Origin of the sequence: Egicoccus sp. AB-alg6-2 (assembly GCF_041821025.1) — a bacterium.
In the GTDB taxonomy this organism is placed as follows: Bacteria; Actinomycetota; Nitriliruptoria; order Nitriliruptorales; family Nitriliruptoraceae; genus Egicoccus.
This window is the reverse complement of record NZ_JBGUAY010000008.1, coordinates 1-113,918: the sequence shown is the minus strand read 5'-3', so window position 1 is coordinate 113,918 and position 113,918 is coordinate 1. Positions and strand designations below refer to the sequence as shown.

Below are 113,918 nucleotides of genomic sequence, written 5' to 3'. Positions count from 1 at the left end.
CTGCGAAGGTGTGCCTCGGTCGTGGTCCCCGACGGGGTGGCGCCGCTGGACGAGATGTGGCAGGCACGCATCGATCGCGCCATCCACGAGCTCGCCGCCGACGGCCTACGCACCCTCGCGGTGGCCAGCCGCCACCTCGGGGCCCCACCTGACCAGGTCGGCCCCGTCGACGGACTCGTCGAGGAGCTGACGTTCGAGGCACTCGTGGGCATCGTCGACCCCTCACGTCCGGGCGCGGCCGAGGCCATCGCGATCGCACACCGCGCCGGGGTTCGGGTGAAGATGATCACCGGTGACCACCCGACGACGGCAGCGTCGATCGCGCGTGAGCTCGGCATCACCGGTGAGACCCTCACCGGCGGTGACATCGACGCGCTCGATGACGACGAACTCGTCGCGCGCATCGACGACGTCGGCGTGTGCGCCCGGGTGTCTCCGCACCACAAGGTCCGCATCGTCGATGCGCTTCGACGTCGCGGCCGTATCACGGCGATGACCGGTGACGGGGTCAACGACGCCGCCGCCCTCGAGCGCGCCGACATCGGGATCGCGATGGGGATCACCGGTACCGAGGTCACGAAGGAAGCCGCCGACCTCGTCCTCGCTGACGACGACTTCACGACCATCGTGGCGGCCATCGAACGCGGTCGGACGATCTACGACAACATCGTCTCCTTCGTCCGATTCCAGCTCGCGACCAACATCGGCGCGATCCTGACGATCCTCGGCGCCAGGCTGCTGGGGCTGCCCACCCCGTTCACCCCGATCCAGATCCTGTGGGTGAACCTGATCATGGACGGCCCGCCCGCGATGGCGCTCGGGGTGGATCCCGCCAGGCCGGACACCATGACCCGCCCACCCCGGCCTGCATCGGCGCAGATCCTCGATCGCGACCGGTTCCTACGGCTGGCGCTCTCGGGCGGCGTGATGGCGGTCGGCACGTTGGCGTTGTTTCGCTGGGGCACCGTGGTCCGGCCCGACGACGGGGGCGCATTCGCGGTCACGCTGGCGTTCACGACCTTCGTGCTGTTCCAGTTCTTCAACGCCGTCAACGCCCGCGTCGAGACCACCACGGTGTTTTCCGGCCACACGTTGCGCAACGGCAAGTTGTGGGCCGCGCTGGCCGGAGTGTTCGTTCTCCAGGTCGCCGCGGTGCACCTCACCCCGCTCCAGACCGTCGTCGACACCGTGCCCCTCGGCCTCGACCACTGGCTGATCGCCGGCGCCACCGCCTCCTCGATCCTGGTCGTGGAAGAAGGCCGCAAGTACCTCGCGCAGCGTGGCCGTACCCGGCGCCGCCGCACGCGACGGTGACCAGCGGCCACGACCGTCAGGCGCTCCCGCGGGCGACGACGAAGGACCGCACGGTGGTGCCGAGATCGTCGAGGTGGTGGTCGACGCCGCTCTCGGCGAGCAGGGTCGTGAACGCCGCGGCGGCGTCGGGAAGGACGAGGACCTCGAAACGAGCGCCGCTCGCGTCATAGGCGCCGGTGGTCACCGCCGCGCCCGGTGCGCCGTCGACGAAGACCCGGAGGCGGTGCTCGAGCCGGCCGGCGTCCTCGTGACCGACGTCCACGGCGAAGCGCCGGGCGGTGCGCCGACGCAGCCGTGTCGCGGCCGCGACGGCGTCGCCGACGGCGCCCCCGTAGGCGCGCGCCAGTCCGCCGGTGCCCAGCAACGTCCCGCCGAAGTAGCGCGTGACGACGGCGACCACATCGGTCACCGCGGCACCGCGCAGGACGGCGAGCATGGGGGCGCCCGCCGTCCCGGACGGTTCACCGTCGTCGCTCGACCGCTGCTGCTGCCCGTCGGGGCCGAGCACCAACGCGGTGCAGTGGTGCCGCGCGTCGTGGAACTCCCGACGGATTCCGGCGATGGCGGCCTCGGCGGCCGCGAGGTCCGCAACGGGCACGAGATCGGCGACGAATCGTGACGCCTTCACCTCGGACTCGGTGCGGACCCGTGCCGCGATGGTGTCGAGTGGATCGGTGAAACCGGCGTCAGCGATCTCGACCACTACGCGCGGGCACGGACGCGGCGCTGGACGGGCTCGGCCGGCTTCGACCCCGGCGCGACGACGAGGCTTTCGAGCAACCGGCGCGTTGCCGAGGCCACCTCGGCGACGGCGGCGTCGAACGCCTCCTGGTTGGCGGCGGACGGAGCCCGGTACCCGCTGATCTTGCGCACGTACTGCAGCGCGGCGTCGCGGACCTCGTCATCGGTGGCGGGGGGCTGTGCACCCCGCAGCTGTTGGATGGATCGGCACATGCGCGAAGCGTACGTCGCGCGACCCCGACGTGACCGACCCGACGTGACCGTCCCCGAGGTGACCGTCCCCAAGTCCACGGGGTCAGCGGCGTCGCACCCGCCGGTCCACGGCTCGTGCCCCACGCCAGCCCGCGAACCCGACCGCCGTGCCCGCGAGAGCGCCGGCGACGAGCAATGCGACGGACAGACCGGGTCGCGCTCCACTGACCGCCCCGCGTGCCGGGGCGGCGGCACGGCTGCGAAGGTCGGGCTGGCCGGCGCGCTCCAGCAGGGTGTCCAACAGATCCGGCGGCGGTGCGGTCTCCTGGCGGAGCTCACCGAGTGCCTCGAGCCCCGCCGCGACCTGCTGCTGCCGCTCCAGTTCGACTCGGCAGGCGTTGCACCGCGCGAGATGCCAGCCGAGCAGTCGGCGACGCCACGCCGGCGCCGAGCCGTCCACGTACGGCGGCAGGTGGACCCGGACCTCGCGGCAGATGCGGTTGGTCGCGTCAGTCAACGTCGCCCTCGTCGAGGAGATCGCGCAGCCGGGCGTGCGCCCGGTGCAGTCGGACCTTGCACGCAGTCTCGCTGATGTCGAGCATCCGCGCGGCCTCCTTGGTCGACAGTCCCCGGACGTGACGGAGCACGACGACATCGCGCGCGACCGGCGGGAGGCGGGCGATGGCGGCGGCGACGCGGCCGGCCTGGTCGCGTGCAGCGACCTCGCCCGCCGTGTCGGCACCGTCCACGACCTGTTCGTCTGGCTCGAACGGAACCGAACCGGCGGCCTGGCCGCGTGCGCGTGCGTCGCCGCGGCGTCGCAGCGCCGTCGCACAGACGTTGAGGGTGACCCGGTGCAGCCAGGTCCCGAAGGCCGAGTCGGCGCGGAATCCGACCACCGAACGCATCACCCGCACGAAGACCTCCTGCGTCGCGTCCGCGGCGTCCGCCGGATCGCCGAGCAGTCGGTGGCACAGGCGGTAGACGTCGGTGTAGGACGCGCGCACGAGGTCATCCATGGCGCCCGCGTCGCCGCGCTGCACCGCTCGTACCAGTTCCGGGTCGACGTCCACGGTCGCATCCTCGCCGACGACGCGTCCGAGGCCGCGCAACCCGCCGCGAATGTTCCGGTAACCGATTCGCGCTGCACGGAGTCCAAGTGGTGAGCGGGTCACCAGCGACCCGCCGGAGGCCCCGGACGACGGGGCAAGGAGCGCCCCCATGTACCCGTTCGTCATCCTCGTTGCCCTCGCACTCGGTCTCGCCGTGGTCGTCGCCACCATCGACGAGCTCGTCCCCGTCCGCATCCCGACTGCCCTCACCCGCACGGTGGCCGTCCTGCTGGCCGCTGGTCTGGCGTGGGGCCTGGACTACTCGGTGTTCGCCGCCTTTGGCCAGGACCTGCGCGTCGACTGGCTCCACCCGCTGATGACCGGCGTCGTGCTGATCGCGACCGGCGAGTTCGTGCGCACCTTCGTCGGGGCCATCGCCAGCCGCAACGGTGACGTCACCGCCCCGGTCGGCACCTCGGCCGGCGTCCGCGCCGCCTGACTCTCCCCCGCACTCGACGGGCGGCCCTTCGTGGGCCGCCCGTCTGTCTTGCGCCAGCGATGTCGCGTCGCGTGCCACTTGCTTTCGCGATCCACTTGACCTCAAGTTAGGTCGAGGTCTTACGGTCCTGCTCGTCAGCAATCGACGTGGAGGAACCAGGATGCCGATCGCCCTCGTCACCGGTGCGTCGCGCGGCCTCGGCCGCGCCTTCGCCGCCGAACTCGCCACCGCGGGGTGGGACCTCGTCGTCGACGCGCGCGACCCGCAGGCCCTCCGGGCGACCGTCGCGTCCTGGCGGGCCCCGGGACGGGTCGCCGCGATCTCCGGCGACGTGACCGACCCATCGCACCGCAGCGACCTCGCGTCCGCCGCCGCCGGGCTCGGTGGGCTGGACCTGCTGGTCAACAACGCCGGCACGCTCGGCCCGTCGCCGCTGCCCTCCCTGGAGGAACTCGACCTCGACGAACTCCGTTCGCTCCTCGAGGTCAACCTGTTGGCCCCGCTGGCCCTCACGCGACGCGTCCTGCCACTGCTACGCGCGCGTCGCGGCACCGTGGTCAACCTCACCTCGGACGCGGGCGTCGAGGGCTATCCGGGCTGGGGCGGCTACGGCATGACCAAGGCCGCACTCGAACAGTTCGGCCGGGTCCTGGCGGCCGAGCAGCCGGAGGTGACGGTCCACGCGTTCGATCCCGGCGACGTCCGGACCGACATGCACCAGGCCGCGTTCTCGGGCGAGGACATCTCCGACCGCCCGACCCCCGACACGGTCGCCCCCGCGCTGCGGTACCTGGTCGAACACGGCCTTGCGGGTGGCCGGTACCGGGCGGCCCAACTGTTGACCGACGCGGAGGTGCACGCATGACGGCCGAGGTCACCGCGGCCCTGGACTTCGCGCTCACCGCGGAGCAGACCGCCACGTCCCCACCCGAGGCCAGGGGCCTCGAACGCGACGAGGTGCGCCTGTTGGTGGCGCGACCCGACCGGCTCGAACACGCCCGGTTCCGGTCGCTACCGGCCCACCTGCGGCCGGGTGACCTGCTGGTCGTGAACACCTCGGCGACGCTGCCGGCGGCAGTCGACGGGCGGCGTGCGGACCCGGATGCGGCCCGCCGCGTCGCCGTCGCCGTACACGTCGCCGGGCCGCATCCGGCCGATCCGACGGCCTGGGTCGTCGAGGTGCGACGCCCCGACAACACCGGACCGCTGGCCGACGCGCACGTCGGCGACGTGATTCGGCTCCCTGGCGACGTGACACTGCGGCTGACCGCGGCGCATCCGGATCCGGCCGTTCAGCGCGGGAGCCGCCTGTGGCGCGCACATCCGGATCCGCCGTGCCCGCACGAGCCGTACCTGCTCGCGCACGGGCGTCCGGTCGCCTACGCCTACCTCGACGGACGTTGGCCACTGGCGACCTACCAGCCCGTCCATGCCCGCCAGCCCGGCAGCGCCGAGATGGCGAGCGCGGGACGCCCCATCACGGCCAGGTTGCTGGTCGACCTCGTGGCTCGCGGGGTGCAGGTCGCCCCCGTCGTGCTCCACGCGGGGCTGTCGTCGCTGGAGGCCGATGAGCCGCCCCAGCCCGAACGTTTCGAGGTTCCCGAGGCCACCGCACGGCTGGTGAACGACACCCGGCGCGGCGGGGGACGGGTCGTCGCGGTCGGCACGACGGCGACCCGGGCACTGGAGACGGCCGCCGGTCCCGACCACCTGGTCCGGGCGGGCTCCGGCTGGACCGAGCTGGTGCTGGGCGCCGAGCGGCCCGCCCAGGTCGTCGGCGGGCTGATCACCGGATGGCACGCGCCGGGCGCGTCACACCTGGCGCTGCTGGAGGCCGTCGCCGGCGCGCCGCTGGTCGAGCGGGCCTACGCCGCCGCGCTCGCGAGCGGCTACCTCTGGCACGAGTTCGGTGACAGCTGCCTCCTGCTGCCGTGACTCGCTCAGGCCGGCAGTCGCAGCGGTGTCCCGTCCAGGGCGGCGTCCGCCGCCAACCGCCCACACGCCGTCCCGATGACGTTGCCGTGACCGCTGTAGCCGCCGATCACGAACACGCCCGGACGCAGCTCTGCGCAGATCGGCAGCTTGTCCGCGGTGAAGCCGGCCCGAGCCGCCCAGCGGTGCGTCACGGGTGCCGTGACGCCCAGCCGGCGCAGTTCGGTGTCGAGGTGGTCCTGCACGACCGCGCTCGGGAGCGGTGGTGCGCCCACCTCGTCGACACCGCGGTCCCGGAAGCCGCCGAGCAGCACCTCACCGGTGGGCAGTTGCTGGACGTAGTCGTAACCCCACCGCCGATAGACCGGGCGTGGCAGGTCCACACCGTGATCCGGAGCGGTCGCGAGCATCTGCAGCCGCACGCTGTCCACCCGCCCCGCCAGTTCCGGAACCACGCGGTCGAGCCCACCGTCGACGGCGACGATCACGCGGTCGGCCCGGACCTCGCCTTCGACACCGTGCACCGTCCCGGGCCGGAGTTCGGCCACGCGGAAGGGGGCATGGAGCCTGACGCCGGCAGCCACCGCACGTTCGGCCAACACGGCGCAGCGGGCCCTCGGATCCATGGCCGCGTCCGTCGGGAGGAGGACGCCGACGCCCTCGGGACCGTCGTAGTCCTCCGCCGGAAGACCGTCGGCCTGCAGCTGCGCCAACATCCGGCGACAGTCCCGGCGCTCCTCGGCGTCCGCGGCGATGCGCAGGCTTCCGACCCGTCGGGCGACGGGCTCGGGCAACCATTCGAGCGTCCGCTCGAGCTCGTCGAGGGTCCAGCGGTAGAGCGCGACGGCACGGTCGCGGCCGTACGCCGCCACGGCGTCGTGATGGAAGTGCGCGAGCCCAGCCAGCAGGAAGCCGCCGTTGCGCCCGGCCGCGGCGGCGGCGATGCCGTGGGCGTCGACGGCCACCACGTCGGCGCCGCGGTCGGCGAGGTGCAACGCCGCGGTAAGACCGGAGGCGCCCAGCCCGATCACGCACACGTCCGCGCCGAGGGGCTCGACGACGGGCGCGACCGGTGGGAGCTCCCGGGCGGCCGCTCCCACCGTGCCCCAGGCCGGCGGCGGGCCCGGGTCGTGCGCCGCCTGGTCAGACATCGTCCGCACCCGCCACCGTCGGCGCCATGGCACTGATCAGCTCGTAGCCGACGTGCGCGGCGGCGATGCCGGTCAGCTGGGCGTGGTCGTAGGCGGGCGACACCTCGACGACGTCGGCGGAGACCAGGTGCAGGTCGGCGAAGCTGCGCAGGACGTGCAGCAGCTCACGGCTGGTCATGCCGCCCGCCTCGGGGGTGCCCGTACCCGGGGCGTGCGCGGGATCGAGGACGTCGATGTCGAGCGACACGTACACGGGCCGGTCTTGCACGCGCGCTCGGATCCGCTCGATCGCCACCGCGATGCCGTCCACCTCGAGGTCGGGGCAGGTGATCGCGGTGAAGCCGAGCGCAGCGTCGTCGACCAGGTCCTGCGGCGCGTAGAGCGGACCCCTGATGCCGACGTGGATCGAGCCCTCCGGATCGATCAGCCCCTCCTCGGACGCGCGGCGGAACGGGGTGCCGTGCGTCGTCGGCGCGCCGAAATAGGTGTCCCAGGTGTCGAGGTGGGCGTCGAAGTGCACCACCGAGATGGGTCCGTGCTCGGCCGCCATGACCCGCAACAACGGCAGGGCGATGGTGTGGTCGCCACCGATCGTCAGCAGCTTCGCGCCGGCGGCCACCAGCTCCCGGGCCCCGCGTTCGACCGCCGCGATCGCTTCCGGGATGTCGAAGGGGTTGCAGGCGATGTCGCCGGCGTCGACGACCTGCTGCGCGGCGAAGGGCGACACCCCGAGGGCCGGGTTGAACGGCCGCAGCAGTCGCGAGGACTCGCGGACGTGCGCGGGGCCGAAGCGGGCGCCGGGCCGATAGCTCACCCCGGAGTCGAAGGGGACGCCGACCACGGCGACGTCCATCCGGGTCACCTCGTCGCGCCGCGGCAGACGGGAGAACGTTGCCGGGCCGGCGAACCGCGGCACCACGGTCGCGTCGACCGGGCCGACGGGACCGGCCGACCCGACGGGGCCTGCGGAGTCGGCGCGGCCGGCCGGCGAGGCGGCGCCGGCCGGCGAGGCGGCGCCGGCCGGCGAGGCGGCGCCGGTCGACGAGGCGGGGGCGACCGGTGGTTCGGCGGCGGACATGGACGGCGTTCCTCGACGTCGGTACGGGCCACGAGTCAAGCAGCCGACGATGTCGCGGCTGCTCACCCATGTCGCGCCGATCCCGCACTGCTGCGGGTTGGGCGCGACAGGGAGGCGCGTGCGCGACATGGCGCGCGACCGGATCAGGCGTCGGGCGCGGCGAGGTCCGCGAGCTCCTCGCGCGCGACGGCCAGGTCGCGCTCGTAGTCCTCGAGGTCCGTGCGGGCCGCCTCGGCGTCGGCGCGCGCCGCGTCGGCGCGGGCCTGCAGGTCGTCGGCCCGCTCCTGTGCCCGGCGAACCCGCTCCGCCTGCTTCTCGAGCGCGCCCTCGAGCGCGTCGATGCGTCGTGTCAGCTCCCGGCGGCGGGCCGCGAGCACGCGTGCGGCCTCGGCCCGGCGCTCTTCCTCGGCCTGCCGTTCCGCCTCCGCCTGCCGGTCCTCCTCGGCTGCCCGGCGCTCTTCCTCGGCCTGCCGCTCCGCCTCCGCCTGCCGGTCCTCCTCGGTCGCCCGGCGCTCGTCAGCGGCGGTGCGTTCGGCCTCGGCGGCATCGGCCAGGCCGTCCGCCGTCTCGTCGGCGTGGTCGGGATCGTCGGCGGGCGCAGGTTCGGGGAGGTCGGGGAGGGCGGCGAGCCCGAAGCCGAGCCCGCCGAACCCCGGTCCGGGCAGCACGGCAGCGAAGGTGCCGCGACGCAGCGTGTCGTGGTGCTCGGGGTCCACGGCCGCGGCGAAGATGGTCTGCTCCACCTCGTCGAGGTGGGCGTCGGGGCGGGTGCCGGCCTCGGCGAGGATCCGGCCGCCGCGCTCGCGCAGCTCGCCGACCAGGTCGCGCAGGTGCCGCGATGCCTCCCGCATCCCGTGCGCGCCACGGCCGCTGGCGGCGCGATGCTGTGCCGTGCGCAGGTCGGCGGCGGCGCGCAGGAGCGCCTCGACGTCGTCCGGTGCCTGTCTCGCCACCTGGTCGACGGCCCACGCCGGGACCGTCGGCTTGCGGCGCGCCTTGAGCGCGGCCGCTTCCTCCTTGTGCCCGTCGGCTCTCAGCTGCTTGACCCGGCGGTCGCGTTCGGCGGTGAAGTCCTCGAGCGCGACGCCGTGGATCGCCTCGACGTGCGAGGCGAGCAGCTCGTCGTCCATCGGGCGCGCTCGATCGATGCGGAACGGTGGGTCGTGCCGGCGGTCAGCTGGCCTTCGAGGTGTTCTCGCCCGCGGCCAGCGCCTGAGCGAGTTCCTCCTTGCTCATCGAGGACCGCCCCGGCAGGTCCCGTTCCTGCGCGAGCTCGTACAACTCGTCCTTGCTCATCGCACCGTAGTCGCGGGCGGCGGACCTGCCGCCACCGCTGCCTCGGTCCCGTTTCGCCCGGTCGAGGCTCTGCTCCAGCGCCGCCATCAGGTCGATGACCCCACCGGTGTCGCGCTCGGGCGGCGTGATCTCGACCTGCTGGCCTTCGGCCTTCGCCTCGAGGAAGGCCGTGACGCGCTCCTGGTACTCGTCGCGGTACCTCGTCGGATCGAACTCCGCGACCAGGGAGTCGATGAGCTGCTCGGCCATCGCGAGCTCGCGTGGCGCGACGTCGACCTGTTCGAGCGTGTCGGTCGCGTCGAGGTCGGCGGGGTCGGCGACCTCGTCGGCGTAGTGCATGGTGGACAGCAGCAGCAGACCGTCGCGCGCCCGCACGGCGGCGAGGTACTCCTTGTTGCGCATGACGAAGCGCGCGACGGCGACCTTGTCCGCCCGCTCCATCGCGTCGGCGAGCAGCTTGTACGGCTTTGCGGCCGCCTCGCCCGCGGGCATCAGGTAGTAGGCGCGGTCGTAGTACAGCGGGTCGATCTCACGCAGGTCGACGAAGTCTTCGATGTCGATCAGCCGCGAGGCCTCGGGGTCGAGTTCGTCGAGTTCGTCCGGGTCGACCACGACGTACTGGTCGTCGGCCACCTCGTAGCCCTTCACGATGTCGTCGTAGGCGACCTCCTCGCCGGTCTGCTCGTCGACGCGCTTGTTGCGGACCCGGTTGCCGGTGTCGCGGTGCAGCTGCGTGAAGCGCACGGAATGGCTCCGAACCGCCGTGAACAACTGGACCGGGACGCTCACGAGGCCGAAGCTGATGGATCCGCTCCAGGTCGCACGTGCCATGTCGTCGCCTCCCACCCGTCTGGGCCGCCAGCGTGCCAGCGCACGCGCTGCGAATCCGCACAAATGCGGACCGGACGGCGACTGGCCATCGTGCAATGATCCACGGGTCCCGCCGTGACGTCGAGAGGTGGACTGATGAGCGGTCTCGTCACGACCCCGCCGGCCCCGGCCGACGCGGTGCTCGCCCAGCTCGAGCCCTACCGGCGCGAGCTGACCGGCTACTGCTACCGCATGCTCGGCTCGACCTTCGAAGCCGACGACGCGGTGCAGGAGACGCTGGTCCGCGCCTGGCGCGCCCACGATCGCTTCGAGGGCCGCTCGTCGCTACGGACCTGGCTGTACCGCATCGCGACCAACGTCTGCCTGGACCAGTTGAGGGGACGGAAGCGACGTGCCCGCCCGATGGACCTCGGACCCGCCACCACGGTCTCGGCCGCCGAGCTGATCGAGCGCGACGCCACGACCTGGGTCGAGCCGGCGCCGGACGGCGCGGTGCTCCCGATGGCCAGCGATCCGGCCGAGATGGTGGTGGCGCGTGACTCGCTCCGGCTGGCACTGGTCGCGGCGCTGCAGCATCTGCCGGCACGTCAGCGTGCGGTGCTGATCCTGCGTGAGGTGTTGCAGTGGCACGCCGACGAGGTCGCGGAGCTGCTGGACACGACCGTGGCGTCGGTCAACTCGGCGTTGCAGCGCGCGCGTGCCACCCTGGCCAAGCGCCCGCCGACCGAGACCGAACCGCTGCGCCCGGACGATCCGGCCCAGGCGGAACTGCTCGCCCGCTACGTCGACGCGTTCGAGCGCTACGACATGGACGCCCTGGCGGCGCTGCTGCGCGAGGACGCGATCCAGAACATGCCGCCCTACGACCTGTGGCTGCAGGGGCGCGACGAACTGGTCGCCTGGATGGTCAGTCCCGGCCCGGACAAGTGCCGTGGGTCCCGGCTGCTGCCGGTGGAGGCCAACGGCATGCCGGCGTTCGCGCAGTACCGGCCCGACCCCGACGGCGGCCACACGGCGTGGGCGTTGCAGGTGCTCGAGATCGTCGACGGCGAGATCCTCGCCTTCAACAGCTTCCTCGACACGGCACGGCTGTTCCCGCGATTCGGTCTGCCCATCCACCTCGACGTCTAGGTGGGCGCCGAATCGGTGGGCAGCACGTCGTCGAGCCCGAACAGGTGCAGCAGTTCGGTCAGTCGCGGCGAGGGCTGGCGCAGGCGCACGGTTCGCCCGAGCCGACGTGCCGTCAGCAGCACACGTGCCAGCGCTTCGACGGTGGCGGCATCGGGGTCCACGAGCGCGGCCACGTCGAGCACCGCGACCTCGGCGTCGCTGGCCAGCAGACGGTCTCGAAGCGTGCCGCACAGCGCGTGGACGGCGTGGGGTCCGTCCGGTGCCGGGACACCGACCACCAGGACCCGACCCCGCACCGACCCTCGCTCGCGGCCGGACGCCGTCGTGGGCTTCTCCATGGCCACGGCGCTTCCTGACGACTCGGTCCTGGGATGGACGACGCGAGGGGTCCCGACTCATCGGTCACGGTGCCCCGCATGACCGCCGACGCGGTGACCGACTGGCTGCTCGACCCGCAGCGGGCCGACCCCGCCATCCGCTGGCAGGTGCTGCGGGACCTGCTGGATGCGCCCGAGTCGGCGTGGCGGGCCGAGCGGTCCAAGGTCGAGACGCAGGGCTGGGGCGCGCGGCTGCTCGAGGTCGAGGACGAAGACGGGCGCTGGGCCGGCGGAGCGCACTTCCCCGCCGACTACGTCTGGGGCGGCGACGAGCCCGGACAGCCGTGGACGTCCACCACCCACGTGCTGACCCAACTCCGCGAGTTCGGACTCGACCCGGCGTCCGAGCGGGCGCAGCGCATGGTGGCACTGATCGGTGCCAACTGCCGGTGGGAGCACGACGACCAGCCGTACTGGGAGGGCGAGGTCGAGCCGTGCATCAACGGCATCACGGTCGCCAACGGCGCCTACTTCGGCGTCGACATGAGCCCCGTCGACCGCCTCGTCGGCGAACGCCTGGACGACGGCGGCTGGAACTGCGAGGCCGAGCGCGGTTCGACCCGGTCGTCGTTCGACACCACGATCAACGTCCTCGAGGGACTGCTGGCGTACGAACGGGTCACCGGCGGTACCCCGGCGTCCCGCGAGGCGCGCCGTTCCGGCGAGGAGTACCTGCTGCGGCGCGCGCTGTTCCGCCGCCTCAGCACCGGCGAGCCCGCCGACGAGCGCTACCTGTTGTTCCTGCATCCCAACCGGTGGCACCACGACGTGCTCCGTGGCCTCGACCACTTCCGTTCGGCGGCGGACCTGACCGGGGCCCCGCCGGATCCCCGCCTGGGCGAGCCGGTCGAACACGTCCGTTCCCGACGCTCCGACGACGGCACGTGGGCACTCGACGGGAACCCGACCGGGCGGTCCTGGTTCGCCGTCGACGACGGCGAGGGCAGGCCGTCCCGGTGGGTGACCCTGCGGGCACTGCGGGTCCTGCGATGGTGGGACGCTGCCTGAGCGACCCCGGAGGGCATCCGCAACCGGTCAGCCCGCGAGCAGCATGCGACGCCGATCGAGCGGCAACCGGGTGCGCTCACGGCCGGCAAGGATCTGGACCACGCCGAGGTCCCCGGACGCGAATCCCAGTGCCGAACCGGCGAGGTAGGCCCGCCACACGCGTGTGGTGGTCTCACCGACGAGGTCACGCGCCCGGGTGAGGTCCGCCTCGAGGTTCGCGGCCCAGTGCTCCAGCGTCAGCGCGTAGTGGGGGCGCAGCTGCTCGAGGTCGTACACCTCGAATCCACCGAGTTCGAGCTCGCGCACCATGTGGTGGGCGGGGACCAGGGCACCGTCGGGGAAGACATAGCGGCCGACGAAGGTGTCGGGATCGCGGGCGAAGTCGCGCACGACCGCCCGCCGTCCCGTCGTGATCCCGTGGTTGAGCAGCCGCCCGGCCGGCGTGAGATGTTCGCGGAGGGTTCGAACGTAGGTCGGCAGCAGATCGACGCCGACGTGCTCGACCATGCCGACCGAGGCCACCGCGTCGAACCGGTCGCGCACGTCGCGGTAGTCGCGTACCTCGATGCGCACCCGGTCGTCGAGCCCGGCGGCGCTGACCCGCTCCGCGGCGAGCTCCGCCTGCCGTGGCGAGAGGGTGATCCCGACGGCGTGCACGCCGTGGTGGCGGGCGGCGTGGACGACCAGTGCGCCCCAACCGCACCCGACGTCGAGCAGGCGTTCGCCGGACCGGAGGTCGAGTTTGCGGCAGATCAACGCGAGTTTGCGGTGCTGGGCCCGCGCCAGCGCCTCGCGGTCGTGTGCGGCGGCCGCCGCGCCCGCGTCGTCGAAGTAGGCGCACGAGTAGACGAGGTCGTCGCCGAGCACCAGTGCGTAGAAGTCGTTGCCGACGTCGTAGTGGTGGCGGACCGCCGCCGCGTCCCGTTCGCGCGAATGTGCCGGCCCGTCGAGCTGCGCACGGCGGCGCTGCAGCCCAGCCGGTTCCGGTGGCATACGCAGGGCCGCACTGGCGAGCGCGAGCTTGTCCCGTGCCGCGAGTTCGCCGCGTAGTCGATCGATCGCGCGCAGCGCCGCGACCATCGATCCCTCGACGTCGATGGCACCGGCGAGGTAGGCCTCACCGGCCCGCAGGTCGTCGCGCAACGACGCGACCGCACGCAACGACCACGGCTGCGCCAGGACGATGCGGAACCCGGCGTCCTCCGGTCCCAGTTCGCGTCCGTTCCACAGCCGCAGGGGCAGGTGGCTGCCACGCGCCGCGAGCCGGGCATGCACCCGACGCACGATCTCCGCGGCCCGATCCGGCGGGGCCACCAACGACGTCCGCATGGGTCGATCTTCCCCCGCCGCGGTGCAGCCGGCCACCGGCGAACGTGCGAAGGCCCGGCTGACGGTCGCGTGGAGCGTGGACTCGCGTCGCGGCGCTGCAACGGCGCCGCGTGCCTGCCGGATAGCGTGACGACCGTGACCACTCCGCCACCGCCGTCGACCCCTCCCGGCCCGCGCTCGACGGCCGCGCTGCTGCGCGACCGGACATTCGGCCCCTGGTTCTTCGGAAACGCCGTGTCCAACAGCGGCAACTGGCTGTTCAACGTCACGGCCGCCGTGGTGGTCTACCGGCTGAGCGGGTCGGCGCTGCTGGTCGGGCTGGTCTCGGTGGCACAGTTCGGACCGCTGCTGCTGTTCTCACCGCTCGGCGGCGCGCTGTCCGACCGGGTCGATCGACGGCGACTGCTGCTGACCTCGCAGTCGGCCGCGGCAGCCGCGGCAACCGCGTTGGCGGTCGCGGCGGTGTGGTGGGGCGTGGACGCCATGCCCGGGGCGTGGCCCATCCTCGCGGCCGCGTTCGGCATCGGTCTCGGTCAGGCAGTGTCGGCGCCGACCCTCAACGCGCTGGTGCCGGCACTGGTCGACGACGCCGACCTCGAAGGCGCGGTCGCCCTGACATCGTTGACCTTCAACCTCGGGCGCGCGCTGGGACCGGCGACGGCCGGCGTGCTCCTGGCCACGCTCGGTGCCGAGCTGGCGTTCGTCATCAACGCGGTGACGTTCCTGGTGCTGATCGGCGCCCTGCTGGTGATCCGTCCGCGCCCACGTGAGGAGCACCGTGACCGCGACCGATCCGTCCGGGCGGGCCTGCGGCACGTGCGGAGCGAGCCGGGTCTGCTCCTGCTGCTGGGCGGGGTCGCCGCGACGGGCTTCGCCGCGGACCCGATGATCACCCTCGCGCCGGCCCTGGCCGAGGCCGTCGGCGGCGGTGACGCGTTGGCGGCCGGCCTCGTCAGCGCGTTCGGGGTCGCGGCCGTCCCGGCGGCGGCGATGTCAGGACCGCTCCAGCGCCGCATCGGCAGCCTGGAGGTCGCCACCGGCGGCTGCACCGTGGTCGCCGCGGGACTTCTCGTGTCCGCCATCTCGCCGGCCGCATGGGTGGCGGTGGCCGGTTTCGGGCTGACCGGTGTCGGGTTCGTGCTCGCCCTGACCGGGTTCACGACCGTCCTGCAGCGCCGGGTGCCGGACCGATTGCGGGGTCGGGTCATGGCGCTGTGGAGCGTGGCGTTCCTCGGCAACCGTCCCGTCGCGGCGCTGATCGACGGGGCCGCCGCGGACCTCGTCGGCCCACGCTGGGCGATGGGTGTCGCGATCACGGTCGCCCTGCTCGGCGCCCTCGTCGGGGTCCGATTGCAGCGCCGACGCGCCTGACCGCAGGACGCAGCTCGCGCGATCTGCCCCGTCGCCGTCACCCGATCGGTCGGTGGACGTTGAGTCGTACGGAACACCGGGAACCCGTCACCGGGAGCACGTACGAGAGGGAGCAACGCACATGACCGGACGTCTGCGCGCGTCGACCGCCATGGTCGGCATCGCGTCACTGTCGCTGCTGGGTTTCGTACCGGCGCCGTCACTGCTCGAGCCCACGCCGCTGCTGTCGCCGACCACTCCGATCGGCGACGAACTGCTCGGTCACGTCGAACTCGACCTCGCCGCGCCGGATCTCGGGCTCGGCGCCGGCCACGGCGCCTACATCGTCCGACTGGAGGGCACCCCCGCGGCGGTGGCGGCGGCACAGGCCGGTGACGGCTTCGACCTCGCCGCCCACCGGGCCTGGCTGCGCGCGCAGCAGGACGCCGTTCTCGGGGACCTGGCCACGCAGGACCTCGACGTGCGGCTGCTGACGCTTCCGGTCGGCGACGCCGCAGGGGTGACCAGCACCCGCGAAGCCCGCATGACCTACGTCCTCAACGGCCTCGGCGTGGCCGCCACCCCGGCAGCGGCCGCCGCACTCGCCGCCCATCCCGCGGTCCGGGTCGTCGACCCGGTCACGCAGGTCACCTCGTTGATGGACGAGAGCGTCGCGCACACGCGGGCGCCGGAGGTCTGGGAGCTCGGCGCGACCGGCGCCGGCCAGTCGGTGGCCGTGCTGGACACCGGCATCGACTGGACCCACCCGATGTTCGGTGGCGACCCCACCTATCCCGGTGACACCCACCCGAAGGTCAAGCACTACGAGACCTGGACCGCCGGGCACTCCGACGCCCACGGCCACGGCACCCACGTCGCGGGGACGGCGGCGGGATCCGCTGCGTACGGCGACACCCCACTCGGCCTCGCCCGCTACGACGGCCCGGCCAAGGACGCCGACGTGTGGGCGTACAAGGTGCTCAGCGACGCCGGTACCGGGCTCAACCTGTCCGTGGTGCTCGGCATCGAGTCTGCGGCCGAACGCGGCCCCGACGTGATGAACCTGTCCCTCGGCAGCGAGAACGGCGACCCGGACTCGCCCGAGTCCGAGGCGCTGAACAACGCGGCCGCCGCCGGCATCGTCTCAGCCGTGGCCGCCGGCAACTCCGGACCCGGCTACTCCACCATCGGCAGTCCCGGCTCGGCACACGACGTGGTGACCGTCGGCGCGTCGACCGATCCGGGCGACCGCGCCTACCTCGCCTCCGTGCCCGACGCGGGACTCCTCGACATCGAGATGGTCCCGATGGCCGGATCGGTCATCCCCGACGCCGACCAGACCACGCCGTTCGTCGACTGCGGTCTCGCGCTGACCCCGGCCGACTGCGGTGCCGCTGCCGCCGGGCGCATCGCCCTGATCGAGCGCGGCATCGCGCCCTTCAGCACCAAGGGCGCCAGTGCCGAGGCGGCGGGTGCGATCGCCGCCGTGATCTACAACGAGGAGCCGGGCAACTTCGCCGGCTCGCTGACCGGGGTGACCCCGGGCATCCCGGTGGTCGCCATCAGCCAGGAGGACGGCCACGCCCTGCGCGAACTGTTCGGCGCCGACGGCGTCTCCACCGCCGACCTGCGGCTGGCGTGGAGCGAGCCGCGCTCCATCGTCGGCCAGGTCACCGGGTTCTCCAGCCGCGGCCCCAACGACGACTTCGTGATCAAGCCCGACGTCGTGGCGCCGGGCAACGACATCACCTCGTCGGTGCCGCGTGCCGGTCAGCTGGCTTCGCCCGACGGGTACGGACAGGCCGGTGGGACCTCGATGGCCGCGCCGCACGTCGCCGGGATCCTGGCGCAGCTGACCGAGCTGCACCCCGACTGGACCCCGCCGATGCTGAAGACGGCCCTGATGAACACCGCCGTCCAGCTCGTCGACCCGGCCACGGATGCGCCCTACTCCGTGCACGACCAGGGCGCGGGGATGGTGGACGCCTTCGCCGCGGCGACCACGCCGGCGCTGCTGGGCGAGACCTACCGCGACCATCCCGCCCATCCCGACGGCACGCTGGCACGTGGCAGCATCAACTTCGGCGTCGTCGAGGTGGGTGCCCGCACGGTGGTCGAGAAGCAGCTCCTCGTCCAGGACGTCTCCGGCCAGGGCGGCCGCTGGCAGCTGCGGTTCGAGCCGGGCGACGGCAACGACCGCGGCGGCGAGGGTCGCGCCCTTCCCGATCGTGGATGGCGGCTGCAACTGGACCGCCAGGTGCGCGTGCCCGCCAACGGCCGTGCGACGGCGAACCTGCGGATCACGCTCGACGGCTCGCGACTCGCCGAAGGCGACTACGAGGGGCATGTCGTCGCGACCAACGGTGACCGCACCCTGCGTGCCCCGCTGGCGCTGCGCGTCCGGCACGCTGCGGACGCCGGTGCCGCCGGCGAGACGCTGTGGTTCCGTGGCAACACCGAGGACGGCTGCACCGGCGAGGGACGACTGGACGTCCAGGCCTGCGACGGGCCGTTCCTGCGCCACGACGACACGTTCTCCGGTTCCGAGGCGGCCACGTGGACCGCACTCGGCGGCAGCGGCATCGTCGACGGCACGGCCGCCCGCAACATCCACGACCCCAACTGGACCTGGTTCCTCGACGGCGAGCAGGTCACGCTGGACGGGACGCTGACGGCCCGCTGGTGGGCGATGTGCTCCGCGTGCGGCGACCTCGGCAGCGCCGGCTGGATCGTGCGTCTGTACGCGGACGGCGTGTTGGCGGTGACCGAGACGGTCGAGGCGACCCCGACCTTCGCCGCGGAGGTGGCGTTGCTCGAGGCGAGCGTCACGTTGCCGCAGGCCGTGACCGCTTCGGACCAGATCACGCTGCAGATCGAACCGCAATACCTCGACACGCAGACCGTCGCGGTGATCCACTACGACTCCCAGCACGGCTGCGGCAGCGACGACGGTCCGTGCGACAGCCACGTGGTCCTGCCGGTGCGCCGCTGACCGCCGATGTCGCCGTCTCCCGGTCCCGCAACGGCCGGATGCGGATCGGGAGACGGCGATGGACGAGATCACGGTGCTCGGCAGCACCTACCGGTTCCTGGCGCGCGGACGTGACACCGGCGGTGCCTATTCGCTCGCGGAGGAGACGTTCTTCGGTGATCCTCCCCCGTTGCACGTCCACGACCGCGAGGAGGAGAGCTTCTTCGTCCTGGCCGGTGAAGGTCGCGCGGTGGTCGGCGACCGTGCGCACACGCTCGAGCCCGGCGCGTTCGTTCGGGTCCCGGCGGGTGCCCCGCACACGCTGGTGCGTTCCGGCGACCAGCCGTTGCGGATGCTGACGCTGCTGGCCCCGGGTGGCTTCGAGGAGTTCTTCCATGCGGTCGCCGCGTGGCCGGGCGGTGAGGAGGCGTTGGAGGACGACGCCCTCGCCGCACTCGCAGCGCGCTACCACTGCCGCTTCGTCGAGGAGTAGTTCCCGACCGGTCAGCTGTGGAGATGGCCGGCCAGGGCCTCGGCGGCGCGGTCGACGTCCGTTTCGCTGGTGGAGACGTGGAACGACAACCGCAGTCGGCCGGCGCGGTTGGCCGCCACGATCCCCGCTCGGCGCAATCGTTCCGGCACGTCGTCGTCGGCGACCGCGGACACGATCGCCGAATCGGCGTAGGGCAGCCCCACGGCGTCGCAGAACCGCCGGGACATCGCACACGCGTGGGCGTGCAGGGCCTCGACGCCGACTTCGGTGAGCAGTTCCAGCGAGGCGGCCTGACCGACCCAGGCCTGCCAGGCCGGGGAGACGTCGAACCGGCGCGCCTCGGCAGCGAGCCGCAGCGGGGTGCCGTAGATGCTCGACCACCGGTCATCGCCGGCGTACCAGCTCGCCGCGACGGGTACGAGGTCGTCCAACAGCTCCGGACGGATGGTGAAGTACGCGGTTCCGCGGGGCGACAGCAGCCACTTGTAGCCGCCGCCGGTCGTGAAGCTGAAGCGGGAGGCGTCGACCGGCAGCCAGCCGGTGGCCTGCGTGGTGTCCACGAGGGTCCGTGCGCCGACCGCGGCGCAGGCGGCCACCAGCGCATCGAGGTCGGCGAGACGTCCGTCCGCCGACTGCACGGCCGACACGGCCACCAGACTCGTGGCCGGGCCCACGGCGTCCGCCAGGTCCTCGAGTGGCGCCTCGCGCACGCGCACCCCCAGCCCGGATCGCGCCAGGAACGGGAAGAGCACGCTGGTGAAGTCGCCCGTCGCGGTCAGGACCTCGCTCCCGGGCGGCAACGACGCGGCCACCAGCCCGACGAACGCCGAGACCTGGGACCCGACCGCGACCCACGAGGGATCGACGCCGACGAGGCGGGCGTAGTCGCGCCGGCTGGCCTCGACGTGCAGGTCGTAGGCGGCGGCGTCCACCGTGCCGCGCCGCCAGTCGTCGAGTGCCGACGTGACCGCGTCGATGGTCCGGCGCGGCGGCAGTCCGAGCGTCGCGCTGTTGAGGTAGACGACGTCCGGCTCGAATTCCGCCCGCGCCGCGGCGAGACGCCGCGCGTCGGTCTCGCTGGCCATCGACGTCGTCACGTTCGAGCCTTTGGTCGGTGCCGTGGACGCTAGTGAAGTCGCGGCCGGTGCCGCCGCGTCACCTTCGGCCGCGCGCGCCTACCGTGGGACGTTGCCGGGCGAACGAGACGGAGGCCGGATGGCGCAACGACACAGTGCCGGCCTGCTGCTGTTCCGGCGCACGAGCGGGACACTCGAGGTGCTGCTCGCCCACATGGGCGGTCCGTTCTGGGCGCGACGCGACGCCGGCGGCTGGAGCCTGCCGAAGGGCGAGTACGCCGACGGGGAGGCTCCCCTGGCGGCGGCGCGACGGGAGTTCGTCGAGGAACTGGGGCTGGCGGCACCGGACGGCGAGGTGCTCGAGCTCGGGACGGTGCGCCAATCGGGCGGAAAGGTCGTCACGGCGTTCGCGATCGAGGCCGACCTCGATCCCGAGGCGGTCGTTCCCGGCACCTTCGAGATGGAGTGGCCGCGCGGGTCGGGGCGGCTGCAGCGGTTCCCCGAGGTGGACCGCGTGGCGTGGTTCGACCTGACGACCGCCGACGAGAAGCTGGTCGTCGCACAACGGGAGTTCCTGCGCCGTCTCGAGGAGCGCGTGGACACCCGGTGAGGCGGACACGCGGTGGGGCCGCGGTGCCTACGCTGGCCGCCCGCCACCGACCCCAGGAGCCCGGATGCGGCTGACCGGCCTGCACGGCGCGATGGTGGCGCTCGTCACCCCGCTGGACGAGGGCCGCGAGGTCCACCTCGGCGACGTCGAGGTGCTGGTCCGGCGTGCGGTCGGTGACGGTGCGACCGGCGTGGTCCTGGCGGGCACGACCGGCGAGGGCGCGCTGCTCGAACCTGCTCAGCGCGAGACGTTGACCCGGACGACCCGCGCGACGGTCGACGGCCTGGTCACGACGGACGCCGGCCCCCGACCCCTCGTCGTCGCCGGCGCGTCCGGCGCGACGGTCCCCGCCGTCGAGGAGGACGTCGAGCGGCTCGCCGCGGCGGGCGCCGACGCCGTGTTGGTGCTCGCGCCGCACACCTATCCGTTGACCTCCGAGGAGTTGACGGCCTACCACCTCGAGGTCGCGCAGCGCACCAGCGTCCCGATGCTCGTCTACCACATCCCACAGTTGACGGGCTCCTCGCTGGAGCCGGCCGCGCTGCCCGAACTGGCGACGCATCCACGTATCGTCGGGATGAAGGATTCCTCGCCAGACGCGGACCGCCGGGCGGCCTTCGCGGCCGAGGTCGCCGATCAGGACGCGTTCGCGCTGCTCACCGGTCACGGCCCGTCGTTGGCGGCCGCGTTGCGTGCCGGTGTCGACGGGTCGATCACTGCCATCGCCAACCTGCGCCTGCGGCAGGTGGTCGCGCTGCATGCCGCCGTCGGTGCCGGAGACGACGCCGAGGCGAGCCGCCTGCAGGCGTCGATCACCCGCACGGTGGAGGCGATCGGGGCCGTGGCTGCCTCGACGCCCGCGGTGCTCAAGGCGGCCCTGCAACTCGACGGCCTCGTCACCGAACGCTGGTGCCGGCCGCCCCTGCACTCGATCCCACCGGCCCGTCTCGACCACGTCCGCAGCGCGCTGTTGCGCTGACCGACGCAACCTTCGCCGGGCCACGACCGTCCCACCCTCGACGACGACACGCGAGGTGGGCGATGGGGACGACGCGAAGGACCGGGCGGCGGCGGGTGGGAGCGGGCCTGATGCTCGCGGTGTTCGTGATCGGCTGCTCGGGCGGCCAGGCCGGCGACACGGCCGACTCGGCCACCATGGAAGCCGCCGAGGATGCGCCGGAACCCGCACCCGCCATGGACTCGGGCGGCGGCTTCGACTCGGGAGCCGGCTTCGACCACGACATCGAGACCGGCGAGGAGCCGGCACACGACGGCGAGGTCGGGTCCGGCGACACGGCGCTACCGACCGCCGTGACGCTGGGGCGGCGGGTGATTCGCACGGCCACGATCGAACTCGAGGACCGCGACCCCGCGGAGGTGCACGACGGCGTCGTCCGCGCCGTCGACCAGGCGGGCGGTTTCGTCGCCACGGCGGATCTGCGCCGTGATCGTGACGGGGTGCTCAGCGGCACGGTGACGGTGCGGGTGCCCAGCGAGCGGTTGGAACCCACGCTCGACGACCTCGAGGCACTCGCCGACAACACCCCGGTCCGCCGCGTCGAGGAACAGGACGTCACGGTCCTGAGCGCCGACCTGCGGGCGCAACTGCGCAACCTCGAGGCATTCGAGGAGGAACTGCGGGCCCTGCTGGCCGAGATCGGCGAGAGCTCTGCCGAGGCCGACGAACTGCTGCGGGTGTACGAGCGCATCCGCGAGGTGCGCGCCGAGATCGACCGGATCGAAGGGCGGCTCGACATGGTCGGCGACCAGGTGTCGCTGGCGACCATCACGGTCCGCCTCACCCCGTCGGTCGCGGCGGCGCCGGTCGCGGATCCCGGCTGGGCGCCGGGCGAGACGGTCCGGGCCGCGCTGTCGGCCGCCAGCCGGTCGCTGACCGCGGTCGCCGACGCCGCCATCTGGATCGGCCTCGCCGTGCTGCCGGTGGTCGCCGTGATCGGCCTTCCGGCGTTGGCGGTCTGGGCCGCGTGGCGCCGCCGCCAACGGATCGCGGAGACCTCCTGACCCGCCCACGATCGGTACGGCCCGGCTGGCTACCTTCGCGGCCCCCGCGCGAGGTGAACGTCGTCATGCGTCCGAAGTTGCTGTTGCTGCTGATCGCCGTCCTGGCGTCCGCCTGCGGGGTGTTCAGCGACACGGTCACGCTCGGTGCCCCCACCGATCCGCAGGCCACGAGCACCCCCTCGGACGAGGAGGCCGTTGCGCCGGCGACCCCGCAGGAACCGGAGCCGGAGCCCGAGGACGAACCGACCGAGCCCGGCGAACGGCCGCCGGAGGCGCCGCCGCTGCCCCGGGGATACGAACCCCACCCCGACGAGACGCACCCGAACGCGAAGTCCCTCGGCGCGGAGGTCGCCCAGGTCCTGACGACCTACGAACCCGGCGAGACGTTCGAGGAGGTCACGGCACGCCTCGCGTCCGGCGCGACGCGCGATCGGATCGCCGAGGAGGCCGGCGGCCTGTACCACCCCGGAAGCTGGTCCCGCGGCGAGGTGGTCTATCCGCAGTTCGGCGGCCTGACCGCCGACCGCGCCTCGATCATGGTGGTGCTCGAGCAGACCATCGGTGACCCCGGAGCCGACGAGGCGCGCGTGGAGGTGCGCACCATCGACGTCCGCCTGCGTATGCAGGACGGCGACTGGGTGCTCGAGGGCATCGCCTCCGACGGCGGCGTGCCCGTCCCACGTCCCGACGACCTCGATCCCCGGGTCGAAGCCGTGCTCGACGACGAACGGATCTTCCTGCCCGACTCCGCGCGGTGGGACATCCACCGTGGTGCCACCCGCGTCGAACTGCTCGCACTGATGTCGCGGCTCGCGGAGGCCACCGGCGACGTCGGCGTGGTGGTGCTCGAGAGCGGGCACCCCTACCACGTCTTCGGCACGGACCGGATGAGCGACCACCTGCGTGGCCGGGCCGTCGACATCTTCCGTGTCGGCGGCGAACTGGTGATCGAGGGTCGACGTTCCGAGCAGTCGGCCACACGTCGGGCCGTCGAGGCGCTCTACACCGACGCTGCCGAGCCCATCGTCGGCAGTCCGTGGGCGCTGGATGCGTTCGGCGGCCGCTCCTTCACCGATCCGGTGCACCTCGACCACCTGCACGCCGCGGTCCGGCCGGCGTCGGACGACGAGCCGGGCCCGGCGCCCGAGGAGCGGACGCCCGCGGGCGACCGCTGACGGCGGTCAGCGGTCCTGGACGAGTCCGGCGTACTCGGGGTTGCGGTCGATGAAGCCGGCCACGAACTCGCACCGGGGGTCGACCCGGACGCCGTCGCGGCGGGCGTCGTCGAGCGCGCGACGGGCGAGGTCGCTGCCGACACCCTGGCCCTCGGCGTCCGGCGCCACGCCGGTGTGCAGGAGCCGGATCGTGCCCTCCTCCACCTCGAAGGTGAGCTCGCCGGCGGGGGTTCCGTCATCACTGGCCACGTAGCGCTGTCGGGCGTCGTCGCGTTCGATCTGCACCATGGCTCCTGGAGGTCGGCGGCTCCGCACGGTACGCAGGCGGATGCCCGGCACCCCGGCCGTCGGTCCAGCGGCGCCCCGCCCGAGCGTCGCGCCCGAGCATCGCGCGGTACGCCCCCGCTCAGGCGTCGGGGTCCTTCGCGCGGCTGGGCGCGACCCGAGGCGGCTCGTCGGGCATCTTCGGGTAGACGGGCGGCCACGGGGCGTCGTGCAGGCCGTTGTCCCGGTCGCGCTCGTGCATGGCCAGCAGCGGCTCGAGCGACTGCGGCCGGACGTACATCGGCGCCCATGGATCGCCCTGCTCCGCGACCCGGTCGGGAACGGTGGCGATGGTCAACGCGTCGGGATGGACGTCGTCGAGTTCGTCCCAGGCGAACGGGGTCGAGACCTGCGCGCCGGGACGCGCCCGGACACACCAGGCGCCGAACACCGTCTTGTGGGGCGCGTTCTGGTTGTAGTCGACGAAGATGCGCTCGCCCCGCTCCTCCTTCCACCACGCGGCGGTGAGCAGGTCCGGGCGGCGACGCTCGAGCTCACGGGCGACCGCCACGGCGGCCGAGCGCACCTCGTAGGCGTCCCAGCGCGGCTCCAGCCGCAGGTAGACGTGGATGCCGCGCTTCCCCGTGGTCTTCGGGTAGCCGGTCAGGCCGACCTCCTCGAGGAGGGTGCGCAGTTCGCGGGCCGCCTCCCGGGCGGTGTCGAAGTCCGTGCCGGGCTGGGGGTCGAGGTCGAGCCGCAGTTCGTCGGCGTGTGCCGGATCGTCGGCACGATTGGGCCAGACGTGGAACCCGAGACAGCCGAGGTTGACGGCCCAGGCGACGTGCGCGACGTCGGCGGCGACCAGCGCCTCGGAGGTGGTGCCGTTGACGGTGCTGACCTCGGTCGTGGTCAGCCAGCGCGGGGCGTTCTTCGGCACCCGCTTCTGGAAGAAGTTCGACCCCGCGGCACCATTGGGGTAGCGCTGCAGGAGCACCGGCCGCCCACCCATGGCGCCCAGCAGCGGTTCCCGGACGGCCTCGTAGTAGCGGACGAGGTCGAGCTTGGTCTCCCCGCGCTCCTCGAAGAAGACCTTGTCCGGGCTCGAGATCGTGACCTCGTGCCCGTCGAGGTCCAGTACCGCGCCGTCGTCCTTCGCACCCATGCCTCGAATCTAGGCGCTCGGCCCGCCGACGAAGACCAGCGATGCCATCATGCCGTCCAGCGCGCGCTTGTTGGCCTCGTAGTCGCGGGCGAGCGAGGTGGTGCGGGCGATCAGGGTCGGCGCCGCGGCCGTGTCCGGTGCGTCGATGTACCAGGTGTAGACCAGGGTGCCCGCGGGGTACAGGCCTTCCCCGTCGTCCACGGCCTCGACCACGATCGCCGTCCGGCCGCCGGCCGTGTCGGTACGGCGGCCGCGTTCCGCGCGGGTGGCCTCGTCGGCCGCTTCCTCGTGGTCCATCGGGGCGGTGCCCAGGTGTACGGCGAGTCCGCCAGGGATCTCGCTGTGCGGTTCGAGGACGAAGCGCTCGGTGTGGAAGACGGTGCAGCGGGGCACGATGTCCCCGGCGTTGGTGCGCCAGCCGGCGGGCAGCGAGACCGTGTAGCCGTCACGGGCGCTGGTGCACGTCGACGGGTCCTCGAGCATGGCGCGCAGCGCCGCGAGCAGGAAACTCGCCATCTGCTGCCGTGTGACGTTGCGTTCGGGCGCGAACCGGAACGTCTCCACGCCGGCGGTGACACCGAGGTGGTAGGCACCCTGGATGCGTGCCTCGTGCGCCGTGCCGGCGATGTCGACGAAACGGGTCGGACCGCCGGCGAGCGCATCGACCGTCGTGCCACCGGCCCAGGCCGTCGCGCGCAACAGCAACGTCGCCGTCTGTGCTCGCGTCACCGGAGCCCCCGGCGCGTAGGTGGTCGCTCCGGTCCCCTCGACCACGCCGATGCGCACCAGTTGCCGGATCCGGTCGGCGTGGGCGGTGCCGTCGATGTCGGTGAAGGCCACGTCGCCGGGACCGGGCACGTGCTCACCCGCCACCACCTCGAGGGCACGGACGACGAACGACGCCATCTGGTCGCGACGCACCTCGGCGCCGGGCAGGTAGCGGGCGGCGGCGCCCTCGACGCGACCCTCGACCACGCCGAGGTGCGCCAGGCAGTCGACCGCCGCGCGATGGACGGCCGCCACCTGGCCCCGGTCGGCGAAGGACGCTGGCGGCGCGTCCTGGCACAGGGTCGTCGCGCGTTCCTGCGCGCCGGCCGTTGCGGGCAGCAGACCGGCCAGCAGCCCGACGGCGAGGACCAGGGTGAGCGGCCGACGTACAGGACGTGCGGATCGGGGTGGCATGGCGGCCTCCTTTCCAACACCCGACGCACGGCTGGCCGCGCAGGTTGCAGCCGATCCGGACGCGTGTGTCGTCGACGTCGCGCCCGCGGCTTTGCCACGTAGGCACCGGCGCGTGTGGCATGCGCGCGTCACAGCGCTAGCGTCGGGGGCTCGCCGGCCCACCAGGAAGCACGTGCCGATCGTCGCCCACTCGTCGCTGCCGACCTTCGCCGAACTCGCGGCCGCGGGCGAGGACGTGCTGGACGTCGAAGCGGCACGACACGCCGACATCCGCGAGCTCCACGTCGGCCTGCTCAACATGATGCCGGACGCGGCACTGCACGTGACCGAGCAGCAGTTCGTCCGCCTCGTGGGGCACGCCAACCGCATCGTGCAGGTGTACGTGCACCCGTTCACCGTGCCCGGGCTGGTGCGCAGCGACGCCGCCCGTGCCCACATCGAGCGCTACTACACCCCGTTCGAGCAACTGCGCGAGGAGGGGCTCGATGCCCTGATCGTCTCGGGCGCGAACGTCTCCAACCCGCGGCTGGACGAGGAGGCCTTCTGGGCCCCGCTGCTCGAGGTCATCGACTGGGCCAGCGACAACGTGACCTCGATCCTGTGCTCGTGCCTGGCGACCCATGCCCTGCTGCAGTACCTGCACGGCATCCATCGCCGCCCGCTGCAGAGCAAGCGGTGGGGCGTCTTCCCCCACCGCAACCGGGCGCCGGGTCATCCCCTGCTGCACGGGATCAACACCCGCTTCGACGTGCCGCACTCACGCTGGAACGAGGTCACCTCGGCGCAGCTCGAGGGTGCGGGCCTGCAGGTACTCATCGAGAGCACCGAGGGCGACCTGCACCTGGCCACCAGCGCCGACGGGATCCGCATGGTGTTCATGCAGGGCCATCCCGAGTACGACACGGTCAGCCTGCTCAAGGAGTACAAGCGCGAGGTCGGCCGCTACGCGGACGGAGAACTGGACGAACTGCCGCCCCTGCCGCAGAACTACCTCTTCGGCGCTGCAGCGCGCGGCGCGCACCGCCACCTCGAAGCCGTCGCCGAGGCTCGGCACACCGGCCGCCCGGCGCCCGCGTTCCCCGAGGACGAACTGGCCGACGGCCTCGACAACACCTGGGCCGACACCGCCAAGGCGGTCTTCGCCAACTGGCTCGGCCTGGTCTACCGCCTGACCGACGTCGAACGTGGGGTGGCGTTCATGCCCGGCGTCGACCCGGACGACCCGTTGGGCCTGCGTGTCCAACCGCCGGACACGCAGCTCCGGACGATCACCACCGACCGCTGACCGCTTCGAAAGGGCGACCCATGGCGCACGACGAGACCCTGGCGATCCACGCCGGCTACGAACCCGATCCGACCACCAAGGCCGTCGCCGTCCCCATCTACCAGACGGTCGCCTACGAGTTCGACGACGCCCAGCACGGCGCCGACCTGTTCAACCTCGCCGTTCCGGGCAACATCTACACGCGCATCATGAACCCGACCCAGGACGTGCTCGAGCAGCGGCTGGCCGCGCTCGAGGGCGGCATCGCGGCGCTCGCGACCAGTTCGGGCCAGGCCGCGATCACGTACGCGATCCAGACCATCACCCGCGCCGGCGACAACATCGTCACGGTGCCGTTGCTGTACGGCGGGACCTACACCCTGTTCAAGCACATGTTCCCCGCGCAGGGGGTCGACGTCCGCTTCGCCGAGGACGACTCCGCCGACGCGATCGCCGCTCTGATCGACGAGCGGACCAAGGCGGTCTACCTCGAGTCCATCGGCAACCCCGCAGGCAACATCCCCGACCTCGAGGCCATCGCCGCCGTCGCCCACGATGCGGGCGTGCCGGTGATCGTGGACTCGACCGTCGCGACGCCGATCCTGATGAAGCCGATCCAGTGGGGCGCCGACATCGTCGTCCACTCGTTGACCAAGTACATCGGTGGACACGGCAACTCGATCGGCGGGATCATCGTCGACAGCGGCCGGTTCCCGTGGTCCGACCACGCCGACCGCTTCCCGCAGCTCAACCAGCCGGAACCGGCCTACCACGGCGTGGTGTACACCGAGGCGCTGGGCGAGGCCGCCTTCATCGGGCGGGCCCGTACCGTCCCGCTGCGCAACACCGGGTCGGCGATCAGTCCGTTCAACGCCTGGCAGATCATCCAGGGCCTGCAGACACTGCCGCTGCGCATCGAGCGCCACGTCGAGAACGCGCAGAAGGTCGCCGAGCACCTCCAGGCGCACCCCGGTGTCGAGTACGTCGAGTACGCGGGGCTGCCGAGCTCGCCCTACCACGAGTTGGCGAAGAAGTACACGGGTGGCCGGCCCGCAGCGCTGATGACCTTCGGGGTGACCGGCGGTTACGACGCGGCGGTCACGTTCCACGACGCCCTGGAGCTGTTCACGCGCCTGGTCAACATCGGTGACACCAAGTCGTTGGTGAACCACCCGGCCTCGACGACCCACCGCCAGCTCACCGAGGAGGAGCTCGCGACGGCCGGCGTGAAGCCCGACGCCATCCGGCTCAACATCGGCATCGAGCACATCGACGACATCCTGGCCGACCTCGACCAGGCGCTGGCAGCGGCCGGCTGAACCGCCACGACGACGCCCTCGTCGCGGCGCGCCACCCCGCTCAGCCCGTGAGCTCGCGGGCGAGGTGGCGCGCCAGCGGCCAGGCGCCCTCGGAGGAGTTCGCGATCACGGTGTGGGTCGTGCCGGTCCGCGGGTCGTGGACCGAACGGAACGACACCCCGGCGTCGTAGCCCTCGAGGGCGACCGACGGCCCGGAGGCGTGCAGCCAGAACCCGAGCCCGTAGCGGGCGTCGTTCTCGGGCACGGTGCTGCGGGGCGCGATCATCTGCTCGACCCGTTCGATCGGCACCAGCCGGCCGGCGAACAGCGCCTGCCAAAAGGCGTGCAGGTCGGCGACGGTGGAGTAGACGCCGCCGTCGCCGGTACCGCGGACGGGCAGGTGGAACACGTTGGTCCGACCGCCGTGCAGGTGGAGGTAGCCGACGGCCGCGTCGCCCGGCAGTTCGTCGGACCGGGGGAAGTCCGTGCGGGTCAGGCCCGCCGGACCGCACACGCGCTGCGCCACGAGGTCGTGGAACGAGGTCGCGGCCGCCCGCTCGGCCAGCAGCGCGAGTGCCACGTACCCACCGTTGCAGTAGGCGAACCGTTCACCGGCGGGGAAGACGGTCGGGTGGCCCCCGAGCACGCGCACGAAGTCTTCGGTGGTCTCGAGTTCGTGGACCGGGACCGGGAGCACGTGATCGGTGATGTCGAGGTCACCGTGCTCGTCGAAGTAGTCGCCGATGCCGGAGCGGTGCGCCAGCAGGTGGTCGACGGTCACGTCGTCGGCGATCAGGGGCAGGTCGTCGCGCAGGAGCGACCGTGCGGGCGTGTCCAGCGTCAGGCTTCCGTCCTCGACCAGGCTCATCACGACCAGGGCGGTGAAGCCCTTGAGGCCGCTCGCGATGCCGAAGCGGGTGTCGACGGTGTTCGGCACCTCGAGCGCCCGGTGCGCCAGTCCGAAGGCGCGCGCCAGCGGCACCCGGCCGTCGCGGTCGACCCGGACCGCGCCGGAGAAGTCCGACGCCGCGGCGATCCGTTCGATCTCGAACTCGAGCTCGTCCATCATCTGCTCCTGCCCGTCGCCTCGGCGCGACACGAGCGTGCCATCGTGACACACACTGGACCTCAGCTCCCCGCACTGGCAGGGTGACGCCCGGCGGAAGGGCAGCTCTGGCCGACGCCGACGGAGAGCCACCGATGGAAACCTCCGGGACCGCATTGCCGTCGACCGCCGAGCGGTTCGCCGCGGCCGTCACCGCGTCCGCTGCGGGTCACCTCGAGCTCCCCGACCTGGCCGCCGTCGCCGACCACGCGGCCGCGCACGGGCGTCGTGTCGCCGTCGCCCCGAGCCTCGACCGCCGCCAACCGACGCTGCGGCGGGCACTCGAGGCGCACCGCCTCGAGGTGGTGGTCGCCGACGGCGACGACCCGGCAGCGCAGGTCGCCGACGTCGAGGTGGCGATCGTGGAGGGCGCGATGGGGATCGCCGAGACCGGCAGCGTGCTGGTGTCCGAACATCCGCTCGGAGACCGCGTCACGACCATGCTGTGCCACCGGCTGGTGCTGCTGGTCGAGCGGCACACGATCGTGGACCGGCTCGAGTCGGCGGCGAGCTGGCTCGCCGGCCGCCCCACCGGCGTCGCCGCCTTCGCGACCCTGATCACCGGACCGTCGCGCACCGCCGACATCGAGCGCAGCCTGACGATCGGCGTACAGGGTCCCCAGGAGGTCGACGTGGTGGTGCTGCCGTGAGGGCGTTCGAGGAGCGCTACGAGGCGGCCCTCGCCGACCCGAACGTCCGGGAGGGACTGACCGCGTTCCAGCGTGGCTGGCGCACCAGCCGTGACACGGCCATCGCCCACCTCGAAGCGCAGGAGGACCGCAGCTTCGACGACCTGCGCGCCGAGCTGGCCGCCGTCAAGGACCGCGTACTCGCCGACTGGGACCACCTCCTCGACCAGTTCACCCGCAACGCCGAAGCGGCCGGTTCGCAGGTCGTGCGGGTCGCGACCCCCGGTGAGGCGAACGAGCGGATCACCTCGATCCTCCGGGACGCGGGCGCCACCGTGGTGGTCAAGGGCAAGTCGATGGTGTCCGAGGAGATCGGTCTGAACCACCACCTCGAGGCGAACGGCATCGTGCCGGTCGAGACCGACCTCGGCGAATGGATCCTCCAGCTCGCCGGCGAGACCCCGTCCCACCTGGTGATGCCCGCCATCCACAAGCGCAAGGAGCAGGTCGCCGAGCTGTTCGAGCGCGTCCTCGGCCGCACGTTCCCGCCCGACGACATCGAGCGCATGGTCGCCGCGGCGCGCACGGAGCTCCGCCAGCGGTTCCTGACCAGTGGCGCCGGCCTGTCCGGTACGAACGCGCTGATCGCCGAGGGCGGCGCCATGCTGACGGTCGAGAACGAGGGCAACAACCGGCTCGCGGTCGCCCTGCCGGCCGTGCACCTGGTCACCGCCGGCATCGAGAAGCTGGTCCCGACCTACGCCGACGCCATGAAGCAGGTCCGGTTGCTGGCCCGCTCCGCCACCGGTCAGCCCATCACGGTCTACACCAACTTCATCACCGGTCCGCGCCCGGGGCAGGCGCAGCACATCGTGCTGCTCGACAACGGGCGCAGCGCGATGGCTGAGGACCCCGACGTCGCCGCCGCGCTGCGATGCATCCGCTGCGGCGCCTGCGCCAACGTCTGCCCCCCGTACGGCGTCGTCGGCGGCCACGCCTTCGGTCACGTCTACACCGGCGCCATCGGCCTGGTGAACACGGCCTTCCATCACGGTGCCGAGGCGGCGGCCGGTCCGCAGTCGCTGTGCGTGTCCTGCGGCGCCTGTGCGACGGTGTGTCCGGTCGACATCCCCCTGCCGGTGCAGATCCTCGAGGTCCGCGCGGAGGTGACCGACGCGGTGCCCGATGCCGTGCCGGCCGGCCGCGTCACCCGGCTTGCCATCGCCGCCTTCGAGCACCGCTGGCTGGTGGACTTCGGCCTGCGGCTCACCGGCGTCCTGACGAGCCCGCTGCGGCGGGACGGTGTCACGCGCCTTCCGCGCGCGCTGCTGGGCAACGGCCGGCTCGACGCCTGGATCGGCTGGCGGACGCCGCCGGCCGTACCGATCCGCCCTGCCCGCGACCGGCTCGTCGCCGGCGGCCTCCGCGAGCCACCGCCGCTCGCGTCACAGCCGCTGCGCGGACGACGGGTGCAGCTGTTCCTGCAGTGTCTCGCCGACCGCCTGGCCCCCGAGGTGCCGGTCGCCGCCGCGACCCTGCTGCGGGCCGCCGGAGCCCAGGTGCTGGTCCGCCGCGAACAGCACTGCTGCGGGCTGCCGGCCTACGACGCCGGTGAACAGGACGTCGCCCGTTCGATGCTGCGGCAGACGCTGGACGTGCTCGAGGGTGCCGACGACGTGGTGACGCCGGCATCGAGCTGCCTGGCGATGCTGTGCCACGACGCGCCTCGCCTGCTGCGTGACGACGCCGGTCACCGCCAGCGGGCCGACCAGCTCGCCGGACGGGTCCACGACCTCGTCGGCTACCTGACGGAGGGGCCCGGCCGCCTGCCGGCGGGCAGCCTCGACGACGGCGACCGCACACCGGTCACGGTCCACCGCTTCTGTCAGGCCAGCAACACGCTCGGCCGCGAGGACGTCGTCGAACGCTTCCTCGAGGAGGTCGCCGGTGTATCGGTCGTACCGCTGCCCGAGGCCGGGACCTGCTGCGGTTTCGGCGGCTCGACGTCGGTCAGGAACCCGCGGTTGGCCGCCGGGATCCTCGACCGCAAGCTCGCCTGCGTCGACGAGACGCAGGCGCACGTGCTGATCACCGACAACCCGGGGTGTCTGCTGCACCTGCGTGGCGGGCTCGACGCCTCGGGCCGCACGGTGCGTGCCGTGCACCTGGCCGAGTACCTCGCAGGCCGGCTTCCTGGCGCCGGCGTCGACCGACCGCCGGCCGGCGCGACGATCAGCGGTCACCCAGTCCCGTGACGAGGGGCTCGCGGTCGAGGAAGCGTCCGTAGCGCACGGCGGCCTCTGACACGGCCGCCCGCTCGTCTCGACGGAGCGGGCGGAACAGCCGCAGGTGGAACACGACCCGGTCGACGGCCACGGTCCGGCGCATGCCGCCGACAACCTGGGTGTCGACCACGACCATGCCGACCGATGCCGGACGACCACGGGGGACGATGCCCTCGGCATCGAGCACGTGGCGCGAGTCCTGATAGCCGTTGTGGTACTCGTCGAGGGTCTGCAGCAGGTGTGCGCGCGGGGAGCCCTCGTGGTCCTCCGGTGGCGGCTGACCGAACCAGTACGTGCGCGCGTCGTGGGTGAAGGTGTCGAGGTGGCCGCGGTTGGCGGCCAGACCGGCGCGCACGTCGGTGAGGGTCATGCTGGCCCAGGAGGACAGGTCGCGTTCGGTGGCCGGGCCGTGCCCGGTGAAGTAGCGGCGCACGAGTTCGGCGACGGCCTCGTCCCGATCCAGGCGGCGTGCCTGCGGCGCACGGTGGTCCAGCCGCGCGATGGTGTGCGCGGTGTCCGACATGGGGCCGCTGCAGATCAGCCCGCCGACTTCGGCGTCCTCGAGCAGCAGCCCCAGTTCTCGTCCCGCGGCGGGCAGCCCGTGGCCGGCCATCCGGGCGGCGAGGTCGCGACGTGGCAGCGGTCCGGCGGCGAGGGCATCGCCGATGACGCCACGCGAGCGCGCCAGGTCCGTGTCGGTGACGCCGAGCTCGCGTTGGCGCTGGGCGAGCGAGCGACGGATCCGCGGGCCGGTCAGCTCCAGCAGCCAGCGGATGTCGTCTGGCAGGACGTAGTGCCAGGTCGGGCGCAGCACGTGCGTGCGAAGGAAGGCGCCGACATCGAACTGCCGCGCGAAGTCGGCCAGGCTCGGCGACGTCGTCCGGGTCGCCACCGCCCAGCTCGCCTGGGCGTGGTTCTCGGCCTGGACCCCGAGCAGGGCGCCGACCACCCCGGCGGGTGAGGACTGCCGCTGGCCGGTCAGGCCGAGCGCGTGCATCCGCCAGCGGGCGATCGCCCGGTCGTCCATCGCCTGCTCCCTGGGCACCGGTCGGCGACGGTACTGGCCGACCAGGACGTCGGCGGTCCCGGTCGGCTCAGCAGGCGGCCAGGGAGGTGGCGGTCAGCGGCAGGCTGTCGGGCCGGGCCAGGTGATAGCCCTGGCCCAGGGGCACACCCAGGTCACGGAGGGTGCGCAACTCCTCGGCGGTCTCGATGCCCTCGGCGATCACATCGGCGTCGATCTCGTAGGCGAAGGCCACCATGGCGGTGGCCAGTGCCCGACGCGCGGGGTCGCGATCGATGTCCCGGGTGAGTGCCACGTCGAGCTTGAGCACGTCGGGACGCAACCGCAGCACGTGCCGCAGGCCGGCATACCCCGCACCCGCGTCGTCGACGGCGATCCGGACGCCGTGTGCCCGCAGCTCGTCCAGCGCCTCCACGAGGGGCGCGTAGTCGTCGACCCGGTCGTGTTCGGTCAGCTCCAGCACGATCCGCTCACCCGGGAGGTCGATGAGCAGGTCGAACAGGTCACGTTCGAGTGCCGTCGACGGCGAGAAGTTGACGGACATGAACGCGTCGGGGGCGAGCTGCTCCATCCCGGCCAGCGCCGTACGACCGGCGGCGAGCTCGAGTCCCGCTCCGCGGCCGATGGACGCCGCTTCGTCGAACCACTCGTTGGGCGGGCGGCATGGTTCGCCCGCGAAGCGGGTCAGCGCCTCGAACCCGACGATCCCGCCGCTACGGAGGTCGGCGATCGGCTGGTAGACGGTTCCACGACAGCGTTCGTCGAGGGCGGCCTCGATCCGGGCCTGGATGCGGGCATCCCGGTCACGGCGCTCACGATCGGCGCGGTCGCGTTCCTCGAGGCGGGCCTCCAGCGCCTGGCTGTGCGCGCGGACCTGGGTGTGCAGGTGCTTGGCGTCGAGCAGGTTGCGCACCCGCAACACCACTTCGGTCATGTCGAACGGCTTGATCAGGAAGTCGGAGGCGCCCGCCTCCAGGGCCCGGGACCGGGTCTCCCCCGCGGTGTCACCGGTCAGTACCACGACCGGCAGGAACGTGTCGGTTGGGAGGCGCGCACGCAGCGCCGACAGCACCTCGAAGCCGCTGTAGTACGGCATGTGCAGGTCGAGGAGCACCAGGTCGATGGGCTCCGCGAGGCAGCGCGGCACCACCTCGCGCGAATCCGCGAGCGTGATCACCTCGGCGATCCCGGCGAGCTGGAGCATCGTCTCGAGCAACTGGCGGTTGGTCGGCTCGTCGTCGACGACGAGGATCCGCGCGGCGGCATGCGCGGCCAGCCACGAGGCCCGCTGCTCGCTCTTGCGCATCGCGCCCACCCCACCACTCAGCGTTACGCACCACCGTAGTCGGCGGTTCTCGGGGGTGGACGCAGGCGGTGCGGGGCGTTCGGACACCGCCAGCGTCGTCTGCAGCGCCGACCGGTCAGTCGCAGCCCGGGTGCTCGTCGGCGGTGGGGTGATAGGTCAGCGCGTGCCCGGCGACCGTGGCGGTCAGGACGGGCGGCTCGGTTCCGACGATCACCTCGACGACGGCCTCTTCGTGCGCGTCCATGGCGTCACGCCACGCCTGCGGGGTGTCGGTCACCCCGGTACGCCAGAGCACGTCGTTGAGGGGACCGAGCCACTGTGGCCCGCAGTGCAGGTTGAAGCGGTAGCCGACCGGGAAGCCGACCTCGACGTGCTCGCCGGGCCCCACCGTGGGCTCGGCCGGCGCGGCCAAGGCCGGGTCGGGACCGACGGCATCGGCGGGCAGGGGCGCCCCAGGGCTGCGGAGGTCCGCGTCGACCAGGGTGCGCTCCTGCGGCGCGCCCGGTGGCGGATCCTGGGCACCGAGCTGCACCGCGAACGGCCCGTCGGGCAGCGCGGCGCGCTCGACCGCCACGACGAAGGCGCGTGGGTTGGCGTCGGCGTTGCAGGCGACCGCGTCGTCGGTGTCCACGATGACGGCGTGCAGCAGCGGCGGTTCCCCCGTGTGCACCACCCCGTCGAAGCGGAGGCCGGGACAGCTGCTGCTGAACACGGCACCGAACCAGACCACGATCTCGGTCTCGAAGTCCACCGTGGGCAGCTGACCCGGCAGCCCGATCGCGCGCCACAGGCGCTCGTAGCCGTCCGGGTCGGCGGCCACGCCGGTGCGGTAGGGCTCTCCGGCCACCTCGTCGGCCAGCAGCCGCCATCCGGGGCCCGCCTGCGCCTGCGGCCCTGGCTGGGGTAGTACGGCGGGATCGGTACCGGTGATGCACACCGGCTGGTCGCCGAACGCGGCCTGCACGGCGGCGATCTTGTCGTCGGTGAGCGCGCCGAGCTCGAGGCCGACGACCCCGTGCTGGACCGAGGCCCAGCTTCCGCCGACCACGTCGAGGTCGTGCACCCGCCGTTGCAGGGCGAGCAGCTCGTCCAGCGTGCGCTCCACCTCGACGACCACCGCCCCGACGCCCGGGAACTCGGCGGACAGTTCGTCCTGGGCGGCCTCGGCGTGGTCGCTGAACCCGAGGACGACCCACCCGAGGTGGTCGCGGTCGATCCACAGTTCCTCGAAACCGTCGCGGCCGTGGGCCCACGCGCCGAGCGCCTCGACGGGCTGCTCGTTGCCGACGTAGATCGGGTCGTCGCGCAGGTGTTCGGCGGGCGGCTGGACGGCCGGCACGTCGTCGCAGGAGGGCACCGGTGCGCCGCCATCGCCGGCGGCCACGGTGGGGACCGGCGGCCCGGACTGGCCGCACCCCGCCAACACGAGCATCGCGGCCGCCACCCCTGCCATCGCGCTCCGCAACGCACCGCTCCCCTCGCCTCGTCCCGGTGGGACGTCGGCGCCGCGGCAAGGGTTGCACGACGTGGCGGCGATACGGTGCGCCTCGATGGATCTCCGAGACGACGACGCGGCCCACGAGCCCCGGACGCCCACCCCCGAGGTGGCGTTCGTGCTCGGCGGCGGCGGCGTCCACGGTGCGGTCCAGGTCGGGATGCTGCAGGCGCTGCAGGAGCACGGCGTCCGACCCGACCTGGTCGTCGGTTCCTCGGTCGGCGCCATGAACGGCGCCATGCTCGCGGCCGGGCCGGACGACGCCGTCGAGCGCCTGCGCGAGCTGTGGACCAACCTCGACGCCTACAACCCGTTCGAGGCGTCGCTGCTCGAGCGCGCCAGCACCCTGACCCGCAGCCGGACCCATCTGCACGGCAACCTTCGGCTGCGCCGGCTGCTGCTCGCCCATCTGCCGGCGCGTGCCTTCGCCGAGCTGACGTTCCCCTTCCAGTGCGTGGCGGCCAGCATCGAACGCGCCGCGGCGCAGTGGTTCACCGACGGACCCCTCGTCGAGGCGCTGCTGGCCTCGACCGCCGTCCCCGGCCTGCTTCCGCCCGTCGTCATCGGCACCGACCACTACCTCGACGGCGGCCTGGTCGACAGCATCCCCGTCGGTCGCGCTCTCGAACTGGGGGCACGCCGCATCTACGTGCTGCAGGTCGGTCGGATCGAGCAACCGTTGACCGTCCCGTCGAAGGCCTGGGAGGTCGGCCTGGTGGCCTTCGAGATCGCCCGGCGGCACCGGTTCGTCGAAGCCATGGCGCGGGTTCCCGACGACGTCGAGGTGCACGTGCTCCCGACGGGGATCACCACCGGGATGGACTACAACGACCCGGCCCAGTTCCGCTACCGGGACACCTCGAAGGCACCCGAACGGATCGAGACCGCCTACCTCGCCTCGTCGGCCTACCTGGTGGAGCAGTCCCGCTCCGCCGCCAGGGAGGGCTGACGCGATGTTGCCGCCACGGTGGGTACGTCGGCTCGTCCTGGCGCCGGCCGTGCCGCTGTTGGCGCTGCTGCTGGTGACGACGTTGCCGCTGATGCTGATGGTCGCCGCCTTCGCCTCGCCGCTGCTGCCCGGCCGGTTGCGACCACTGCGACTACTGCTGTTCGTGCTCGTCTTCCTCGCCGCCGAGACCGCCGCCGTGATCGCCCTGTTCGGGCTCTGGGTCGCCAGCGGTTTCGGGCGACGTCTGGCCGACGACCGTTGGCAGGCGGCCCACTACGCCATCATGCGGCACTACCTCGCCGCCCTCGTGCACACGGCCCGCCGGACGTTCAACCTGCAGATCACCCTCGACGACGACGCGGCCGGGGCCACGGGTGCCCCCGACGACCCGCAGGCGCCGCTGGTGGTGCTGAGCCGACATGCGGGCCCGGGCGACTCGTTCCTGCTCGTGCACGGACTGCTGCAGCGCGGGCTGCGACCGCGGATCGTGCTCCGCGAACTGCTGCAGTGGGCACCGGCGCTCGACATCGGGCTCAACCGCCTGCCGAGCCACTTCGTCGCGACCGCAGCGCCACGGGGCAGCGGCACCGAGGCCGTCCGCAGGCTCGCCACCGACCTGGCACCCGGCGACGCGCTGGTGCTGTTCCCCGAAGGACGCAACTTCACCCACGCCCGTCGGCTGCACTCGATCGCGAGGCTGGAGGAACTCGGCCGGCACGACGAGGCCGAACAGGCGCGCGAGATGCGACACGTCCTGAGGCCGCGCGCCGGTGGCGCGCTGGCGGCGCTGACCGCCGCCCCGACGGCGGACGTGATCTTCGTCGCGCACACGGGACTCGAGGACCTCTCGAGCGTCGTGGACCTGTGGCGCGGTCTGCCGATGGACGCCGCGGTCGAGATCGAGGCGTGGCGCGTCCCGGCGGCGGAGGTACCCACCAGCCGAGACGAGGGGGCCGCCTGGCTCAACGCGTGGTGGCGCCGTATCGACGCCTGGATCCTCGCCCGTCATGGCCCCGACGCCATCCCCGACGCGGCGGTCATCGCTGTCGTCGAACCCGACTCCCTGCCTCCGACCGAGTGACGCCGGCCGCGAACCGGATCAGCGGGGCAGGACCGCTTCGATCGCGCGGACGACCTCGTCGCTGTCGGGCAGGGTGGTGGGACGGAAGCGCGCGACCACCTCGCCGCCGGGGGCGACCAGGAACTTCTCGAAGTTCCACTGGACGTCGCCCGCCTCGCCCTGCTCGTCGGCGTGCCCGGTCAGCACCTCGTAGAGCGGGTGACGTCCGGGACCGTTGACGTCGGTCTTGTCGAGCAAGGGAAAGGTGACGCCGTAACTGGTCGAGCAGAACGTGGCGATGTCCTCGGCCGTCCCCGGCTCCTGGCCACCGAACTGGTTGCACGGCACACCGATCACGCTGAACCCGCGGTCCCGGTAGCGCTCGTGCAGCGCTTCGAGCGTTGCGTACTGCGGCGTGAGACCACACCTCGAGGCCACGTTGACGATGAGCATGGCGTCGTCGCGGTGCTCGGCCAGCGACGTGGGGGACCCGTCGAGGGTGCGCACGGGGATGTCGTGGAGGTGCAAGGTGGGCCCTTCGCCGGGTCACTCTCGGGGTTCGTGCGCGCGAGTAGTACAGCCGGGCACGGCACGTGTCCAACCGGCGTACCCGCTGAGGCGGGCCGGTCGAGGTGCCGGTCCCGGGACGGTGGCCGTCCACACCCCTGCGACACCATTCGTGCGCGCGTCCCAGCGCCCCGCCATCATGGGCCCGTCGCCCGCCGCACCCGAAGGACGTCTCCTTGCCAGCCACCCGCGCCCTCGCCCAGGACCTGCTGACGCTGCTGGCGGGCCCGGACGCCCGACTGCGCGACGACCAGGTCAGCGCCATCGAGGCGCTGGTCGACCGACGCGCGCGGGTCCTCGTCGTGCAGCGCACCGGTTGGGGCAAGTCGGCGGTGTACTTCATCGCGACCCGGCTGCTGCGCGAGCAGGGCGCCGGCCCGACGCTGATCGTCTCCCCGCTGTTGGCGCTCATGCGCGACCAGTTGGCGGCCGCACGACGCATGGGACTGCGGGCGGAAACGGTGAACTCCACCAACGTCGACGACTGGCAGGCCATCGAGCAGCAGGTCGTCGAGGGATCGGTGGATCTGCTGCTGGTCTCGCCCGAGCGTCTCAACCACCCCCGCTTCCGGGCCGAGATCCTGGACCGGCTGGTCGCCAGCATCGGCATGCTGGTCATCGACGAGGCGCACTGCATCTCCGATCACGGCCACGACTTCCGCCCCGACTACCGGCGCCTGGGTGACGTCCTCGGACAGCTGGCGGCCGCCCGGGACACCGCGGTGCCGGTGCTGGCATGCACCGCGACGGCGACCGACCGGGTGGTCGCCGACGTCGCGGACCAGCTCGGCAACCACCCCGACGACGCGGAGGTCCCCGTCACGGTCCTGCGTGGCGCGCTCGCCCGCGACACCCTCGCGTTGCACGTCGTCGACCTGCCCAGCCACGAGCAGCGGCTGGCGTGGATCGCCGGCTACCTCGCCACCCGTGCCCCGGCCGGCCGCGCCGGCATCATCTACACGCTGACGGTCGCCGAGGCCAACCGGGTCGCCGAGTTCCTCGTCGAGACCGGCCACGACGTGCGCGCCTACACCTCCCACCTCGACACCCAGCAGCGCGCCGACCTCGAGGACGCGCTCAAGGCGAACCAGGTCGCGGGGGTCGTCGCGACCACGGCCTTGTCGATGGGCTACGACAAGCCGGACCTCGGGTTCGTCATCCACCTGGGAGCGCCGTCGTCGCCGGTCGCCTACTACCAGGCCATCGGTCGGGCCGGTCGCGGCGGCGAGCCGACCGACATCGTGGTGTTGCCGACGCCGACCGACGAGCGGTTGTGGCACCACTTCGACGTGGCCGGCATCCCGACCCCACCCGAGGTCGAGCAGATCGTGGCGGCCCTGGACGCTTCCGAGCCGCGCTCCCTGCCCTCGCTGGAGACGGCCGTCAACGTGCGGCGCACCCGCCTGGAGTTGTTGCTGAAGGTGCTCGACGTCGAGGGGGTGGTGGAGCGGGTGGCGGGCGGCTACCTCGCCACCGGGCAGCCCTACCGGCACGACGACGACCGCTATCAGCGTCTGCTCGACGGCCGCCGCGCGGAGCACGAGGTGATGCGCCGCTATCTCGATCCGGCGACGGACGGCTGCAGCATGCAGCTGCTGACGGCGGCGCTCGACGACCCGGCCGCCGAGCCGTGCGGCCGCTGCGGACGGTGCACCGGTACCCCCCTGGAGGTACCGCTCGACGACGAGGTCCTGGCGGCCGCACGCAACCACGTGCGCAACCGTGAACTGCCGGTTCTGCCGCGGCGACGCTGGCCGAGCGGCCTCGACCAACTCGGGCACGAGCGGCGCGGCAACCTGCCGAAGAACCTGCAGGCGGCGCCCGGTCGCGCCCTGGCCGGCAACGACGCTTCCGGCTACGGCCAGCCCGTGTCCGAACTGCTGGAGCTGGCGCGAGCCGGCGGCGACCGGGCGCAGCTGAGCGGCCACGACGCCTTCGCCGAGGTGGTGGACGGCTGCGTGAAGCTGCTCGCACGCTGGGACTGGCCCCAACGCCCCCGCACCATCGTGACCATGCCCTCGGCGACCTACGGCGAGCTCACCCGCGCCGTGGCCGACCGGCTCGGCGAACTCGGACGGTTGCCGGTCCGCCACGACGTACTGGCCAAGGTCGACACCCCGCCGCAGGACCGGTTCGCCAACTCGGCGTTCCAGGCCGCCAACGCCCTCAGCGCGCTGAAGGTCACCGACGCCGCGCCGGAGGGACCGGTGCTGTTGGTGGACGCCCTGACGATGTCGGGGTGGACACTGACGGTCGCGGCCGTACTCCTCGCCGAGCAGGGCGCGGGCCCCGTCATGCCGCTGGTGTTGTCCTCGACCACGGCCAGCTGAAGGCACCCGTCACCCGGGGTCGAGGGTGAGGAGGTCGATGGCTCGGGTGGCCGCGACGAAGAGTCCCGGTGGGCCGTGCTCGGCGAGGATGCGCTCGGGACCGAGGAGCACGACCTCGGGCCATTCGAGCCCGAGTGCGTCCAGCGGGCTCAGCCAGCGGTCGTTCTGCGCAGCCAGGCCGGCGGGCGCCAGGACCTGCGCGTGGGGACCCGCGCGTTCGGCGGCACCCGCCGACGTACGGACCTCGCCGCCGACGGCGGCCGACCGGATGCCCGGTTGCGGCAGACCGTGCTCGAGCCAGAACCGGTCGATCCAGGTGCTGATGGCTGCTGGCAGCCGGAGACTGGTCGTCAGGGCGACCGCGGTCGCCGCCGCGGTGACCTCGACGTCCTCGTCGGTGAAGGACTGGTGCGGGTCACCCGACAGCACCAGCTGACCCGCTCTGCGGCGCAGCAGCCACAGGTACAGGCCGGGCAGCCGTTGGTACTCGTCCACGACGACCAGGTCCCAGTCGGCCGCCGACTGGCCGGCGGGCGTCTCGAGCAGGGACCGCGCGCACGCGGTGGCCGCCCGGCGCAGCGCCTGCGGCAGCGTGCGCTCCCCCAGCGCACGTCGGACCAGTTCGATTGGCGTGAGCACGGGTCGCAGCCGTTCGGCGGCCGCTTCGGCGCGAGCCGCCGTCGCTGGACCGGGGATCAGCCGCGCGTACTCCGCGGCGAGGTCACGCCGGAGGCCCTTGGCGACCTGCGTGTAGGTGCTGCTGCCGGCGCGGGCACGCCAGTTCCGCACCGCCAGCACCTCGTGCGGGTCGACGGAGCCCAGGGGGTGCGGGATGGGATCGGGCCGGGCGAGCCGTCCGCGCAGATCCTCGAACGCGCCGGCGATGGCCTCGGGGACGTCGGCCCCGTCGGCGCCCGGGTGCTGCCCGGCGATCGGCGTCGGTCCGGCGCCGGTCCCGAGCAACCGTCCGAGTTCCGCCTGCGGGACCGGGGTGATCGAGGCGACACCGAGCAGGCGCCCGAGCACCTCCGCACGTTGCGCCAGTCGTGGCGAACCGGTCACGAACAGCACCCGCAGCGTGTGTGGATCGGGATGGGACAGGACCCGACGCGCCAGTTCGACCAGCACGATGGCCGACTTCCCGCTCCCGGGCGGTCCGGTGAGGACGACGTCACCGCGGGCAGTGCCGATGGCTTCCAGTGCCTCGCCCTGTTCGCTGGTCAGGGTGGCCAGCGGATCGGACATCTCCTCGCGCCGTGCCGCGGCCCGCATCCCGCCGCGGATGCGTTCGGCCAGCGCGTCCGCGTCGGCGGTCAGTCGGTGGACGGCCAGCGGCTGGTCGCCGCGTTCGGTGATCATCAGGCGCTGCCGGGCCGTGAGCTGGCGCTGCCCCTCGGGCGCGTGCCAGGGAACGACGAGCAGTTCACGGTCCTCGTCGAACACGGCGACGCGTCCGACGACCGTGTCGCCGTCCATGTCGGCGGCCAGCAGCATGGCCGCCTCGGAGCGCTGCACCTGCTCGACCTGGACCAGGAAGTCGCGGTAGACCCGTGCGATCGCCTGATCCACCGGATCCGGCGAGTTCACCAGCTCACGGTACGCCTGCTCGCGCCGATCGACCGTCGCCGCCAGGCCCCGACGCGCCGAGACGCGGCGTGCCTCGATCCTGGCCACGACGGTGTCGGCGACCCCGTCGCCGGCGTCGCCGGTTGCTTCGATCGCGGACATGCGGACCCGTGACGTCGGCGGCGGACGAGCGCGACAACCTACGCCTTGCCGCGGCCGGTGGACGCCTACCGGCGAAGGGAGGCGGTACCAACGGCACCCGGCGCGCCGTCCCGACGGCTGGCGCGGGCAGATACTCGACGTCCGACAACGCGAGGAGACGCCGTGGCGTCCGACCAGACCACCGCCCGAATCCTGCACGACGTCGGCGCCGCCGCCTGGTTCGGCGGGTCCCTCATGGGCGCCGTCGGACTGCACGGCGCCTCGGGCGCCCTGTCCTCCAGCGAGGACCGGGTGCGGGTCGCGGACGTCGGCTGGAAGGCGTGGCAGCCGTGGAAGCTGGCCGCGATCCTCGCCCACGTCGTGGGCAGCATCGCGCTGCTGTGGGGCAACAAGGGCCGGCTGACGACCCAGCGGGGCGCCATGGCGGTCAACGTCGCGAAGACCGGCGTCTTCGCCGCGGCACTGGGCGCTGACGTCTACGCCGCGGTCTTGGGCCGGCGCATCGGCGACGACCAACCTGTCCCGGTCGACTCCGCGGTCGAGCCGGCTGCCGAGACCCCGGAGGGCCCGGCGGCGACGCAGCGGCAGCTGCAGGTCGTGCAGTGGGTGGTCCCGGTGCTGACCGGCCTCAACATCGCGCTCGCCTCCAAGATGGGCGAGCAGCAGCGGCCGACCAACCTCGTCAGCGGACTCGTCGAGCGCTTCGATCCCCGTCGCTGACGGCGCTCGCCCGTCGCTGACGGCGCTCGCCCGCCGCGGACGGTTCCCGACGAACGCACCGCTGACCGGGGCGGTCGCCATGCACCCGCGCGCGGAAGTGCCCGCGAGCCGGCGCCGCATCTGGCAACGTCGCCAATGAGTCGGAGGCGGCGATGGAACCGGTCACGAGCACGCTGCGGGCGAATGCCGCACCGGTCGCCGTCGCCGCGACGGGCAGCCTGGCGCTCCTGGGCACAGGGATCGCATCGGGGCACGGCAACTGGCCGGTCTACGCGTTCATGGTGGCGGTGGGCGCAGGCATCGTCGTGGCGGTCCACCGGCGGGTCCGACTCTCCCGAACGACCATCTGGGGTCTGGTGGTGTTCGCGCTCGGGCACCTCGCGGGCGGGCTCGTCGCGGTCGGCGACGGGATCCTGTACCAGGTCTGGCTCGTCGACGGCCTGATCCGCTACGACAACGTGCAGCACGCCGTGGGGTTCGGGTTCGTCGGACGTGCGGTCTGGGAGTCGCTCCGGCCTCGTATCGCGCCGTCGCCGGGCGACCGCGCTCTGACGGTGTGGATCGTCGTGCTCGGTGCCTGCGGCGCGGGCGCCATCAACGAGATCGCGGAGTACCTGCTCACCCTGGTCCTGGAGGAACACCAGGTGGGCGGGTACGACAACACTGCACGGGATCTGATCGCCAACCTCGTGGGCGGGCTGACGATCGGTTGGTGGACCAGCCGGCGTCACGAGAACGCACGGGCGTCGCCCCTACCTCGCCGACCCCGCCCGGCCGATCGCGACGAGAACGTCGCCGACCGATGAGTCTTCGCCCCGCTCCGCGTCCCTACTGGACGGCGGGCCACGCCCGCCCACCCGAAGGAGACCGACGTGACCGTTCGACTCAACCCCTACATCAACTTCCGTGACCGCACCCGCGAGGCGATGACCTTCTACCAGCAGGTCTTCGGCGGCGAACTGACGATGGACACCTTCGAATCCTTCGGGGTCAGCGACGACCCCGCGGAAGCGAACAAGATCATGCACAGCCAACTGGAGGCCGAAGGTGGTCTGGTGCTGATGGCAGCGGACCTGCCCGCTTCGATGGAGATGTCCGACGGCTCGCAGATCTCACTGTCGCTGAGCGGAGACGACGAGCCGACGTTGCGTGGCTACTACGACGCCCTGGCCGACGGAGGAACGGTGGTCGAGCCGCTGGCGAAGGCGCCGTGGGGCGACTACTTCGGCATGTGCATCGACCGGTTCGGCATGCACTGGATGGTCAACATCGCCGACGCTTCCTCCTGAACCGGTCGACGGGCCGGCAGTAGGTTCGTCGTAGCGCCGGCTGGAGTCGGCGCCACGACGACGGAGACGAGATGACCGGCGACGACCACCGGCAGGTGACCCTCGAGCGGCTCGAGACGGGCGTGTACCGGGCGACCAACGCCAAGGGTGCGCAACTGACGTTCGGCAGCATGGACGAGACCGGCTTCTCGCCGGTCGAACTCCTCCTCGCCGCGATCGGCGGCTGCTCCGCGGTCGACGTGGACGTGGTGACCGGCCGCCGCGCCGCCCCCGAACGGTTCGAGGTGGTCGTCGAGGCCGAGAAGGCGCGTGACGAGGTCGGCAACATCCTGCGCGACATCCGGTTGACGTTCGACATCGCCTTTCCCGAGGGCGAAGACGGTGACCGCGCACGCGAACTCCTCCCCCGTGCGGCACGCACCTCGCACGACCGCACCTGCACGGTCAGCCGCACCGTCGAGGCCGGAACGCCCGTCACCGTGCGCGTCTCCGGGTGATCACGGGCGCGGTCATGCTGGTGGTGACCGACCGGGTCGCCCCGCCTGCGATCGGCGGGGCGACACCTGGTCTCGGCGAGTTCAGCCGGCCTGCGGCAACGGGCCGAGTACCATCCCACCGTCGACGACGAAGTCGCCGCCGGTGATGAACGACGCCTCGTCGCTGGCGAGGAACGCCACGATGGCGCCGATGTCCTCGGGTTCACCGATGCGCGGGACGGCGTAGATCTCGAACATCTCCTCGGGCACACCCGCGGTCATGGGGGTCCGGACGGCTCCTGGGTGCACGGCGTTCACGCGGATGCCGTAGCGACCGAGATCGATCGCCGCGCACTTGGTCAGGCCGCGCAGGCCCCACTTGCTCGAGGCATAGGCGGCGAGCATCGGCATGGGAACCATCGCGGCTGCCGATGCGACGTTGATGATCACGCCCTTGCCGGCCGCCTTCATGTCGGACACCACGGCCTGCATGCCCAGGAAGGGACCGACCAGGTTGACGTCGTAGATGCGTCGGAGGTCCGCCTCGTCGGTGGCGTCCACCGGCGCCTGCGTGAGGATGCCGGCGTTGTTGACCAGCAGGGTCACGGGCCCGAACGCCTCGTGGGTCGCCTTGAGCGCCGCGGCCCACGAGGCCGAGTCACGGACATCGAGGTGCACGAATCGGGTCGCGTCGCCGAGTTCGGCGGCCAGTGCCTCGCCCTCCTCGTCGAGGACGTCGCCGATGACGACCTTCGCGCCCTCCTGCACCAGGCGCCGCACCTCGCCCGCGCCCATGCCGCGGGCCCCGCCCGTGAGCAGGGCGACCGTTCCATCCAACCTCGTCATGACCGTCCTCCTTCGCGCTTTTTTCGCGCTCACGCCGCGTCGCCGCTGCCCGGGAGTGGCCGCGCACGCACCGCGACGTCGCCTCCATCATGCGTGCGTTGGACCGCCACGATCAGGCCCTTGGACCCTTGAGTCACGAGCTCCGGCGCGGGAGGCTCGACGGGACGTCGAGCCTCCGCTCGGCGGCCGATCTGCACGCGTTCGTCGGAGGCGGACATGGCGACCACCGCGACCCGGGCGGCTCCTCCCTCCACGCGGCGGCGGCCGGTCGACACGTCGACGGGACGACCCCTGCCGCTGGCGTACTCGCTGCTGCTGGGCGCCATCCTGCTGCTCGCCACCTCGTACGGGCTGCTGATCGAAGGCGCCTACCGGGCTCCCGACGGGGTGCGGCCCACCCTGCCCGAGACACTGCGCGGTCAGGACCTGGTCACCTTGCTCGCGACAGCCGCGCTGGTCTGGGGGGCCCTTCGCGCACGGGCTGGGTCGTTGCGCGGCCACATCGTGTGGCTGGCGGTCTGCCTGTACGTGGCCTACACCTACCTGATGTACGTCGTCGCGCCGTACAACGACGCGCTGCTGCTCTACATCGCCGCCATCGGTCTGGCGACCTACGGGTTCGTCAACGGCCTGGTTCGGCTGCAACCGGCCGCCACCGCCGATGCGTTCACCGCACTCCCCCGGCGCGGTCTGGCGTGGTTCCTGTTCGTCGTCGCCGGCCTGTTCGCGACGCTGTGGCTGACCGACATCCTCGCGGTCTGGCCCGGCGGTGTCCCCGACAGCCTGTTCACCTACGACATCCCCAGCATCGTGCACGTCCTCGACCTCGGCATCGTCCTTCCGCTGCTCGTGCTCACCGGCGTCCTGCTCCTGCGGGAGCATCCCGTGGCGCCGGTGCTCGCCGCCATCGTGCTGGTCAAGACCCTCACACTCGGTCTGGCGTTGCTGTCGATGAACGCGTTCGTCGCGGTGTCCGGCGCGCCGGTTGATGCCGGCGAGCCGATGGTGTGGTCGGCGATCGTGACCGTCTGCCTCGCGTGGCTCGTGGTCGGCGCCCGAAGGATGCGCGCGGTCTCCTCCCCCTGGTTGCGACCGGGCGTCTGGTCAGGCTGACCCGAACCCGCCCGAGTCGCTGCGGGCGACCAGGCCGCTCTCGTAGGCCAGGACGACGGCCTGGACGCGGTCGCGGAGCCCGAGCTTCGCCAGGATGCGGGTGACGTGGGTCTTGACGGTGGCTTCACCGAGGTGGAGCTCGGCCGCGATCTCGGCGTTGGAGCGACCCCTCGCCAGCGCGCGGAAGACGTCGAGTTCGCGGTCGGTGAGGCCCCGGAGCGTGGCCGGCAGCCCCTGTGGTGCGGGTGGGTGGCGGACATAGGCCTCCACCAGTCGCCTGGTCACCGTGGGGGCGAAGAGCAGTTCCCCGCCGTGGCAGGCCCGCACGGCGGCAGCGAGTTCGGCGGGTGCCGTGGTCTTGAGCAGGAACCCACTGGCACCGGCACGCAGCGCGTCGAAGACGTATTCGTCGAGGTCGAACATGGTGATGACGAGCACCCGCGCCTGTGGGCGCCGGCCGATGACCTCGCGGGTGCCATCGATGCCATCGCTGCCTGGCATCTGGATGTCCATGAGCACGACGTCGGCTTCGTGGACGGCGGCTGCGGATGCGGCGGCGCTGCCGTCGGTGGCCTCGGCCACCACCTCGATGTCGTGTTCGGCGTCGAGGATGGCCCGGAGACCGCCGCGGATGAGGTCCTGGTCGTCGGCGATCACCACACGTATCACGAGCGGGCCTCCGCCGGATCGGCCGGTGCCGGGCGGTCCGGCGGCGCTGCCAACGGCAGGCGTGCCTGGACCACGAAGCCCCCTGCGGCGTCGGGAGCCGCGATCAGCTCACCCCCGTCGGCCCGCACGCGTTCCTCCAGTCCGACCAGCCCGAACCCTGGTCCCTCCGCCGTCGTCGGTGGCCGCGGCGCGCCGTCGTTGCGCACGGTCACCTGCAGCACACCCGCTCGCGCCGTCAGTTCCACCGCTGCACGGGCACGCGGGGCGTGACGGACCACGTTGGTCAACGCCTCCTGCACCACGCGGTACGCCGTGGCTGCCACGCCCGCCTGCTCGGGCAACGCTCCCTCACAGCTGAGCGTGACCCGGAGCCCGGCGGCCTGCATGCGCGTCACCAGGGCCTCGACCTGCTGCCGCAGCCCTGCCGGTGCGTTCGTCGCCGCCAACCCGGACGGTCCGATGGCGCCGGCGTCGAGCAGTCCGAACAGCAGCTCGAGTTCCGACAGTGCCTGCGTCCCGGCGGCGCGCACGTTCGCGACCGCGACGCCGGCCGCATCGGGATCCTGCTCGCGCATCGCGGCCGCCCCGCCGGCCTGGAGGACCATCACCCCGACGGCATGGCTGGTGACGTCGTGCAGTTCGTGGGCCACCCGGAGCCGTTCGGCGCGGACGGCACGCTCGGTCGCGGCCTCGTGCTCCGCGCGTAGTGCTGCGGCCTGGTCGGTGGCGGATCGTTCGTCGTGGCCACGCAGCGCCCACAGGTGGCCGGCGACCACGGCGAGTGCGATCACCACCAACATCATCGCCTCGTTCCCCGGGTGGTGCCGCTGCACGTCGAAGACGAGCACGCCCGCGAACAGTCCGAGAGCGGCCCGATCGCGCAGGTGCCCCCGGGTGCCGACAGACCAGCCCAGGAGACCGGCGGCCACCCCGGTCCACAGCCCGTAGGGCAGTGTCAGCCCCGCCACCAGCGCCAGCGTCGGCGCCATGGTCGCCGCGGTACAGGCCAACCCGGGGTCGGGTCGCCGCAGTCCGACCGTCGCACTCAGCAGCAACGACAGCCCGACCGTGCTCGCCGAGAGCGGGGCGACCGCATCGGGGGTGACGACGATCTCGAGCTGACACAGCGCCATCAGCCCGACCGCCGCGAGAAGGAGTCCCAGCCACGCCGGCCGCGCAGTCGGCCGTGGTGCCGGGGCGCCGGAATCGGGTGCCGATCGCAGCAGGCCGAGCAGTCGGCGCAGTTCACTCGTCGCCCTGCGACCCTCGACCTGGATCGCCTCGAGGTGGGCCGGGTCGAGTGCGGCGGCCGCGGCCTCCGCGTGCGCCTGCATCGTCACGACGGCCGCACGAACGACGGCCAGCGTCTCCCCGGCCAGCCGCGCCCGCTCTTCCGCCACGGCCTGTGCCGCCCGCGCGGCGGGATCGACCTGCGCCAGCTGGTCGGCCGCGAGCGCCGCCCGGTGGGCCGCCTCCGTCCGCCGGCGGACGGCCGCCCCGAACGACCACACCGAGCCGAGCAGGACGCAGCCGAACAGGATCGTCGGCGCGGTGGGATCGGCGACCGCGACCGCGACGACGAGCGCTGTCAGCGGGGCGATGGCGCGTCCCGGCACGGTGTGGCGGCCGAGGCCGTACACCGCGACGAACCAGGCGGCCAGCAATCCGGGATTCTCACCCGACAGGCCCACGATTCCCTGGAGCGCGATGGATAGGGCGGCCAGTGCCAACGCTGCGAGCACCGGTCGCCGCCGGTAGGCCGACGCGCCGGCGGCGACCAACGCCGCGGCGGGGACCGATCCGGGAACCTCCATCGCGAGGAAGTAGCCGGCCCAGACGCCGCAGGCCAGCGCCAACACGGCCTCGTCACGTCCCAAGGGCAGGTTCATGAACCGACGATAACGAGGTGCCCGGTCCGACGCGTCCGTCTCGAGGATGACCCGCGGTCCACCGAGAAGCGAGCGCGATCGGTGCGGGTCGGCGGACGCGGCGTCGACGCGTCGGGCGCATGCTCGAGTCCTCAGCGGCGGGCGGGCCGTCGCCGGCATCGGAGGACCAGATGGGACGGACCGTACGCATCGTTGGAGGCGCCAGCATCGTGCTCGCGCCGCTGCTGTTCGGCATCGGCGACCAGGTTCGCATGGTGGCCGACCCGCCGACGGAGGCGGGCATCGTCGGGGAGTACGGCATCGAGGAAGCCACCGCCAGCCTGGCGATGATCAACGCCAACCGGGCGACCTTCGTGGTGGCCTCCTACCTGTTCTACGTGGCGATGCTCCTCACGATCCCCGCGCTGCTCGCCATCTGGCGGATCTCGGTCGCCCGTGCACCGCGTTGGGCGTGGACCGGGGCCGTGCTGGCGATGCTGTTCGCGCTCGGACAGGTGGTCCACCTCGTCGGCCACTTCGCCATGTCGCAGGTGTTCGCTGCGCACGACGACCTGACGACCGCCGCAGAACTCACGCTCGCGGCCGAGTCGAATGCGTTCATCATGGCGCTGTTCGTGCCGCTGTACCTCGTCGGACTGCTTGCCACCATCCCGCAGGCGGTCGGACTCCGCCGGGCGCGTGTGATCCCGCTGTGGGCCACGCTGTGCCTCGTCGCGGGGACTGTCCTGTTCGTCGTCGCCGGTTCCACACCCGCGACATCGGCGATCTGGACCGTGCTGCTGGTCACCGGCCTCGCACCGGCGGCGTCGGCGATGCTTCGAGGAGCCGTCGACCCGGCCGCGCCACGTACCCAGCCCGTCGCCGCGACGGCCTGACCCGGGGCCGGTCTACGCGCCCGCCTGCACGCACCGCCCCTCGGCCAGTGGTTCGAGGCGGACGTCGCCGAGCCGCGGCGGCGGGTCCTTGGCCCCGATCTGCTCGAGCGCGGCGGCGAACAGCTCGGGGCCGATCCACTCGGGACCATCAGCAACAGCGTCCAGCCCCACCGCGACTTGTCGCGCGACACGGTGAACGCGTCCATGTCGTCGGCTGACCACAGGCCTTCGAGCGGTGGGACGACATAGTCACGCCCGAGGTCGTTCTTGCTCGCGAACTTCAGCGTGTACGCGAGCGGGTAGATCGCCTCGACCGCCTCGGCGAACCCCGCCGTCGGTCGCCGCCGTTCTGCTTCCATGAGGCGCTGGCATACGACGACGGGAGCACCGTGACGACGGCCTATCTCGCCGCCGAGGACTTCGAGGCAGAACTCGACGAGGAGCTCCGCCTCGCGGGCGTCGCCGTGAACGAGATGCACGGCCGGCTGCGGATCAGCGAGAGCCCGCCGGTGCACGCCGCATGGGCGGCCAACACCTGGTGGGACGCCGAGCGGATCGAGATCCGTTCCATCGGACATGCGGCCCGCGAGTTGCGTCAACGGCAACGCAACTGGACCGTGTACGCGCCGACGCTCCGGGGACGTGCCGAGCTGATCGCCGACAAGCTCCCCCATGTCTCGGCCCGGCCTCTCGAGCTCGGTGAGGTGGCGCCCGACGCACCGCTCGGCTCATGGACGCTGTTGAACCGCGACCTCGTCCTGGCGGCGGCCGACTGCGCCGTGCCGTTTCCCAACGGCGTCCCGCAGTTCGTGGAGGACCGGCGCGGACCACCGAGTCGCGCCTACCTGAAGCTGTGGGAGACCTTCGCGCGGCTGCGGCGCCAGCCCGCACCGGGTGACCGCTGCCTCGACCTCGGTGCCGCGCCCGGCGGCTGGACCTGGTTGCTGGCACGGACCGGCGCGGACGTCGTTGCCGTGGACAAGGCACCGCTCGCGGACGACGTCACCGCGCTACCGAACGTGACCTGGTCGCAGGGCTCGGCGTTCGCGCTGGAGCCGACCGCGTTCGGACCGCTCGACTGGTGGTGCAGCGACATCATCGCCTACCCGGACCGGCTGCTCGAGCTGGTGACGCGCTGGCTCGACGCCGGCGGGGTGCGCAACCTCGTCTGCACGGTGAAGTTCCAGGGCGCGACCGACCACGCCGTGGCGGCACAGTTCGCTGCACTACCGAACGCCCAGCTGTTCCACCTCGACCAGAACAAGCACGAGTTGACCTGTGCCATCCTCGACGTCGACGACGCGTCGAGCCGGCGCTGACGGGACCGGGAGGACATCGTGGACATCCGCTTTCAGGTCGTCGCGTTCGACGCGGCGGAACTCGAGCCCGAGAGCTCGTTCTGGGCCGCCGTCTACGGCGGGACCGTGGACGTGGACGACGACTGGCACATGGTGCTGGACGCGGACGGCGTGCCGCGCATCGGTGTGCAACTCGCGCCCGACCACGTCCCGCCGCGCTGGCCCGACGGGTCGCCACCGCAGCAGGTCCACGTCGACCTGTGGGTCGACGACTTCCAGACGGCACACGACGAGGTGATGGGGCTGGGAGCGCGGTTGCTGCAGGCGGCCGACGACCTCGACGCCGAGGAGGGCTGGCAGGTCTACGCCGACCCGGCCGGCCACCCGTTCTGCCTCTGCTGGCACCGTACGGCATTCCGCGCCTGAGCGTGTCGAGCCCAAGCAGCGCCGGCGGCGCGATCACGGGCGGGCGGCGAGCACCATGAACGCCGGGGTCTCGGTCGCGCGCCAGAAGCGGGTGTAACCCGCCGCTTCCGCGACACGCGCGAGCGCGGCCTCGCCGGCTTGGGCACCCAGGGCGAGCTTCCCTTCCTGGGACAGCGCACTCGGCGTGCAGACGAAGGTGGACACGGAGTAGAACGTCCTGGCGCGCACGCTCTCGATCAACTCGTCGTCGGTGCGCGGCTCGGTGAACATCCACGTACCGTCGGAGGCGAGCGCCTCACGGATGTGCCGCGCACCCCGGACCGGGTCCCCCCACTCGTGCAGCGCGTTGAAGACGCAGATGAGGTCGTAGCCGTCCCCGGCGAAGTCGTCGGCACCGGCCACCTCGAAGGTCACCCGGTCGCTGACGCCCGCCTCGGCGGCCGCCTTCCTGGCGGCGTCGATGGAGGCCGGGTGGTAGTCGAACCCGGCGAAGGTCGAGGCCGGGTACGCCTCGGCCAACAGGATGAGCGCGGCCCCGTGCCCACAGCCGACATCCGCGACCTTGCCACCAGCGGTGAGCCGGTCGTGGACGCCGTCGAGTGCGGGGATCCAGCGTTGGACCAGGTTGCCGCGGTAGACCGGCGCGAAGAAGCGCTGGGTACCGACGTGCAGGTCCGAGTGGTGTTCGTCCCACCCGATGCCACCGTCACCAGCGAACGCCCGCACGACCAGGTCCACGTCGTGGTGGGTCGAACTCGCCGCGATCGCTCCGCCGACGAGGTGGATCGGGTTGGCCGGGTCCGCGAGGCAGGCGCGCTGCTCCGGCGTCAGCCAGTAGTGTCCCGAGGCCGAATCGTATTCGCAGTAGGCACTGGCGACCTGGGCGCCGAGCCACTCCTGCACCAGGCGCGGATGGCAGCCAGACACCGCCGCCAGCTGCGAGGGGATACATGGCCCGAGCTCGCCGAGCGCGCGGTACAGCCCGAGCCGATCACCGACGACGATCGTCGCCGCGTGCATCGTTGCCGCCTGGTCAGCGGCGAAGCGGTCGACGAATGCCTGCAGCCGGTCGGCGTCGGGGGGTGCGGTGGCCGTCATCGTCGTCTCCTCGACTCAGTCGTGTGACAACACGCTACGAGTGGACGCGCCGACAGGCTTCGGAGGATCCACCCAACTTCGACCTGGCTGCGTGGGTCGTTCTACCCATCTGCACGCGGCGTGAGGCCGCGCTCGTAGGCGTAGGCCGCTGCGGCGGTCCGTGAGGAGCAGTCGAGCTTCACGAAGATGTTGGACAGGTGGCGCGCCACCGTCTTCTCGCTGATGTACAGCCGCCGGGCGATGTCTCGGTTGGTACGGCCGGATGCGACCTCCGCCAACACCTCCAGTTCACGTGCGGTGAGTCCGTCGGGCGCCGGGGCCGGGGTGCGCATGCTGGTCCGCAGGTTGGCAACCGTCGCGGCGTCGCCGGCGGCACCGAGACGTGCGAAGACGGCCCCTGCCATCTCCAGTTCGCGCTGCGCACCATCGAGGTCGCCGAGGGCCGCGCATGCGTGGGCCGCGAGCACGCCGGTGCGGGCGGCCTCGTAGGGCATTCCGAGCCGGCGCCAGGAGCGGGAGGCGGAGCGCACGGACGGCAACGCCTCCTCCGGGCGCCCGTTGGCGAGCAGGCAGGCGGCGTGGATCATCTGTTGGAGGGCGACGAAGCCGCCGCTGCGGTAGCGGCCGGCGAGGTCGGCGATCTCGGCGCACGCTGCGTCGGCGACGTCACGGTCCCCGGCCGCGAGCGCGATCTCGACCTGTGCGGCGCGCAGACGCACCCGCGCCAACGGATCCTCGACGCTGGCGACCGCGGTCGTGATGGCCGCGACCGCGACCTCGACCTCGCCCCGTGCCAGCTGCAGCAGCGCGAGACCGGGATGGGGATCCCGGCCACGTGCACGAGCTTCCTCGTACGCCAGCTCGGCACCGGCGAGATCACCTCGCAATCGCCGCAATTCGCCCGCCTGGTAGTGCGCTTCAGCGGCACTGGCCACGTGGATGTGCTCGAGGTCCTCGCAGACCTTGGCCGCCTCGAGCTCGGCCTCGTCCCAACCACCGGTCGCCTGCAACACCTGGGACCGGTGGACCCGGCAGATACCCGTGAACAGCACGGCCGCCGGCAGTTTCTCCAGCCAGCTCGCCGTTGCCTGTGTCCACGCCACGGCGCGACGGACGTCGCCCAGCTCGTGGCACGCGGACATGAGGTGGCAGTAGATGTTCCCCGCCCACGCCGGGCTGAGTTGCTCGGGTGAGCACGGCCAGCATCGCCTCGTCGAGCAGGGCCAGGCCCTCGTCGACGTGCGCCTGTTTCACGAGTGCACGCCCTTGCCCGAGGATCCCCAGAGCGACGAGATTGACGTCTCCGTGGCGACGACCGAGCTCGACGAGCCTGGCGGCGCTTGCGTGGACCTCGTCGAACGCAGGTCCCCCCAGCGCCGCCTCGACCTCGAGCAGGTAGGTCAGGTAGCCGTGTTCGGCGCTGTCCGGCCGATCCTCGAGCAGACGTTGCGCCCGTTGGATCCATCCCGAGCCCACCACCTCGTCGCCTCGAAGCAGCAGGTCGACGGCGATGTGGATCGCGGCCATGGCCGCCTGATCCGGCCGGTCCCCTGCGAGATATCGGCGGTAGGCCTGCTCGCCGGCGGACAGCGATTCGTCCACCCGTCCCAGCCACCAGGCCGCATCGGCGAGGGCGAAGGCGTCATCGGCCGACAGCTCGTCGCTCGAGGCGGCAGCAACGAACCCGTCCCGCGCCGCCTGCCAGTCACACCTTCGGTAGGCCTCGCGGGCCGCTGGACGCGTGTCGCCCATCCGCCATCCCAACCGTCTGCAGCCACCCTAGACGCCGGGAACGTCCCCAACCAGGGCGGCTGGCACGAGTTCCCAACGGCGGCTAGCGGCCCTCGCGCTCCGCGTCGCTGCGAACGATGCAGAACTGGTTCCCCGCCGGATCCTCGAGCACCATCCAGCCCGAGCCGTCCGGCCGTCGTCGGTCGGCGACCTCTCGCGCGCCCAGGTCGAGCACCCGCTCGATCTCCTCGTCCCGGGTCACATCCGTCGGCGCGAGGTCGAGATGGATCCGGCCGACCGGATCCTGCAGCTCCTCGACCTCGATGAAGAGCAGGCGGTGTCCCGTTCGACGGTCCACGATCATGCACTCCTCGTGACCTGGCGCGTTCGGATCACCGGGCACGTCGGTGTAGTCGAGGACGCGCTTCCACCACTCCGACAGCTCGTAGGCGTCGAGACCGTTCAACGTCGTGTGCGAGACGCGTGCCACCATGCCCGGACTCCCGTTCGCTGACCGTGAACGAGAGGCGTACCACACGAACGGGCGCCTACCGGCGACACTGTCGCGTGAGGTCGCCGACCTCGCGGGCCGGATCGTCGGTCCGGCACCGTGAACACCGAGGACGGGCACCGCAGGGATGGACGCGCGAATCCTGGTGGTCGAGGACGATGCCTCGATCCGTGAGCTGACCGAACGCGGGCTGCGCAATGCCGGTTTCGAGGTCCTGACCGCCGCGACCGGCGACGAGGGGCTCGCCCGGTTCCGGGCGGACCGGCCCGACGCCGTCGTGCTCGACGTGATGCTGCCCGGGATGGACGGGCTTGAGGTCTGCAAGGCGATCCGCGGGGCGTCGGCAGTCCCCGTCGTGATGCTCACCGCCCGCTCCGACACGCTCGACGTCGTAGTCGGGCTCGAGTCCGGCGCTGACGACTACGTGACCAAACCCTTCGAAATGGCGGAGCTGGTCGCCCGCGTTCGCGCGTCCCTGCGGCGAGCGAGTGGCGGTGACCGCAGCGACGACGTCCTGAAGGTCGGCGACGTGCGGATCGACGTGGCTGCCCACACCGTCGCCCGGGGCCAGGAGCGGATCGAGCTCACCCCGACCGAGTTCCGGCTGCTCGCCGAACTCGCCCGCCACGCGGGCAACGTCCTCTCACGCGAGCAGCTGCTCGAACTGGTGTGGGGCTACGACTACCTCGGTGACTCCAGGCTGGTGGATGCCACCATTCAGCGTCTACGCGCCAAGATCGAGGCGCAGCCGTCTCACCCGCACCTCATAGAGACGGTCCGCGGCGTCGGCTACCGGGCAGCTCGCCGATGACCCGTGGCGACACGGCGCGACCTGCCACCGTGCCGGCGGCGCGAAACCACGACCGGGTGCGCCATCGTGCCGGCCGCAGGGTTCGCCGCCGGCTGGTCCTGACGGTCACCGCCGTGGTCGCGATCACCTCGCTGGCGCTGTCGATGCTCGCATTCGTCGCGGTGTCACGGTCGTTGCGCTCGGAGGTGCTCGAGCGGGCCGTCGAGGAGGCACGGTTCAACGTCGGCGTCTTGGCCACCGAGCGGCTGCCGGAGAACGTGCGTCCCGGCGACATCGAGGCGTCCGGGCTGGCCGACGACTTCCAGCGTCGCGACCTCGATGTCTACGTCGACCTCGGCACCGCCGCTGGCGACGACTTCGTGTCCGGCCTCGACGTGGTGAACGCGCCGGAGGTGGTCTCCGCCGAACTTCGCGCACTGGTCGAGGCCGGCAGCGTGGCCGCGGAGCGGATCGAGATCGACGGGATCCCGCACCTCGTCGCCGCCGCCCGCCGCCCGCCCGCCGGACCGGACTTCTACTTCCTGACCGACGTCAGCGACACGGAGAACGCGCTGTCGCAGCTCAGGCTGGTGCTCACCGGAGCCTCGTTGCTGCTGATGGTGCTGGGCGCGATCGCCGGGTGGCGCGGTGGTCGGCTCGCCGGGTCGCTGGCCGACACGGTGGCGGAGCTGACGGCGGCCCGGACACGCGAGCGACGGTTCGTGGCCGACGTCTCGCACGAGTTGCGCACACCGGTGACCGCGCTGGTCCACGAGGCCGCCGAGCTGTCGGCCCAGCTCGAGCGACTCCCCCCCGACAGCCGCCGCGTCGTCGAACTCCTGGACGCCGACGTGCGACGGCTCCGCGACCTGGTCGAGGAACTGCTCGAGCTCTCACGCCTGGATGCGACTCAGACCCCCGGCGAACGCGCGGCGACCGCCGAGGTCGAGCTGTACGACGTGGACGTCACGAAATTCCTCGATGCGGTGGTCACCAGACGGCTCCCCGAGGCAACGGTGCAGGTGCCGGCCGGCTGCGTGGTGCGTACCGATCGACGACGCCTGGAGCGGATCGTCTCCAACCTGGTCGACAATGCCGCCACCCACGCCGATGGGGCGCAGGTGACGGTGTCCGCCTGGCTGGAGGGGACGTTGCTCCACGTCGCGGTGGCGGACACGGGGCCCGGCGTGCCCGAGGACGAACTCGAGCGCATCTTCGACCGCTTCACCAAGGCGGACACCTCCCGCGGATCGGGCGGGAGCGGGTTGGGGCTCGCGATCGTGCGCGAGCACGCCCGGGTGCTCGGTGCGTCGGTGACCGCACACAACCGCGACGGGGGCGGCCTGGTGATCGAGCTCCGGCTGCCCGTCGAGGTCGTTACGGATCTGTGACACGGCACGGACGTGCCCGTGACGCGGCGGACCGACGCTAGGGACAGGTGCTCTTCCGGCACCGAGGCAGTGCAACCGCTGCCGACCGCGACACCGCAGGAGGCGCAACCATGAAACTCGTCCGACTCCCGCTGCTTGTCGTCGCCGTCCTGTCGCTGCTGTTGGCTGCATGCGGAAACGGTGTGGTCGATGCCGGCCCCGTCGCGACCGACGACGTCGGCCAGGACGCGCCCACGGACAGCGACGACGATGTCCCCACCGACGCCGACACCACGGACCAGGGCGACACCGGCCTGGAACCCACCCCGACGCCCGACGACGCCACGGACACCGACGACCGGACCGGCGGCACCACCGACACGTCGGACGACGACGACCAGGGCGAGGCGACCGACAACCAGCGCGTGACCCCCGTACGGCTGTACTTCGTCGCTCCCGGAGGGGGGACACCGGGACGGGCAGACCCCTTCCTGGTCTCCGTGCAGCGCGAGATCCCGTCCACCCAGGGGATCGCCCTGGCAACGCTCCGCGAACTCATCGACGGACCTTCCTCCGCCGACAAGGCGCTGATCGAGGGCCTTTCGACATCCGTGCCGGGCGAGACCCTGGTGCTGGGCGTCAACATCGCCGACGGGCTGGCGACCGTGGACCTCTCCCGCGAGTTCGAGTCCGGCGGCGGTTCGTTGTCGATGTTCTCGCGGCTCGCCCAGGTCATCTACACCGTCACCCAGTTCCCGACCGTCGACGAGGTGCAGTTCCACCTCGACGGGCAACCGGTCCGGGTCTTCTCCGGCGAGGGGATCACGATCGACGAACCGGCCTCCCGCGCGGACTTCGTGGACCTGCTTCCCACCGTGTTCGTCGACACGCCGGCTGCCGGCGCCAAGGCGCAGACGCCGCTGCGGTTGACCGGCATGGGCGCCGTCTTCGAGGCGACCTTCCAGTACCGGCTCGAGACCGTCGACGGCACCGTGCTGGACGAGGGTTACGCGATGACGGACAACGGCATGGGCTGGGGCTCGTTCGACATCACGCTCGACGTGAGCGTCGATGCTCCGACCGAGGCGGTCCTGACCGTCTACGAGTATTCGGCGAAGGACGGCTCCGTCCAGGCCTTGCGTGAGACCCCCCTGACGCTGCTGCCCTGACCTGCAGCTTCGCGCTGCCCGCTCCACGGACGCGGCCGCCCTCGGCGAACCAGCCGAGGGCGGCCCGTCGCGATGATCGGGTCGCCCGTGAGGCGCGTCGGCTCCGTGCGTACCGCAGCCTGAGCGACGGCCGGGTCCACCGGTCGTCAGGGAGGCGCGACTCGAGCCTCAGCTGCCCTGACGGAGGGCCCGAAGGCGCTCTTCGACGTCGAGCTCGTCGCCGAGGGAGTCCAGCTCGTCGAACTGGGCGTCGAGAGACGAGGCGGTGATCTCTTCCATGCCGCGAACGCGTGCCTCCTCGCGGCGGATCCGCTCTTCGAACCGGCCCAACTCGCTGGACGGGTCGAGGACCGACACGCTGCGGACCGCATCCTGCACGCGAGTCTGCGCCTCGGCCAGCTTCGAGCGGCTCACGAGCTCGTCACGACGGCGAACCAGTTCTTCGCGCTTCTGACGGATCTTCTCGAGCCCCTCCTTGAGCTTGTCATTCATCTCCGTCTGCTGAGCGATCTGCTTCTCGAAGGTTTCGACCTGCTGCTCGAAGTGGATCTGTCGGCGGAGCGCCACCTTGGCCAGCTCCTCGAAACGGTCCGCCTCACCCGGGTCGTCCGATCGGAGTTGATCGGAACGGGACGCCGCCGCAGCGGCCTTGCGGCCCCACTCCTGGGACGCGTCGCGGGCTTCGTCGCGATCGTCCTCGACCATCCGCAAGTTGCCGATCGACTGCGCGACCGCCGCCTCGGCCTCGGTGATGCTGGCCGTGAAGTCGCGCACCAGTTGATCGAGCATCCGCTCGGGATCCTCGGCGCCGTCGACCAGCGCGTTGACGTTTGCTCGGAGCAGCTGTCCGAGCCTTCCCAGGATCGTGCGTGCCACGTCGTTCTCCTTGGTCAGGCCGACGCCGTGCGACGCCGGAGTCGTACAGGATCAGAAACTTCCGCCGCGACCGCGTCCTCCGCCGAAGCCGCCACCCATCCCTCGACCACCACCGAAGCCGCCACCGATGCCGCGTCCACCGCTGCCGAAGCCGCCACCGAACCCGCCGCTCGAGCGTCGACCTCCCGGGGAGCCCCAGACCGACCCGCCGAAGCCGCTACCGCCGCGCCGACCACCGCCGAGCGGGATGGGAATCCCGCCGATCACGATGACGCCACCTCCCCCACCGCCGAAGGGGCCACGACCGAACGGGCCGCGGAGGTCGTCGTAGCCGTGGAAGTCCTCCTGGGCGAGTTGGTACGCCTCGCTCGCGAGTCGCTCGGCCTCACGCGCATGCCGGACCGCGACCGCTGGCTGTTCGGTGAGCAGCGCCCGCGCCCGGGCGAGGTGCCGGTCCGCCTCCTGCAACCGCGTGCGGGCCTCCCGACCGATCCCACGTCGGCGTGTGGCGAGGAAGTCGTCGGCGCGGGCATGGATGGCCGTGGCGGCCTGGAGCGCCGCGGTGGCCGCGGCGACCGCTTCATCCTGCCGTTGGTGCGCCCGTCGGGCGATCGCCAGGACCTCGTTCGCGGCCGACTCGGCTCCGCGCGCAAGCTCGTAGGCGCGAAGGACGTCGTCCTCGCGGTTGGCCCTCGCTTCCGTGAGTCGCCGGTGCCCGTTGGAGAGGATCTGGTTCGGGCTTGGCGGAGGAGGCGGGTCGGAGGCGCTGGCGAGTGGGCTCCCCGTGGGCGTGGAGGCCACCGCCGGTGCGGACAACCGGTGGTCGGAGGAGTCCTGGTCCGGCGACCTGACGGCCACCTGTGGCGCGTCGGCGAGGGCGTGACGGGCGGCCTCGAGACCAGCCTCGGCGGTGCGTACCACCTCGTCGATCGTCTGCTCGGCCTCGTCGAGTTCGGCGGCGGCCCGCTCTACGGCGACGATGAGCCGGTCGGCCGCAGCGAGCGAACTTTCGACGTCGCGAAGTATGCGCGCTGCCTGCGAGGCGCGGCCCTGCTCGGCCGCCTGCAGGCCCGTCCCGATGAGCACCTCGGCGCCGTCGAGGTGCTTCTGGGCTTCGGCCAGGTTGCCGTCGACGGCGTCACGCGCGGTCGGTGACGCGACCAGCAACCGGTCGTGCAACGGGCCAGCGACCACGAGCCGCCCCGCCAGCGACTCACGCTGACTGCGCGCCGCCGCGAGCAGTTCCGGTGCCCGCTGTTCGATGTCCCGGAGCTCCTCGAGCCGCTCGTGCTCCGATGTGAGCAAACGGTCGAGCCTGGTCGTGTGCTCGATGATCGACTCGAGGGCGGCGGCCCGCTGGGCGGTGTCGTGGGGCGGGTCCTCGTCGAGGCGCTGGCGGATGGCGAACGCGTCGTGAAGCTCCTCCCGCGCGATGTTCAGAGCGGCAGCGAATGGGGTCACGTCGTCGGCGTGGAAGCGTGCCTCCGCGAACCCGAGCTCGGTCGTCGCCTCGCGCAGCGCCTCGTCGCTTGCAAGGAGCCGTGCGTTTGCCCGCCGTGCCAGCTCACCCAGCTGTCGGTCGCGTTCCTCGGCGGAGCGGCGCCTGCTGCGGCGTTCCCGCCACCACGAGGCGAGTGCCCACGTCCCCAGGCCGAGGGTCGGGACGAGCAGGGCCCACGCCGAGAATCCGCCACCGGTCGCCCGTTCCCCGGTCGCGGTGGGGGCGGGAGCGGGAGCGCCAGGTGTCGTGTCCGGAGTTACGCCAGGCGCCGCACCACCGGCGTCAGCCAGCGCGTTCGCGGCCTCGATCGCGGCCAGCGCGAACTCGCCGGCGCCGAGTCTGGGTTCGACGATCCCGGTGGATATCGCCTCGAGATCGGCGTCGCTGACCTCCGTGACGCCGTCCGCGACCCACAGGTAATACGTACGGTCATCGATCGCGACGAGTAGCAATGCGTCACGGCCACTGAGCCCATTCGTTTCCGCTACTTCCCGCGCGAACGAGGAGACCTCGGTCCCGCCGGTCGTGTCGAGTGTCAGGACGTGGAGCCGTACCTCGTCGTCCACCCGCGCGAGTGCATCGGAGACCGCATCCTCGTCGGCGTCGTCGATCAGGTCGGCAGCGTCGGTGAGGCGGCCATCGATGGTCGGGACCTGTTGCGCCAGCGCCGCCGACGGCCACGAGAGCGCGAAAATCATCACGAGAACAAGCGCGATGACGAGATCACGCCCGAAGCGGAAGTGGCAATCTGGCACGCGAGCAACCTATCCGGCCGATATCTGCGAGCCATGGCCGGCCGATCACCCGCGGCCGCCGCGCTGCAGCTCCAGGCACCGGCGTCACCGTCACGCCGACGACCCCGTAGCGAAGCGAAGGGAAACCAACCGGGAGTGCTAGGTGGCGTCGAGCCTGCCGGTCATGGTCGGGTGCAGGGTGCACCAGTAGGTGTAGGCGCCGGGCGGAAGGGTGAACGAGACACGGCGGATGCGCGTCCCGGGGACGTCGAGGGAGACGATGTCGTCGATGGTGAAGTCGTGGAGAGCGGCGTCCGCATTGTGGGCGATGAGTCCGACCTCGCCCGCAGGCATCTCCAGGGCAGGCGGATGGAAGGCGAAGTCGCGGATCGTCACGGCGATGTCGCCGGGGTGGGCGGTGTCGTCGTGACCGGTCAGCGCGGCGATCGCGCCGATGCTGACAGCGGCCGCGAGCACGGCGATGGTGACCGCGATCAGCCGGCCGGGGCCGGCCTCGACCCAGTTCATCCTGCCCGCCGCTCGCGCCAGGCCGCCACCGCGGCGAGGGTGCCGGCGGCATTGGCCACGACGAAGAAGACACCGACGAGGAAGTCCTGCCAGGCGGCCGGATTGATGATCATCTGCGGGTTGCCGTAGACGAACAGCACGTTGAACAGTTCGAAGGCGTGCAGGAGGCCGGCGAAGCCGACGGCCATGCGGCTCCCGCTGCGGCCGACCCACCCGGCCGCTATGGCGAGCAGGCCGCCGTAGACGAACCCTGCGGGTGGGAACTCGTGCATGGTCGCGGCGTAGACGACGTAGCCGACCGCGGTCGTCGCGGCGATGCCGACCAGGACGGCATTCCAGGTCAGGGAGGTCGAGCGGCTGGTCGTCGATGTGATGGGCTGGCTGGCCACGGCGGCTCCTTTGGTAGCGGACTCGCCCATCGTCCTCGTCCGCGCGGGTGACGGTCAGCCGGCCGTCCTCCGTGTTGGGGTGGGGACAACCCCCGCATGCCGGTGGGGCTTGCTGCTCGACGGCCGCTCGCGGGTGGTGGAACATCCGTGCAACGGTCGTCGAGCGGGAGGACCGGGCAGGGGGTGGCGTGGCGACGGTCAGGGCGGCACGACACGGGGCGGCAGCGATCTGGGCGGCGAGCGTGCTGCTGGCCCTGGTCGGGGTGTGGGCTGCGCTGACCGGTGGGCAGCAGCCCGGGACATTCGTGCGGTCGTTCAGCCTCGGGAGTCTGAGCGCGGCGGTGGCGTTCGCCAGCGTCGGGGCGGTGGTCGCGAGACGGCGTCCGCGGCACCCGGTCGGCTGGTTGTTCGCCGCCCAGGGGCTGCTGTTCGGGCTGACGTTGGCGTGTGCCGGCTACGCGCTCGCGGACCGGCCGGGCGGGCCGCTGCCTGGGGCAGGACTTGCCGGTTGGATCCTGAACTGGGTGTGGGTGCCGGCCTATGCGCTCCTCGGGGTGGCGCTGCTGCTGTTCCCCGATGGCCGGTTGCCGTCACATCGGTGGCGGGTCCTGGTGGCGGTCATGGTGACCGCGACCGCCGTGACCACCATCACCCACCTGCTCCTGCCGACGCCGTTCACCGAGGGTGTGGTGTTCGACAACCCGCTCGCCTGGGGGGCCGCCAGCGGCGCGCTCACCACGATCGACGAACTGGCCCTGTCGGTCGCGGTGCTCGCGCTGGTTCCTGCAGCTGGGTCACTGCTGGTGCGGCTCCGGCGCGCTTCCGGCCAGGCGCGCGACCAGCTGCGCTGGTTCTGCCTCGCGACGGCGATGGCGATCGCGGTCTACGTCGCGCTCGGAACGGCGGGACTCGGATGGCTCGGGTTCACGATCGCCTGGCCCACCGTCGCGGTCGCTGCGGGTGTCGGCATCCTGCGGAATCAGCTGCTGGACATCGACCTGGTCATCTCCCGGGCCGTGGTGGTGACCGTGCTGGCCGCCTTCCTCACGCTGGTGTACCTCGCCGTCGTGGTCGGGATCGGCACCCTGGTTCGCGCCCAGCGTGACGAGCCACTACTCGTCATCGCCGCGACCGCGGTCGCGGCCCTGGCATTCCAGCCGATCCATGCTCGGGTGCGCACCGCCGCGGACCGGCTCGTGTACGGACGCCGGGCCAGCCCGTACGAGGTGTTGGCTCGCTTCGCACAGCGGCTCCACGACCCGGTCCCGGCAGCTGAGCTGTTGACCGTGGTCGCGGAGTTGCTCGGCCAGGGCACCGGAGCGAACCGGGCAGACGCCTGGCTGCGGGTCGGCACCGAGCTGAGGGTCGCGGCGAGCTGGCCACCGACGGAGGATTCGACCCCGCCAGCCGTGGCGGTCGAGCTGGCCGAGACCGTCCCGGATGCCGATCTCGTCGAACCGGTCCACGACGGCGACGAACTGCTCGGCCTGCTCGCCATCACCAAGCTCCGGGGCGACCACGTCACCGCCCGTGACGCCGAGCTCGCCTCGTCGCTGGCCGCCCAGGCCGGCGTCGTTCTGCGCAACGCCCGGCTCGCTGCCGAGCTGCAGGACAGTCTGGCCGCACTCGAGGCGTCACGGCAGCGGCTGGTCACCGCCCACGACCAGGAGCGCCGACGGCTCGAGCGCGACCTCCACGACGGTGTGCAGCAACAGCTGCTCGGTCTCAAGGCGAAGACCGCCGCCGCGCGTGCCCGGCTCGACGCCGGGGACCACGAACGAGCAAGCGCAATCCTCAAGGCCCTCGGCCATGACGCGGACGCGACCATCGGATCGCTGCGCGAGCTCGCACGCGGCGTACACCCGCCCCTGCTCATCGAACGAGGGTTGCGCGCCGCGCTCGCCGAGCAGGCCCGCGACGCGCCGCTCGAGGTGCACGTCGACGCGGCCGAGCTCGGGCGGCTTCCCGTCGCGGTGGAGACCGCGCTCTACTTCACCTGCCTCGAAGCGGTCACGAACACCATCAAGCATGCGGCGGCCACGTCTTGCGACATCCGGTTGCACCGCACGGGCCAGGCGGTGACCTTCGCCATCTGCGACGACGGGTGCGGCTTCGATGCCACGGCCGTCCAGGACAGCGTTGGCTTGCTGTCGATGCGCGACCGCGTGGGCGCACTCGGCGGACGACTCTCGGTCGACAGCCGGCCGGGTCACGGGACCCGGGTCAGCGGCCGTCTTCCACTACCGGCTGGTCAACCGTCCTGACCCAGGTACATCAGGACCGCCCGGACCCGCCGATGCACCTTGTCCTGCTCGGCGAGACCGAGCTTGGCGAAGATCGAGCTGATGTGCTTCTCCACCGCCCCCTGGGACAGCACCAGCGACTCCGAGATGGCGGCATTGGTCCGGCCCTTCGCGAGCTCGGCCAACACCTCCTGCTCTCTCGGGGTGAGCAACTCCAGGCCTTCACCCTTGCTACGACGGCGTGCCGATACGAGCACCTCCACGATCCGTGGATCCACGACCGTGCCCCCGGCCGCGACCCGTCGGATCGCCTCTGAGAGCTCTTCGATGTCGCCCACGCGCTCCTTGAGCAGATAGCCCCGACGCTCCGACCCAGCCTCGAACAGCCCTATCGCGTACTCGGGGTCGGCGTAGTGGGTGAACAGCACGACACCGACCTCGGGACGCTGCTCGCGCAGCCACCGTGCGGCCCGGACGCCCTCGTCGGTGAACGTCGGCGGCATCCGCACATCGGTCAGTACCACCGCGGGCTCGGTCCGCTCGACCGCGGTCGACAGCTCGTCGAAGTCCCGACACACCGCCACCAGCTCGAGGTCAGGCTGCGTGTCGATCAGCAGCGCGACGCCCTCGCGAACGAAATCGCTGTCCTCGGCCAGCACGAGACGGATCGGCATTTGTGCACTGTAGTTCGATCCCTCCCTGCGGAGCCTCGGTCCGCTTCAGGCTGCGGCGCAGCGGCAGATCGACTACTCGACGCTGGCCGACCGCGAGGAGGGCCCCACTTCCTCGACCTGGACGAGGGTTCGTTCCTGTCGTTTGGCTCAGGTCGTCAGGCTGCACGCCTCCAACCCGGAGCTGTTCGCGTGGTGGCCAGTGCCCTCGAGGTAGTACGCCCCGGTTCGACAAGATTCCGCCATAATCGGTAGGTGGCTGACGGGGGCCCCGGCACCTGGACGGGTTCTCTCGAAGGGGCGACCCATGGGGAGCGACAAGAACAAGGCGCCGTTCGGAGCAGGCGCTCGTCGGGGTGTCGCTCGCTCAGCTCGCGTGCGGGCTGATGGGGATGGCCGTGGCGATCAGACGCGGTCATGCGTATGACGTCGGCATCAGCAAGGGTGCGTCTGACAGGGTTGCGCGCGACTCGATTCTCACAGGAACGGCGTTCTCAGCCCCCGTCACCATGCTCGTCGCACAGGTGGTCCTCACGGCCGTCGTGGCGACGCGCGGGAGTGCATGGGCGGCGAGGGGGCTGCGGCTGCTGGGTTCGCTGATGACGAGTGGCTACCTGGCTGAGCGACTCGTCCGCCACCGCCTTGGTCCACGCGGATGGGAGCCCTTCGAATCGCCGCTGGTGGCAGCCGGGGTCGGGCTCTCGGCCGGGATGAGCCTGCTCGGAGCCCGACGCACGGCGCGCGGGTCGGGTACGCGCCTCGCGGGCCGCGACGACGCTCAACCGGTCGACCAGCGTGGGTAACGCCCGGTCCGGCACGACGCGTGGGCGAATGAGGCGCGCTTGACTCTTCCGCGTGTTGGGAGCGCAGCGCGCTTCAAACCTCGTCCTCGATCACGTCCAGACCCTGGGCACGGAGCCGGGCGATGTGGTCGAGCATGCCCTGCAGCGCGTCTGGTGCATGGCCCTTCCAGTCCTGCACTTCGCCGACGACGACCATCGGGTGTCGGGTTCGGTAGGAGCGCGTGACGTTGCCGGGGAACCGCTTGTTGGTGACGTTGGGGTCGCCTTCGAACCGGCCGGTCGGTTCGACGACGTAGACGCGGCCTCGCCCGTCGCCGCCCGTGAGCGCCGCGGCCAGCTCCGCTCCCCAGATGGCTGAATCGAGGAGCGCGGCGAAGTAGACGTGGTTGGAGGCTCGACCCTCGTGGTAGTTGGAAGGATGCCCCGCGACGACCTCGTCGCCGATCCCGAAGCTCGCTGTCGTGCCGTGGAAGAACGGACCTTCGACGTGTCCGCAGCTCTCGAACGTCACGGGGGCGTCGGCCGCGCCCCTCGAATCCGCGATGTTTTCGGTGATGGACGTCGTGGCCGGTTCCCGCTCACCCAATCTACACCCCATGCTTCACGATTCGGAGGAATATATTCCGTTTCAACGGACGCGACCACCGACCGGAAGGAGCGCCGATGCGTGCCGATGCAGTCCGGAATCGTCGACGGCTCCTGGATGCGGCCGTCGAGTTGATCCTGGACATCGGCGGCGAGCCGTCCAGGGACGCCGTCGCTCAGCGGGCAGGCGTCGGCATCGGCACGCTGTATCGACACTTCCCGGACCAGCAGGCGCTGCTGCGTGGGGTGGTCCTCGACGTCCTCGACCGAACGATCCAGCTCGGTGAAGCGGCGCTCGCGGAGTCGACCACCGGCGGCGAGGCGTTGCGCCGCTACTTGCACGGCGCCATCGACACCGGACTCGGCGTCGTCAACCTCGTCTATCCCCTGCTCGACCACTCGGACTGGCCCGAACGACGCTCAGCCGCTGCGGATGTGCTCGAGCGGCTGACCGATGCTGCCCGACGAGATGGAGCGGTGGGGAACGGGGTCAGCGCAAGCGACATCGCCATCGCCTCGATCCGCTTCTGTCGACCGCTTGCGATCGGACTCGATCCTGCCGAGGAGCGAGTGATCGCCCATCGCCACCTCGACGACTACCTCGACGGTCTCGCGGCCAACGCGACGTGACGGACCAGCCCCTCCAGCACGCTCCGCCAGCGATCCTGCGCGCGCCCAGTCCTACATCGCACCCACCGGCTGGGGCGGTTGCACCTCGGTGATCGCTGCGACCATCTGGGCGAACTCCGCGTCGTTCGGGGGGACGGCCGGTTCGGCGTCAGGCACCGATGCCAGCACCTCGAGGAACCGGTCCATCGAGGTCCCATTGGCTGCCGGCAGGTGCGAGGAGAGGATGCGGCTGGGCTGGAGGCGGCGCACTCCCTCGAGGACCTGCCCGAACCGTTCGCGGTCGAGCAGGTGCGCCCACGGCGAGTCGGCGGCGGCCCATGCTTGCATGCCGCCGGTCAGCGCTTCCTCGGGGACGTCGGCGGCGTTCTGGGTCGCCTGGGGAAGCAGCGCGCCGAACGAGTCCACGGAGAACAGCGCACCGGTGGCCTCGTCGAGCAACCCGACCGACATCGGGCTGTCGTAGAGCGGAGGTGCCACTGCCCGCAGCGTGCGGTCGCCGACCGGGAGCCGGTCGCCCACCCTGATGGCATGGACACGGTCCAGCGGCACCGGCCACCACGACGTCATGCGCAAGGCGCTGAACGCATGGGCAACGAGGCGGGCCCGGGGCGCCAGTTCGAGCACACGCTGGATGCTCCCGGTGTGGTCGGCATCGTCGTGGGTCAACCACACCCAGCGCAGCGCCGTCGGGTCGATGATGGAGGAGAGCGCGTCGAGGAACTCGTCGCTGTCCGCGCCCATCCCGCCATCGACCAGGACCGGTTCGGCGGACAGGATCAGGTAGGCGTTGACCGGCAGGACCCCCACGCCCGGCAGCGGCACCTGTGACGGCAGCACGTGGATACCGGGGGCGGCCTCGTAGGGGGCGTCCATCATCGCCCTCCCGTCGCGGTCGTACGGCTCGGACTCATCGCGAAGGCCTCCTGGTCGTGGATCGGCTCCACCCCCAGGGCGTTCACGTACGGGCGCCATCGTTCACTCAGGACTGAACGATCCACCGCACCTCGTCGCCGTCGCCGGGTTCGTAGGCGCAGTACAGGCCGGTGCGTAGGCGGCGGTCGAGGACGGTCCCCGCCTCCGGAAGGGCCTCACCCAATGCCGCCGTCGCGGACCGGAGTGCCCGAGTGACGTTGAGGCGGGCCCGTTCGGCCGCCGACGACGCCCGTCGGGCTCGACCGCCCAGCCCGAAGGCCTGCGCCAACTGATCCACCAGGACATCGAGCTCGGTCTGACGGGCCTGGGCGCGCTCCTCCGCACCGGTGGCGAGAGCGTCATCGATCTCGCCTCTCAGCGCCTCGATCCGGTGGCGGTAGGCGCTGCGAGCCGTCGCGTCCAGCAGCTCGCCAGCATCGCCCAGGCGACGGCGCTCGGCCGCCGTGCCGTCGACCGCCATGCCCTCCACGCGGTCCACCAGATCGAGCGCGTGCCGTTCGATGCCCGGCTGGCGCAGAAGTTCGGCGAGGTAGCGCAGACCCTTGGTGTCCCGCAGGCGCGACCGCGTGGTGGCGCACTCGGCGACCCAGCCGCGCTCGTCGCGTCGCAGGGTGGCCGTGAGCGCAGCGGGGCGGATGCCAGGCGCCGTGACCCCGACCCGTTCGAGCAGAGCAACGGTGGCAGCCGGCAGCACCACGTCCAGGCCGCTCAGCGTCGCGACCGCGCTGCGGGCCTCCACCGTGGCCGCTGCCCGGTTGCCCGCCCGGTCGTGGTGCTGGACGAGGTCGAGGAGCAGGGTGGCACGGAGCACCGGCATCCCGGTGGGCGGGAGCCGGTCGAGCGCGCCCTCGACCGTCCCGATCGCGGCGGCGACCTCGTTCCTTGCGGCGAGCACACGCGCCCGCGATGCAGCGATCCTGGCCTGCAGTCCCGGGACGTCGAGCTGATCGGCGCGCGCGGCCAGTTCGTCGCAGGCGCGGGCCGCCGCGTCGGCGTCCCCGGCGTCGAGCTCGGTGTCCACGAGCACGGCCAGCAGTTCGGCGGCCCGCAATCGGTCGTCGCCGATCGCTCGGAGCCCCCGCGTCGCAGTGGCCCGGGCGAGGTCGTGGTCGCCACGGATCTGATGGAGGCGGGCGGCCGGCAGCAGCGCCTGCAGGTGGCCGTCCTTCCCGAGCAGCAGCATCTCGGCATCCGCGAGCCGTCCCTGGCGCATGCGCAGTTCGGCGAGCGCGATGGCGGGGTGCCAGCTCGGCACGCTCATGCACGCCTCGAAGGCGTCGATCGCGCGGACCAGCACCGCCTCGGCCTCGACCCACCGGCCCAGCTCGCTCAGCGCGGTGGCGTGGACGCTGTCGCAGTGGTTGCCGAGGAACACCGGGACGCCCGCGGTCGTGCCGATCAGGCCACGGCCGCGCAGGATGTCGGCCCAGGTGCCTGCCCGGTGGAAGTCGGCGGTGTAGTAGCAGGCGGTCAGGAACGAACAGACCGACTTCCCGGCCGCCTCCACGTCGTCGGCGGGCCCGCTGGCCAGTGCCATGGCCTCGTCGAGCTGTTCCCTGCCCTCGACCAGCCGCCCCGCCTGGACGTGCGCCAGTCCGGCGTTCGCCAGGGCGAGCATCTCGAGGTTCACGTCGCCGAATTGCCGCGCACGATCCAGGGCAAGCTCCGACCGCGCGAGCAGCACGGTCGGATCATCGACGTCGCAACCCAACGCCGCGACGGCCACCCAACCCTGCTCGATGCACGGCGGCTCGGTCTCGACCAGCTGGATCGCCCTGCCGAACCAGGAGCGGGCGGCGGTCAGGTTCCCGATCGCATGGGCGAACAGGTCGCCCAGCCGGGCGCAGGCCAGCGCGGCCTGCCGTCGGTCGCCGACCGCGGTGAACTCCCGGACCGCAGCGGACAGGTGCTCCCTCGCATGATCGACCTCGCCCGTCTCCAGGGCTCGTTCCGCCAGTGCCAACTGCGCACCCGCGTCATGGCCGATCGTCTTCACCTGACTGCCTTCCGGGCGCTCCCGAGCCGAACGGGACCGCCACGCCGGCCGCGCACCCGGGGTCGGGCCCCGACCGGCTCATGGACGATGATGACACCTACGACACGGCCCCGCCGCGGGTCGACGCGTGCAGTATGGGACAACGCTGCGGCATCGCGCCGAAGCCAGGTGATCGATGGTCGAGCCGGGTGACCTCGCGGACCCATCAACGGCTGCCGCGACAAGCACGCGGCAGCCCCGACTTCGTGTCGGGGTCAGGATGATCGCGTTCTATGGGGAACCGTACGTAAGCCGTCGCCACGCGCGTCGGCCTGGCGTTAGCGCGCGTCGTCCTCCTGTGGGACAGTTCCCCCATGGAGCCCACACCAAGCGACCGATTGACGTACACCGACGCGGACGTCGAGTCGGCAACCGAGCGTGTTCGGCGAATCTGCTCGACGTTCCCCGAGGTGACCGAACGTCTCAGCCACGGGGCAGTGACCTTCTTCGTGCGCAAAAAACGGACCGTCTGCTACCTCACCGACGACCATCACGGCGATGGGCGGCTGGCGGTGATCTGTCCTGCACCTTCAGGTGTTCAGCAGGAACTCGTCGCGGCGGAGCCAGAGCGCTTCTTCCGACCGCCGTATGTCGGTCACCGCGGATGGATCGGTCTTCGGGTCGATGTCGATCCCGACTGGAGCGAGGTCGCCTCCCTCCTCGTCGACGCATACCGTCTCGTCGCCCCGAAGACGCTCGTCCGGGACCTGGCCGCCTCCTGATCGGTCGTAGATCGCCAGCGCTCTCGGGCGGCCGGAAGGTGCAGCAGTCTCGCCAGACCGCGATGCAGCGAACGCTGACTCCGAACGCTCCGAGTCGGGAACGAAGCTGAAGCGGCGACCAGCCGGGATCGACCCGGACACAACGTAACGCCGTGTCATCGACGTCATCCACCCGGCGGCAGCGGTTCTCTGCTCATGCCCCCAAACCGTTCCTCCAGCTTCTCCGGCTGCGCCGGAGGGCGCGCCGGCCCCCTCGGCCGACCAGGAGGCTGGAAGGGCCACGCTGCGTTCCGTTCACGTGGCCGTCAGTTGCTCGATGCGGTCGAGGAGTGCGGTGATGTCGGTCTTCGTTGACGTGTGGCAGCCGAGTTCTCGGGCCTGCCGGTGCAGCTCGTCGTCGAGGTAGGCGGAGTAGACGATGACCGGCACTTCGGTGGCCAACGCCTGGGCTACTTCCAGTCCGGTCAGGCCCGGCATCCGTTGGTCGAGCACCAAGACGTCGTAGTCGCCGGTGCGAGCGGCCGCGAGCGCGGCTTCTCCATCGGACACGGTGAGGACCTCCCAGCCTCGCCGTTGCAGCTGCAGCCCGACGACGGTGCGGATGCCGGCTTCGTCGTCGGCCAGCAGCACGCGCCGCGTCATCGTCGGTCGCCGTCTGCGGCGGGCAGCACCAGCGTGAAGCGGCTGCCGTCTCCTGGTGTGGATGCCGCCTCGATCCGGGCGCCTTGCGCGTCGGCAAGCGCGTTGGCAACGAACAGGCCCAGACCGGTGCCGGTGCTGTCCGGCGACCGGTAGTAGCGCTCGAACAGGTGCGGCAGGGCCTGCGCCGGGATGCCCGGACCGCGGTCGGCGACCTCGACCCGAACGGTCCCCTCGTCGCTATCGCCCGTGATGCGGATGCGTACCGGCTCGTCGCTGGGGCCGAACCGCACCGCATTGCTGACCAGCTCGGAAAGCACATGCAGCGTCTGGCGGGCGTCGATGAGCACCGGGGGCGGGTCGTCAACCACCTCGACCTCCACCCTGCCCCGGTCGCGGTGCAGGTCGGCTGCCTCTTCCACAACCGGCGCGAGCGGGCTCGGCTCGATCTGAAGACCGGGCAGCTCGCCATGTTCGAGGTGTGTGTAGTCGAGGAACTGCTCCACCTGGTGGTTCAGATAGCGGACCTGCCGGCGAAACACCTCACGCAGCTCATCGGCCGCGCCATCCTGCGAATCGGCGCCGAAGAGATCCACCAGCCCGTTGAGCACGGCAAGCGGCGTGCGCATCTCGTGCGAGATGCCAGCTACGACCGTGTCCCGGAATGCCGCCGCAGCACGCAACGACTCGAGCTCGACGTCCCGCTTTGCGGACAGCCGCAACTCCAGCTCGTCCATCACGATCGCGGCGAGGTCCTCGAGCATCGCCAACTGCTCGTCAGGCAGATCGCGGGGTTCGCAGTCGATGACGTTGAGCGTCCCCAGGTTGTGACCGTCGCCGGTGCGAAGCGGCACCGCCGCGTAGAACCGCAGACCCAGCTCGCCACACACCAGCGGGTTGTCCAGGGTCCGCGGATCGATCGCCGCATCGCTGACCAGGTACGGCGTCTGCTGCATGATCGCCGACGCGCAAAGCCCGGGCTCACGATCGATCTGGCTGACGCCATCGAGACCCAAGGCCGACTTGAACCAGATGCGATCCTCATCGACGATCGTGATCGTGCTGATCGGCACCTGACACACCCGCGCAGCGAGCGCCGTCACCCGGTCGAACGCGCCATCCGGCGGCGTATCGAGGATGTCATAGCGGCGTACCGCAGCAAGCCGCTGCTCCTCACCCACCGGAGCAACGCCAGAACTGCTCTTCACCACTTCATCCCCCTACGTCATGCCAACTGGCGCCGGCCCGCAGACACTGTAGAACACCTACGCCGGGGCCATCATCGGCATCCCCCATGACCGTCGCATGCGCAAGTGATGCACACCGCCAGGAGCACTGCTCCCCGGAGCCACCGTGATGTCGTGAGCTCGCTTCTCCCGGACGCCTCACAGCTGAGACCAGGAGAACACGCCCGCAGTGTCCTGGCCAGCGGTGGAGGTGTCCGCCGGTGCTTTGAATTTCGGTCGGGCGGTACACGATCAGTTGCCGCTCGACCTGCCCATCTTGCTGAGCAGCGGCAGGGCGAAGCGAACGGCGCCCAGGGCGAGCGCGAGCCACGCGAGGCTGGTGAGGGCCCATCCGATGTCGGGGTGGAAGTGGCGAACCATGCCAAGTGGCGCGGTGAGGAGTGCGGCGCCGCCGATGATGGCGAAGGCTCCGGGCAGCAGTTGACGGACGCGGACGCGGCGTGTCGCAGTTCCGGATTCGGCGCCGGTTCTGTGACGTGACCGGAACGCGGAGCGCAGGATGCAGGTCGGCAGCAGCGCCACGATGGCCCATCCCCCGACCGGGAGGGCGAGGGTCATGAGCGGTGTCGGGTTGACGGGCTGGGGTTGCTCGCCGAGCAGGATGCGTAGGAGCCCGAAGCCGAGGTCGTACTGGGCGTCGTGGCCCGGGTCGCCGGGGCCGCCGGCGACGAAGGCGCTGGCGTTGGACAGCACGGCGATGCCGAGGCTGTCGGCTTCCGGGGCGAGCAGCAGGTGGCCGGTGAAGTGGCCCAGTGACCCGGTGTGGCTGACGACGGTCGTGCCGGCGAACTCGTCGACGAACCAGCCGCGCCCGTAGCCGGCGTCCAACGTGGTGGTCCACCCGGTCGGCTCCACGGGGCCCGCGGCGATCTGGGCGGCGGTGGCGGGGATCGCGGGATGGCTCTCGAGGTGTGCCTCCATGAACCGGGCGAGGTCGCGAGCTGTGGAGGCGACGTAGCCCATGGCTACCCCGGCGTCGTCGTAGGGCAGCGCCGCCGGGCGCCAGCGGCCGAACCAGAGGCGATGACCGGTCGCCAAGTCGGCTGCCCGGTGATCGTCCGCGGTCGCGAACGAGCCGCTCATGCCCAGCTGGCCGAAGATGCGGTCCTGGAGCTGGTCCGCGAAGCGGTCACTCGCGACCTGCTCCACGACGGCGGCGAGGAGCGTGAAGCCGGCGTTGCTGTACGCGAACGTGTCACCCGGTGGGTGGGCGAGAGGGTGGGCCAGCAGCTCAGCGACGCGCAGTCCGAGGGCGTTGGGGCCATCGTGGAGGGTCACCTCACCAGCGACGCCGACGTACATGCCCAGCCCAGCGGTGTGGGTGATGAGCTGTTCGACCGTCACCGTCTCGAAGCCGTCCGGCGCCCGGTCGACGAGATGTGCCAGGTGCGGCCACACCGGCTCGTCCCACGACAGGACGCCTTCCTCGACGAGCTGGCCGACCACCGCGGCGGTGAAGGGTTTGGACGCCGAACCGAGCAGGAACGGCGTGTCAGGCGTGACCGGGCGGCCGGTGTCGTCGGCGACGCCGTACCCGGCAAGGTGGACGACCTGGCCGCCGCGGACGACCGCAACGGCGACACCCGGGAGATCCCGTGCTCCCACGCGCTCCTCGACCCAGCGGTCGATGCCTACCGACTCGCCGGTACGGATCGCCGTGGTGTCCGCTGCGGCGGCCGTCGCCGCGGCGGGCTGCAGCACCAGCAGGCCGGTGAGCGCGAACGCGATCACCGGCCTGCGGCACGAGAGGTGGTGGGCGGTCACCCCCACACCTCGACGTGTGCCGTCCGAACTGCGACTCGAGTGGTTCGGGGCCAGCGGTAGGCGCAGCGGATGATCCCGGCGAGGAGGATCACTTCAAGTACGACGCCGAGACCGTAGAAGAAGGTCCAGGACTCGCCGGCCAGGTTGAAGATGGTTACGGGGAGGAAGAGCGACGCCACGACCAGGTTCGCGGCGCGGTTCGCACGGGCGGGCAGCGTCGTGGAAAGCAGGATCATGACGGCCGGGATCGCCATGAGCGCGAGCGCACCGGTCACGAAGGTTTGGCTGATGTCGAACTCCCAGACGACGCCAGCCTGGATGTCGTCGATGACGCCGGGCGTGTACAGGTGGAGGTAATCGACGTAGATGTAGAGGAACATCAAGCTGGTCCAGGCCGCCGCGAGCCTCAACGGCACGGGGACCGGAAAGTCGTCGAGCTGGGCTTCGCGTTGCTGCGGTGATGTGCTCATCGTGGTTGCTCCATGTCGTCGAGCAGCAGGCTCGAGCGGTGATCGCTGAGGTTCACGATGGCCGGTGGAGCGCAACCGGCACATCGGTCCACGGGCTCGACCTGGCGAGCCGGACGGCCGGTACGCAGCTCATCCTTCCGGCTGACGGACCGAGAGACCGCCCTTGCGGTCGGCGTCACCCGCGGATGCGGTCGGTCTCGTAGGCCCACATGGCGATCTCGACGCGGTTGCGCGCACCGAGCTTGCGCATGAGGCTCGCGATGTGGGTCTTCGCGGTGGACAGGCTGATGAAGAGCCCGTCGGCGATCTCCACGTTCGTCCAGCCCCGTGCCACGGCCAGGAGGACCTCCTCCTCGCGAGCGGTCAGTGGCTCGATCGGCTGCGGGGGCGGTCGCTGCGGCTCGACACGCGAGAAGGTCGAGAGCAGCCGCGCCGTCACGCTCGGCGCGATGAGTGCATCGCCCTTTGCTGCCGCGTGCACGGCCTGCGCCAGCAGATCGGGGCCGGCGTCCTTGAGCAGGAAACCGCGGGCGCCAGCTTTGAGGGCGCCGTGGACGTACTCGTCGAGGTCGAACGTCGTGATGACCACGACCGCGAGCGGGTCGTCAATGTCCGGGCCGGCGAGCTGCCGCGTCGCCTCGATCCCGTCGAGCTCCGGCATGCGGATGTCGAACAGGCACACGTCGGGCCGCAGCTGCCTCGCGAGGCGTACCGCTTCCTGGCCGTCGCGGGCCTGCCCGATCACCGCGATGTCCGGTTGGGCGTCGAGGAGCATGGTGAGCCCGCTGCGCACGATGTCCTGATCGTCGGCGACGAGGACGCGGATGGTCATGTGCGCCCACCTGCCCGCGGCAGCACCGCCCGCACCGTCCAGCCGCCGTCCGCACCCGGCCCGGCCCGGCCGACAACGTCCCGCCGAGCAAGCTCGCGCGCTCGGTCATCCCGACCAGTCCGTACCCGGGCCGAACTGCGCGGTCTCCCGCTCGCGCTTCCCCATCGTCGCGGACCGTGAGGCTCACCGCGTCCGCGTCGCCCTCAACGACGACCTCGACACGGGTCGCGTGGCGGGCGTGGCGCACCGCGTTGGTGATCGACTCTTGCGCGAGCCGGTACACCGCCGCGTCCACCGTGGGGCTCAGGTCATCGAGGTCGCCGCGCAGTGCAACCTCGACGCGTGGCCAGTCCCCGCCCACAGGCGCGAGCGCGGGGATCTCGGCCACCCCCGGCCGCGGCGCCGTGGGAGCGTGACGGACGTCGGGCCTGTGCTGGTCCTCCCGCCCCTCGCGATCTCGAAGCACGCCGACCATCGACCGCATCTCCTCGAGCGTCCGCGACGCCTCCTCCTCGATCACCGCCAGCGCCTCGACCGCCCGGGCTGGCGCGCTCGCCGCCACCGCCCGCCCGGCCTGCGCCTGGATGGTGATGGCCGCCACGTGGTGCGCGATCGTGTCGTGCAGGTCCCGGGCGATCTGCTCACGCTCCCGCATCTTCACCTCGTCGAGCTCCCTGCGGTGCGCCATCGCGCGGAACCTGGTCGACGCCCCGAGCACCGCAGGAAAGGCGAGCGCGACCGACCCGCCGATCGCGTCCTCGGCCGTCGGGGGCTCACTGGCGAACCCCAGCACCCCGGCTGTCAGCACGACCGCCATCCCAGTGGCGACCTCGACGCCCGAACCCCAGCGGACCAGCGCGTAGGGCAGGACGAGGATCCACACGTAGGAGTTCAACTCGTAGGCGGTCGTGTCGACGCCCAGCAGGGCGGCCGCTGCCAGCAGCCCGACCGCACTCCACATCACCATCACCACACCCAGCGGTCGCGCCCGCCGCAGGAACAAGCAGACGGCCAGCAACGCCACGAAGGACACCCTCGCCGGTCCCCAGGCGACGCCGTCGCGTACAGCGACCTCGATCACCGACGAGACGAGCAGCCCCGCGACCAGCGCCCAGTCCCGCCACCGCGGCACCGGCGGCTGATCAGGCCGAGGCTCTGTCAGCAGCGATCGCACCGTGTTCATCATCGCGACAGCCTACGGAGCAGCCGCGTGCTGGCGCGTCAGCCGAAAGCATGAGCTCGGCGCCCTTCGAGCGGCCGGTGCAAGTCGAGCCCCGGGACCGAGGTGGGCGTCTTGCCGTTCCGTCAACGTCGGTGCATGCCGTCGCCACCCGCCGCGACATCACCCGACGAGAAGGACGACACGATGCGTACCACCCGGCCCGACGCGGCCCGAGCCACCGATGGGATCTTCTCGCCCGCCCCCATCCTGTCCGCCCGTGGGGTGACGAAGACGTACCGGACCGGCGCCCAGGAGGTGCACGCGCTGCGGGGTATCGACCTCGACGTGCACCCTGGCGAGCTCGTGATGGTCATGGGCCCCTCCGGCAACGGGAAGACGACGCTGCTCAACTGCCTGTCGGGCCTCGATGACATCGATGCCGGCACCGTGAGCATCGACGGCATCGACCTGTTCGCGATGTCCGACACCGACCGCACCCGCCACCGCGCACGACACATGGGGTTCATCTTCCAAGCGTTCAACCTCATCCCCGTGCTGTCCGCTGCCGAGAACGTCGAGCTGCCCCTGCTCCTCACCGGCGCGTCGACGACGCAGGCCCGCAAGCGGGCGGCCGCCATGCTCGCCCGGGTCGGGCTGGCCGACCGCGGTGACCACCGTCCTGGTGAGCTCTCCGGCGGTGAGCAGCAGCGTGTCACCGTCGCTCGCGCGCTGGTCGCCGAGCCCGCCCTCGTGTGGGCCGACGAGCCGACCGGCGCTCTCGACAGCCACACCGCCGCCGGGGTCGTCGAGCTGCTCCACGAGGTCAACGCGGCCGGGCAGGCGCTGGTGGTCGTCACCCACGACGAGACGCTGGGCAGGACGGGGCAACGCCTCATCCAGGTCCGCGATGGCCGCGTCGTCTTCGACGGCACGCCCGAGGCCAGCGGCACCGTGACCGCGGAGGTGGGCGCATGACCGTCGTCCTCGCCGCCCTGGCTGCGCTGCTGCTGGCGCCGCTCGTGTTCGCTGCCGCGCGCCACCGCACGCTCCTCGCGCTGGCCATCCGCAACATCCGCCGCCGGCGCTCCGAGGCGCTGCTCGTCGTCGGTGGAGCCTTGCTCGGCACCGCGATCATCACCTCGGCGCTGGTCGTCGGCGACGTCCTCGAGCATTCCCTCACCGACGTCGCCCGGACCCAGCACGGCCCCATCGACCTCACCGTCACGGTGCCCGTAGGCACCAACGCTGTAGCGGTCCGCACCGCGATCGACCAGGCCGCCATCCCCGCGGTCGAGGACCTCCTGCCGGCCGTCACCGCCACAGCGACGGTCGCGGCCGAAGACGGGAGCGCGGCCGCGCCGCGGGTCCGTCTCCTCGAGGTCGACCCGGATGCGGCCCGCGGCTTCGGCAGCGAACCGTCCATCACGGGTCTCGCCGACGCGCCTGCGCTCGACAGTCAAACGTTGCTGATCAACGCCGCCGTGGCCGACCGGCTCGACGTCACTGCAGGGGACGCAGTGCGCGTCCACGCCTACGGGACGACGATCGAGCTGACCGTCGCCGACGTCGTGGACGAGGTCGGCCTGGCCGGCTACGGCGGTGCGGTCGTGCTACCTGGCACGATCGCCCGTCTCGCGGTCGACGTCGCCGCCGGCGCCGAGCCGCCGCGTGAGCACCTGCTCGTCTCCCTGGCCGGCGGGATCCTCGACACGAGGGACGCCACCGACGACGCCGCCGCGCAGGTACGTGCCGCCGTCGCGGGGCTGCCGGGCGACCCTGTCGAGGTCACCGCGGAGAAGGCCGCGATCGTCGATGCCGCCCGCCGCGACGGCGCCGCAATCACGGAACTGTTCGCCACCGTTGGCGCGTTCAGCGTCCTCGCCGGGATCCTGCTGCTCGTCAACCTGTTCGTCATGCTCGCCGAGGAACGCCGGTCGGAGCTCGGGATGCTTCGCGCGCTCGGCTTCACGCGTCGGCGGTTGTCGCGCACGTTCGCTCTCGAGGGCGCGCTCTACGCCCTGCCCGCCGCCGTGCTGGGCTCGCTTGCCGGCGTGGGGGTCGGGTGGCTCGTGGCGCTGTCCGCGGGCGGGCTGTTCACGCCGCCGGGACGCAGCCTGGACCTGCCGCTGGTGGTCGAGCCGACGAGCCTCGCACTCGGCGCCCTCGCCGGGCTCGTCATCTCCCTGACCACGGTGTGGCTGACCGGCGTGCGCATCGCCCGGCTCAACGTGATCCGTGCAATCCGCGAGCTGCCCGAGCCGCGGGCGGTCCGGCTACGCCGGTCCACGCTCGTGCTCGGCGGCCTCGGCGTGCTGTTCGGCGGCGCCGCCGGCCTCGCCGGCTACCTGGGTGAGGACCCCGTCGCCCTCCTGCTCGGCGTCCCCGTGGCAGCGTTCTCGGCGGGTCCACTGTTGCGGCGGGCGCTCCCCGAGCGGGCCGCCCGGTTGCTCGTCGCCGGGACCGTCCTCGGTTGGGGACTCGGCGCGATGCCGCTGTTCCCCGACATCATGGGCGGTCTCGACGATGCGGCCTTCGTCACACAGGGCGTCGTCCTCACCGCCGGTGCCGTGGCGATGGCCGTCGCCCTGGACGGCCTGTGGCGCGTGCTCCTCGACCGGCTCGGCGGCGGCCGTCGTGGCCTCGCTGCGCGGCTCGGCATGGCCTACCCGTTGGCGCGCCGGTTCCGTACCGGGATGCTGCTCGCGATGTTCTCCCTCGTCCTGTTCACCGTGACCATCATCTCCGCCGTCACCGCGACGTTCGAGCGCACGATCGACGACATGGTCAGCGACGTCGCCGCCGGCTGGGACGTGCTGCTCGACAGCAGTCCGGCCGACCCGGTGGCGGCCGATGACCTGCTCGTGCGCGCGGATGTCGCGGCCGTCGCCACGCTGACGCGCGGCGCCGCCTCCTTCGAGGCCCCACACCTGCCCGGCGCGCTGCCGGCGACGCTCACCGGCATCGATGACGGACTCCTCGAACGGGGAACACCTGCGCTGTTTCGCCGCGACCCCGCCTACGCCACCGACAGCGAGGCGTTTCGCGCGGTGCTCGACGACCCGACGCTCGCGATCGTTCCCGAGGGGTTCCTCGTCACCACGATGGGCACCGCAGCGCTCGGCGTGGGCGACACCGTCACCGTCATCGGGGCCGACGGGCAGCAGCGCGAGCTGCGGATCGCCGCGCTCGCAGACCTCGACTGGCTCGACAACGGGGCGCTCGTCGGCCGCGACGTGGCCAACGAGGTGCTTGGCGACCGCGGTGTGGACTCCCGCAGCTACCTCGCCGTCGAGGGCGCGGACGCGGAGGCCGTCGCCGCCGCGCTGGACGCGGCGTTCCTCTCCAGCGGCGCCGAGGCGGTGAGCTTCTCGACGCTCGTGACCGCGGCAGTGCGTCAGCAGCTCGGCTTCATGGCGCTCGTGCAGGGCTTCCTCGGGCTGGGGCTCCTCGTCGGCATCTCCGGCCTCGCCGTCGTCATGGTCCGTGCCGTCCGCGAGCGGCGGCAGGCCATCGGCATGCTGCGCGCGATGGGCTTCCCGTCACGGACGGTCCGTGCTGCGCTGCTCGTCGAGGCGGGGATGATCGCCGTGCAAGGCACGGCCATCGGGGTCGTACTCGGACTGCTCACGACACGGCAGCTGATGGCCGGCGCAGAAGCGTTCGGCGACGGGCAGCTCGTCTTCCAGATCCCGTGGGCAGCGCTTCTGGTCATCATCGCCCTGCCTCTGACCGCCGCCCTCGCGGCCACCGCATGGCCAGCGGCCCGCGCCGCCGCGATCGAACCTGCGACGGCACTGCGCACGACCGGGTGACGGCACCACTTCGGGTCCACGTAGCGCTCCGAACGAAGGACGAACGATGCAAGCAGCGGTCATCGACGCGTACGGCTTGGAGTTCAGCATCCGTTGCGTAGGCGTGTCGCGATGTGGCTGCTGGTCAGGCGGCGGCGACCTTGAAAACTTCGTAGAGGTCGGCCGGAATCGGGTTGGCCAGCCGCCACGTGAGGGCGATGGGGCGCTCGCCCTCATGGCGGACGTAGTCGGCTGGCCCGAGCAGCACGTAGGGGCGTGTGGTGCCCCAGGCGTCTTGCTTCGAGGCGCGGACTGCAAGCAGGATGCGCACGCCGTTGCTGCGCTGCTCGACGTAGCGACGGCCGGACGCCGAATCGAGGCGCGTCATGTTCTGCGACTCCCAGTGGAACAGCTCGCGGCTGAGTGCGTAGTCGCGATACAGCGTCGTCGGCGAGTACTCGGCCTCGGTCTTCTGCAACGTGATGAACAGCACCTCGGTCTTCGCCGGCTCGTGCCACCACGGACCGGCCTGGTGGCTATAACGCTCCCCCGGCGTCAGCCGCCCGAAGCCAGCGAGGATCTCGTCACGCGTGAAGCTCGCGTGCAGGCGCAACGGCACGTCGCCGTCAGGCAGCGCGATCGAGGGGCGGCTGATCCGCTCGCGCAGCAGCGGCAGGGTCGCGAGCAGTTCCTCTCGCAGCGCCGGCGCCTCCCAGACGCCCCGCCAGGCCGCGTCGAGTTCGTCCGGCGCGCCGCGCAACGACCATAGGGTCACGAGGAACATCCATGCCCGCCGACGATCCACCTCGGCGGCCAAGACGGGTGGCCGGTCAGCGGACAGCCAGTTGTACAGTCGGTCGATCCGTTCGGCGTCGTCAAGGTGGAGCAGACGCCGCACGCCTTTGCGCAGGACGTCCTCGTCGGGTCCGACCGGGCGATCGTCGAGGTTGGCGCCACGGCGCAGCAGCGCCCATCCCCCGGCCTTCGCGACGTCCTCGAGTTCGACGCCTGTCTCGACGAGGAAGTCGGCCAGCGGTGGGGCCCGACGGACCGGTTCGCGGGCGGCCAGGCTCTGCAGTTCACGGATCAGCGAGCGGCGGTTGGCAAGCACGGCCTGCTTGAGGTTGTCGACGACCCACTCGCGGGACTGGCGGTCGAGCTCGAGGTGGCAGCCCGACGGCAGGTAGGGAAAGCCGTCCTCGGCGGCCTGCGCGAGCTGACGGCGAGGCAACCCGGTCAGCGCCCGCAGCCGCAGGTCGTAGCGGTACTCCCTGCGGTGCTGACCGACGAAGTCGAGCACGGTGCACACCGGCTTGTCGGGATGGCGGCGCAGCCCGCGACCGATCTGCTGCAGGTAGACGGTGACCGACTCGGTCGGGCGCAGCAGCAGGATGGTGTCGACGCTGGGGATGTCGACGCCCTCGTTGAAGACGTCGCGGGTGAAGATAGTGGTGATCTCCCCCGCTTCGAGCGCACGGATGTGGGCCTCGCGTTGGGCCTGGTCGGTGGTCGCGTCGATCGCGACGGCGGGCCAGCCCTGGCGGTTGAACAGTTTGGCCATGTGGTGGGCGTGCTCGACGGTCGCGCAGAACCCGAGGGCGCGCATGCTGGTCGGGTCGGCGACGATGCGCTGCACCTGGCGGACGACCAGGCGGTCGCGGGCGTCGTTGCCGGTGTAGAGCCGGCCGAGGTCGCCGCGGTCGTACTGGCCGGCGGTCCAGCGGACCTGCTGCAGGTCGGCGACGTCGGCGATGCCGAAGTACTGGAACGGGGCGAGCAGTTCGCGGTCGAGCGCGTGCCACAGCCGCATGTCGAAGGCGGTGCGTCCGTCGGTCCAGCGGCGCACGTCGAGGCCGTCGGTGCGCTCCGGCGTCGCGGTCAGGGCGAGCAGCCACCTCGACGTCAGCCGGTCGAGCAGCCGTTCGTAGGTGCGTGCCTCAGCATGGTGGAACTCGTCGACGATGACGATGTCGAAATCGTCGGCTATCACGTCCCGCGACGCCGGCGACGACAGGGTCTGGATGGAGGCAAAGACGTGGCGGCCGTCGGTGGGCCGGTGCCCGCCGACGAGCAGTTCCCCGAACGAGCCGTCGCCGAGTGCCTCCCGGAAGGTGCGGCGGGACTGACGCAGGATCTGCTCGCGGTGGGCAACGAACAGCAGGCTGAGGTCGCGGTTCTCCTGGCGTCGCAGGCGCAGGTAGTCGAGGGCGGCGACGACGGTTTTGCCGGTGCCGGTTGGGGCGACCACGAGGTTACGGCGCGAGCCGTGGACCTCGCGTTCGACGGTCAGCGCGTCGAGGATCTCGTCCTGGTAGGGCCAGGCGCGCAGTTCGAGCCCCGACAGCGCCGACGCCTCGTCGACGCGTCGGGTGACGGCGACGGCTCGCTCGAACCGCTGCCGGTCAAAGGGCTCGTAGTCACCGGATTCCCACTGGGCGTCGAACGCGGTCGCGACCTTGTCGTAGAGCGCCGGCGTGGCGGCGCGTGACAGCCGAACATTCCATTCGCGGCCGTCGACCATGGCGCTGTGGGTGAGGTTGGACGAGCCGACGAAGGCGGTGCTGAAGCCGGTGTCGCGGTGCAAGATCCATGCCTTGGCGTGCAGGCGGGTGACCTGGGTGTCGTAGGACACGCGGATGTCGACACCGAGGTCGCGCAGGCGCCGCAGCGCCTCGGCCTCAGTCGAGCCGGTGTAGGTCGTGGTCAGCAACCGGACCTGCACGCCCCGCGCGATCGCTTCACGCAGTTCATCGACGAGCAGCCGAACCCCATACCAGCGCACAAACGCGACGATCAGGTCGATCCGGTCGGCGCTGGCCAACTCACGCTTGAGCTCGGCGGCCAGCCCGGGCTCGCCGCGCGCATTGACGAGCAGATCGTGCTGGCCGAGAGGCACGCCGGGCGCCGCGCGATGACGGCCGTCCGGCGCGGCGATGGAGCGCAACAGTCGGACGGGCGACTCGATGCCCGCGTCAGGCGCGTCGAGGTGCCGCACGAGCCGATCGACCGCCGCGAGCCGCTGGTCCGGCTCAAGCCCCGCAAGCCTCTGCGTGATGACCGTGGCTACGTGGTGCGCGAGCCGGTACGACTGCTCCGCGTCATCGAGTTGCGCCGTCTCCGCCGAGGCGTCCGGAAGCGAAGCGATTGCCGCAGCCAGGCGCCGATCGAGCACCGCGTCGTACCGCCCCGGCGGCAACCCCTGGCTTTCCATGCTCGGGGACCGTAGTTGACGCGCACCCGGATGGTGCTCCGAGCACGGCTGCGCCTCTAGATCACGGCGACCACCCGATCGCCAACTCGGGCGATAGACGCTCCCCCGAGTCGAGATGAACCAGATAGTCGACCTTCCAGTCGTCCGCGTACTCCTGCCCCAAGTGATATTCGGCGGCCGCCTCAGGGCTCGGGTGTAGCGATAAGTACTTGCGGCTCGGTCCCGAGCGGCCGGACTCGACAAGAAGGTACGGATCCGGTGCTCGGTGATGAAGCAGCGCGTCCGCATCATTCACAACCTCGAGGGCCTCCCAGTGCCCCGTCACCTCCGAGCGGAGAAGTGCCCGTCGCCCAGTCATCCGTCGTACCTCAATGTCGGCGAAAGGCCGATTATCACACCACGTAGTGACAGCCGCTGTGGCCGGCGACTCGCCCCATTGGAACCGGAAGCCGAGACGTCAGGATGGGCGGGTCCGGCCCGCTGCGGGCGCTTCCGCGGTAGCGCCCGCAGCGGGATTGCAACGTGGGTCTCGCACTGTGGCGTATTCACGAATGGTCCTCGCGCTCGTCGATTCGCCACGGACCCGGCTGCCTGAGGAGGCGGAGGGGAGAGAAGTGCAAGTGAGCGGTGAGCACAGTCTCACCCCACGCAGGCATGGCGACGCCCGGGATCAATGCGACACGCTCCAGCGATCGGCGGCTGACGCGGACACTCCGTGTGTCGAGTAGATGCGTGAACTTCGACCGGTGGCCGTACCCGTGCCGCCCGAACTTGCCTCGGGGTATGGCGTAGTAGAGGTCACGGCCGTTGATGCCGGGCACCTGGTCGGCTGCGCCGCCTCGCGGATGCAATTGCATGAGGCGGCTCGCCGACGCGACCTTCTTGACCTCCAGGAATGGCGCGAGGCGCAAAAGTTCGAGGGCCGAGCCGCCGCTGACGAAGACTTCGCCGTAGGTCTTGCCGTTGTCCTTGTTGAGCTTCTCGATGCGAGAGTGGACGATGCTGAGACGAGTCAGCAGAATCTGAAGGTCATCGAGGAGACCTGACGAGGCGACGCAGATTGCCCACCGCGGCGAGTACCCCACCTGCGTCGAGTACCCGTCAAGCCCGAGCCCCTGGATGAACGCCAGCACGCTCGAGCGGGGAGCCGCCAGCACAGCTCTTGGAATGCGCTTCTTGTAGGCAGTGCGACCGGCACCGACGAAATCCAGCCATTCGATGAACCGCTTCGAGGCGAGCCTCGTCGACCCACAGCGGCCATAGCCGATCTGGATGAACGGCTCGGTCCCGAACTTCTCGCGGATCAGTCGGGCGGTGAGTTCGCGCACGCCGCTGTCGGCATTTGTGATGCTAACCGTCCAGTTGCTGGCGACGCTCGAGCCCTCAGCGACGTACATGCCCAGCAGCAGGGCAAGGTCGTCATCCAGCCGATCGGGGATCTGAATCGACTTCTGGCGACCGTATGCAGGCGAGGGGGCGAAGCCGTCCAGTCTGGGCGCCTCGGTCGGCCAAAGCCAGCCGCCGTACCGGACGGCCACGTAGCCCCCCGGCTCAAGGGCGTCGAGGGAGGTCCATCGGGGGCCCGCATCGTCAGCGACGAGGATCTCGGCGGCGGTCAACCCACTGAGACGGTGGCCCGAGCGGAGTCTGATCTCACCGTCGCCGCCGTGGACCACACCGCGGGCGCAGATGCCGCTCTGGCCGAGCAGCTCGTCGAGGCGAACATCCATCGCAACAGCATGCCGCCGCGCTGTGACATCGAGTCAGGCGGCGGCATGCTGGTTGTGGATCACTTCTCGCGACGGATGCCCTTGAACGGGTTGGAATCGGCCTTGTTGTTCATGAACTGACCGGTCGTGGCATTGCGCTTTGTGTAGGTGCCAGTCGCCGGATTCTCGAACTGCGTGCGGTTCTTCACCGCGCCGATGCGACCGCCACCTTTGGGGCCATTCTTCGCCATGCTGATCACCTCCTTCGTTGCGACGGCGTGAGGGCCGCCCTCTTGGGCGGCCCTCACGGTGTTCATCGGTTCTTCCTGGTCAGCTCAGCTGCAGCCGCTGGTGGTGCCGCAGCTCTCGCAGACGTGGCAGGCGCCGGCGCGCTTCATCTTGATGCCGCACTCGAAGCACATCGGGGCGTCGTGGTCGACGGGGACGCTGCCTCCGTCGAACTTCGGCAGTTCCTTCGCTGCGGCGACCGCCTCGGCCGTCGGGGCCTTCGGCACTGCCGGCTCCTCGTGGCCGTTGCCTTCGTCGAGCATCGCGGTGCGCTCTTCGATGGTGAAGATGCCCAGCTGCTCACGCTTGTCGTAGGGGAGGTACTCGATCGCGATCTTGCGGGCCAGGTAGTCCACGATCGACGTGGAGAACCGGATCTCCGGGTCGTCGGTCATACCGGCCGGCTCGAAGCGCATGTTCATGAACTTGCTGACGTAGCTCTCGAGCGGCACGCCGTACTGCAAGCCGATCGAGACGCTGATCGCGAAGGCGTCCAGCAGACCCGACAGCGTGGAGCCCTGCTTGCCGAGCTTGACGAAGATCTCGCCCAGCCCGTCACCGGGGTATTCGCCGGCGGTGATGTAGCCCTTGGCGTCGCCGACCTTGAACGAGATCGTCTGCGACGGACGGGTCTTGGGCAGCTTGCGCCGCATCGGCACGTGGCTGACCTCGACCGCCTCCGCGGAAGCGGCAGACGAGACCTTGGCGTCCGACTTCTTCGACACGCTCAGCGGCTGCGCCACCTTGCAGTTGTCGCGGTAGATCGCAATCGCCTTGATGCCCATCTTCCAGGCGTCGTAGTGCAACTGCTCGACGTCCTCGACCGTGGCCTCCTCGGGAAGGTTGCAGGTCTTGCTGATCGCGCCCGAGATGAACGGTTGTGCCGCGGCCATCATGCGCACGTGACCCATGTAGTGGATGGCGTCATCACCCATGGCGCACTGGAACACCTTGGTGTGCTCCTCGCGCAGCGTCGGCGCGCCGTGGATGGTCTTGTTCTCGTCGATGTAGGCGACGACCGCCTCGACCTGCTCCTCGGTGTAGCCGAGGTGGCGTAGTGCCTGCGGGACCGTCTGGTTCACGATCGAGATCGAGCCGCCACCGACCAGCTTCTTCATCTTCACCAGGCCGAGGTCTGGCTCGATGCCGGTCGTGTCGCAGTCCATCATCAGGCCGATGGTGCCGGTGGGGGCCAGCACCGACGCCTGCGCGTTGCGGAAACCGTGCTTCTCGCCGAGCTCGAGCGCGTCGTCCCACGACTGCCGGGCGGCGTTGAGCAGGTCCTTCGGCACCGGGCGGGGGTCGATGTCCTCGACCGCGTCACGGTGCTTGCCGATGACCCGCAGCATCGGCTTCTCGTTCTTCTTGTAGCCGGCGAACGGGCCGGTCACCCGGGCGATCTCGGCCGAGGTCCGGTAGGCGTGACCGGTCATCAGCGCGGTCAGGGCGCCACACCACGCACGACCCTCGTCGGAGTCGTAGGGCAGCCCGATCGACATCAGCAGGCCACCGAGGTTGGCGTAGCCCAGGCCCAGCTGCCGGTACGCGATCGCGTTCTCGCCGATCGCCTCGGTCGGGTAGCTGCTGAACCCGACGATGATCTCCTGCGCGGTGAAGATCACCTCGACGGCGCGCTTGTAGGCGTCCACGTCGAACCGGCCGGCCTCGTAGTCGTAGAACTTCTTGAGGTTGAGCGAGGCCAGGTTGCACGCCGAGTTGTCGAGGTGCATGTACTCGCTGCACGGGTTGGAGCCGTTGATGCGGCCCGACTCGGGCGTGGTGTGCCAGTCGTTGATGGTCGAGTCGTACTGCAGGCCCGGGTCGGCGCACTCCCACGACGCCTGCGACAGCTGGCGCATCACGTCACGGGCGGACTTGGTCTCGAGCACCTCGCCGGTGGTGACCGCGCGCAACGCGTAGTCGCGGTCCTCCTCGTAGGCCTTCATGAACTCGTCGGTGACCCGCACCGAGTTGTTGGCGTTCTGGTACTGGATCGAGGCGTAGTCCTCGCCGTCGAGGTCCATGTCGAAGCCGGCCTCGCGCAGGACGCGGACCTTCTTCTCCTCGCGCGCCTTGGTCCAGATGAACTCCTCGATGTCGGGGTGGTCGACGTTGAGGATGACCATCTTCGCCGCACGGCGGGTCTTGCCGCCCGACTTGATCGTGCCGGCCGACGCGTCGGCGCCGCGCATGAACGACACGGGACCGGACGCCTCGCCGCCGCCCTTGAGGATCTCCTTGGACGAGCGGATCGACGACAGGTTGATGCCCGCGCCCGAGCCGCCCTTGAAGATCGTGCCCTCCTCGACGTACCAGTTGAGGATGGAGCTCATCGTGTCCTCGACCGAGAGGATGAAGCATGCCGAGCACTGCGGCTTGTCCTCGGCGCCGACGTTGAACCACACCGGCGAGTTGAACGCGGCCTTCTGGTTGACCAGCAGGTGCTTGAGCTCGGCGACGAACACCTCGGCCGACTCCTCGTCGGCGAAGTAGCCACCCTGGGTCCCCCAGCCGCCGATGGTGTCGGCGACGCGGTCGATCATGTGCTTGACGGAGCGTTCGCGCTGGGGCGTGCCGAGCGTGCCGCGGAAGTACTTCTGCGCCACGATGACGGTCGACATCATCGACCACGACGACGGGAACTCCACCCCGCGCTGTTCGAACGACACCGTCTGGTCGCGCCAGTTGGTCAGCACCGCGTCCCGCAACTCCCACTCGAGCTCGTCGTAGGGGTGCACGCCGGCTCGGGTGAAGAAGCGCTCGAATTTGAGGCCGGCCTTGCGACCGTTCTTGACCACACGCAGGGACTTGCCCGGGGCATCGGTGGTGAGGTTGATCTCGTCCGCGGTGGTCTCCGCCATCAGGCGCGCTCCTTGTTTTTCCCGCCCCCAGCTTCCCCGAGGGTACGACGTCGTGGTCTGTCCGCCGGCCTTGCCCGCGTGTCGTGTCGATGGAACTACACGCGTGTGACCAGGACTCCCACTGTTGCGTCCGAGGTGACCGTACGCAAGCAACCGGTCCGAGGTCTCGAACCCGCGATACACAACCACTAGTGGCAAAGACCGGCTGGGGACCACAACATGTGGTGTTCCCACAGCAAGTGCGCGGTGCAGTCCCAAGGTTTCACACAACCGGGACCCGGGTTGTCCACAGCCCCGTCCACCGCTTGCCGTCGTTGCACAGCGCGCAGGACGCGCGGGGTGTCGGTGAGGCCGGACGAGGCGGGCGCGACGCGCTAGCGGAGCCTGAAGCGCGCCGTGATTCGCGCCCCGCCCTCACTCGGTTCGGCGCCGCCAACTGACCAGCAGGCCGTCCCCGATGGGCGCCACCGACAGCTCGACCACGCTGTCGTCGGCGGTGCCGTCGACCAGCTCGAGCGCCGGGATGCGGTCGAAGTGCGCGGCCGTCCCCGACTCGAGCGCATCGCAGAACACCCCGAAGAGGTGCCGACCGGCCGTGCGGGGGTACAGCGTCAGCACGGTGCGGCCGACGATCCGGCTGGCGTCGGTGTCGTCGGCGGCCAACGCCGCCCGGTTGACGAAGATGACCTCGAAGTCGCGCACGGTCCCGTCGGGGTCACGCAACGGGGTCAGCAGGAACAGCGGCACGATCACGGCATCGAGGGCCGCCTTGAACCACCGCGTGCGCATCACCTCGACCGCGACGTGGGGCAGTTCCTCGTCGTCGAGCACGAGCAGGCGCAGGAACGGCGCCACGGTCTGACGGGCGATCTCGACCAGGCGCCGCTGGTCCGCCTCGTCGAAGCGGCGTCGCGCCCGCCACGACATGCCGATGACGCCGACGGTGCGACCACCGGCCTGCAACGGCACGCTGGCCTGTGCCTCGTAGACCCGCGGGATCTGTCGGGTCGCCGGGTAGCGCTCGCTCCGGGCGTCGAAGTCGTCCAGCAACACCGGGGTGTGCGAGCGCGCAGCCGCCACCAGCGGGATGTCGAGAGACGGTGGGATCCGCTGCCAGGCCGACATCGTCTGCCGGTCGTAGCCGGTGCCGGCGACGAGGCGGAGCGCACCGTCCGGCTCGATGGCCGCCAGCAGGACGGCGTCGGGGGCGAGGTCGCCCGCCGCTTCGTGCGCGAGGATCTGCGCCAACTCCTCGAGGTCGTGCGCAGCCTCGAGCGCGACACCCGCCAGGCGACGGTCGGCGCGTCGGGCCGGGCCGTCGTCGTCGCTGCCGGCCGTGCCGAACAGGGCGCCGAGGTCGAAGTCGGCGTCGGCGGCGACCGGCTCGGTGGCGGTGACGGTGGCGCCGACCACGGCGGCGGCGACCCGCACCAGCTTCTGTTGGCTCTGCTGGGAATGGCGGACCAGGCGCTCGAACGCCTGGTCCGGCGAGCAGCCCGTACGGGCCATCAGCACGCCCTTGGCCTGCTCGATCACCGCCCGGTGCCGCAGGGAGGTCCGCAGACCCTCGTTGTCGGCCCGCAATCGTGAGATGGCGGCCTCGAGCATGCCGCGGTCGCCGCCGTCGCCGTCCGCTCGGACAAGGTTTTCGGCACTCCCCTGAGCCGCGCCGCCGCCGCGCACGGTCGTCTCGGGTCGCACCGACCTGTCCGTCATCGCGCCCGAGCCTCGGTCCAGTGGCGCCGCCGCGCGCCTTGCGGCGCGGAATATGCCCCTCGGATCCCGGTCGGTCAACCGACCAGCCCGCCGTTCGGGATTCGGTCGCACCCCGCACATGCCGCTTATCCTGCGCATCCCAGCTGCCGCGAGAACGGGCCCCGTGAACAGCGACGCCGAGCCGGTCGCCAGCACACCGGCATCGGCCGCGCCCGAACGCCGCCGCGTGCTACCGGCCGAGCACCAACGGGTGCCATCGTGGTTGACCACGGCCGCCGCCTGGGGCTGGCGGCTGCTCGTGCTGCTCATCGGCGCGGTGGCGGTGCTGTTCGTTCTCACCCGCCTGTCGCTGGTGACGCTGCCGATCATCATCGCCCTCATCCTGGCGACGCTGTGCGTACCTCCGGCGCGGGCGCTCGAGGCCCGCGGCATGCCACGCGCACCCGCGGCGCTGCTGGTCGTCGGTGGCGGCCTGCTCGCCATCGGTGGGCTCATCGCCGCGCTCACTCCCGCGTTCGTGACCCAGGTACAGGAGTTGCGCCCGACCGTCCTCGAAGCCGTCAACACCCTGTTCGGCCTCCTCGAGACCAATTTCGACTGGGATCGGGCCGAGATCGACGGCTATCTGAGCCAGATGACCCAGGCGGTCCAGGAGCGTGGCGGCGCGGTCGCCGGGCAGGTCCTCAGCGGTGCGGCCAGCGTCGTCCAGGCCATCGCCGCCCTGCTGCTGGCGCTGGTCCTGCTGTTCTTCTTCGTCAAGGACGGCGAGCAGATCGTGGCCTGGATGCTGGCCCGCAGCCCCGAGGACCACCGTGACACCGTGCGTGCCACGGGGCGTCGGGCATGGGCCGCGCTCGCGGGGTTCGTGCGCGGAACCGCCGCGGTCGCGCTGATCGACGCCATCGGCATCGGCATCGGCCTGGCCGTCCTGCGGGTGCCGCTGGTGCTGCCGATCGCCGTGCTGGTGTTCCTCGGCGGCTTCATCCCCGTCATCGGCGCCTTCGTGACGGGACTGCTGGCCGTGCTGGTCGCCCTGGCCGCGGGCGGGATGCAGCAGGCGTTGCTGGTGCTGCTGGTGGTGGTCGCGGTCCAGCAGCTGGAGTCCAACGTCCTTCAGCCGGTCATCATGCGCCGCGCCGTGTCGCTGCATCCGGTCGTGATCCTGTCGGCGCTGACCGCGGGCGCGGCCCTGACCGGCGTGGTCGGGGCCTTCCTCGCCGTCCCGATCGCCGCGGTCCTGTCCGCGGTCGGCAACGAACTGCGCCTGCGCGCCGAAGCGGACGCCGTCATCGAACCGCGGGCCGACGACGACCCGATGGGGCCGGTCGACGATCCGGTTCCGACCGACCAGCTGTAGCCCTGGACCCGTCGCGACGGGCCATGAAGGGGCACGGGAGGCGACGTCAGCCTCGGTCGGGACGGTGATGGCAGAGCGTTGACACCCCCGGCAGCGGAACTAGCCGAGCCGGCCAGGGCAAGTGCGCGTGCGGCGCCTTCAGGGCCGTGAACGGCCCAGTTCGCGGCTGAGTTCCCGGCATGCGCAACCCGCCCGGAGAACCGGCAAAGCCTGCCTTCCACTACAGGTGTCGGCTCTACTCCCCGACCGTAACCCTGAGGGATGGCCACTGTCCGTCCCGACTTCCGCTCCCCGGCCGGTGCACGAACGGCCGGGAGTGAGCGTGCGGAGAGCCCGCGCGTACCACCTCGCGGGGACCAGCTCGAGGTCCCCGGACGTGGTGTGGCATCGGCCCCCATCGGCGATGCCGTCCTCTGCTGCCGACCAAGGGGATCCCCTTGCCACGTACCTCCACCCTGCGCCAGCGCTTCCTCGTCGTCGGACTGATGGCCGGCCTGCTGGCAACCATCGCTGCACCCGCATTCGCTGCACCCCCGCAGGTCCGCGACTTCGGACCCGCCATCGACGCCTACGCCCGCTACGAGGGCCAGACCCGCTGCCTGTCGACTGAGCAGCCAGGCGTCCGAGACTTCCGAGCCTTGCTGCAGAAGGCCTACGGCGCCAACGGCGGCGGCATCCTGCGCAGCTGCTCCTCCGGCGGCAAGAGCGAGCACAAGGAGGGCCGCGCCTACGACTGGATGCTCAACGCCAACAACGCCACCGACCGTCGCAAGGCCGACGAACTGCTCGGCTGGCTGCTCGCGACCGACGAGCACGGCAACAAGCACGCCATGGCCCGCCGCTTCGGCATCATGTACATCATCTGGAACCGCCAGGTCTGGAACGCCTACCGGCCCAACGACGGCTGGCGCGCCTACACCGGTGCCAGCCCCCACACCGACCACATCCACTTCAGCTTCACGTGGGACGGCGCCCAGCGGAAGACCTCGTTCTGGACCGCCCCTGACATCGGCGAGGCGCGCGTCGCGGCCGCCCCGGGTCCGTTCAAGGACGTCGGCTCGAAGCACCGCTTCGTCAAGGAGATCTCCTGGGCCTCCGACGTCAACATCACCACCGGCTTCAGCGACGGCAACTTCCGTCCCGGCCAGGAGGTGACCCGTTCGCAGATGGTCGCTTTCGTGTGGCGCCTGATGGACCAGCCCACCTCCAACGTCGCGCACGGCTTCCGTGACGTCCCCGCAGACGCGCACTACAACCCCGCCCTGCGGTGGGCCGTCGCGGAGGGCATCATCGGCGGCGTCGGTGACGGCCGGTTCGCACCCAACGAGGTTCTGTCGCGGACCCAGATGGCCCGCATGCTGTACGCACTGGCCGGCCAACCGACCGGTGCACCGCAGCATCCCTTCGTCGACGTGCGCGACCGTGACGCCGCCGCCGTGTCGTGGCTGCGTCACCACGACATCACCGGCGGTCTGACCGCCGACCGGTTCGCCGGCCACTACCCCGTCACCCGTCAGCAGACCGCCGCGTTCCTGTACCGGCTCGCCGGAAGCGAGTCGGCGTGGACCGAGGCGTCCGCCACCCCGTCGACGGTCCGCTTCGGCTGACCTCCGGCGCCATCGCAGCACCCACGCGCCCGGCGGGGGCGGCCACCTCGACTACGAGGCCGGCACGCCCCACCCGGGCGCGTGGCGCGTCCAGGGACGCAACCGCTGCAGTTCGGCCGCCACGGCCAGGACCAGGTCCTCACGGCCGTTGGCGGCGACGACCTGCACCGACAGCGGCCGACCGTTGTGGTGCCACAGCGGCACCGCCGCCGCCGGCACGTCGGCGAGGTTGAAGGCCGCCGTGAGCGGGTACGCCGTGAGGTTGGCGACGGCGTTCATCGCCCAGCCTGCCGTGTGCCAGGTCCGAGCCGACAGCGGGTCACGGGCGAGCGTGGGGAGCACGAGCACGTCGTAGGTGTCGAACAGCTCCGCGAGACGATCCTGCCAGCGCTCGGCCTGCGCGTCCTTGACGGCGTCGCGCTCGAGAAGCATCCGGCCGAGCGCGACGTGAGTTCGGGTTCGCGATTGCAGCGCCGCCTCCTCGAGCCGCAACAGCTCGACGTCGCGGGCGGCGGCGCCGGCCCACCGGCTCAGGACGGCGGGGACCGTACCGGGCTCGTACGCCGGGTCGGCGTGGCCGACGGCGTGGCCGACGGAGCGCAACAGCCGCCCGGCCTCGATCGCCGCCTCGATCCACTGACGGCCGATGACCACACCGGGCGCGGGCGGAGCCCAGGACACGGCGACGTGCAGCGGGCGCGCCTCGGTGGTCGGAACCCGGAGGTGGTCGGTGCCCGCCACGACGTCGAAGAGCAGGGCAGCGTCGGCCACGGTGGTCGCCAGGGGCCCGTACCGACTCATGCCGAAGCCGTGACGCTCGCCGGCCACCTCGACTGGTGCAAGGGGCCGCCCCGGCTTGAGACCGAACACGCCACAGGCGGCCGCCGGGATGCGCACCGAGCCGAACGTGTCGGAGCCCAGCGCCAGCGGAACCACACCGGCGGCGACCGCCGCCGCCGACCCACCCGAAGAACCGCCCGCGGTCCGCGACGGGTCCCACGGGCTGACCGCGGTGCCGTCACGGTCGTCGGAGGTGCCCCACAGCGACAGCTCCGGAACCCGGGTCTTGCCGATCGGGATCCCGCCGGCCGCCCGGATGCGGGCCACCACCGCTTCGTCCTCTGGCGCCGGCTCGGCCGAGGACGCTCGCGAGCCGAAGCGGCTCGGCTCACCGGCGAGGTGCGCGACGTCCTTGATGGCGACGGGGACGCCGGCCAGCGGAAGGTCGTCGAGGTCGGCGCGGGCGTCGAGCGCGTCGGCCTCATCGAGCGCAAGGTCTCGACGGACCGACACGAACGCGCCCAGCTGCGGTTCGACGTCGGCCAGGTGATCGAGGTGCGCGGCGACCAGGTCCCGGGCGCGGACCCTCCCATCGTGGATGGCCGCCGCCATCTCGATGGCCGTGGCGCCGACGTGCGCGCGGCCCGGGTCTTCGGTCGGCATGGCTCGTCCAGCGGGTCGGCGTGACGCGTCGTGCGCCTGGGGGCACCCACCGTAAGCGTCCTCCCATCGGCTCGCGCGACGTGGTACGTGTACGTTCTGCACCGTCAGTGCACGGCGGTGCCGGGTCGACGACGAGGGGCGTTTCGTGGCTGCCGACCGACCGGAGGTCCATCTCCGCGTGCTCGTCTCCGACGACGCCGAGTGGATCGTCGAGGTGGATCGCGCGACCGCGTCGGCGCTCGCGCGCGGCTACGGCTGGGACGTCGAGAAGCTCGCGGCCGAACTGGACGAGGGCGTGTGGGCGTCCGACGACCGCTGGGGCTGGGCGATCGTGGTCGACGGCACACCCGGCGGCTTCACCCTCGTCACCGGCCTCGACGGCGAGGACGCGCGGATGTCGATCCGCATCGCCCCGCAGTTGCGCGGCAAGGGCGTCGGTCGTGAGGTGCTGCGCCAGCTCGCCGACCACCATTTCCAGGCCAATCCCCACCTCTTGCGGCTGCACGGCCGTGCCCACGAGCACAACGTGCCGATGCAGCGCGCCTTCAACGCCGCCGGCTTCCGGATGGAGGCCCGCTACCGCGACTCCTACCGCGCCACGCCCGACGGTCCGGCCGCCAACGAGTGGGGCTACGCGCTCACACGTGGGGACTGGGAGGGCGGCCGTCACCGGCTCGCCGGGCGCGGTTACGACCTGCACGGGCTGTGGTTCGAGGTCGACCAGACCATCGAGGGGCCCCGAGGTCACGGGCTCGAGTTCAAGTTCCTGCAGGAGGGACGTCGGGCGATCGCGCGTTACCACGCACACCGGATGACCGACGGCGAGCTGGCCGGGATCCTGGTCGACGACGTGTTCCGCTACCGGTTCGTGCACACCGAGGAACGCCACACCGGCGGGGTCGAGGTCGTCGGCCGCGGGCGGGCACGCCTCCAGCGACGTGGGGACGGCCGCCTCGAGGTCGTCGACGAGTGGTCCGACGACACCGGCGCGCACGGCCGACGGGTCCTGGTGGAGCGCCGCGACACCTGAGGGGGCGCCGGGCACCGGCGTCACCGGCGCACGAAACGATGCACGCGCACGGCGACCGTCACGGTCGTCGTCGCCGCGAGCGCGGCGGCCCGCTCCTGCAGTTGCGCGGCGTCGAGGTGGTGCCCGGTCGGGCCCATGGTGGCCAACGCGGCCGCGTCGGCCCGGTCGACGTGGACCTGTGTGCGGATCTCACGGGTGTCGAGGTGGTCGAGGTGAGGGGCCAGTTCGGCGCGGAGCCGCTCGTCCTTGCCCGGTTCGATGGCCAGCAGGCCGAGCCGTTCCCGCAGTTCGGCGAGGTGCTCATCCGCGGGCGTCACCACGACCAGCCGGCCACGCGGCACGAGCACGCGCGCGGCCTCGGCGGCGTTGCGCGGAGCGAACACGACCAGCACGGCCGCGGCGACGCTGTCCATCAGGGGCCAGGGGCGCCACACGTCGGCGACAACGACGGTCGTGGCCTCGGGGTCGGCGCGCGCCGCACGCCTGGCCGCAGGCACCGAGACGTCGATCGCGACGGCACGTCGCTCCCCCAACGCCCGACGCAACCGGACGAGGTGATGTGCGGTGCCGGCGCCGACGTCGACCAGGATCCCGGCGGGAAGGTCGTCGCAGGCGGCCGTCAGCGACGCGGTCACCACGTCGAGATGCCCCGCCGACAGCACCCGTTCGCGGGCCTCGACCATCGGAACCGTGTCACCGCCGGGTGTCTTCGCGCCGGCGAGCAGGTTCACGTAGCCCTGCCTGGCGACGTCGAAACTGTGCCCGGACAGGCACCGCCACACGCGTTCGTCCCGGGCGAGCGCCTGGCCGCAGTGCGGACACCGCAGCACCGCGACGTCTTCGCGGCTCAACGCCTCACCGCCGGCTGCCACCGCGCCGCAACTCGTCGGTCAGGGCCGCGACCACCGCGGCCCGCTCGGGCAGCGACGCCACCTCGACGTGTTCGCCCTCGGCGTGGGCACCGTCGCCGACGGCCCCGAGGCCATCGAGCGTCGGCACGCCGAGCGCGGCGGTGAAGTTGCCGTCGGAGGCGCCGCCGACGTGCGCCGCACCGGGCGGGTCCAGTCCGAGCGTCGTGGCGACGCGGACGAGACGCTCGTACAGCGGCCGACTCATCTCCTCGGCCAGCGGAGGGCGGTTCGGTCCGCCCCCGACGCTCAGCCGGGCCCCGGGCAGCACGGCTGCGGTGGTCCGGATGGCGGCGTCGACGCGGGCCTGCTCCGCGACGGTGGCGACCCGCACGTCGACGGCGACCCGCGCGAGCTCGGGCACGACGTTGGTGCCCGTACCGGCGGAAGCGACCGTCGGGGTCACCGTGGTGCCCTCGTGGGGGCGGGCCAACCGTTGCAGTGCGAGCACCTGGTGGGCCAGTTCGACCAGCGCGTTGATGCCGTTCTCCGGCTCGAGCCCGGCATGGGCCGCGCGTCCCCGGATCGCGAGCTCGTAGTTCGATGCGCCCTTGCGTCCCACCTTCACCGCACCGGCGGCGCTGGGTTCGAGGACGAGCACGGCGTCGAGCCCGCGCGCGGTGTCCTCGATGATCGCTCGCGAGGTGTCCGAGCCGATCTCCTCGTCGGAGGTCAGCAGGACGGCGACGCCGTCGAGGTCGTCCAGCGCCGCGAGCGCGTGGAAGCCGGCCACGATGCCCGCCTTCATGTCGAACACGCCCGGTCCGGTCGCCATGCCGTCGCGCACCTCGAAGGGCCAGCGGGCGAGCGTGCCGATGGGCCAGACCGTGTCGAAATGGCCGAGCAGCAGCACCCTCGGGGTCCCGAACCGCCATGCCAGGTGGGTGCGGCCCTGCGCAGTGAGCGTCTGCGGAGACGCGCCGAGCAGGCGGCGGCCGAGGTCGGCGACGACCTGCGCGCAGCGTGCGGTGGCGACCAGGTCGTCCGAGGGCGACTCGGTGCCGACCAGGACGGCGAGGTCGTCGAGCATGCCGGCCTGCCGGTCCCGCATGGCGGCGCGCAGGTCCGTGGTCATGCCGCCGGCGGCGCAGGAAGCCGTGCGACGCCGATGTGCAGCGCCGAGGACATGGCATAGACGACGCCGTCCTCGTCGATGAGCGCCCCGCGGGCCCGGACCTCGCGGCCGTCGACGCCGTCGAAGCGGGCGACCGTGCGCAGGGGATCCATCGCGGGCGCGTCGCCGAAGAAGCGCACGTGGTAGTGGGCCAGCAGCGCGCCCTCCCAGCCGTTGGCCTCGACCGCGTGCCAGGCGGACCACACGGTCGGGCAGTCCAGCACCGCCGCGACCAACAGCGGGTCGATGAATCCCTGCTCGTCAGCGAGCTCCTCGTCGCACACCCACGGGATGCTGATCTGTCCCTCGCCGGCCCAGGCGGGCAGCAGCCGCTGGCCGTGCGGGTGCTGGGGATCGGCGCCGCACACGAAGCAGTGCGGGAACGGCGACTCGGAACGGCCCGGCGGTACCGGTACGTGGGCGAGCTCGATCAGGTCGTACACACGCGGCGCGTCGTCGTGGCCGGCCAACTCGACCGTCGCGGCGACCAGCACCTGGTCGCCGTCGCGGGTCTCGACCTCGTAGGTCGCCGTGGTCTCGGTGGGCCGCACCCGCACCTGCAGCGTCTTCCCGAGGGGCGTCGGCGCGAACAGCTTCGCGTCGACGCTGGTCAGCGGGGCGCCGAAGCGGTCCGCGGCGCGGGCGGCGTCGATGGCCAGGCCGGCGGCGAAGCCACCCTGCAGGATCCCGGCCGGGCCGTCCAGCCCCGTCGGTACCTCGAGGTCACGGGCCAGCCAGCCGTCGACGAGCTCCGCCTGCGGGGCCAGCGTCATGCCGAGGGCGGGTGGCCCGACCGGCACCGGGGTGTCGTCTTCGGGGCGGAGTGGATCGCTCATGACGCGACCCTAGTCAACGGCGCGCGACCGGCCACGGGCCTCCGCGTGCGCCCGGCGTGACGCGGATGCTCGGCCACGACCGCGACAGGCCGTACCGTCCCGCTACCCGAGCAGGAAACGACCTTCCCGTGCGCTGTCCCGAATGCGGCGTCGATGACGACAAGGTCGTCGACTCGCGTCCGACGCCCGACGGCGCCGCCATCCGGCGTCGTCGCGAATGCCGGGTGTGCGGGACCCGGTTCACCACGTTCGAACGCGTCGAGCTGCCGGAACTGAACGTGCACAAGCGTTCCGGTGCCGTGACCCCCTTCTCGCGCCAGAAGGTCCTCGACGGCATGGCCCGTGCCGCCAAGGGGCGCGTGTCGCAGGAGGACCTCGAGCGGGCCGCCGCCCGGGTCGAACAGTCCCTGCGCGCCGGGGGCGCCCGCGCCGTGACCTCCGAGCAGGTCGGCCTCAAGGTCCTGGCCCAGCTGCACGAGCTCGACGACGTCGCCTACGTCCGCTTCGCCTCGGTCTACAAGGACTTCCAGGGGCCCGAGGACTTCGAGGAGGCGCTGCTCACGTTGCGCAAGGACGCACCGCCGAAGGCGCCGGACCGGGTCTGATCCGCGCCGTGCCGGCCACCCGCGGGCACAGCGGCGGCGATTAGAGTCGGCCGCCCGTGCCCGGAAGGAGCCGCGTCGTGTCGCCGATCCCGACGCGTCGGCCGGCGTCGTGAACCGGGGGGTGCGGGGCCGCGGCCGGGGCGGCGGCCTCCGTGAGCGGATCCGCCGCCTGTTCGAGACGGGCGGGACCGGTTTCCGCGACCTCGCGCTGGTGCAGGTCGCGAGCACCTCGCACGACACGCTGGTGGCCATCGGCCTGGCCGGCACCCTGTTCTTCGGCGTCCCGTCGACCGAAGCGCGTGCCAACGTCGCGCTCTACCTGGTCCTGACGGTGGCGCCGTTCGCAGTCATCGGACCGGTGCTCGGTCGCCTCCTGCGCCGCTCGCCGTTGGCGCTTCGGGCAGCCCTGGTCGGCGCGGCCGTCGGGCGGTGCCTGCTCGCGCTGCTGATCGCCGTACGCCCCGGGGGCTGGTGGCTGTTCCCCGCCGCCTTCGGGCTTCTGCTCCTGTCGCGCGTCCATGCCATCGTGCGCCATTCGCTGTTGCCCATCGCGCTGGACTCGCCGCATGCGCTCGTGGCGGCGAACGGTCGGCTGGCCTGGATCGGGGCCCTGGCCGGCGTGGCCGTCGCCCCGGTCGGTGCCGGCGCACTGTGGCTCGGTGGGACGGTGGCCGCGATGGTGCTCGCCGCGGTGGCGGCGGCCGTGACCGCCTGGCTCGGCCGCCGACTCCCCGATCCCGCACCCCGGACGCCACCAGCGGCGGCGCCCGACCGCCGGGAGCTGCGCATGTTGCTGCGCGTCCACCTGCCTGCCTCGGTCCGAGCGGCCCAGCTCACCACCGCCGTCGTGCGGGGGCTCAACGGCTTCCTGCTGCTGCTGCTCGCGTTCGCCTTCCACGAGCAGGAGGCGGCGCTGCTGGACTTCGGCGCCCTGATCGGTGCCGGTGGGCTCGGCTTCGCCCTGGCCTCGCTGGCCGCGCCCTACCTCGAGCAGCGTCTGCGCGAGGAACCGATGGTCGTGGCGGCACTCGCGCTCGAGGCCGCGGCCGCCTTCCTCGCCGGGCAGCTGTTCGGACTCGCCACCGGGGCCTTCCTCGCGCTGTCGGCCGGCTTCGCCTGGGGCACCGCCAAGCTCGCGTTCGACGGCCTGCTCCAGGGCAGCGTCGGCGAGGAGCGGCGCGGCCTGGCCTTCACCCGCTCCGAGACGCTGTTCGCCCTGGCGTGGGTCGTCGGCGCGATCATCCCGACCGCACTGCCCCTGCCGACCGGCTTCTACCTCGCCACGGCCGGCTTCGTCGCCCTGACGGCGCAGGTGATCTACGTCGGCCGGCTCATCGCCCCCGGCAGCGATCGCGCCGAGCGTTCCTGACCGACCGCGGCTCCGGACCAGGCGCGCCGGTCAGCGGACCGAGCGCATCACGGTGACGACCTTGCCCATGATCGAGGCGTCCTGGCCCGGCGTGACCGGGATCGGCTCGTACGCCTCGTTGGCGGGATCGAGGTACACCTCACCCGCCCGGGTACGCCGGAAGAACTTCACGGTCGCCTCGCCGTCGATCAGCGCCGCACACATCTCGCCCTGCTCGACCGTCGGCTGTTCGCGCACCACGACCAGGTCGCCGTCGAGCACACCGGCGTCGATCATCGACTCACCACGCACCCGGAGCATGAACAGCTGCCCGTCTCCGACGAGCTCCTTCGGCAGGGCGTACATGGCGTCGACGCGTTCCTCGGCCAGGATGGGGCCACCGGCCGCGATCTCGCCGACCAGCGGCACGTTGCGCGAACTGCCGGGCCGCATCTCGAGCGAGGTCTGCGGATCGCGCCCCATCTCCAACGCCCGCGGCTTGGTCGGATCGCGGCGCAGGTACCCCTTGGTCTCGAGCGTCTCGAGCTGGGCGTGGACCGACGACGTCGACTTCAGCCCGACCGCGTCGCCGATCTCGCGCACCGACGGCGGGTAGCCGTGGGCGTCGACGTGGGCGTGGATCACCTCGAGGATGGCGCGCTGACGCGCCGTGAGGGTGCTGATGTCGCGCGGTTGCTCGGTCACGGGCGAACTCCTCGTAAGGCACCGAAGCGAACGGGCGTTCGGACGATGGTGACCGTAACACGAACGCGCGCCGGATGCGAACACCCGTTCGGAAATCCGCTTGACCACCGAACACGCGTTCGCTTCACTGGAACAGAACACCCGTTCGATCACCGCGGCGGCGGGCATGTCACACCACCTTCGTAGGTTCGCCACACGGCCGAACGGCTCGCAGCCCCAGCACCCGAGGAGTCCCACGATGAGCACCCTGACCCTGACGGACGTCGCCCGCAGCCAGGGCGTCACGCCGCGTCACGCGGATCGCGTGGTGCGTCGCCCCAGCACGGCCGTGCTGTGGCGTCGGCGGGCGGTCGCGGTGTTGGGGCTGGTCCTGATCGCGTTCGCGCTCACCGTGGCGATCGGACGTGTCGGGGCCGAGGCGGAACTGGCCGACAAGGTCGCGGGCCACGTGGTCGTGCAGCCGGGTGAGAGCCTGTGGGAGGTGGCCGCCGCGACCGCCCCCGAAGGCGTGGACACCCGCCGCCACCTCGACGATCTGGTCCGGCTGAACGGCTTCGACTCCTCGCAGGTCGAGGCCTGGACCGTGGTCCTGCTCCCGGCTCGCTGACCGCCAGGCCCAGCCGGCTGCGGGGCCGGCCGCCCGCCCCCGCGTCGCTCAGGTGACGGCGTCGGCGGGGTCGCTGCCACCGGCCAGCAGCGTCAACGTCAGCATCAGGCCCTCGTGGGGCGCGAGCGGCTGCGTGAGAGCGTCGGCGCAGATCTCGACCAGCCAGCCGACGCCGTTGCGGGTCACGCCCGTCCCGAGGATGGCCACGTAGCCGTTGGCGGCGAGGAACTGGCGCTCGCTGATCTCGCCGTCCTCGATCGTGGCGTAGAACGCCGCGCCACGGAGGGCGTCGGCGGACGCCGGGTAGTCGGCCAGCAGATAGCGGTCGCCGACGACCACCGGCTGGTGGCCCGGTCCGCTGTCTCCGCGCCGCAGGTACTCGCCTCGGCAGATCTCGAGCGCGTCACCCTGGCTGCGCGAGACCCACCAGGACGCCGCTCCGAGCGAGGCGGCGACACTGGCGGCGAGTGCGGACAGGCGGTGCTCGGCGTCGTCGGGCGCCGACTGCATCGCCTGCAGGGCCGCGGCGGCCACCTGCCGGCCGATCGCACGCTCCGTGGCGCCGGTCTCGTAGCGGGGCGCGAGCACCGGCAGTTCGGCGACGCGTCCGTCGCGGAAGGCCCGCGCCTGACGCTTCTCGCGGTACTGCATCGCATCGGCCAGGCGAAGCAGTGCACGGGTGGCGGCGGCCGCGGTCGGTGCCCCGCCGGGCCGGCGGTCCACGATGGCGTACCCGCAGGCGAGACCGCCGCCGGTGGGTAGCTCGCCGGTGGCCGCCCGCACGCGCTGGGTGATGCGGCGGACCTCCTCCTCGTCGACGCCTTCGAGCACGAGGCAGAACTCGTCGCCGCCGATACGGGCGGCGAGGCCGCCGGGATGGTGCGAGATCTCGGTGGTCAGGATGGCGGCGACGTCACGAAGGAGACGGTCGCCCTCGCTGTGGCCGCGCTCGTCGTTGACCTGCTTGAGCTCGTTGACATCGCCGAGCACGATCGCCACGGGTGCGCGCAGCGTCTCGGCAGCGAAGATCGCTTCCAGCCGCTCGTCGACGGCGCGACGGTTGGCCAGGCCGGTGAGGCGGTCGCGGTAGGCGAGCTCGTGCAGGACGGCCCGATCCTTGAGGTGACGCAGCGCCGCACCGACCAGGCCGGCCAGGGTCTGGGCCAGGACCAGCTCGAGCTCGCCGAACGGCGGGCGGCCGCGCCGGCGGGTGACGTAGAGGTCGCCCCAGACCTCGCCGCCGACGAACACCGGGACCGACAGCGCCGCGTGCTTGTCCAGCGAGCGCAGCAGGTCACGGTCGACGTCGGGCAGCTCGGGATCGTCGACCGTGCCCAGCCAGGATCGCCCCTGCAGCAGCACGGCGACCAGCCCACGGACGCCCTCCAGGCGGTAGGTCTCGTCCAGGGGGCGCGGCTGTTCCCAGCCGGCGAGGTCACCGTGGTTGCGGAGCGTGCGCGCCACGCCCTCGGCGCGGTCGAACCGCGACAGCGACGCCGCGTCGGCGTAGAGGCTGCGGACGGCGACGTCGACCGCGAGGTCGTAGACCTCGTCCTCGTGCTCGCTGCGGCCGAGCCGGCGTCCCGCGAGCGCCAGTGCCCGCAGGCGTGCCGCCAGTTCGACGCCGCCGTCGCGGGTGAGCACGTCCTCGGTCAGCTGCCCGCCTCCTGCTCCCAGGCCTCGATCTCGTCGGCGAACACGTCGACGTCGAGGTAGGGCCGCAGCCGGCGCGCCACGTCGGCGTCCAGATCCGCCACCAACTCGGTCCCCTTGTCCCCGTGCGCCTCCTTGACCACCTGCCCGCTGCGGTGCGCCAAGGCGACCAGATCTTGCCGCGCGTACGGGATGTGCGCCGTGATTCGCAGGCGTTGCCCCGGAATCCGCACACGGATGCGCTCGACGAGTTCGTCGAGGCCCGCGCCCGTGTGCGCCGACACCAACACCGGGTCGGCGTCGAGCTCGACCTGCACCCGGCGGGCGAGCGCCTCGACGGTCGCCGGGTCGGCCCGGTCCACCTTGTTGAGCACGATCTGTTCGGGGACGGCGTCCGCGCCGATCTCCTCGAGGACCTCGTGCACCGCCACGATGTGCGCCTCTGCCTCGGGATGCGACGCGTCGACGACGTGCAGCAGCAGGTCGGCGCTGGCCGACTCCTCGAGCGTGGACTTGAACGACTCGACCAGCCCGTGCGGCAGCTTGCGCACGAACCCGACCGTGTCGGTCATGACGACGTCGCGTCCGTCGTCCAGCGGCAGCCGTCGCACGGTGGCGTCCAGCGTGGCGAACAGACGGTTCTCGACCAGCACGTCGGCACCGGTGAGCGCGTTGAGCAGCGACGACTTGCCGGCATTGGTGTAGCCCACCAGCGCCGCGACACGGACCTGGTTGCGGTCGCGCTCCGCCGACTTGGTCTCGCGGATCCGGGCATAGTCCTTGAGGTCGCGACGCAGCTTGGAGATGCGGCGCATGATCCGCCGGCGGTCGACCTCGAGCTGGGTCTCACCGGGACCACGACCACCGATACCGGCACCGCCCGCCGTCCGGCCACCGGCCTGGCGCGACAGCGCCGTCCCCCACCCACGCAGGCGCGGCAGCAGGTAGCTCAGCTGGGCGAGCTCGACCTGGGCCTTGCCCTCGCGCGAGGTCGCGTGCTGGGCGAAGATGTCGAGGATCACGATCGTGCGGTCGAGCACCTTCTGCTTGATCTTCTCCTCGAGCGTGCGCTGCTGCGCAGGGGTCAGCTCGTCGTCGAAGACCACCGCGTCCGCGCCGTGGGCCGCGACCAGTTCACGAAGCTCGGCCACCTTGCCGGCGCCGATGTAGGTCGACGACTGCGGGCTGTCGAGGCGCTGGACCACCCGCTCGACCACCTCGGCCCCGGCGGTGTCGAGCAGGGCGGCGAGCTCGTCGAGGGAGGCGTCGACGTCGGCGGTCGTGCGTCCGGGCAGCTGCACGCCCACGATCACGGCCGCCTCGACGCGGCGGATGATGTCGACGCCCTCCCGCGGCGCGCCCTCCTCGATGACGTCGCGGCGGCGGCGACGCTCCTCGGCGCGGCTGAGTTCGTCCGCCGTCAGGACGGTCCCGTCACCCAGGCGCAGGTCCTCGGGCGAGGGTTCGTCGTCGATTCCGAAACCGTCGACACGGTCGTCCAGCACCGCGTCGTCGTCGAGCGGGAAGTAGTCGTCGGAACTCAGGGTGAGGTCTCCATCTCGCCGGTCTGCGCCATCCGCAGCCAGGCTTCGTCGAGCGTGCCGTGGCCGACCTCGACGGCCGGCCCGGTCATCATCACGGGGCCGCCGGGGCGCCACCGCACCGTCAGTGTGCCGCCTGGCAGCTCGACCGCCACCTCCTCGTCCACATCGCCGTCGCGCTGCAGCGCGACCACGGTGGCGCAGGCGCCGGTCCCGCAGGCGGCGGTCTCGCCGACCCCGCGTTCCCACACCCGCAGGCGTACCCGACCGCGGTCGACCACCTGGGCGAACTCGACGTTGGTCTTGGCGGGGAAGGCGGCGTGGGTCTCGACGCTCGGGCCCAGCGTGAGGACGGGCGCCGCGCGGACGTCGTCCACCCGGGTGACCGCGTGCGGGTTGCCCATGGACAACACGGCGACGTCGAGGGAGTGATCCTCGACCGTGACCGTGTAGCGGTCGCTGCCGTCGGCGGCGACCGCGGCCGCCTCGGGCTCGAACGGGACCTCGTGCGCGCTGAACACCGGCGGTCCCATGTCGACCTCGACCTCGGCGACCCTGCCGTCGGGGTGGCGCGCGACGATCCGCACCGGTCGGGGACCGGAACGGGTGCCGACCATGATCGTGCCGTCGGGGCGGGGGGTCGCGAGGCCGTGGTCGACGGCGTGCTTGGCGGTGACGCGCACGCCGTTGCCGCACATCTCCACGACCGACCCGTCACCGTTGCGGTAGTCCATGAACACGTCACCGTCGGCCGGATCGGTGACCCCGCCGATGCGGATCACGCCGTCGGCGCCGACGCCCTTGCGCCGGTCGCACAACGCCCGCACCAGCGAGGCGGACACGTCGAGTTCGTCGTGCGGATCGCTCAGCACGACGAAGTCGTTCCCGGTCCCATGCGCCTTGGTGAACTGCATCGGGCCAGCGTACGCGCACGTTCTCGCCGCGACAGCCCTGCCCTGGCCTTCCGCACTGCTTGACTGCGCCCGCTGCCGGTCCGGCGGGACCTTGGCGTCGGCGCGCCGACCACGCATCCCCGCCCCGGAGGAGGGCGTGCGGTGCGACGTTGGGGCAAGCGGGTGCTGCTCGGCCTGGTGGGGGTGATCGTGCTGTCGCTGATCGCGGTCGCCGTCACCGGCACCTGGATGGTGCGGCGATCCTTCCCACAGCTCGACGGGGAGGTCGCCTTCGCCGGGCTGGATGGGCCGGTCGAGGTCCGCCGCGACGCCCACGGCATCCCGACGATCGTCGCGCGGACCAGCACGGACCTGTTCCGTGCGCAGGGATTCGTGCACGCGCAGGACCGGTACTGGGAGATGGACTTCCGTCGGCACGTCACGGCCGGACGCATCGCCGAGCTGTTCGGGACCTCGCAGCTCGAGACCGATCGGTTCGTGCGCACCCTCGGCTGGCGCCGCGTCGCCGAACAGGAACTCCAACTGCTCGCTCCCGAGACGATCGCGATGCTGGAGGCCTACGCCGAAGGGGTCAACGCCTGGGTCGGCGACAAACGGGGCAGCGCCCTGTCGCTCGAGCACGGGCTGCTCCCGCTCGCCGGCGCCCGTGGCTACGAGCCCGAGCCCTGGACGCCGGCCGATTCGGTCGCCTGGCTCAAGGCGATGGCCTGGGACCTGCGCTCCAACCTCGAGGACGAGCTCCTGCGGGGCCGGCTGCAGACCGTCGACCTCGGCGAGGGACGCGACTGGGCGGAGCTGTACCCCGATTTCCCCCACGGGCGCCACGAGACCATCCTCGACGAACAGGATCTCGCCGCGGCCGATGCCTTCGCGCCTGCCGACGCCACCGCGGGCGCCTCCGACGCGTCTGACGCGTCGGACGCCTCGAACGTCGGCGACGGGAACACCGACGAGGATGCGCAGGCCGCCGGAGCGGCCGCGATGGAGACGGCCCTCGCCCGGGCGCAGGAGGCACTGCTGGCCGCGCCGCAGTCGCTGGGCGACGGCACGGGCGACGGCATCGGTTCGAACTCGTGGGTGATCGCGCCCGAGCGCTCGGCAACCGGCGGGGCCCTCCTGGCCAACGACCCCCACCTCGGTCCGTCACAGCCGTCGCTGTGGTACCAGGTCGGCTTGCGGTGCGCCGAGGTGACCGACGACTGCCCCTGGCAGGTGGCGGGCTTCTCCTTCGCCGGCGTCCCGGGCATCGTCATCGGCCAGAACGCCCGCATCGCGTGGGGCTTGACCAATCTCGGTCCCGACGTCGCCGACCTCTATGTCGAGCAGCTCGACGGTGACCGCTACCTGACCGAGGACGGCTGGCAGGACCTCGAGGTGATCGAGGACACGCTGCGCGTCGCCGGTGGGGACGACGTCGCGCTCACCATCCGCTCGACCCGCAACGGTCCGCTGTTCTCCGACATCGCCGAGGGCGGCCGCGAGATCGCCGCCGGGCCCCAGGGTGCCGCGGGGACGGACGCGGACGCGGACGTCGAGTTCGCCGTCAGCCTGCGCTGGACGGCGTTGGAGCCGGGCACGACCATGGACGCCGTCGCGGGCATCATGGGCGCCGGCGACTTCGCCGAGTTCCGCGACGCCGCCGCACGGTTTGACGTGCCGAGCCAGAACCTGGTGTACGCCGATGTCGACGGCCACATCGGCTACCAGGCACCGGGGCGCATCCCGGTGCGCCCGCAGGGCGACGGCACCGTGCCCGTACCGGGTTGGACCGGCGAGCACACCTGGGACCGCTACCTCGACCACGACGAGCTGCCGTTCACGTTCGACCCGCCGGCCGGCGCCATCATCACCGCCAACCAGCCGGTCCTGCCCGAGGGCGTCGCACCGTTTCTGACCAGGGACGCCGACGCCGGCTACCGCGCTCATCGGATCAACGAACTCATCGGTGACCGCAGCGGCCTGACACAGGCCGACCTGCTCGAGGTCATGCTGGACAACCACAACGCCAATGCCGCGTTCCTGCGGCCCTATCTGCTCGACCTCGACGTCGACGACGAGGTCGCCCAGGCGCAGGGGGTCCTGCGCGACTGGGACCTGCAGGACGACGCCGACAGCTCGGGCGGCGCGATCTTCAACGCCTTCTGGGCCAACCTGTTGCGGCACACCTTCCACGACGAGCTGCCCGAGTGGGCCTGGCCGACCGGTGGGTCACGCTGGTGGGAGGTGGTCCGGCACCTCGCCGACCAGCCCGACTCCCCCTGGTGGGACGACCTCGCCACCGACGAGGTCGAGACCCGCGACGACATCCTGGCCGCGGCCCTGACCGACGCCCATGCCGAGACGGTCGAGCGCTTCGGCGACGACCCCGCCGACTGGCGCTGGGGCGAGATGCACGTGCTGCACCTCACCCACCAGACCTTCGGCGAGTCCGGTGTCGCCCCGATCGAGCGACTGTTCAACCGTGGGCCGCTGGAGACCTCGGGCGGGGTGTCGATCGTCAACGCCACCGGCTGGAACGCCGCCGAGGGCTACGAGGTGAACTGGGTCCCCTCGCTGCGCTACGTGGTCGACGGCAGCGACTTCGACGCCGGCCGCTGGATCCATCTCACCGGCCAGTCCGGCCGCCCGTTCCACCGCCACTACCGCGACCAGGCCGAGCGGTGGCGCGACGGCGAGACCCTGCCACTGCCGTTCTCGGCCGACGCCGTCGACGCTGCCACCGAGCACACCCTGGTCCTCGACCCCGGCGACTGAGCCGGGCCGGCGTCGAGCGTCACGGAGCCCAGTCGGCGAGGACGGCGGCCGGGTCGGTCGGCGTGCAGCGCGGGTCCGCGCGGAACCAGCTGCGCTGGCGTTTCGCATAGCCCCAGGTGCGCTTCGCGATCGTCTCCGCGAGCCGGTCGGGGGGCGCCTCACCGTCGAGCACCGCCGCCGCCTCGGCGTACCCGATCGCCTTCGCGGCGGTGGCGGACAGTCCGGCAGGGGCCGCCCGCAACGTGGCGACCTCGTCGAGCAGCCCCGCCTCGACCATGGCCCGCGCCCGCTGCTCGATGCGGTCACGGAGCAGCTGGGTCGGGGGCTCGAGGTAGGCGACCCGCAGGCCGGGGAAGACGGACGCGTAGCGGGTCCAGGCGTCGGCGAAGGCGGAGAACGGCTCGCCGGTCAGCTCGATGACCTCCAGTGCCCGCACGGTGCGACGGACGTTGCCCGGCTCGATGCGTGCGGCCGCCACGGGGTCCAGCCGCTGCAGGTGGGTGTGCGCGGCGGCCGGCCGCTCCCACCACGTGTGCTCCAGGCGTGCGCGGACCGCTGGATCGGTGGGTGGGAAGCGCAGGTCGTCGACGACGGCCCGGAAGTACAGCCCCGATCCGCCGACCAGCAGCGGTGTCGCCCCGCGGTCGAGCACGCCGTCGATCAGGGCGCGGACCTCGGCCTGGAACCAGGCGACGGTGACCTCCTGCGACGGAGCGCACAGGTCGATGCCGTGGTGGGGGACCTCGGCGCGCTCCGCGATGGACGGCTTGGCGGTGCCGATGTCCATGCCTCGATACACCGTGAACGCGTCGATGGCCACCAGTTCGGTCAGCCTGCCGGCGACGTTGCGGCCTCGAGCGACGTCGAGCGCCAGTGAGGATTTGCCGCTGGCCGTGGGACCGACGATGGCCAGGACCTCAGGGCCGGGAGCGGCCGCGTTCACGCCGTCGGCTCGCCGTGGGCGACGAGCCGGCCGGTGCCCTCGACCACGCGGTAGTCGAGCGAGGTGAAGGGCCGGTTGGCGCCGAACGCGCTGATCAGGACGGTCAACGGCGCCCAGCCCGCCGCCTGGCAGGCGGCGGCGGCCGACGGCCCGAGGCCGGCGAGCGTCTCGGTGTCCCCGGTCCGCACGGCCGCAACGGCGGCCTCGTCCCAGGCCGCGGCCCGGGTGGGCTCGTCCCCGACCGCCGCGAGGTCGCCGGCGGCCACGAGTACGATGCGGCGGTCGGTGGCGCGCGCGGCGCCGACGATGCCGGCGGCGGTCGCCTCGAGGGCCTGCCACCCGGCCGCCCGTGGCAGCGTGATCGACTGCACGCCTGCCCGGGGCTGGACGGCGTGCACCAGCAGGGCGAGAGCGGCCAGGCTGCCGTGGAGCCAGTCGTTGCGTACCCGGGGTATCTGCCCCCGCGAGGCGAGTGCGCCGAGCAGGGTCTCGTCGTGGTGCAGCTCGGCGCGCAGCGGCGGTACGCCGTCGGGGGCGACCACCGCTCCCGAGGCGTCGTGGACGAGCCCCTCGTCACCGGCGGCGAGCAGCACGAAGGAGTCCGTGTCCGGCAGCGATGCGAGCGCGCCGTCGACGGCGTCCCGGAGGGCACGGGCGTTCGCGGTCCCGGTGCCGGTGAACAGCTCGGAGGTGGTCGGCAGGGCCACGCGGGCCGCGATCGTCACCCGGCAGCCGGTGTGCTGGTCAGCACCGGCAGCTGCAAGCCCGCGGCACCGGGGGTCGGCCGGGCGTCGGCGGGCATCGTGTGGCTCTCGCCGCGGGCGATGGCCGCGCCGGCGGCGCGGCCCGCCGCGGTGCGCCGGACGAGGTCGGCTTCACCGGCGATCGCGTAGTTCGAGGTTGCCTGGGCCACCTCGACGGCGACCAGGTCGCCGGGTGCGAACGCCGGCTCGTCGCCTGGTTCGGTGGCGGGGGCCGTGAAGTGGACCAGGTGGTTGCCGCGGGTGCGTCCCGACCAGCGCGCCGGGTCGGTCTTCGACGGCGCCTCGACCAGCAGTTCCTGGGTCGTGCCGAGCAGCCGCTGATGTGCGGCGAGCGACTGGGCGCGGGTCAGCGCCTCGAGACGGCCGTAGCGCTCGCGGACCACCTCGGCGGGGACGAACTCGTCGGCCATGTGCGCAGCCGGCGTGCCAGGACGCGGTGAGTACTGGAACGTGAACGCCTGGTCGAAGCCGACCGCGTCCACGACGTCGAGGGTCGCCTGGAAGTCCTCGTCGGTCTCGCCGGGGAAGCCGACGATGATGTCGGTCGTCAGCGCCGCGTCGGGCATCAGCGCGCGGGTCTTGTCGACCAGGGCCAGATAACGACGGGTCCGGTAGGAGCGCCGCATGCGACGCAGGACCCGGTCGGAGCCGGACTGCAGCGGCAGGTGCAGGTGCTGGCAGACGTTGGGCGTCTCGGCCATCGCGTGCAGGACCTCGTCGCTGAAGTCGCGCGGATGCGGCGAGGTGAACCGCACGCGTTCGAGCCCTTCCACCTCCCCGAGTTCGCGGAGCAGCTGCGCGAACTGCGACGCGCCGGCGAGGTCGCGACCGTAGGAGTTGACGTTCTGACCCAGCAGCGTCACCTCGACCACGTCGTCGGCGACGAGGGTCTGCACCTCGTCGACGATCTCGCCGATCCGGCGGGAGCGTTCCGGGCCGCGCAGGCTGGGCACGATGCAGAACGTGCAGCTGTTGTTGCAGCCGACCGCGATGGAGACCCAGGCGTGGTGACGCACCGAACGCTTGGCCGGCAGGGCCGACGGGAAGGTCTCGAGCTGCTCGACGAGCTCGACGACGGGAATCGCGGCGGAGTCCGCCTGCGCCAGCAGCTGCGGCAGGTCCGGCAGGTTGTGGGTGCCGTAGACGACGTCGACCCAGGGCGCCTTCTCGGCGACCGTCTGGCCGTCCTTCTGCGCGAGGCAGCCGCCGACCACGATGGTCAGGTCGCGTCCCTCCCGGTGGCGTTCGTCCTTGAGCCCCTTGAGATGTCCGAGCGTGCCGTAGAGGCGGTTGTCCGCGTTCTCGCGCACGGCGCAGGTGTTGAGCAGCACGAGATCAGCGCTGCTCTCGTCACCGGCACGTCGAAATCCGAGCGTCTCCAGCATGCCGGCGGCACGACCGGAGTCGTGCTCGTTCATCTGGCAGCCGAACGTGCGGATGAAGTAGCTGCGGGGCACGGCGTCCTCGACGTCGAGGTGGCAACGAGTGCACGTCGGCTTCTGGTCGCCCCGACGTGCTCGGACGCGGATGGTGCCCTACGCGGCTGCCCGAAGCGAGCCGGGGGCGTTCAGGGACCGCCGTCGCCGCCCTCACGGACGGTCGTGAGCCGCTTGCGGTTCTCGTGGTGCTCGGCGACCGCGTCGTCGTGGTGCGTGCCGCGCCCGGTGGCGACGAAGGCGACCAGCAGGATGCCGAGCAGTGCCGCGGAGATGACGTCACCGGGGACCGTGACGAAGAACACCACGAGCGCGGCGAGCAGCCCGAAGCCGAACCAGGCCCGCTTCTGGGATTGGCCGGTGAACAGCCCCAGGACCACCGCGAGCACGGGGACGCCCACGATCACCCACGCCTGCGCGACGTTCACCGGTGCCTCCTCGTTTCCCATCCAGCACGACGGCGCAAG

At 71.8% G+C, this 113,918-nt stretch carries 100 protein-coding genes and 2 pseudogenes (1 of these 102 running past the window's edge); 44 read left to right on the top strand and 58 right to left on the bottom strand.

The window, feature by feature from the left end:
* Window positions 1-1,314: the 3' portion of a cation-translocating P-type ATPase gene (locus ACERMF_RS15445; protein WP_373670024.1), read on the top strand. It extends 1,416 nt beyond the left edge of the window; the window shows 1,314 of its 2,730 coding nt (coding positions 1,417-2,730); the start codon falls outside the window, past its left edge; the stop codon is at window positions 1,312-1,314.
* A 16-nt stretch (window positions 1,315-1,330) separates the two neighbouring features.
* On the opposite strand, the gene ACERMF_RS15440 is transcribed toward ACERMF_RS15445, so the two are convergent.
* From ACERMF_RS15440 to ACERMF_RS15425, 4 genes are all read right to left on the bottom strand, one after another.
* On the bottom strand, window positions 1,331-2,017 hold the full coding sequence (locus ACERMF_RS15440) for a YigZ family protein (RefSeq protein ID WP_373670023.1): 687 nt from the start codon (window positions 2,015-2,017) through the stop codon (window positions 1,331-1,333).
* Window positions 2,017-2,268, bottom strand: coding sequence for a DUF2277 domain-containing protein (locus tag ACERMF_RS15435; RefSeq protein WP_373670021.1), 252 nt, complete (start codon window positions 2,266-2,268; stop codon window positions 2,017-2,019). Before ACERMF_RS15435 ends, ACERMF_RS15440 begins: the two co-directional genes overlap by 1 nt.
* A gap of 82 nt (window positions 2,269-2,350) precedes the next feature.
* On the bottom strand, window positions 2,351-2,764 hold the full coding sequence (locus ACERMF_RS15430; protein ID WP_373670019.1) for an anti-sigma factor: 414 nt from the start codon (window positions 2,762-2,764) through the stop codon (window positions 2,351-2,353).
* A complete protein-coding gene (locus ACERMF_RS15425) occupies window positions 2,757-3,320 on the bottom strand; it encodes an RNA polymerase sigma factor (RefSeq protein WP_373670018.1) in 564 nt (187 codons plus the stop codon). The genes ACERMF_RS15430 and ACERMF_RS15425 overlap by 8 nt, the downstream gene beginning before the upstream one ends.
* A gap of 148 nt (window positions 3,321-3,468) precedes the next feature.
* Between ACERMF_RS15425 and ACERMF_RS15420 the strand changes: the two genes are divergently transcribed.
* The 3 genes from ACERMF_RS15420 to ACERMF_RS15410 all read left to right on the top strand — a co-directional run bounded on the left by ACERMF_RS15420 (window position 3,469) and on the right by ACERMF_RS15410 (window position 5,733).
* The gene (locus ACERMF_RS15420) at window positions 3,469-3,798 is read left to right on the top strand and encodes a hypothetical protein (protein ID WP_373670016.1); all 330 of its coding nucleotides are present in this window, start codon (window positions 3,469-3,471) and stop codon (window positions 3,796-3,798) included.
* A gap of 160 nt (window positions 3,799-3,958) precedes the next feature.
* Window positions 3,959-4,663, top strand: a complete 705-nt coding sequence (locus ACERMF_RS15415; RefSeq protein ID WP_373670015.1) for an SDR family NAD(P)-dependent oxidoreductase — start codon at window positions 3,959-3,961, stop codon at window positions 4,661-4,663.
* Window positions 4,660-5,733 carry an S-adenosylmethionine:tRNA ribosyltransferase-isomerase gene (locus ACERMF_RS15410; RefSeq protein WP_373670014.1) on the top strand — a complete coding sequence of 358 codons (1,074 nt, stop codon included), beginning with the start codon at window positions 4,660-4,662 and terminating at the stop codon, window positions 5,731-5,733. The genes ACERMF_RS15415 and ACERMF_RS15410 overlap by 4 nt, the downstream gene beginning before the upstream one ends.
* A 5-nt stretch (window positions 5,734-5,738) precedes the next feature.
* Here the strand turns inward: ACERMF_RS15410 and ACERMF_RS15405 are convergent, their stop codons facing one another.
* The 4 genes from ACERMF_RS15405 to ACERMF_RS15390 form a co-directional block, all read right to left on the bottom strand.
* Window positions 5,739-6,881, bottom strand: coding sequence for an NAD(P)/FAD-dependent oxidoreductase (locus tag ACERMF_RS15405; RefSeq protein ID WP_373670013.1), 1,143 nt, complete (start codon window positions 6,879-6,881; stop codon window positions 5,739-5,741).
* Entirely contained in the window at window positions 6,874-7,959 is a 1,086-nt protein-coding gene (gene speB / locus ACERMF_RS15400; RefSeq protein ID WP_373670012.1) for an agmatinase, read from the bottom strand. The genes ACERMF_RS15405 and speB overlap by 8 nt, the downstream gene beginning before the upstream one ends.
* Window positions 7,960-8,102: 143 nt before the next feature.
* Window positions 8,103-9,089 carry a hypothetical protein gene (locus ACERMF_RS15395; protein ID WP_373670011.1) on the bottom strand — a complete coding sequence of 329 codons (987 nt, stop codon included), beginning with the start codon at window positions 9,087-9,089 and terminating at the stop codon, window positions 8,103-8,105.
* Window positions 9,090-9,132: 43 nt separating this feature from the next.
* Entirely contained in the window at window positions 9,133-10,086 is a 954-nt protein-coding gene (locus ACERMF_RS15390) for a Ku protein (protein ID WP_373670009.1), read from the bottom strand.
* 135 nt (window positions 10,087-10,221) lie between these two features.
* Between ACERMF_RS15390 and ACERMF_RS15385 the strand changes: the two genes are divergently transcribed.
* Window positions 10,222-11,217 (top strand): sigma-70 family RNA polymerase sigma factor, encoded by a 996-nt coding sequence (locus tag ACERMF_RS15385; RefSeq protein ID WP_373670008.1) that lies wholly within the window; start codon window positions 10,222-10,224, stop codon window positions 11,215-11,217.
* Here ACERMF_RS15385 and ACERMF_RS15380 read toward each other — a convergent pair.
* Window positions 11,214-11,555, bottom strand: a complete 342-nt coding sequence (locus tag ACERMF_RS15380) for an STAS domain-containing protein (protein WP_373670075.1) — start codon at window positions 11,553-11,555, stop codon at window positions 11,214-11,216. The two genes, ACERMF_RS15385 and ACERMF_RS15380, sit on opposite strands and share 4 nt — an antisense overlap.
* Before the next feature lie 78 nt (window positions 11,556-11,633).
* Between ACERMF_RS15380 and ACERMF_RS15375 the strand changes: the two genes are divergently transcribed.
* On the top strand, window positions 11,634-12,602 hold the full coding sequence (locus ACERMF_RS15375) for a squalene cyclase (RefSeq protein WP_373670006.1): 969 nt from the start codon (window positions 11,634-11,636) through the stop codon (window positions 12,600-12,602).
* 27 nt (window positions 12,603-12,629) lie between these two features.
* On the opposite strand, the gene ACERMF_RS15370 is transcribed toward ACERMF_RS15375, so the two are convergent.
* Window positions 12,630-13,931 (bottom strand): class I SAM-dependent methyltransferase, encoded by a 1,302-nt coding sequence (locus ACERMF_RS15370; protein ID WP_373670005.1) that lies wholly within the window; start codon window positions 13,929-13,931, stop codon window positions 12,630-12,632.
* Between the two features lie 135 nt (window positions 13,932-14,066).
* Between ACERMF_RS15370 and ACERMF_RS15365 the strand changes: the two genes are divergently transcribed.
* The 3 genes from ACERMF_RS15365 to ACERMF_RS15355 all read left to right on the top strand — a co-directional run bounded on the left by ACERMF_RS15365 (window position 14,067) and on the right by ACERMF_RS15355 (window position 18,745).
* Window positions 14,067-15,302 (top strand): MFS transporter, encoded by a 1,236-nt coding sequence (locus ACERMF_RS15365; protein ID WP_373670003.1) that lies wholly within the window; start codon window positions 14,067-14,069, stop codon window positions 15,300-15,302.
* A 121-nt stretch (window positions 15,303-15,423) separates the two neighbouring features.
* A complete protein-coding gene (locus ACERMF_RS15360) occupies window positions 15,424-18,273 on the top strand; it encodes a S8 family serine peptidase (RefSeq protein WP_373670002.1) in 2,850 nt (949 codons plus the stop codon).
* A gap of 58 nt (window positions 18,274-18,331) precedes the next feature.
* Window positions 18,332-18,745, top strand: coding sequence for a cupin domain-containing protein (locus ACERMF_RS15355; protein ID WP_373670001.1), 414 nt, complete (start codon window positions 18,332-18,334; stop codon window positions 18,743-18,745).
* Between the two features lie 11 nt (window positions 18,746-18,756).
* Here ACERMF_RS15355 and ACERMF_RS15350 read toward each other — a convergent pair whose 3' ends face one another.
* Entirely contained in the window at window positions 18,757-19,842 is a 1,086-nt protein-coding gene (locus ACERMF_RS15350) for an aminotransferase class V-fold PLP-dependent enzyme (protein ID WP_373670000.1), read from the bottom strand.
* 118 nt (window positions 19,843-19,960) lie between these two features.
* Between ACERMF_RS15350 and ACERMF_RS15345 the strand changes: the two genes are divergently transcribed.
* The 4 genes from ACERMF_RS15345 to ACERMF_RS15330 all read left to right on the top strand — a co-directional run bounded on the left by ACERMF_RS15345 (window position 19,961) and on the right by ACERMF_RS15330 (window position 23,628).
* Window positions 19,961-20,431: an NUDIX domain-containing protein gene (locus ACERMF_RS15345; RefSeq protein WP_373669999.1), complete on the top strand. Its 471-nt coding sequence runs from the start codon at window positions 19,961-19,963 to the stop codon at window positions 20,429-20,431.
* Between the two features lie 64 nt (window positions 20,432-20,495).
* Entirely contained in the window at window positions 20,496-21,410 is a 915-nt protein-coding gene (locus ACERMF_RS15340) for a dihydrodipicolinate synthase family protein (RefSeq protein ID WP_373669997.1), read from the top strand.
* Between the two features lie 62 nt (window positions 21,411-21,472).
* On the top strand, window positions 21,473-22,453 hold the full coding sequence (locus ACERMF_RS15335) for a DUF4349 domain-containing protein (RefSeq protein ID WP_373669995.1): 981 nt from the start codon (window positions 21,473-21,475) through the stop codon (window positions 22,451-22,453).
* 65 nt (window positions 22,454-22,518) lie between these two features.
* Window positions 22,519-23,628, top strand: coding sequence for a hypothetical protein (locus ACERMF_RS15330; protein WP_373669994.1), 1,110 nt, complete (start codon window positions 22,519-22,521; stop codon window positions 23,626-23,628).
* Window positions 23,629-23,634: 6 nt separating this feature from the next.
* Here ACERMF_RS15330 and ACERMF_RS15325 read toward each other — a convergent pair whose 3' ends face one another.
* The 3 genes from ACERMF_RS15325 to ACERMF_RS15315 form a co-directional block, all read right to left on the bottom strand.
* Window positions 23,635-23,913 carry a GNAT family N-acetyltransferase gene (locus ACERMF_RS15325; protein WP_373669992.1) on the bottom strand — a complete coding sequence of 93 codons (279 nt, stop codon included), beginning with the start codon at window positions 23,911-23,913 and terminating at the stop codon, window positions 23,635-23,637.
* 121 nt (window positions 23,914-24,034) lie between these two features.
* Entirely contained in the window at window positions 24,035-25,054 is a 1,020-nt protein-coding gene (ligD, locus tag ACERMF_RS15320; protein ID WP_373669991.1) for a non-homologous end-joining DNA ligase, read from the bottom strand.
* A gap of 9 nt (window positions 25,055-25,063) precedes the next feature.
* Entirely contained in the window at window positions 25,064-26,236 is a 1,173-nt protein-coding gene (locus ACERMF_RS15315) for an S-layer homology domain-containing protein (RefSeq protein WP_373669990.1), read from the bottom strand.
* 172 nt (window positions 26,237-26,408) lie between these two features.
* Here ACERMF_RS15315 and ACERMF_RS15310 point away from each other — a divergent pair, with 172 nt between their 5' ends.
* Both ACERMF_RS15310 and ACERMF_RS15305 read left to right on the top strand, forming a co-directional pair.
* Window positions 26,409-27,521 (top strand): homoserine O-succinyltransferase, encoded by a 1,113-nt coding sequence (locus tag ACERMF_RS15310; protein WP_373669989.1) that lies wholly within the window; start codon window positions 26,409-26,411, stop codon window positions 27,519-27,521.
* Window positions 27,522-27,541: 20 nt separating this feature from the next.
* A complete protein-coding gene (locus ACERMF_RS15305) occupies window positions 27,542-28,819 on the top strand; it encodes an O-acetylhomoserine aminocarboxypropyltransferase/cysteine synthase family protein (RefSeq protein ID WP_373669988.1) in 1,278 nt (425 codons plus the stop codon).
* Window positions 28,820-28,859: 40 nt separating this feature from the next.
* Here the strand turns inward: ACERMF_RS15305 and ACERMF_RS15300 are convergent, their stop codons facing one another.
* Window positions 28,860-29,864 carry a serine hydrolase domain-containing protein gene (locus ACERMF_RS15300; RefSeq protein ID WP_373669987.1) on the bottom strand — a complete coding sequence of 335 codons (1,005 nt, stop codon included), beginning with the start codon at window positions 29,862-29,864 and terminating at the stop codon, window positions 28,860-28,862.
* A 134-nt stretch (window positions 29,865-29,998) separates the two neighbouring features.
* Here ACERMF_RS15300 and ACERMF_RS15295 point away from each other — a divergent pair, with 134 nt between their 5' ends.
* Window positions 29,999-30,553: a lactate utilization protein C gene (locus ACERMF_RS15295; protein ID WP_373669986.1), complete on the top strand. Its 555-nt coding sequence runs from the start codon at window positions 29,999-30,001 to the stop codon at window positions 30,551-30,553.
* Entirely contained in the window at window positions 30,550-32,787 is a 2,238-nt protein-coding gene (locus tag ACERMF_RS15290) for an LUD domain-containing protein (protein WP_373669985.1), read from the top strand. Before ACERMF_RS15295 ends, ACERMF_RS15290 begins: the two co-directional genes overlap by 4 nt.
* Here the strand turns inward: ACERMF_RS15290 and ACERMF_RS15285 are convergent.
* The 3 genes from ACERMF_RS15285 to ACERMF_RS15275 form a co-directional block, all read right to left on the bottom strand.
* A complete protein-coding gene (locus tag ACERMF_RS15285; protein WP_373669984.1) occupies window positions 32,765-33,844 on the bottom strand; it encodes a winged helix DNA-binding domain-containing protein in 1,080 nt (359 codons plus the stop codon). The genes ACERMF_RS15290 and ACERMF_RS15285 overlap by 23 nt on opposite strands.
* Window positions 33,845-33,911: 67 nt before the next feature.
* On the bottom strand, window positions 33,912-35,147 hold the full coding sequence (locus tag ACERMF_RS15280) for an EAL domain-containing protein (protein ID WP_373669983.1): 1,236 nt from the start codon (window positions 35,145-35,147) through the stop codon (window positions 33,912-33,914).
* Between the two features lie 115 nt (window positions 35,148-35,262).
* On the bottom strand, window positions 35,263-36,600 hold the full coding sequence (locus ACERMF_RS15275) for a hypothetical protein (protein ID WP_373669982.1): 1,338 nt from the start codon (window positions 36,598-36,600) through the stop codon (window positions 35,263-35,265).
* A gap of 97 nt (window positions 36,601-36,697) precedes the next feature.
* Between ACERMF_RS15275 and ACERMF_RS15270 the strand changes: the two genes are divergently transcribed.
* Together ACERMF_RS15270 and ACERMF_RS15265 are read left to right on the top strand one after the other, a co-directional pair.
* The gene (locus tag ACERMF_RS15270) at window positions 36,698-37,591 is read left to right on the top strand and encodes a patatin-like phospholipase family protein (RefSeq protein WP_373669981.1); all 894 of its coding nucleotides are present in this window, start codon (window positions 36,698-36,700) and stop codon (window positions 37,589-37,591) included.
* A 4-nt stretch (window positions 37,592-37,595) separates the two neighbouring features.
* Window positions 37,596-38,672: a 1-acyl-sn-glycerol-3-phosphate acyltransferase gene (locus ACERMF_RS15265; RefSeq protein ID WP_373669980.1), complete on the top strand. Its 1,077-nt coding sequence runs from the start codon at window positions 37,596-37,598 to the stop codon at window positions 38,670-38,672.
* Between the two features lie 18 nt (window positions 38,673-38,690).
* Here ACERMF_RS15265 and ACERMF_RS15260 read toward each other — a convergent pair whose 3' ends face one another.
* Window positions 38,691-39,179 carry a glutathione peroxidase gene (locus ACERMF_RS15260; RefSeq protein WP_373669979.1) on the bottom strand — a complete coding sequence of 163 codons (489 nt, stop codon included), beginning with the start codon at window positions 39,177-39,179 and terminating at the stop codon, window positions 38,691-38,693.
* Window positions 39,180-39,394: 215 nt separating this feature from the next.
* Here ACERMF_RS15260 and ACERMF_RS15255 point away from each other — a divergent pair, with 215 nt between their 5' ends.
* The gene (locus tag ACERMF_RS15255) at window positions 39,395-41,548 is read left to right on the top strand and encodes an ATP-dependent DNA helicase RecQ (RefSeq protein WP_373669978.1); all 2,154 of its coding nucleotides are present in this window, start codon (window positions 39,395-39,397) and stop codon (window positions 41,546-41,548) included.
* Between the two features lie 9 nt (window positions 41,549-41,557).
* Here the strand turns inward: ACERMF_RS15255 and ACERMF_RS15250 are convergent, their stop codons facing one another.
* On the bottom strand, window positions 41,558-43,276 hold the full coding sequence (locus tag ACERMF_RS15250; RefSeq protein WP_373669977.1) for a hypothetical protein: 1,719 nt from the start codon (window positions 43,274-43,276) through the stop codon (window positions 41,558-41,560).
* Between the two features lie 162 nt (window positions 43,277-43,438).
* Here ACERMF_RS15250 and ACERMF_RS15245 point away from each other — a divergent pair, with 162 nt between their 5' ends.
* The 4 genes from ACERMF_RS15245 (at window position 43,439) to ACERMF_RS15230 (ending at window position 45,782) form a co-directional block, all read left to right on the top strand.
* On the top strand, window positions 43,439-43,996 hold the full coding sequence (locus ACERMF_RS15245; protein ID WP_373669976.1) for a hypothetical protein: 558 nt from the start codon (window positions 43,439-43,441) through the stop codon (window positions 43,994-43,996).
* A gap of 152 nt (window positions 43,997-44,148) precedes the next feature.
* Window positions 44,149-44,802, top strand: a complete 654-nt coding sequence (locus tag ACERMF_RS15240; RefSeq protein WP_373669975.1) for a hypothetical protein — start codon at window positions 44,149-44,151, stop codon at window positions 44,800-44,802.
* Window positions 44,803-44,868: 66 nt separating this feature from the next.
* The gene (locus ACERMF_RS15235; RefSeq protein WP_373669974.1) at window positions 44,869-45,285 is read left to right on the top strand and encodes a VOC family protein; all 417 of its coding nucleotides are present in this window, start codon (window positions 44,869-44,871) and stop codon (window positions 45,283-45,285) included.
* 71 nt (window positions 45,286-45,356) lie between these two features.
* Window positions 45,357-45,782 (top strand): OsmC family protein, encoded by a 426-nt coding sequence (locus ACERMF_RS15230; protein ID WP_373669973.1) that lies wholly within the window; start codon window positions 45,357-45,359, stop codon window positions 45,780-45,782.
* An 81-nt stretch (window positions 45,783-45,863) separates the two neighbouring features.
* Here ACERMF_RS15230 and ACERMF_RS15225 read toward each other — a convergent pair whose 3' ends face one another.
* Complete coding sequence (locus ACERMF_RS15225; RefSeq protein WP_373669972.1) at window positions 45,864-46,607, bottom strand: glucose 1-dehydrogenase; 744 nt, start codon at window positions 46,605-46,607, stop codon at window positions 45,864-45,866.
* A 216-nt stretch (window positions 46,608-46,823) separates the two neighbouring features.
* On the opposite strand from ACERMF_RS15225, the gene ACERMF_RS15220 reads away from it, so the two are divergent.
* Window positions 46,824-47,720, top strand: coding sequence for a hypothetical protein (locus tag ACERMF_RS15220; protein WP_373669971.1), 897 nt, complete (start codon window positions 46,824-46,826; stop codon window positions 47,718-47,720).
* Here the strand turns inward: ACERMF_RS15220 and ACERMF_RS15215 are convergent.
* Window positions 47,712-48,389, bottom strand: coding sequence for a response regulator (locus tag ACERMF_RS15215; protein ID WP_373669970.1), 678 nt, complete (start codon window positions 48,387-48,389; stop codon window positions 47,712-47,714). The two genes, ACERMF_RS15220 and ACERMF_RS15215, sit on opposite strands and share 9 nt — an antisense overlap.
* Window positions 48,386-50,278, bottom strand: a complete 1,893-nt coding sequence (locus ACERMF_RS15210) for a sensor histidine kinase (RefSeq protein WP_373669969.1) — start codon at window positions 50,276-50,278, stop codon at window positions 48,386-48,388. Before ACERMF_RS15210 ends, ACERMF_RS15215 begins: the two co-directional genes overlap by 4 nt.
* 170 nt (window positions 50,279-50,448) lie before the next feature.
* On the opposite strand from ACERMF_RS15210, the gene ACERMF_RS15205 reads away from it, so the two are divergent.
* Window positions 50,449-51,153, top strand: a complete 705-nt coding sequence (locus tag ACERMF_RS15205; RefSeq protein ID WP_373669968.1) for a hypothetical protein — start codon at window positions 50,449-50,451, stop codon at window positions 51,151-51,153.
* Window positions 51,154-51,177: 24 nt separating this feature from the next.
* Here ACERMF_RS15205 and ACERMF_RS15200 read toward each other — a convergent pair.
* Window positions 51,178-51,512 (bottom strand): annotated as a pseudogene (locus ACERMF_RS15200) (hypothetical protein); the annotation flags it as partial.
* A gap of 30 nt (window positions 51,513-51,542) precedes the next feature.
* On the opposite strand from ACERMF_RS15200, the gene ACERMF_RS15195 reads away from it, so the two are divergent.
* Both ACERMF_RS15195 and ACERMF_RS15190 read left to right on the top strand, forming a co-directional pair.
* Window positions 51,543-52,472 carry an SAM-dependent methyltransferase gene (locus ACERMF_RS15195; RefSeq protein ID WP_373669967.1) on the top strand — a complete coding sequence of 310 codons (930 nt, stop codon included), beginning with the start codon at window positions 51,543-51,545 and terminating at the stop codon, window positions 52,470-52,472.
* Between the two features lie 18 nt (window positions 52,473-52,490).
* Complete coding sequence (locus ACERMF_RS15190; RefSeq protein WP_373669966.1) at window positions 52,491-52,877, top strand: VOC family protein; 387 nt, start codon at window positions 52,491-52,493, stop codon at window positions 52,875-52,877.
* 33 nt (window positions 52,878-52,910) lie between these two features.
* Here ACERMF_RS15190 and ACERMF_RS15185 read toward each other — a convergent pair whose 3' ends face one another.
* From ACERMF_RS15185 to ACERMF_RS15175, 3 genes are all read right to left on the bottom strand, one after another.
* Window positions 52,911-53,975: a trans-aconitate 2-methyltransferase gene (locus tag ACERMF_RS15185; RefSeq protein ID WP_373669965.1), complete on the bottom strand. Its 1,065-nt coding sequence runs from the start codon at window positions 53,973-53,975 to the stop codon at window positions 52,911-52,913.
* A gap of 101 nt (window positions 53,976-54,076) precedes the next feature.
* Window positions 54,077-55,078 carry a response regulator transcription factor gene (locus ACERMF_RS15180; RefSeq protein ID WP_373669964.1) on the bottom strand — a complete coding sequence of 334 codons (1,002 nt, stop codon included), beginning with the start codon at window positions 55,076-55,078 and terminating at the stop codon, window positions 54,077-54,079.
* Between the two features lie 731 nt (window positions 55,079-55,809).
* A complete protein-coding gene (locus ACERMF_RS15175; RefSeq protein WP_373669963.1) occupies window positions 55,810-56,199 on the bottom strand; it encodes a VOC family protein in 390 nt (129 codons plus the stop codon).
* A gap of 145 nt (window positions 56,200-56,344) precedes the next feature.
* On the opposite strand from ACERMF_RS15175, the gene mtrA reads away from it, so the two are divergent.
* From mtrA to ACERMF_RS15160, 3 genes are all read left to right on the top strand, one after another.
* Window positions 56,345-57,028: an MtrAB system response regulator MtrA gene (mtrA, locus tag ACERMF_RS15170; RefSeq protein ID WP_373669962.1), complete on the top strand. Its 684-nt coding sequence runs from the start codon at window positions 56,345-56,347 to the stop codon at window positions 57,026-57,028.
* The gene (locus ACERMF_RS15165; RefSeq protein ID WP_373669961.1) at window positions 57,025-58,398 is read left to right on the top strand and encodes a sensor histidine kinase; all 1,374 of its coding nucleotides are present in this window, start codon (window positions 57,025-57,027) and stop codon (window positions 58,396-58,398) included. The genes mtrA and ACERMF_RS15165 overlap by 4 nt, the downstream gene beginning before the upstream one ends.
* A gap of 110 nt (window positions 58,399-58,508) precedes the next feature.
* Window positions 58,509-59,546, top strand: a complete 1,038-nt coding sequence (locus tag ACERMF_RS15160) for a GerMN domain-containing protein (protein WP_373669960.1) — start codon at window positions 58,509-58,511, stop codon at window positions 59,544-59,546.
* A 168-nt stretch (window positions 59,547-59,714) separates the two neighbouring features.
* On the opposite strand, the gene ACERMF_RS15155 is transcribed toward ACERMF_RS15160, so the two are convergent.
* From ACERMF_RS15155 to ACERMF_RS15140, 4 genes are all read right to left on the bottom strand, one after another.
* Window positions 59,715-60,422: a PspA/IM30 family protein gene (locus tag ACERMF_RS15155; RefSeq protein ID WP_373669959.1), complete on the bottom strand. Its 708-nt coding sequence runs from the start codon at window positions 60,420-60,422 to the stop codon at window positions 59,715-59,717.
* A 51-nt stretch (window positions 60,423-60,473) separates the two neighbouring features.
* On the bottom strand, window positions 60,474-62,678 hold the full coding sequence (locus tag ACERMF_RS15150; protein ID WP_373669958.1) for a TPM domain-containing protein: 2,205 nt from the start codon (window positions 62,676-62,678) through the stop codon (window positions 60,474-60,476).
* Between the two features lie 138 nt (window positions 62,679-62,816).
* Window positions 62,817-63,185, bottom strand: a complete 369-nt coding sequence (locus ACERMF_RS15145) for a cupredoxin domain-containing protein (protein WP_373669957.1) — start codon at window positions 63,183-63,185, stop codon at window positions 62,817-62,819.
* Window positions 63,182-63,574: a hypothetical protein gene (locus tag ACERMF_RS15140; protein ID WP_373669956.1), complete on the bottom strand. Its 393-nt coding sequence runs from the start codon at window positions 63,572-63,574 to the stop codon at window positions 63,182-63,184. Before ACERMF_RS15140 ends, ACERMF_RS15145 begins: the two co-directional genes overlap by 4 nt.
* Window positions 63,575-63,762: 188 nt before the next feature.
* Between ACERMF_RS15140 and ACERMF_RS15135 the strand changes: the two genes are divergently transcribed.
* The gene (locus ACERMF_RS15135; protein WP_373669955.1) at window positions 63,763-65,838 is read left to right on the top strand and encodes a GAF domain-containing sensor histidine kinase; all 2,076 of its coding nucleotides are present in this window, start codon (window positions 63,763-63,765) and stop codon (window positions 65,836-65,838) included.
* Here ACERMF_RS15135 and ACERMF_RS15130 read toward each other — a convergent pair.
* Complete coding sequence (locus ACERMF_RS15130) at window positions 65,826-66,491, bottom strand: LuxR C-terminal-related transcriptional regulator (protein ID WP_373669954.1); 666 nt, start codon at window positions 66,489-66,491, stop codon at window positions 65,826-65,828. The genes ACERMF_RS15135 and ACERMF_RS15130 overlap by 13 nt on opposite strands.
* A gap of 873 nt (window positions 66,492-67,364) precedes the next feature.
* A complete protein-coding gene (gene arr / locus ACERMF_RS15125; RefSeq protein WP_373669953.1) occupies window positions 67,365-67,802 on the bottom strand; it encodes an NAD(+)--rifampin ADP-ribosyltransferase in 438 nt (145 codons plus the stop codon).
* A gap of 152 nt (window positions 67,803-67,954) precedes the next feature.
* Between arr and ACERMF_RS15120 the strand changes: the two genes are divergently transcribed.
* Window positions 67,955-68,506, top strand: coding sequence for a TetR/AcrR family transcriptional regulator (locus ACERMF_RS15120; RefSeq protein ID WP_373669952.1), 552 nt, complete (start codon window positions 67,955-67,957; stop codon window positions 68,504-68,506).
* Window positions 68,507-68,557: 51 nt separating this feature from the next.
* Here the strand turns inward: ACERMF_RS15120 and ACERMF_RS15115 are convergent, their stop codons facing one another.
* On the bottom strand, window positions 68,558-69,382 hold the full coding sequence (locus tag ACERMF_RS15115) for an MBL fold metallo-hydrolase (protein ID WP_373669951.1): 825 nt from the start codon (window positions 69,380-69,382) through the stop codon (window positions 68,558-68,560).
* Between the two features lie 103 nt (window positions 69,383-69,485).
* Entirely contained in the window at window positions 69,486-71,435 is a 1,950-nt protein-coding gene (locus tag ACERMF_RS15110; protein WP_373669950.1) for a hypothetical protein, read from the bottom strand.
* A gap of 353 nt (window positions 71,436-71,788) precedes the next feature.
* Here ACERMF_RS15110 and ACERMF_RS15105 point away from each other — a divergent pair, with 353 nt between their 5' ends.
* Window positions 71,789-72,196: an MmcQ/YjbR family DNA-binding protein gene (locus ACERMF_RS15105; RefSeq protein ID WP_373669949.1), complete on the top strand. Its 408-nt coding sequence runs from the start codon at window positions 71,789-71,791 to the stop codon at window positions 72,194-72,196.
* 294 nt (window positions 72,197-72,490) lie between these two features.
* On the opposite strand, the gene ACERMF_RS15100 is transcribed toward ACERMF_RS15105, so the two are convergent.
* From ACERMF_RS15100 to ACERMF_RS15075, 6 genes and pseudogenes are all read right to left on the bottom strand, one after another.
* Window positions 72,491-72,838 (bottom strand): response regulator, encoded by a 348-nt coding sequence (locus tag ACERMF_RS15100; protein WP_373669948.1) that lies wholly within the window; start codon window positions 72,836-72,838, stop codon window positions 72,491-72,493.
* Entirely contained in the window at window positions 72,835-74,043 is a 1,209-nt protein-coding gene (locus ACERMF_RS15095) for an ATP-binding protein (protein ID WP_373669947.1), read from the bottom strand. Before ACERMF_RS15095 ends, ACERMF_RS15100 begins: the two co-directional genes overlap by 4 nt.
* Before the next feature lie 270 nt (window positions 74,044-74,313).
* Window positions 74,314-75,846 carry a serine hydrolase domain-containing protein gene (locus ACERMF_RS15090; RefSeq protein WP_373669946.1) on the bottom strand — a complete coding sequence of 511 codons (1,533 nt, stop codon included), beginning with the start codon at window positions 75,844-75,846 and terminating at the stop codon, window positions 74,314-74,316.
* Window positions 75,843-76,316, bottom strand: coding sequence for a DUF6326 family protein (locus ACERMF_RS15085; RefSeq protein ID WP_373669945.1), 474 nt, complete (start codon window positions 76,314-76,316; stop codon window positions 75,843-75,845). The genes ACERMF_RS15090 and ACERMF_RS15085 overlap by 4 nt, the downstream gene beginning before the upstream one ends.
* A gap of 175 nt (window positions 76,317-76,491) precedes the next feature.
* Window positions 76,492-77,148 (bottom strand): response regulator, encoded by a 657-nt coding sequence (locus ACERMF_RS15080; protein ID WP_373669944.1) that lies wholly within the window; start codon window positions 77,146-77,148, stop codon window positions 76,492-76,494.
* 127 nt (window positions 77,149-77,275) lie between these two features.
* Window positions 77,276-77,803 (bottom strand): annotated as a pseudogene (locus tag ACERMF_RS15075) (sensor histidine kinase); the annotation flags it as partial.
* A gap of 253 nt (window positions 77,804-78,056) precedes the next feature.
* Here ACERMF_RS15075 and ACERMF_RS15070 point away from each other — a divergent pair.
* The 3 genes from ACERMF_RS15070 to ACERMF_RS15060 all read left to right on the top strand — a co-directional run bounded on the left by ACERMF_RS15070 (window position 78,057) and on the right by ACERMF_RS15060 (window position 82,122).
* Window positions 78,057-78,290, top strand: coding sequence for a hypothetical protein (locus ACERMF_RS15070; RefSeq protein WP_373670077.1), 234 nt, complete (start codon window positions 78,057-78,059; stop codon window positions 78,288-78,290).
* 224 nt (window positions 78,291-78,514) lie between these two features.
* Complete coding sequence (locus ACERMF_RS15065) at window positions 78,515-79,285, top strand: ABC transporter ATP-binding protein (protein WP_373669943.1); 771 nt, start codon at window positions 78,515-78,517, stop codon at window positions 79,283-79,285.
* Entirely contained in the window at window positions 79,282-82,122 is a 2,841-nt protein-coding gene (locus ACERMF_RS15060) for an FtsX-like permease family protein (RefSeq protein WP_373669942.1), read from the top strand. Before ACERMF_RS15065 ends, ACERMF_RS15060 begins: the two co-directional genes overlap by 4 nt.
* 124 nt (window positions 82,123-82,246) lie before the next feature.
* On the opposite strand, the gene ACERMF_RS15055 is transcribed toward ACERMF_RS15060, so the two are convergent.
* The 5 genes from ACERMF_RS15055 to ACERMF_RS15035 form a co-directional block, all read right to left on the bottom strand.
* Complete coding sequence (locus tag ACERMF_RS15055) at window positions 82,247-85,312, bottom strand: DUF3427 domain-containing protein (RefSeq protein ID WP_373669941.1); 3,066 nt, start codon at window positions 85,310-85,312, stop codon at window positions 82,247-82,249.
* A gap of 545 nt (window positions 85,313-85,857) precedes the next feature.
* Window positions 85,858-87,042: a hypothetical protein gene (locus ACERMF_RS15050; protein WP_373669940.1), complete on the bottom strand. Its 1,185-nt coding sequence runs from the start codon at window positions 87,040-87,042 to the stop codon at window positions 85,858-85,860.
* Window positions 87,043-87,101: 59 nt separating this feature from the next.
* The gene (locus ACERMF_RS15045; protein WP_373670076.1) at window positions 87,102-87,338 is read right to left on the bottom strand and encodes a hypothetical protein; all 237 of its coding nucleotides are present in this window, start codon (window positions 87,336-87,338) and stop codon (window positions 87,102-87,104) included.
* 18 nt (window positions 87,339-87,356) lie between these two features.
* Window positions 87,357-90,170, bottom strand: a complete 2,814-nt coding sequence (locus ACERMF_RS15040) for a vitamin B12-dependent ribonucleotide reductase (protein ID WP_373669939.1) — start codon at window positions 90,168-90,170, stop codon at window positions 87,357-87,359.
* 414 nt (window positions 90,171-90,584) lie between these two features.
* A complete protein-coding gene (locus ACERMF_RS15035) occupies window positions 90,585-91,778 on the bottom strand; it encodes an ANTAR domain-containing protein (RefSeq protein WP_373669938.1) in 1,194 nt (397 codons plus the stop codon).
* 271 nt (window positions 91,779-92,049) lie between these two features.
* Between ACERMF_RS15035 and ACERMF_RS15030 the strand changes: the two genes are divergently transcribed.
* The gene (locus ACERMF_RS15030) at window positions 92,050-93,243 is read left to right on the top strand and encodes an AI-2E family transporter (protein WP_373669937.1); all 1,194 of its coding nucleotides are present in this window, start codon (window positions 92,050-92,052) and stop codon (window positions 93,241-93,243) included.
* Between the two features lie 437 nt (window positions 93,244-93,680).
* Window positions 93,681-94,850 carry an S-layer homology domain-containing protein gene (locus tag ACERMF_RS15025; RefSeq protein ID WP_373669936.1) on the top strand — a complete coding sequence of 390 codons (1,170 nt, stop codon included), beginning with the start codon at window positions 93,681-93,683 and terminating at the stop codon, window positions 94,848-94,850.
* Between the two features lie 51 nt (window positions 94,851-94,901).
* Here the strand turns inward: ACERMF_RS15025 and ACERMF_RS15020 are convergent, their stop codons facing one another.
* The gene (locus ACERMF_RS15020; RefSeq protein WP_373669935.1) at window positions 94,902-96,293 is read right to left on the bottom strand and encodes an amidase; all 1,392 of its coding nucleotides are present in this window, start codon (window positions 96,291-96,293) and stop codon (window positions 94,902-94,904) included.
* A gap of 145 nt (window positions 96,294-96,438) precedes the next feature.
* Here ACERMF_RS15020 and ACERMF_RS15015 point away from each other — a divergent pair, with 145 nt between their 5' ends.
* Window positions 96,439-97,323, top strand: a complete 885-nt coding sequence (locus tag ACERMF_RS15015) for a GNAT family N-acetyltransferase (protein WP_373669934.1) — start codon at window positions 96,439-96,441, stop codon at window positions 97,321-97,323.
* A gap of 20 nt (window positions 97,324-97,343) precedes the next feature.
* On the opposite strand, the gene ACERMF_RS15010 is transcribed toward ACERMF_RS15015, so the two are convergent.
* From ACERMF_RS15010 to ACERMF_RS15000, 3 genes are read right to left on the bottom strand one after another with little or no spacing between them, the layout of a single operon-like run.
* Entirely contained in the window at window positions 97,344-98,174 is an 831-nt protein-coding gene (locus tag ACERMF_RS15010; protein ID WP_373669933.1) for a putative RNA methyltransferase, read from the bottom strand.
* Between the two features lie 4 nt (window positions 98,175-98,178).
* Window positions 98,179-99,306: a M20 family metallopeptidase gene (locus ACERMF_RS15005; RefSeq protein ID WP_373669932.1), complete on the bottom strand. Its 1,128-nt coding sequence runs from the start codon at window positions 99,304-99,306 to the stop codon at window positions 98,179-98,181.
* Window positions 99,303-100,181: a hypothetical protein gene (locus ACERMF_RS15000; protein WP_373669931.1), complete on the bottom strand. Its 879-nt coding sequence runs from the start codon at window positions 100,179-100,181 to the stop codon at window positions 99,303-99,305. The genes ACERMF_RS15005 and ACERMF_RS15000 overlap by 4 nt, the downstream gene beginning before the upstream one ends.
* Window positions 100,182-100,309: 128 nt before the next feature.
* Between ACERMF_RS15000 and nrdR the strand changes: the two genes are divergently transcribed.
* Together nrdR and ACERMF_RS14990 are read left to right on the top strand one after the other, a co-directional pair.
* Complete coding sequence (gene nrdR, locus ACERMF_RS14995) at window positions 100,310-100,786, top strand: transcriptional regulator NrdR (RefSeq protein ID WP_373669930.1); 477 nt, start codon at window positions 100,310-100,312, stop codon at window positions 100,784-100,786.
* 109 nt (window positions 100,787-100,895) lie between these two features.
* Entirely contained in the window at window positions 100,896-102,155 is a 1,260-nt protein-coding gene (locus tag ACERMF_RS14990; RefSeq protein ID WP_373669929.1) for a hypothetical protein, read from the top strand.
* Window positions 102,156-102,185: 30 nt separating this feature from the next.
* Here the strand turns inward: ACERMF_RS14990 and lexA are convergent, their stop codons facing one another.
* Window positions 102,186-102,947 carry a transcriptional repressor LexA gene (gene lexA / locus ACERMF_RS14985; RefSeq protein WP_373670074.1) on the bottom strand — a complete coding sequence of 254 codons (762 nt, stop codon included), beginning with the start codon at window positions 102,945-102,947 and terminating at the stop codon, window positions 102,186-102,188.
* Between the two features lie 130 nt (window positions 102,948-103,077).
* On the opposite strand from lexA, the gene ACERMF_RS14980 reads away from it, so the two are divergent.
* On the top strand, window positions 103,078-103,446 hold the full coding sequence (locus tag ACERMF_RS14980) for a hypothetical protein (RefSeq protein ID WP_373669928.1): 369 nt from the start codon (window positions 103,078-103,080) through the stop codon (window positions 103,444-103,446).
* A 48-nt stretch (window positions 103,447-103,494) separates the two neighbouring features.
* Here ACERMF_RS14980 and ACERMF_RS14975 read toward each other — a convergent pair whose 3' ends face one another.
* The 3 genes from ACERMF_RS14975 to dapF are packed head-to-tail and all read right to left on the bottom strand — an operon-like array spanning window position 103,495 to window position 107,554.
* Window positions 103,495-105,090, bottom strand: a complete 1,596-nt coding sequence (locus ACERMF_RS14975; protein ID WP_373669927.1) for a GGDEF domain-containing protein — start codon at window positions 105,088-105,090, stop codon at window positions 103,495-103,497.
* Window positions 105,091-105,098: 8 nt separating this feature from the next.
* Window positions 105,099-106,604, bottom strand: coding sequence for a GTPase HflX (gene hflX / locus ACERMF_RS14970; RefSeq protein WP_373669926.1), 1,506 nt, complete (start codon window positions 106,602-106,604; stop codon window positions 105,099-105,101).
* Window positions 106,605-106,639: 35 nt separating this feature from the next.
* Window positions 106,640-107,554, bottom strand: coding sequence for a diaminopimelate epimerase (dapF, locus tag ACERMF_RS14965; protein ID WP_373669925.1), 915 nt, complete (start codon window positions 107,552-107,554; stop codon window positions 106,640-106,642).
* A gap of 141 nt (window positions 107,555-107,695) precedes the next feature.
* On the opposite strand from dapF, the gene ACERMF_RS14960 reads away from it, so the two are divergent.
* Window positions 107,696-110,308: a penicillin acylase family protein gene (locus ACERMF_RS14960; RefSeq protein ID WP_373669924.1), complete on the top strand. Its 2,613-nt coding sequence runs from the start codon at window positions 107,696-107,698 to the stop codon at window positions 110,306-110,308.
* Between the two features lie 19 nt (window positions 110,309-110,327).
* Here ACERMF_RS14960 and miaA read toward each other — a convergent pair whose 3' ends face one another.
* The 4 genes from miaA to ACERMF_RS14940 form a co-directional block, all read right to left on the bottom strand.
* Window positions 110,328-111,251: a tRNA (adenosine(37)-N6)-dimethylallyltransferase MiaA gene (gene miaA / locus ACERMF_RS14955; RefSeq protein ID WP_373669923.1), complete on the bottom strand. Its 924-nt coding sequence runs from the start codon at window positions 111,249-111,251 to the stop codon at window positions 110,328-110,330.
* On the bottom strand, window positions 111,248-111,958 hold the full coding sequence (locus ACERMF_RS14950) for a hypothetical protein (protein ID WP_373669922.1): 711 nt from the start codon (window positions 111,956-111,958) through the stop codon (window positions 111,248-111,250). Before ACERMF_RS14950 ends, miaA begins: the two co-directional genes overlap by 4 nt.
* A gap of 14 nt (window positions 111,959-111,972) precedes the next feature.
* Window positions 111,973-113,472 carry a tRNA (N6-isopentenyl adenosine(37)-C2)-methylthiotransferase MiaB gene (gene miaB / locus ACERMF_RS14945; RefSeq protein ID WP_373669921.1) on the bottom strand — a complete coding sequence of 500 codons (1,500 nt, stop codon included), beginning with the start codon at window positions 113,470-113,472 and terminating at the stop codon, window positions 111,973-111,975.
* Between the two features lie 110 nt (window positions 113,473-113,582).
* Window positions 113,583-113,918: hypothetical protein (locus ACERMF_RS14940; protein WP_373669920.1), on the bottom strand; the 336-nt coding region annotated here is incomplete at its 5' end.

Coding starts and splice junctions, on each gene's coding strand:
- ACERMF_RS15385 (WP_373670008.1), top strand. CDS start 10,222: ATGAGCGGTCTCGTCACGACCCCGCCGGCCCCGGCCGACGCGGTGCTC.
- ACERMF_RS15020 (WP_373669935.1), bottom strand. CDS start 96,293: ATGCCGACCGAAGACCCGGGCCGCGCGCACGTCGGCGCCACGGCCATC.
- ACERMF_RS15185 (WP_373669965.1), bottom strand. CDS start 53,975: ATGACGGCCACCGCACCCCCCGACGCCGACCGGCTGCAGGCATTCGTC.
- ACERMF_RS15040 (WP_373669939.1), bottom strand. CDS start 90,170: ATGGCGGAGACCACCGCGGACGAGATCAACCTCACCACCGATGCCCCG.
- ACERMF_RS15280 (WP_373669983.1), bottom strand. CDS start 35,147: ATGCGCAAGAGCGAGCAGCGGGCCTCGTGGCTGGCCGCGCATGCCGCC.
- ACERMF_RS15115 (WP_373669951.1), bottom strand. CDS start 69,382: ATGATGGACGCCCCCTACGAGGCCGCCCCCGGTATCCACGTGCTGCCG.
- ACERMF_RS15330 (WP_373669994.1), top strand. CDS start 22,519: ATGCGTCCGAAGTTGCTGTTGCTGCTGATCGCCGTCCTGGCGTCCGCC.
- ACERMF_RS15435 (WP_373670021.1), bottom strand. CDS start 2,268: ATGTGCCGATCCATCCAACAGCTGCGGGGTGCACAGCCCCCCGCCACC.
- ACERMF_RS15285 (WP_373669984.1), bottom strand. CDS start 33,844: ATGGACGACCGGGCGATCGCCCGCTGGCGGATGCACGCGCTCGGCCTG.
- ACERMF_RS15160 (WP_373669960.1), top strand. CDS start 58,509: ATGAAACTCGTCCGACTCCCGCTGCTTGTCGTCGCCGTCCTGTCGCTG.
- ACERMF_RS15050 (WP_373669940.1), bottom strand. CDS start 87,042: ATGGATGTTCGCCTCGACGAGCTGCTCGGCCAGAGCGGCATCTGCGCC.
- ACERMF_RS15045 (WP_373670076.1), bottom strand. CDS start 87,338: ATGAACACCGTGAGGGCCGCCCAAGAGGGCGGCCCTCACGCCGTCGCA.
- speB (WP_373670012.1), bottom strand. CDS start 7,959: ATGTCCGCCGCCGAACCACCGGTCGCCCCCGCCTCGTCGACCGGCGCC.
- ACERMF_RS15175 (WP_373669963.1), bottom strand. CDS start 56,199: ATGGTGGCACGCGTCTCGCACACGACGTTGAACGGTCTCGACGCCTAC.
- ACERMF_RS15270 (WP_373669981.1), top strand. CDS start 36,698: ATGGATCTCCGAGACGACGACGCGGCCCACGAGCCCCGGACGCCCACC.
- ACERMF_RS15220 (WP_373669971.1), top strand. CDS start 46,824: ATGGCGACCACCGCGACCCGGGCGGCTCCTCCCTCCACGCGGCGGCGG.
- ACERMF_RS15000 (WP_373669931.1), bottom strand. CDS start 100,181: ATGAGCGATCCACTCCGCCCCGAAGACGACACCCCGGTGCCGGTCGGG.
- ACERMF_RS15415 (WP_373670015.1), top strand. CDS start 3,959: ATGCCGATCGCCCTCGTCACCGGTGCGTCGCGCGGCCTCGGCCGCGCC.
- ACERMF_RS15250 (WP_373669977.1), bottom strand. CDS start 43,276: ATGTCCGCGATCGAAGCAACCGGCGACGCCGGCGACGGGGTCGCCGAC.
- ACERMF_RS15295 (WP_373669986.1), top strand. CDS start 29,999: ATGGAAACCTCCGGGACCGCATTGCCGTCGACCGCCGAGCGGTTCGCC.
- ACERMF_RS15390 (WP_373670009.1), bottom strand. CDS start 10,086: ATGGCACGTGCGACCTGGAGCGGATCCATCAGCTTCGGCCTCGTGAGC.
- ACERMF_RS15085 (WP_373669945.1), bottom strand. CDS start 76,316: ATGAGCACATCACCGCAGCAACGCGAAGCCCAGCTCGACGACTTTCCG.
- ACERMF_RS15275 (WP_373669982.1), bottom strand. CDS start 36,600: ATGGCAGGGGTGGCGGCCGCGATGCTCGTGTTGGCGGGGTGCGGCCAG.
- ACERMF_RS15240 (WP_373669975.1), top strand. CDS start 44,149: ATGGAACCGGTCACGAGCACGCTGCGGGCGAATGCCGCACCGGTCGCC.
- ACERMF_RS15305 (WP_373669988.1), top strand. CDS start 27,542: ATGGCGCACGACGAGACCCTGGCGATCCACGCCGGCTACGAACCCGAT.
- ACERMF_RS15080 (WP_373669944.1), bottom strand. CDS start 77,148: ATGACCATCCGCGTCCTCGTCGCCGACGATCAGGACATCGTGCGCAGC.
- ACERMF_RS15130 (WP_373669954.1), bottom strand. CDS start 66,491: ATGCCGATCCGTCTCGTGCTGGCCGAGGACAGCGATTTCGTTCGCGAG.
- ACERMF_RS15335 (WP_373669995.1), top strand. CDS start 21,473: ATGGGGACGACGCGAAGGACCGGGCGGCGGCGGGTGGGAGCGGGCCTG.
- ACERMF_RS15210 (WP_373669969.1), bottom strand. CDS start 50,278: ATGAACCTGCCCTTGGGACGTGACGAGGCCGTGTTGGCGCTGGCCTGC.
- ACERMF_RS15265 (WP_373669980.1), top strand. CDS start 37,596: ATGTTGCCGCCACGGTGGGTACGTCGGCTCGTCCTGGCGCCGGCCGTG.
- ACERMF_RS15145 (WP_373669957.1), bottom strand. CDS start 63,185: ATGAACTGGGTCGAGGCCGGCCCCGGCCGGCTGATCGCGGTCACCATC.
- ACERMF_RS15100 (WP_373669948.1), bottom strand. CDS start 72,838: ATGACGCGGCGCGTGCTGCTGGCCGACGACGAAGCCGGCATCCGCACC.
- ACERMF_RS15410 (WP_373670014.1), top strand. CDS start 4,660: ATGACGGCCGAGGTCACCGCGGCCCTGGACTTCGCGCTCACCGCGGAG.
- ACERMF_RS15375 (WP_373670006.1), top strand. CDS start 11,634: ATGACCGCCGACGCGGTGACCGACTGGCTGCTCGACCCGCAGCGGGCC.
- ACERMF_RS15420 (WP_373670016.1), top strand. CDS start 3,469: ATGTACCCGTTCGTCATCCTCGTTGCCCTCGCACTCGGTCTCGCCGTG.
- ACERMF_RS15405 (WP_373670013.1), bottom strand. CDS start 6,881: ATGTCTGACCAGGCGGCGCACGACCCGGGCCCGCCGCCGGCCTGGGGC.
- ACERMF_RS15360 (WP_373670002.1), top strand. CDS start 15,424: ATGACCGGACGTCTGCGCGCGTCGACCGCCATGGTCGGCATCGCGTCA.
- ACERMF_RS15205 (WP_373669968.1), top strand. CDS start 50,449: ATGGGACGGACCGTACGCATCGTTGGAGGCGCCAGCATCGTGCTCGCG.
- dapF (WP_373669925.1), bottom strand. CDS start 107,554: ATGCAGTTCACCAAGGCGCATGGGACCGGGAACGACTTCGTCGTGCTG.
- ACERMF_RS14980 (WP_373669928.1), top strand. CDS start 103,078: ATGAGCACCCTGACCCTGACGGACGTCGCCCGCAGCCAGGGCGTCACG.
- ACERMF_RS15370 (WP_373670005.1), bottom strand. CDS start 13,931: ATGCGGACGTCGTTGGTGGCCCCGCCGGATCGGGCCGCGGAGATCGTG.
- mtrA (WP_373669962.1), top strand. CDS start 56,345: ATGGACGCGCGAATCCTGGTGGTCGAGGACGATGCCTCGATCCGTGAG.
- ACERMF_RS15230 (WP_373669973.1), top strand. CDS start 45,357: ATGACCGGCGACGACCACCGGCAGGTGACCCTCGAGCGGCTCGAGACG.
- ACERMF_RS15060 (WP_373669942.1), top strand. CDS start 79,282: ATGACCGTCGTCCTCGCCGCCCTGGCTGCGCTGCTGCTGGCGCCGCTC.
- ACERMF_RS15355 (WP_373670001.1), top strand. CDS start 18,332: ATGGACGAGATCACGGTGCTCGGCAGCACCTACCGGTTCCTGGCGCGC.
- ACERMF_RS15345 (WP_373669999.1), top strand. CDS start 19,961: ATGGCGCAACGACACAGTGCCGGCCTGCTGCTGTTCCGGCGCACGAGC.
- ACERMF_RS15120 (WP_373669952.1), top strand. CDS start 67,955: ATGCGTGCCGATGCAGTCCGGAATCGTCGACGGCTCCTGGATGCGGCC.
- ACERMF_RS15165 (WP_373669961.1), top strand. CDS start 57,025: ATGACCCGTGGCGACACGGCGCGACCTGCCACCGTGCCGGCGGCGCGA.
- ligD (WP_373669991.1), bottom strand. CDS start 25,054: ATGGGTGCGAAGGACGACGGCGCGGTACTGGACCTCGACGGGCACGAG.
- ACERMF_RS15225 (WP_373669972.1), bottom strand. CDS start 46,607: ATGACGAGGTTGGATGGAACGGTCGCCCTGCTCACGGGCGGGGCCCGC.
- ACERMF_RS15055 (WP_373669941.1), bottom strand. CDS start 85,312: ATGGAAAGCCAGGGGTTGCCGCCGGGGCGGTACGACGCGGTGCTCGAT.
- ACERMF_RS15105 (WP_373669949.1), top strand. CDS start 71,789: ATGGAGCCCACACCAAGCGACCGATTGACGTACACCGACGCGGACGTC.
- ACERMF_RS15315 (WP_373669990.1), bottom strand. CDS start 26,236: ATGCCACCCCGATCCGCACGTCCTGTACGTCGGCCGCTCACCCTGGTC.
- ACERMF_RS15380 (WP_373670075.1), bottom strand. CDS start 11,555: ATGGAGAAGCCCACGACGGCGTCCGGCCGCGAGCGAGGGTCGGTGCGG.
- ACERMF_RS15340 (WP_373669997.1), top strand. CDS start 20,496: ATGCGGCTGACCGGCCTGCACGGCGCGATGGTGGCGCTCGTCACCCCG.
- ACERMF_RS15395 (WP_373670011.1), bottom strand. CDS start 9,089: ATGGACGACGAGCTGCTCGCCTCGCACGTCGAGGCGATCCACGGCGTC.
- ACERMF_RS15300 (WP_373669987.1), bottom strand. CDS start 29,864: ATGGACGAGCTCGAGTTCGAGATCGAACGGATCGCCGCGGCGTCGGAC.
- ACERMF_RS15065 (WP_373669943.1), top strand. CDS start 78,515: ATGCGTACCACCCGGCCCGACGCGGCCCGAGCCACCGATGGGATCTTC.
- ACERMF_RS15035 (WP_373669938.1), bottom strand. CDS start 91,778: ATGCTCGAGGCCGCCATCTCACGATTGCGGGCCGACAACGAGGGTCTG.
- ACERMF_RS15005 (WP_373669932.1), bottom strand. CDS start 99,306: ATGACCACGGACCTGCGCGCCGCCATGCGGGACCGGCAGGCCGGCATG.